Raw genomic sequence first — 115,343 nt, forward strand, 5'->3', positions numbered from 1 at the left:
CCCAGGACCGCTGGGCCGGCCGGGTCAGCCCCGGCGACTTCACCACCCCGGCCGAGGTGCTCACCCGGATCCGGGTCCCGAAGCACTTCAACCACCGGTCCCCGGCGGCCCGGCGCGACCTGGCCGCCGCGGTCAGCGGCACCGGGCTGGACCGGCACGGCGGCCGGCGCGGCGGGCGGTCCCGCCAGGCGGTGGGGGAGGACCACCGGCTCAGCCAGCTCCGCGTCGAGCTGCGCGGGCATCCCTGCCACGCCTGCCCCGACCGGGAGGAGCACGCCCGCTGGGCGGAGCGCCGCCGCCGGTTGGAGCGCGACACCGAGGAGCTGCGGCAGCGGGTCAGCGGGCGGACGGGCTCCCTGGCCCGGACGTTCGACCGGATCGTGGCGCTGCTGACCGCGCGCGGCTACCTCGCCCCCGACGGTGAGGTCACCGACGCCGGCCGGATGCTGGCCCGGATCTGGACCGAGGCCGACCTGCTGGTCGCCGAGTGCCTGCGCCGCCGGGTGTGGGACGGGCTGTCCCCGGCCGAGCTGGCCGCCGCCGTGTCGGTGGTGGTCTTCGAGGCCCGGCGGGACGTCGACGAGCGGGCGTCGCTGCCGCGCGGCGCGGTCGGCGACGCGGTCGACGAGACGCTGAAGCTGTGGGGCGACATCGAGGCGGACGAGGCGGCCCGCGGCCTGGCCGTCACCCGCGAGCCGGATCTCGGCTTCGCCTGGCCGATCTACCGGTGGGCGCGCGGGGAGGCGTTGGCCAAGGTGCTCGCCAGCGGGCACCAGATCGACGGCGAGATGCCGGCCGGCGACTTCGTCCGGTGGGCCCGGCAGGTGGTCGACCTGCTCGGCCAGCTCGCCGACTCGGGCGGCGCGTCGACCGGGCTGCGGTCCACCGCGCGGCAGGCGATCTCGGCCGTGAACCGGGGCGTCCTGGCCTATCACGCCTCCGCCTGACGATCACTTTCGGTCACCGCCGGAAGGAAATCGACGCATCGCTGCGTCGTCGCGACGGCACCCCTCGAACATGAGGGGGCCGCCGTCATGCCTGGTCAGACGCTGCCGGATCATTGCCAGGGCGCGTCGGGTCACGCGTCGGCAGCGGATCGGGGGAAGGTCACCGTGGGCGAGATCAATCATTTCGAGTACGGGTGGATCACACCCGCGCTCAGCTACGCGCTGTCCGTGCTCGGCTCGGCGCTCGGACTGGTCTGCGCGGGGCGGATCCGGACCGCCACCGGCGCCGGCCAGCGGGCCTGGTGGGGTCTGCTCGCCGCCTGGGCGTTGGGCGGCACCGCCATCTGGGCGATGCACTTCATGGCCATGCTCGGCTTCGCGGTCACCGGCACCCGGATCCGCTACGACGTGCCGCTGACCGCCGCCAGCACGGTGATCGCGATGGGCGCGGTCGGCATCGGCCTGGCCGTCGTGGGCACCGGCCGGCTCACCGCGACCCGGCTGCTCGCCGGCGGCTTCTTCACCGGCGCCGGGGTGGCCGCCATGCACTACACCGGCATGGCGGCGATGCGGCTGGACGGCACGCTCGGCTACGACCCGCTGCGGGTGACGGTCTCCGTGGTGATCGCGCTGGTGGCCGCCACGGTGGCGCTCTGGCTGGCGATGACCGTCCGGCGCGGCGTCGCCATCATCGCCTCCGCGCTGGTCATGGGCATCGCCGTGAACGGCATGCACTTCACCGGCATGAGCGCGCTGTCGGTGCACCTGCACGAGGGCCGGGGCGTGGCCACCGGCGGCACCGAGGTCAGCGGCCTGCTGGTGCCGATCGTGCTCGCGGTGGTCTTCGGCGTGGTCGGGCTGGTCTACGCGTTGCTCGCCGCGCCGTCCGACGACGACCGGGCCGGTGCCGCGTACGTGGCGGCACGGCTGGACGGCGCGTCGCCGGTGGCCGAGGCCGAACCGGCGCCGGACCCGGTGGGCCTGCGCGCCCGGTCGGCACCGGCCTCCTCGACACCGCCCCCCGCGACGCCGGACCCGGTCGGCCTGCGGGCCCGGTCGACGCTGGCCCAGCCAGGCGCGCAGTTCCCCTCCCGCCGCAACACCGACCGACGCCCCTGACCAGCCCCCGCCCCGCGCTGTTTCACGAAAAGAGTGGCCATCCCGCTCGGAATGGCCACTCTTTCCGTCAAACGGCGCGGGGCGGGAGGGGTGGGTCAGGGGCGGGGGGTGGCGAGCGCGTCGACCAGGCGTCGGCAGGAGCCGGCCAGGTTCCAGCGCTGCGCCAGGTCGAGCAGTCGGTCCGGGTCGGCCGGGGACGTCGGCAGCGTCGGGTCCAGCTCGGGCAGCGGCACGTCGGTGGCGACGCGGACCACCTTGGGCGCCACGGCCAGGTAGTCGCGGGCGGCGTCGAGCTTGCCGCGCAGGCCCGGCGCGAAGCCGGAAGCGGGATCGTCGAGCGCGGCCAGGATGCCGTCGAGGCCGCCGTAACGGTCGATCAACCGGGCGGCGGTCTTCTCACCCACCCCGGGAACGCCCGGCAGGCCGTCGCTCGGGTCGCCGCGCAGCGCGGCGAAGTCGGCGTACCGGTCGGCGGGCACGCCGTAGCGGGCCCGCACCGCGGCGTCGTCGCAGTCGTCCAGCTTGGCCACGCCCCGCCCGACGTAGAGCAGACGTGTCGGGTGGTCGTCGTCGACGAGCTGGAACAGGTCGCGGTCGCCGGAGACCACCTCGACCGGCCCCGGCTGGGTCACCGAGAGCGTGCCCAACACGTCGTCGGCCTCGTAGCCGGTCGCGCCGACAGCCGGGACGCCGAGCGCGTCGAGCACCTCGAGGATCATCGGCACCTGCGGGGAGAGCGTGTCCGGCACGACCTCGCCGCCCTGCGGCGCGACCCGGTGCGCCTTGTACGACGGCAGCAGCTCCACCCGCCAGGCCGGCCGCCAGTCGTGGTCCAGCGTGCAGATCATCCGGTCCGGCCGGCGGGTGCGCACCAGTTGGGCGAGCATGTCGAGAAAGCCGCGTACGGCGTTGACCGGCTGGCCGTCGCCCGTCTTCGCGGCCGACTCGGGAATGCCGAAGTAGGCGCGGAAGTAGAGGCTGGGGGAGTCGATCAGCAGGATCGGGGGTCGGTGTGCCACGCCGACCAGGGTGGCACAGCCCACCGACGAGGTGGGGGACGCACCCGTGGGCCGAAAACGGGCGGCCCGGCGAGCGCCGGTGCGCGCAGACTGGCCCGGTGAGCTTCGTACCCGGTCTGATCCTGGCCCGCCGGTTCCACGACGAGGTGGTGGCCCCGCTGCTGGCCCGCCGACTGCCCGGCCTGCGGTACGCCGCCGGCCTGCTCGACGGAGGCTCCGAGCTGTTCGGCCTCGACACGCCCCGCTCCACCGACCACGACTGGGGTCCGCGTACCCAGGTGTTCGTGGCGGACGCGGCGCGGGTGCCCGAGGTGCGTGCGGTGCTCGACGCGGAGCTGCCGGGGGAGTTCCTCGGCTGGCCGGCCCGGTTCGCCGGTGGCCCGACGGTCCGGCTCGGGGTGGTCCGGGCGGACGGTGACCGGCACGGGGTGAGCGTCGACGAGCTCGGGGCGTGGTTGCGGGACCGGCTGGGCGTCGATCCGCGGGCCGGCCTGACGGCGGCGGACTGGCTGGCCACGCCGACGCAGCGGCTCGCCGAGCTGACCGGGGGCGCGGTGTTTCACGACGGGCTGGACGGGGCGCTCACCGCCGTCCGCGCGCGGTTGGCGTGGTACCCGGACGACGTGTGGCGGCACGTGCTGCTGGCCGGCTGGCAGCGGGTGGCGCAGGCCGAGCACCTGGCCGGCCGGTGCGCCGAGGTCGGCGACGACCTGGGCAGCCGGATCGTCGTCGCCGGGCTGGCCCGCGACCTGATGCGCCTCGGCCTGGTGCTGCACCGCCGCTGGCCGCCGTACCCGAAGTGGCTCGGCACGGTCTTCGCCGGTCTGCCGGCGGCGGCGCCGGTCCGGGACGCGCTGGCGGTCGCGCTCGGGCCCGGCGACTGGCCGGCCCGGCAGGCCGGTCTGGTACGGGCCCTGGAGACGGTGGCGGCCTGGACCAACGACGCCGGGCTGGCCGCGCCCGTGGACCCGACCGCCCGTCCGTTCCACGACCGACCGTTCCTGGTGCTGCACGCGGGGCGGTTCGTCGAGGCGCTGCGCGCGGCGATCGACGACCCGGAGCTGCGCGAGCGGCCACCGGTCGGGGCGGTGGACCAGTACGTCGACAACGTCGACGTGCTCACCCACCCGGACCGGGTCCGGCGGGTCGCGGCGGCGGTGACCGCGACCGGGTGAGGACGCGACCGCTGCTTTGTTCCGGACTTTTCACAAGGTGCGAAAAAAGCAGGGGAAGTCGTTGCCGGGAATTGACATGCGCCACTGCGTGCGGGGATGGTCCACCGCACGGGCGGCCACCCTGGCACGCCCGTGCCCGTTCCCCGCACTCCACCCGTCCCGGAGCTGCCCATGTCACCCCTTCCGCCCGTCCGCCGCCGGCCGGTCCGCCGGCTGCTCGCCGCGCTGGCCGCGCTGCTCGCCGCCGGAGCGCTGACCGCCCCGGCGGGGCCGGCCCGCGCCGCCGACCCGCTGCTGTCCCAGGGCCGGCCCACCACCGCCTCCTCGACCGAGAACGCCGGCAGTCCGGCGTCCAACGCCACCGACGGCAACACCGGCACCCGCTGGTCCAGCGCGTTCGCCGATCCCCAGTGGATCCAGGTCGACCTCGGCGCGACCGCCACCGTCTCCCGGGTCAGCCTGACCTGGGAGGGGGCGTACGCGCGGGCATACCAGGTGCAGACCTCCACCGACGGCACCACCTGGACCACCGTGTTCAGCACCACGAACGGCGACGGCGGCACCGACGACCTGACGGTCAGCGGCACCGGCCGCTACGTGCGGATGTACGGCACCGCGCGGGCCACCGCCTACGGCTACTCGCTCTGGGAGTTCCAGGTCTACGGCACCACCGGCGGCGGCAGCGGCTGCGACACCGCGACGAACGCGGCCCAGGGCCGGCCGGCCACCGCCTCGTCGACCGAGAACGCCGGCACCCCCGCCTCGGCGGCGGTCGACGGCAACCCGGGCACCCGCTGGGCCAGCGCCGCCGCCGACCCGCAGTGGCTCCGGGTCGATCTGGGCAGCGTGCGCACCCTCTGCCGGGTGGTGCTGACCTGGGAGGCCGCGTACGCGCGGTCGTACCAGCTCCAGACCTCGACCGACGGCACCACCTGGACCTCGGTCTACGGCACCACCAGCGGCGACGGCGGCACCGACGCGGTGACCGTCAGCGGTTCCGGCCGCTACCTACGGGTGTACGGCACGGCGCGGGCCACCGGCTACGGCTACTCGCTCTGGGAACTCGTCGTCAACACCACCGGCGGCGGCACCGTGCCCGGCGGCGGACCGCTCGGGCCCAACGTGCTCACGTTCGATCCGTCGATGTCTGCCGCCACCATCCAGACCCAGCTCGACGCCGTCTTCCGCACCCAGGAGTCGAACCAGTTCGGCACCGAGCGGTACGCGCTGATGTTCAAGCCGGGCGACTACTCCGGCATCAACGCGCAGATCGGCTTCTACACCTCGATCATGGGGCTCGGCCGGAACCCCGGTGACGTGCGCATCCACGGCGACGTCACGGTCGACGCCGGCTGGTTCGGCGGCAACGCCACCCAGAACTTCTGGCGCTCGGCGTCGAACATGCAGGTCTTCCCGTCGGCCGGGTTCACCCGCTGGGCGGTGTCGCAGGCCGCGCCGTTCCGCCGGATGGACATCCAGGGCGACCTGAACCTGGCCCCGAACGGCTACGGCTGGGCCAGCGGTGGCTACATCGCGGACAGCCGGGTGACCGGTGTGGTCCAGCCGTACTCCCAGCAGCAGTGGTACACCAGGGACAGCAACGTGGGCGGCTACCTCAACGCGGTCTGGAACGTGACCAACTCCGGCGTGGTCGGCGCGCCCGCGACCAGCTTCCCGAACCCGCCGTACACCACGCTGGCGCAGACCCCGGTCAGCCGCGACGTGCCCTACCTCTACCTCGACAGCGGCGGCGCGTACCAGGTGTTCGTGCCGTCCACCCGGACCAACGCGGTCGGCGCGTCCTGGCTGGGCGGCGCCACGCCCGGCACCTCGATCCCGCTGAGCCAGTTCTACGTGGCGAAGCCCGGTGACTCGGCGGCCACCATCAACACCGCGCTGGCCCAGGGGCTGAACCTGCTGTTCACGCCCGGCGTCTACGCCGTCGACCAGACCATCGCGGTCAACCGGCCCGGCACGGTCGTGCTCGGCATCGGCTACCCGACGCTGGTGCCGCAGAACGGCGTGGTGCCGATGACGGTCGCCGACGTCGACGGGGTCCGGCTCGCCGGGCTGCTGTTCGACGCCGGCGCGGTGAACTCGCCGGTGCTGTTGCAGGTCGGCCCCGCCGGCTCGGCGGCCCGCCACACCGCCGACCCCACCTCCGTGCAGGACGTGTTCTTCCGCATCGGTGGCGCGCACGCCGGAAAGGCGACCACCAGCCTGGTGGTCAACCAGGACGACGCGCTGATCGACCACATCTGGGCCTGGCGGGGCGACCACGGCACCGGCATCGGCTGGACGGTGAACACCGCCGACACCGGCCTGATCGTCAACGGCGACAACGTCACCGCGCTCGGGCTCTTCGTCGAGCACTACCAGAAGCACGAGGTGATCTGGAACGGCGAGAACGGGCGCACCATCTTCTTCCAGAACGAGCTGCCGTACGACCCGCCGAACGCCGCCGCCTGGACGAACGGTTCCCGGGTCGGGTACGCGGCGTTCAAGGTCGCCGACTCGGTCACGTCGTTCGAGGGCTGGGGGATGGGCAGCTACTGCTACTTCAACGTGGATCCGACCATCGCCGCCTACCACGCCTTCGAGGCCCCGACCCGGGCCGGTGTGCGGTTCCACGACCTGCTCACCGTCTCGCTGGGCGGTAACGGGTCGATCACCCACGTCATCAACGACACCGGTGGCCCGGCACAGGGCACGAACACCGTGCCGGTCAACGTGGTCAGCTATCCCTGACCGGGCCCGGGGCGGCCGGCACGCGCCGGCCGCCCCTCCGGCTCGGGATCTCCGGCCGCCGCCGGCTCAGCGCGTCCGGGCGGGGGCCGGGTCGGCCGTCGCCGCGCGCTCGCCGGACGCGTCCACCCCCGCTGGGACGAGCGAGAGCGCCCGCGCGGCGGCGAAGCCGACCAGGGGGCGGTAGATCCGGACCGAGTCGGCGAGCGCGGAGAAGTGCGATCCCGAGTTGCCGGCGTGGTAGCGGGTGGCGATGTCGACCTGCTCGATCGGCAACCCGGCCCGGACGGCGTCCAGCAACACGTTCATCTCGTACTCGAAGCGGTCGCCGGGGACCGTGGTGAGCCGGTGCAGCAGCCCGGCCGGGTAGGCGCGCAGACCGGTCTGGGTGTCCCGCACGTCCCGGCCGGTGGCCAGCCGGAACGCGGCCCGGGTCGCGGCGTTGCCGAACCGGCTGCGGGCCGGGACCTCGCCGTCGAACCGGCGCACCCCCAGCGTCTGGGCGCCGGTGTCCCGCATCCGGTCGACCACCCGGACCACATCGGAGACCAGGTGCTGGCCGTCGGCGTCCACACAGACCACGTCGTCGCCCGGGCGGTGCGTCAGGGCGTACCGGAAACCGGTGCGCAGCACCACGCCCTTGCCCCGGTTGACCCGGCGGCGCAGCACGGTCGCGCCCCGGGCACGGGCGTCGGCGAGCACCGCGGCGGCGTCCGGGCCGCTGCCGTCGTCGACGACCAGCACGGACGCCCCGGGCAACGCGGCGGTCAGGTCGGTGACGAGCGGCGGCAGCCGGTCACCCGGCCGGTACACCGGCACCAGCACGATCACGGAACCTCCCGGGGTGGCGTCGTCCGCCGGCGCGGCCCGCCGGGTGGATCGACGAGCGTTCTACCCCGCGCGTCGGGCCGCGAATCCCCGCGTGCCGAGCAGCCGTTCCACCCGGTGGGCGGCGCGGGTCAGCCCACGTTCGCGGCGCAACAGCGCCTCCGGGGTACGCAGGCCCAGATAGCCGATCCGGCAGGCCACCCGGGCCGCCCGTTCACGTCCGGCCGGCACCGCGTCCGGGCCGGTCACCGGCACGTCCAGCAACTGCGCGCCGCGCAGCCCGAGCGCCCGCGCGGCGAGCAGCCGGATGCGGGGCAGGTGCCACGGATGGGAGACCAGCCCGAGCGGATGGGCGGGGGTGAACCCGGCCGCGCCGAGCAGTCCGTCCTGGACGGTGAGCGCGAGGTTCTGCAACGTGGTGCGGGAGCGTGTCTCGGCGTCCAGCCGGGCGTACGCGTCGAGGCCGGCGTCGCGGGCGAGCGCCCGCATCAGCTCACCCTCCCGGCAGCCCGCCGGCGGGTCCGGCGCCCCGGCCGGCCCGTGCGGCCAGCCGCCGGTGAACACCACCCGCGCGTCGGGAGCGGCCCGGAACTCGGCCGCGTGGGCACGGACGTACGCGACGGCGGCCCGGGTGCGGGCGACACCCTCGGCGGTGAGCCGGTAACCGTGGTCGTCGGCCACCACCCCCCGGCCGAAGACCAGCAGCACGGTCGCGGTCGGCGTCATGTGCTCACGCTACGGCCCGGGCGGGGGCGGGCCGGCGGCGGCCCGAAGGGGGGAGGGCCGCCGCCGGCCGCCCGGTCAGGAGGTGGGGAAGTTGTCCGGGGTACGGATCCGGTTGCGCAGGTACGCGCCGGACTCGGTCAGCACCGCCGTGCCGGTGAAGTTCCCCGCCGCGCAGGTGCCCGGCCGCAGCGCCGCGCTGCCCTCGGGCGCGTCCGAGAACGTCCAGTTGGCGTAGCTGATCTTCAGCCGGTCGAGCAGGTCGAGCCAGGCGTTGCTGCTGGCCGTGTCGACCGCGCCGTCACCGGTGTAGGTCACCGTGCCGAACTCGGTGACGAACAGCGGCAGCCGGGCGGCGGCCCGCTGCACCTCGTTGCGGTAGTTGTCCTTGTGCGACGCGGCGTAGAAGTGGAACGTGTACATGATGTTCTCCGCCCGGACCGGGTTGTTGACGATCTCGTCGGAGTTGCCGCCGTCGGACACGCCGAGCGAGGACCAGCCCCGGGTGCCGACGATGATCACGGCGTCCGGGTCGTTCGCCCGGATCACCGGGATGACCTGCTCGGCGTAGTTGCGGATGGTCGACCAGCTCACCCCGTTGGGCTCGTTGGTGATCTCGTAGATGACGTTCTTCTTGGCCGCGTTGCGCGCCGACACGTTGGCGAAGAACGTCTTGGCCCGGTCCAGGTTGTAGGTCGGGTCACCGGGCGTCAGCGTGTGGAAGTCGATGAGCGCGTACATGCCCCGGGCCTCGGCCTTGTCGACGAGCGTGTTCACCTGGTTGGTGAAGGCGGCCGGGTTCGTCTCGTAGCCCTGCTCCTGCACGTACATCGCGATGCGCAGCAGGTCGGCCTGCCAGTCGTCGGCGAGCGCGGTGAGCGAGGCGTCGGTGTAGCAGTTGGCGAACCACTGCAACCCGTGCGTGCTCATGCCGCGCAGTTGGATCGGGCGGCCGTACTGGTTGCAGAGGTTGACCCCGCAGACCCGCAACTGCCCGTTGATCGCGACCGGCGTGGTGCCGGTGGGCGGTGGCGGGGTGGTCGGCGGGGGAGTGGTCGGCGGCGGCGTGGTGGGCGGCGGGGTGCTCGTGCCGCCGGTGCAGACCGTGCCGTTGAGCGTGAACGAGGTCGGGTTCGGGTTCGACCCGGTCCACGAGCCGTTGAAGCCGACGGTGGTGCTGGCGCCGGTGCCGAGCGCGCCGTTGTAGTCCAGGCTGCGCGCGGTCACCGCGGCGCCGCTCTGCTGCCAGGTGGCCGACCAGCCCTGCACCACCCGCTGGCCGCCGTCGGGGAAGCTGAAGCCCAGCGTCCAGTTGCTCACCGGGTCGCCCAGGTTCTTCACGGTCACGTTTGCGGTGAAGCCGCCCTGCCAGGAGTTGGTGGTGTAGGTGACGGCGCAGCCGGTCGCCGCCATCGCGTCCGTCGTCGGCATGACGGCGGTCGCCGCCAGGGCGAGCGCGCCGACCGCGCCGCCGACGAGCAGATGCCGCCGGGACGGGCGGGAAGTCGAGAACATGCGGGAAGGTCCCATCTGGTGGGTGGTGATCGGACGATGCCCGTCGTCAACCTGCCCGGAAAGCCCGACGTGGCGGCCTGGGGAGCGCTCCCACGCAGAGGGTAGAGGCGTACGCCGATACGTGCAACCGGCGGATCAGCGCCGGGAGCGTCGCCCGCCGTACAGCCGCAGCGCGTTGCAGACGTCGAACACGCCGGGCACGTCCCAGGCCAGCTCGGCGGCGACCCGGCGGGTCTCCGGATCGGCGACCAGGCCGGCGAGGATGACCACCCGGTTCTGCACGGTGACCGTGATCTGCTGCCGCCGGGTGGTCCAGTCGGCGCTGAGCCGCTGGGCGACCAGGGAGGCCAGCCGCACGTCCGCGCCGTCGGGCTCCGGCCCGTCGCCGGCGAACGGGAAATCGGGGTACGGCCAGGGCATCATCACTGCGGGAGGCTCCTTCTGCTCGCTCATGACCTCGGGTCGGGTGCGGCACCCGACGCCGGGACGCGGTCGTCGACGACGGAGAACACGCCGTCGAGCCGCATGGTGTGCAACACGGTCAGCACGAACCGCGACGGCGCCACCAGGCACAGCCGCCGCCCGTCCCGCCGGGCTTCCTGGTGCGCGCGGACCAGCAGGCCGAGGCCGACGGAGTCGATCACCTCCAGGCCGGCGAGGTCGACCAGCACCCGCTCGCCCCGGACGTGCCGGTCGGTCAGCGCCCGGCGTACCGCCTCGGCGGAGTCCGTCTCCGGCGCGGCCGGTTGCCCCCCGACCTGCTCCAGGTCGTCCAGGCCCAGCCCGTCGTCGGCGACCACCGCCCGGGCGCTGCACCGGGGGCAGTGGTGCGGTCCGGAGGCGAACGGGGAACCGACCCAGTCGTGCTCGAAGACCAGCGTCCACACCACCTCGGCGTCCGGCAGCGTGGCGCCCGTGCCGGTCACGCTGTCGCCGCAGGCGTCGCAGATCAGCATCATCAGGTGTTCCGCCGGTACGACCGTCACACCTCCTCCTTCCGCCGGGCCCCCGGGTCGGGCGGCGCGGACCGTTCCGCCCCGGGCCGGCCGGCGGCCAGCACCGCCAGGATGACGGCCAGGGCGGCGAAGCCGCACTGCACCAGCAGGGACACCAGCACGGCGCCGTCCGGCCGTCGGTCGACCAACCCGGTCACGATCGCGCCGAGCAGCGCGGCGGCCACCCCGAGCGCGAGGGTCAACCAGACCGGTACGGCCTTTCGCCCCGGGACGGCCAGACGTCCCAGCCCGCCCACCGCGAGTCCCACGACGAGCGCCCCGACGAGCGTGCTGACGGTCACCACTCCTCCTCAGCGCGGCGCGGACGAGACCCGGGCCCGGCCGCGTGCGGCCGGGCGGGGCGTGTCGACGATGGGGACGGTCGCGCCGAGCCCGGCGGTGGCCAGGATGCGCCGGATCCGGGGATGCGGGTTGGTCAACGTGAGAGTCCCGTCACGCCGGGTGAGTTGGTGGTGCACGTCCAGCAGCAGCGCGATGGCGGCGGCGTCCACGTGCCGGCACTCGGCCAGGTCGATCGTCACCGCGCGGGGGCGCAGCGCCAGGATCTGATCCAGCACGTGGGTGACCTCGGGCAGTCCGGCCAGGCCCAGTTCCTCGGTGATCTCCACCCGGACGTGCGGCACGGTGGGCTCCGGCGGGGAGGGCGGCAGGCTGGTGGTCATCAGATCGCTTCCGTGACGGGTTCCGGTCCGCTCCCACTCTGGGCGGTGACCGTGGAGGTCGCCGGACGGTTGGATGACGGTTCGATGACAAAAGCCACGAACGGCCGGCGCGATTGGGCGACCCGTGCTGGGCCGGTCATGATGCCCATATGACGGCCGTACTGGTGATCGAGGACGACGACCGTATCCGGCTCGCGCTCCAGCTCGCGCTGGAGGAGGAGGGCTACCAGGCCGACGGGGCGGCGACCGCGGAGGAAGGGCTGCGTCGGCAGCGGGAGAACCCGGCCGACTACGTGCTCGTCGACCTGATGCTGCCCGGCATCGACGGCTTCGACTGCATCCGACAGTTGCGCCGTGACGACGACGTCCCGGTCGTGGTGATCAGCGCCCGCGACGACACCCACGACATCGTCGCCGCGCTGGAGGCCGGCGCCGACGACTACGTGGTCAAGCCGGTCGCGATCAAGGAGCTGTCGGCCCGGCTGCGGGCGCTGCGCCGGCGGGCCCGGACCGTGGCCGGCCCCGCCCCCGCCCAGTTCTTCGGCGACCTGGAGATCAGCGCGGAGGCCGGCGAGGTGCGCCGCTCGGGTCACCCGGTGCCGGTGACCCGCACCGAGTTCCGGCTGCTCTGCGAGCTGGCCGAACACGCCGGTCGGGTGCTGTCCCGGCAGCAGTTGCTGAGCCGCGTCTGGGGCTACGAGACCGGTGACGAGCGGCTGGTCGACGTGCACGTGGGTCGGCTGCGGCAGAAGATCGAACCGGATCCGGCCAACCCCCGCCACCTGGTCACGCTCCGGGGCCTCGGCTACAAGCTGCAACGATGAGTCGACCCGGACTGCGCGCCCGGGTCACCGCCGCGTTCGCCGTCGGCGCCCTGCTGCTGGCCGCGCTGATGGCGCTCTTCTCGTACGACCTGACCCGTCGTTCGCTGCTCGACGAGCGTGAGCGCACCGCGGTCCGGGCCGCGTACTACGACGCCGCGGTGGTCCGGTCGGGGCTGGACACCGGTGCGCCGGACGTGGTGGCGGTGCTGCGCTCGCTGGACACCGGCAGCGCCCGGCGTCCGCTGCTGCACCTGCGCACCGGCTGGTACGCCCGCACCGCCGACGTGGGCGCCAGCTCGGTGCCGGCGGAACTGCAACGCGTGGTCGCCGACGGGCAGCCCGCCGTGCAGCGGATCCGCCTCGACGGGCAGCCGACGCTGCTGGTCGGTGTGCCGCTCCCGGGCGAGCTGGGTTACTACGAGCTGACCTCGCTGCGTGAGGTGGAGGACACGTTCCAGGTGGTCGGGCTGGCGCTGACCGCGGTGGCCATCATGATCGCCGGGGCCGGCGCGGCGCTGGGCTGGTACGCCACCCGTAACAGCCTCCGCCCGCTCACCGCGGTCGCCGACGCCGCCGAGCGGATCGCGGCCGGCGACTTCGCCACCCGACTGGACCCGACCACCGACCCGGATCTCACCCGCCTGTCCAGCTCGTTCAACGAGATGGTCGACAAGCTGGTGCAGCGGATCGACCGGGACCGGCGGTTCGCCGCCGACGTCAGCCACGAGCTGCGCTCCCCGCTCCAGACGCTGGCCGCGGCGGCGAGCGTGCTGAACCGTCGTAAGGAGCACCAGGACGAGCGCACCGCCACTGCGGCCGGCCTGGTCGCCGACGAGGTGGCCCGGTTCCAGCGGCTGGTCGACGACCTCATCCAGCTCGCCCGCACCGAGCAGCCCGCGCACCGGCAGACCGTCGACGTGGCCGAGCTGGCGCGGGCCGCCTGCCGGGAACGGTCGTTGCCGGAGAGCCTGGTGGAGGTGGCCGACGGGGTGCCGCACCAGTGGTGGATCGACCGCCGCCGGTTCGCCCAGGTCCTGCTGAACCTGCTGGAGAACGCCGAGCGGTACGGCGGCGGCCCGGTCGCGGTCCGCCTCGGCGCGGCGGACGGGGTGGGCGTCCTGGAGGTCGACGACGAGGGGCCGGGGGTGCCGCCGGCGGACCGGGAGGCCATCTTCGACCGGTTCGTCCGGGGTCGGGCCGCGCACGCCCGGGCCGGCACCGACGGTACCGGCCTCGGGTTGGCCCTGGTGGCCCAGCACGCCGCCGCGCACGGCGGCACGGCCACCGTGCTGGACCGGAACCGGGGCGCCCGGTTCCGGGTCGAGCTGCCGGGAGCGGTCCGATGACGCGGCGCGTGGTTCCGGGTCGCGCCGCCGTCGGGCGTCCGACCGTTCGACGGCTGGTTCCGGCGCTGCTCGCGGTCGTGCTGCTGGCCGGCTGCGGCGTGCCGGTCGACGACGAGCCCCGGCTGGTGCAGCCGCCGCCCGGGCGGTTCCCGACGCCGGCGGGCACCACCATGGCCGACCCGGACGGGCGGGTGGACGAGCCGTTCTGCTTCGTGCGCGACGACGGGCTGGCGGTGGTGACCCGCCGGGTGGACGGCCTGCCCGGGGTGGATGCCCACCTCCAACATCTGCTGGCCGGGCCGGACCAGACGGAGCGTGGGCGAGGGCTGGCCACCGCGTTGCCGGGCACGGTGACGGTGGCCGGCGCGGCGCTGGCCGGCACCGTCGCCACGGTCGACGTGCGGCAGGCCGGCGAGGAGACCGGCCGTAACGACGAGGTGCTCGCGTTCGGGCAGATCGTGTGCAGCCTGACCCAGCGACCGGACGTGGACAGCGTCGCGTTCCGCCGGGACGGCGAGCCGCTGGAGGTGCCCCGTGCCGACGGAAGCGTCTCGGCACTGCCGCTGACCGCCGCTGATTACCGTCCGCTGCTGCCGCGCTGATTTTTTGTCCACTTATGCGGCAAACATCCATCGTCCGTTCGGTTGATTTGCTGGTGAACTTTGGTCTAGTGTTGCTCCCACGACCGGTGTGGGGGTCCCACCCGTTCTTCGAGGACAGGAAGGGCAGCATGACCACGATGACCATGGCACCGTCCGCCACCGAGGTGCACCGCGCGCCGCCGACCGGTGAGGAGTCCCGTGCCAGCGAGCTGATCGCGGCGCTCGCCGAGCTGCCGGCGGACCACCCGAAGCGGGCCGCCCTGCGTAACCAGGTCATCGAGGCGTGGCTGCCGCTGGCCAACCACCTGGCCGCCCGCTACAGCGGTCGCGGCGAGCCGGCCGGTGACCTCGCGCAGACGGCCGCGCTGGGCCTGATCAAGGCGGTGGACCGGTTCGACGCCTCCCGCGGTGTCGACTTCGCCGGCTTCGCCATCCCGACCATCCTCGGCGAGATCAAGCGGCACTTCCGCGACCGCACCTGGAACATCCGGGTGCCGCGCCGCCTCCAGGAGCTGCGGCTGCGCATCTCCGAGGCGAACAGCTCGCTGACCCAGACGCTCAACCGGGCGCCGACCGTCGCCGACATCGCCACGCACCTCGGCGTCACCGAGGAAGAGGTCCTGGAGGGCCTGGAGGGCGCGCGCGCCTACAACGCGGTCTCGCTCTCGACCCCGATCGGCGACGGCGACAGCGCCACCGAGCTGGGCGACACGCTCGGCATCGACGACAACGAGTACGAGCTGGCCGACCTGCGCGCCTCGCTCGGCCCGGCGCTGGCCACGCTCGACGAGCGGGAGCAGAAGATCCTCACGCTCCGCTTCTACGGCAACCTGACCCAGAGCGAGATCGCCGCCAAGGTCGGTGTCTCCCAGATGCACGTGTCGCGGCTGCTCGCCCGCGCCCTGACCAAGCTGCGGGGCCAGCTCACCGAGGTTTGATCCACCGCGCTGATGCCGCCACCTCGCCGAGGTGGCGGCATCAGCGCGTGTCAGCGGCCGATCACCAGGTCGAGGGCGGGGGCGGCGGCACCACCGGGGGGCGGTCGTCGCAGGTGATGGTGTTGGGCAGCAGCCACGGGGCGAGCCATCCGCCGTCGTTGCCGCCGAGGTCGGTCACGGTGAACTCCGACCCGGCCGGGGTGAAGTGGAACGAGCCGCAGTTGTTGACCCCGACCGCGCCCACGTTGCGCGCGTCCACGCCGGCGAAGCTCGCGCCGCCGGCGGTCCGGGCGCTCACCACCGACGTGCCGGTGCCGTCGACCCGGACGTCGCGGAACACGACGCCGTCGATGCGGACCTGGTCCTTCACCGGCCAGTCGCTGACCAGCATGATCGCGTTGTAGGTGCTGTCCAGGTAGGCGTCGCCGGTCACCTGGATGTCGGCGTCGATGCTGCGGTCCAGCGCGTAGAACCAGATCGCGCCGAGGCCGATGTTCCAGTTCAGGTCGTAGGTGCCGGCCCGGACCGTGGTGTTGCCGGTGATCCGGATGCGGCCGGCGAACGGCTCGGCGCCGAACCGGGCGCCGACATGGATCGCGCTGCCCTCGCGTACCGGGTCGGCGACCAGGTTGTGCGCCACGGTCAGGTCGGCGCCGCCGTACAGCGCGATGCCGTTGGCCAGCACGGGGGACTGCACCGTGTTGTACGCGAACGTGTTGCCCGCGTTCGCGGTCCCTTCCGACCACATGGCCAGCGCGTCGTCGCCGCTGTTGCGGACCACCGAGTTGGTCACCGAGGAGTGCGTGACGCCGGTGTGGAAGTTGAGGCCGTCGGCGATCTGGTCGGCGATGACGGTGTTCGTGACACGCAGCCCGGTCATCGGCCCGTCGAACCACATGCCGACCTTGGTGTGGTGCAGGTAGAGGCCGTCGATCGTGCTGTGGTTGAGCGCGCCGCCGAGCGCGTTGACCTGGTCGGTGTCGATCCGCTCGCGGACGTCGCCCTCGACGGTGAAGCCGGAGAGGTGGACGTCGCGGCTGCCGCCGTCGGCGGCGTCGCGTCCGTAGAAGCCGACGCCGGTGTGCCGGGAGCCGTCCGGCGCCGGCGTGTCCAGGGCGACCTGGCGTCCCGTCACGACGGTGTACCAGCTTCCGGCGCCCACGATCGTCACGTCGTCGACGATCACGTGCCGGTTGACCTGGAACCGGCCCGGCGGCAGGTAGAGCGGACGGTCCACCCGCCGGGCGTACGCGACGGCCCGGTCGAACGCGTCGGCGGACTCCCGCCGCCCGGTCGGGTCGGCGCCGAAGGCGAGCACGTTGACCGCGCGGGGCACCACCCGGGGCGGGGCGATCAGGTGGGCGTCCAGCAGGTCGATCACCGTCCAGGCGGCGGCCGTCCCGGTCGGCGCGGTCAGTCGGACCACCTCGCCGGCCCGGTGGGTGCGCCCGAGCAGCAGTCGCTGCTCGTCGTAGAAGTGGTGCGGCCGGAACGGCTTGGCGATCACCGGGGCGGGTGTGGTGGCGGCCGGCACGCAGGAGCACTCGGTGATCCACCAGTCCGGGTGCAGCAGGTCGGCGTCGGGGTCGTTGGTGAACGGGTACTGGTTGTAGAGCCAGGCGTACGCCGAGGTGAGCCGCATCGTGCGGGCGGGCGCGCGCCCGACGTCGACCCGCAGCGGCGCGGTGATGCCGCCGCCGCCCGGCGCGTCCGGGATGCTGTACCGCACGGTCAGCGCGTTGGTGGCCCGGGGCAGCGTGAACTCGACGTGCTGGCCGGGGAGCAGGCGCACGGCGCGGCGGCCGGACGCCTCGCCGGCGAGCGTGTACGCGGAGCGGTCGGGGCCGATCACTGTGCCGGTGGTCCGCGCGTTCTCCGCCTCCTGCTCGACGTAGTCGACGGTGGCGCCGCGACCGGCGGTCAGCGCCGGGTCGAGGGCGGCCCGGGTCACCACCGGCGCCGGGTCGGGCGACCTGGTCGCGGCGGTGGCGCCACCCGGCGGTACGACGAGGGCGGCGGCGGTGACCGCCACCGCGAGAACTCTCGGCAGGGACGGGCGACGGCCCGACCTGCTCTCCACGCTCCGCTGCATCGGAGCACCCACTTTCGCGAGGAGGGACGGGGCCTCGGCGGAGGCGAGGGGTGCCCGCCGACAAGGTGCCCCATGTTATTCCTGGTACTTGTCGAGTTTCAAGCATGGAACTGCTCGGATCTTTCGAGGCGACGACCGCGGCGGTTGACCGGCAGGATGCCGAGTCGCTGTTCATTTCTTGCAAGAATCTGACGTACGATGCCGCCGTGACGAAGCGCTTGACGGAAGTGGCCCGCAAGGCGGGCGTCAGCGAGGCGACCGTGAGCCGGGTGCTCAACGGTCGGGGTGGCGTGTCCGAGGCGACCCGGACGGCCGTGCTGACCGCCCTCGACGTGCTCGGCTACGAGCGCCCGACGAAGCTGCGCGGGGAGCGGGCCCGACTGGTCGGGCTGGTCCTGCCGGAACTCCAGAACCCGATCTTCCCGGCGCTGGCCGAGGTGGTCACCGGCTCCCTCGCCCAACGGGGCTTCACCCCGGCGCTCTGCGCCCGCACCATCGGTGGCGTGCCGGAGTCCGGCTACGTGGAGATGCTCCTCGACCACCAGGTCAGTGGCGTCATCTTCGCCGGCGGCTCGTACGCGCTCGCCGACGCCTCGCACGAGCACTACCGGCGGCTGACCGACCGGGGCCTGCCCGTGGTGCTGGTCAACGCCGGCGTCGAGGAGCTGGGTTTCCCGCGCGTGTCCACCGACGACGCGGTCGCGGTCGAGCAGGCGTACGGGCACCTGCGCTCGCTCGGGCACGAGCGGATCGGCCTGGTGCTGGGCCCGGAGGACCACGTGCCCTCGCGGCGCAAGCTGGACGCCATGGTCCGGGCCGCCGACTGGGGCGCGGAGCGCCGTTTCGTCGAGCGTTCCAGCTTCTCCATGGAGGGGGCGCGGGTCGCCGCCACCAAACTGATCGAGCGCGGGGTGACCGGCATCGTCTGCGCCAGCGACGTGCTGGCGCTCGGCACCATCCGGGCGGCCCGCCGGCTCGGCCGCGCGGTGCCGGCCGACGTGTCGGTGGTCGGCTTCGACGACTCCGCGTTCATGACCTGCACCGATCCGCCGCTGACCACGGTCCGGCAGCCGATCGAGACGATGGGACAGGCCGCGGTGGACCTGCTGGTCACCCAGATCGAGGGCGCCGGCGTCCTGCGCGACGAGCTGCTCTTCGAGCCCGAGCTGGTGGTGCGCGGCTCCACCGCCCCGGTACCCCGCAGAGGCGCTGCCTAGGCGTCGTTCCTGCCCCAGTTGCCGAGCGCGACGATCGCCTCGCGCAAGGCCACCCCGCGATCGGTCAGCGCATAGGCCCGGGTGTTGTGTCGAAGGGGCAGGCGGAGCAGCACGCCGGCCGCTTCGAGTTCGCGCAGGCGGGTCGCGAGCATGTTCGTCGGCACGCCGAGGTCGCGCTGCAGATCGCCGTAGCGTTGTGGCCCGTCGAGCAGCCGTTCCACGATGAGCAGGGCCCACCGTGCTCCGACGATGTCGAGGGCCGCGGCGAGGTCGCTCACGCGGTCGGATCGGCGTCCGTCTTCATCCAGAACGGTGAGTAGTGGTAGCCGTCGGGGTCGTCGAACTGGCGCTGGTACATGAAGGGGTAGTCGTCGGTGTCACCGATCCGCCCGCCGGCGGCGGCGGCGCGCTCGACGAGTTCGTCGACCGCCTCGCGGCTGCCCAGGTCGAACGAGACCGTGACCTTCGAGGGCGTCTGAACTCCGCCGACCAGCTCCTCGACTCCGCCGACGCTCGCGTACATCTCGCGGCTGCCGAGCATGACGTACTGCTCGGGGGCGATCGCGAAGCACGACACGTTGTGGTCGGACATCTCGGCGTTGAGGGCCCAGCCGAGGGCGGTGTAGAAGGCGGTCGCGCGCTCGACGCTCTCGACCGGGCAGGTGATGAAGAGGCTCATGGGGACCATGCTTGCAAAATGCAAGTAGCCCGTCAAGCGGCACGCGTCCCGCGCGGGGCGCGGCCTGCCCGGGCTGTCGTCCCGATCATCCGTCATCAAGTCGTGTTCTTTCGTCATCACGTTGAAACCTTGCCGTTAAGAGTCGGCGTCGCTACATTGACTCCACTCACCGGGGGTCACCCACACCAGTGCAGGTCATCGATATAACCGTTCCCGAAGGGATGGACAGATGTCCGTACCGCAATATCGGAAGGTCGCGGCGGCGGCGCTCGCGGCCGGCCTCGGGCTCAGCCTCGCGGCGTGCTCCACCAAGAGCGACGACTCCGCCGACGCCGGCGGCAAGGTCACCATCACGGTCGACTGCCAGCCGGTCGGCGCGCAGAAGGAACTGCTGAAGAACTGGAACGACGACGTCGCCGAGTTCCAGCGGCAGAACCCGAACATCGTGGTCAAGAGCGTCAGCGTCGGCGAGCAGTGCAACAACCCGCCGGACTTCACCGCCCGCCTCGCCGGCGGCACCGTCACCGACGTCTTCTACGGCTACATGACCGACCTCCAGCAGGTGCTGGACTCCGGCCAGGCGATGGACATCACCGAGTACGCGACCAAGGACACGATCCCGACCTGGGACAGCGTGGACCCGGCGCTCAAGGGGGTCTTCACCGACGGCGGCAAGCTCTACGGCGTACCGGTGAAGAACTACTCGATGGGCCTGATCTACAACAAGGCGCTGTTCCAGCGCGCCGGGCTCGACGCGGCCAACCCGCCGAAGACGTGGCCGGAGGTGCGGACCGCGGCCAAGAAGATCTCCGCGCTCGGCGGCGGCGTCGCGGGGTACTCGGAGTACAGCGCCGGCAACACCGGCGGCTGGCACTTCACCTCGCTGCTCTACTCGCAGGGCGGTCAGGTGCTGTCCGCCGACGGCAAGAAGGCCGACTTCAACAACCCGACGGGCAAGCAGGTCCTGCAGAACCTCAAGGACATGCGCTACGGCGACAACAGCATGGGCAGCCGGCAGCTTCTCCAGTGGGGTGACCTGCTCACCAACGCCGGGGCCGGCAAGGTCGGCATGTTCATCGGCGCGCCGGACGCCACCCAGGCGATCGTCAGCCAGTTCCAGGGCAAGTACCAGGACTGGGCGATGGGCCCGCTGCCCGGCCAGGACGGGCCGGCCAAGGCGACGCTCGGCGGCGGCGAGGGCTACTTCTTCAAGAAGGGCCTGAGCCCGGAGCAGGTCAAGGCCGGTCTGAAGTGGATCGCCTACCAGAAGCTCACGCCCGGCAAGGGCCAGTTCGACTACGTCCGGGCCAAGCCGCAGAACTACCCTGTGGGCCTGCCCCAGCCGCTGCTGTTCACCAACGGCAGCGACGCGCAGAAGCAGGAACTGGACCTCCGCAAGGCCAACGCCAACGTGGACACCACCAACTTCACGGCCTTCGAGGCGAACCCGGTGCCGATCAAGGGGGAGCCGCGCAACGCCCAGGCCATCTACGCGGTGCTCGACGCCGCGATGTCCGGGGTGCTGACCAACCCGAACGCGAACATCGACGCCCTGCTCAAGACCGCCGAGGACAAGGTCAACCAGCTCCTCGCCGCCGGTAGCTGACCCGACCGGGGTGGGGGCCGGCCGCACCGGCCCCCACCCACTACCGCAGGAGTTGCCTTGGCGCTCACCACCGCCCCGGGTGCCACCCGCCGGCCCGGCCGTCCCGCACCGCCGCCGCGGCAGACCGCCGCGCGCCGCGCCGGGCTCGGCCGGAAGGTACGGGACAACCTGACCGGGCACACGTTCCTCATCGGCGCGGTCGCCTGCTTCGCCGTCTTCTCCTGGTACCCGATGGTCCGTGGCGTGGTGATGAGCTTCCAGCGCACCCGGCGCGGCGAGACCACCTGGGTCGGCTGGGACAACTACACCCGGATCATCGCCGACCCGAGCTTCTGGACCGCCTGGAAGAACACGTTCGTCTTCACCGGCCTCGCGCTCGTGCTCGGCTACGCGGTGCCGTTCTTCGTGGCGATCCTGCTCAACGAGCTGCGCCACGCGAAGGGCTACCTGCGGGTGCTGGTCTACCTGCCGGTGATGCTGCCGCCGGCGTCCGCGTTGTTCCTGTTCAAGTTCTACGCGTACGACCCGAGCGAGGCGGGACTGTTCAACGCGGTCCTCACCGCGCTGGGGCTGCCCACCTCGGAGTGGATGCAGTCGCCGACCATGACGATGCCGGCCATGGTGCTGGCGTCGACCTGGATGAACATGGGCGGCGCGGTGCTGATCTACCTGGCCGCGTTGCAGAACATCCCCGGCGAGCTGTACGAGGCCGCCGAGATCGACGGCGCGGGCGTGTGGCGGCGGATCGTGCACGTGACGATCCCGCAGACCCGGCTGATCCTGGCGCTGCTGGCGATGCTCCAGATCGTGGCCACCATGCAGCTCTTCATCGAGCCGCTGATCCTCGCCAACGGGGCCGGCACCCAGGACTCGGCGACGTCGGTGGCGTACCTGATCTATCAGCACGGCTTCTTCCAGAACGACCTCAACGGCGCCGCCGCGCTCGGCGTGATCATGCTGGTGGTGCTGGCCGGGTTCTCCGCCGTCTACGTGCGACTGACCGCGAGGCAGGACTAGGACATGGCAGTCGACTCCACCACCCGTACCCTCATCTCCCCGGCCCAACTGCGGCGCGGACGCGGCCGGGTCCTCTACTGGGCCGTGCTCGCCGTCGTGGTGGCGGCGTTCACGCTGGTCTTCCTCGGCCCGCTCTACTGGATGGTCACCGGCGCGCTGAAGTCGGGCCAGGAGATCGCGCAGACGCCGCCGTCACTGTTCCCCCGCGATCCCCAGCCGCAGAACTACATCGACGCGTGGACCAACCTCGACCTGGCGAAACTGCTGTTCAACACGTTCTACTACGCCACCGGCGCGGTGCTGTTCCAGCTCGTGTTCGACACCGCCGCCGCGTACGCGTTGTCGAAGCTGCGCCCGGTGCTGGGTGGCCTGATCCTCGGCCTGATGCTGGCGACCCTGATGATCCCGGCGATGGTGCTGATCGTCCCCCAGTACGTGACCGTGATCGACCTGCCGATCGTGCACGTCAACCTGCTCGACTCACCGTTCGCGATCTGGCTCCCGCTGGTCGCCAACGCGTTCAACATCTTCCTGCTCAAGCGGTTCTTCGACTCGATCCCGGAGGACCTGATGTCGGCCGCCGTGATGGACGGCGCGTCGCCGCTGCGCACGCTCTGGTCGATCGTGCTGCCGATGTCCCGGCCGATCCTCGGCGTGGTGGCGATCTTCGCGGTGACCGCGGTCTGGAAGGACTTCCTCTGGCCGAAGCTGGTCATGCCGTCACCCGAGACGCGCACGGTCAGCGTCGGCATCTACGCCTTCGCCGGCGGCACCCCGATGAACGTGGTGATCGCCGCGTCGGTGATCGCCGCGATCCCGACCGTCGTGCTGTTCCTGATCTTCCAGCGGAACATCATGTCCGGCCTGACCACCGGCGGACTCAAGGGCTGACCGGGCACCGCCGCCCGTCGCATCAGAACCGACCCGCAGAAAGCAGGTGACCGTGTCCATGGTCGACACTAGCCCGTGGTGGCGCTCCGCGGTGATCTACCAGGTCTATCCGCGCAGCTTCGCCGACGGCAACGGCGACGGGATCGGTGACGTCGCCGGCATCCGGTCCCGCCTGGACCACCTCGCCGCGCTCGGCGTCGACGCGATCTGGTTCAGCCCCTGGTACCCGTCACCCATGGCCGACGCCGGCTACGACGTGTCCGACTACCGCGACATCGACCCGGTCTTCGGCACGCTCGCCGAGGTCGAGGCGCTGATCACCGAGGCGCACGCGCTCGGCATCCGGACCATCGTCGACGTGGTGCCGAACCACTGCTCGGACGCGCACCCGTGGTTCCAGGCGGCGCTGGCCGGCGGCCCGGACGCGCCGGAACGGGACCTGTTCTGGTTCCGGGCCGGCCGGGGCCCGGACGGCTCCCGGCCGCCGACCGACTGGACCGGCGAGTTCGGCGGCCCGACCTGGACCCGCACCACCGACCCGGACGGCTCGCCCGGCGACTGGTACCTGCACCTGTTCGCGCCGCAGCAACCGGACTTCAACTGGGACCATCCCCGGGTGCGCGCCGAGTTCGAGGACGTCCTGCGGTTCTGGTTCGACCGGGGCGTGGACGGCATCCGCATCGACTCGGCCGGCCTGCTGGTCAAGGACGGCACGCTGCCCGAGGTCCACCCGGACCGGCCGCACCCGTTCCGCGACCAGGACGGCGTGCACGACGTCTACCGCGCCTGGCGGCGGATCGCCGACAGCTACCCGGGCGAGCGGGCGCTGGTCGGTGAGGTGTGGCTGCCGGACCGGCAGCGGTTCGCGAACTACCTGCGCCCCGACGAGCTGCACACCGCGTTCAACTTCGACTTCCTCGGCTGCGCCTGGGACGCCGCCGCGATGCGGGACAGCATCGACGGCACGCTGGCCGCACACGCGCCGGTCGGCGCGCCGGCCACCTGGGTGCTGTCCAACCACGACGTCACCCGGCACGTCACCCGCTACGGCCGGGCGGACACCACGTTCAGCTTCGCCGCCAAGCGTGAGGGCATCCCCACCGACCTGGAACTCGGCACCCGGCGGGCCCGCGCCGCCGCGCTGCTCAGTCTCGCGCTGCCCGGTGCCGCCTACGTCTACCAGGGCGAGGAGCTGGGGCTCTGGGAGGTCGAGGACATCCCGTACGAACTGCGGCAGGACCCGATGTGGGAACGCTCCGGACGGGTCGACCCGGGCCGTGACGGCTGCCGGGTGCCGCTGCCCTGGCAGGGCGACACGCCGCCGTTCGGGTTCAGCCCCGACGACGCCACCGCCGCGCCGTGGCTGCCGCAGCCGGCGGACTGGAAGGACCGTACCGCCCGCGCCCAGGCCGGCGACCCGCACTCGATGCTGGAGCTGTACCGGGCGGCGCTGGCCGCGCGCCGGGCCGAACCGGCGCTCGGCGACGGCGCGTTGCGCTGGCTGCCCGCCCCTGACGGGGTCCTCGCGTTTGCCCGCGAACCGGACTTCGCCTGCCTGGTCAACCTGGGCCGCGAGGCCGTGCCGCTGCCCGCGCACGACCGGTTGCTGCTGGCCAGCGGCCCACTCGACGACGACCGGCTGCCACCGGACACCGCGGTCTGGCTGCGTACCGGATCGCGCTGAACCGCGGTGGCGCCGGCGGCTCCGTCCCGCCGTCGGCGTCACCGCGCCGCACCACACCGGCGGCCCGTCCCGGCTGCCGCAGGAACACCTGGGGAGGAAGGAACCGCACCGCCGCAACGGGGGACCTGGCCACCGACGAAAGGGAGCACACCCCGCATGGCCGAGCACCGCACCGCGCACCGCCACCGCACCACCGGGCTGGCGGCCCTGGCCGCCGCCGCGCTCGCCGCCTCGACACTGACCGTCGTGGCGTTGACCTCCACCGCCACCCCGGCGCAGGCCGCCGGGCTGTCCCCGTTCGACATCGCCGGCCGCGGCGCCACCGTCCCGTTCCGGGAGCAGGAGGCGGAACAGGCCGCGCACAACGGCACGAAGATCGGCCCCGACCGACGCTACGGCACGCTGCCGTCCGAGGCGTCCGGCCGGGAGGCGGTCACGCTCGACGCGGTCGGGGAGTACGTCGAGTTCACGCTCGCCGCCCCGGCGAACGCGGTCACGTTCCGCTACAGCCTGCCGGACAACGCCGCCGGCACCGGCCGGGACGCCGCCATCGACCTGCGCGCCAACGGCACGCTGGTCAAGGCCGTGCCGGTCACCTCCCGGTACGGCTGGTACTACGGCGGCTACCCGTTCAACAACAACCCGGGCGACACCAACCCGCACCACTTCTACGATGAGACCCGGGCGATGTTCGGCACCACCTACCCGGCCGGCACGAAGATCCGCCTCCAGGTCTCCTCGACCGCGCAGTCACCCACGTTCACCATCGACCTGGCCGACTTCGAGCTGGTCGCCGCGCCGATCAGCAAGCCGTCCGGCGTGCTGGACGTGGTCACCGACTTCGGCGCGGACCCGACCGGCGCCACCGACTCCACCGCGAAGTTCCAGGCCGCGGTGGACGCCGGCAAGGCGCAGGGGAAGGCGGTGTGGATCCCGTCCGGCACGTTCACGCTCTGGGACCACGTGGTGGTCGACGGCGTGACGCTGCGCGGCGCCGGGCCGTGGTACTCGGTGCTCGGCGGCCGGCACCCCACCGACCGCAAGCGCGCCGCCGGCATCTACGGCAAGTACGTGCCCGGCGGCGGCTACTCCGGGGAGATCCGCTCGCACGAGGCCGGCGGGCCGAGCCGCAACGTCACGCTGCGGGACTTCGCCATCATCGGCGACATCCGCGAGCGGATCGACGACGACCAGGTCAACGCGCTCGGCGGCGCGATGTCGAACTCGGTGGTGGACAACCTGTGGTTGCAGCACACCAAGGTCGGCGCCTGGATGGACGGGCCGATGGACAACTTCACCATCCGCAACAGCCGCATCCTGGACCAGACCGCGGACGGGGTGAACTTCCACTGGGGCGTCACCAACTCCACGGTGACCAACACGTTCGTCCGCAACACCGGCGACGACGCGCTGGCCATGTGGGCGCAGAGCGTGCCGAACGTCGGCAACTCGTTCACCCACAACACCATCGGCGTGACGATCCTGGCGAACCACCTGGTCACCTACGGCGGGCGCGACATCACCATCGCCGACAACGTGACCGCCGACTCGGTGACCAACGGCGGTGGCATCCACGTCGCGAACCGCTATCCCGGGGTGACCGGGTCGACGGCGGTGGCCGGCACCATCACGGTCGCCCGTAACACACTGATCCGCAACGGCAACTCCGACTACAACTGGCAGTTCGGGGTCGGCGCGATCTGGTTCTCCGCGCTCAACGAGCCGATCCAGGGCGCGGCCATCAACGTCACCGACACCGACATCCTCGACAGCTCGTACGCGGCGCTGCACTGGATCGAGGGGCAGACCAGCGGCATCTCGTTCAACAACGTCCGGATCGACGGCGCGGGCACGTACGCGCTCCAGGTGCAGGCGCCCAGCCAGGTCAGCTTCACCAACGTGCGGGCCACCAACATCGCCCAGGCCAACCCGATGCACAACTGCGTGGGCAGCGGCTTCCAGATCACCCAGGGCACCGGCAACTCCGGCTGGTACACGGCCACCCCGTACTGCGGGCCGTGGCCGCAGCCGCAGTGGGGCAACGGCCCGTCCAGCCCGCCGTCCACCAGCGTGCCCCCGACCACCGCGCCCCCGACCACGGCCCCGCCGACCACCGCGCCGCCGACCACGCCGCCGCCGACCGGCGGGAACCTGGCCCTGGGCCGGCCGGCGACCGCCACCAGCGTCAACCAGACGTACGCGGCCGGCAACGCGGTCGACGGCAACGCGGGCAGCTACTGGGAGAGCGCCAACAACGCGTTCCCGCAGTCGGTGACCGTCGACCTCGGCGCGTCCCGCACGGTCGACCGGGTGGTGCTCAAGCTCCCGGCCGGCTGGGAGCGTCGCACCGAGACGCTGTCCGTGCTCGGCTCCACCGACGGCTCCTCGTTCAGCACGCTCGCCTCGTCGGCGGGCCGGGTGTTCGACCCGGCGGCCGGCAACAGCGTCTCGATCGCGCTGCCGTCCGGCGCCCGCCGGTACGTCCGGGTCACCGTCACCGGCAACACCGGCTGGCCGGCGGCCCAGCTCTCCGAGCTGGAGGTGTACGGCGGCGGCACGACCACCCCGCCGCCCACCACCACCCCGCCGCCGTCAACCCCGCCGCCGACCACCGCGCCGCCGACCGGCAACCTGGCCGCCGGCCGGCCGGTCGCGGAGACCAGCCACGCCGACGTCTACGGCGCCGGCAACACGGTCGACGGCAACGCCAACACCTACTGGGAGAGCGCCAACAGCGCGTTCCCGCAGTCGGTGACCGTCGACCTGGGCAGCGCCCGGCCGGTGGCCCGGGTGGTGCTCAAGCTGCCGCCGTCGGCGGCCTGGCAGACCCGCACCCAGACGGTGGCCGTGCTCGGCTCCACCGACGGCTCGTCGTTCACCACGCTCAAGTCGGCGGCCGGTTACACGTTCGACCCGGCGTCCGGCAACAGCGTGTCGATCGCGCTGCCCTCCGGTGACCGCCGCTTCGTGCGGCTGACGTTCACCGGCAACACCGGCTGGCCGGCCGGCCAGCTCTCCGAGTTCGAGGTCTACGCCTCCTGACCCGGCGCGGCGGGGACCCGCCCGGGTCCCCGCCGCACCACACCCCCACCCCCGTCAACGCCTCTCCACCTCCCCCGGGAAGAAGGTGTCCGTTCACCATGTCCAGACTCCGTACCAGAATGGTCGCGGTGCTCGCCGCGGTCGGCCTGGCCGTCACCGCGGCGCCGGCCCCGCCGGCCCTGGCCGCCGGCGGCCCGAACCTCGCCGCCGGCCGACCCGCCAGCGCCAGCAGCGTCAACGGCTCGTTCGTGGCCGCCAACCTCACCGACGGCAACCAGGGCAGCTACTGGGAGAGCAGCGGCGCGCTGCCCCAGTGGGCCCAGGTCGACCTCGGCACCAGCCGCGCCGTCGACCAGGTGGTGCTCAAGCTTCCCGCCGCCTGGGAGGCCCGCAACCAGACGCTGTCCGTGCAGGCCAGCGCCGACGGCAGCGGCTTCACCACGGTCGTCGCGTCCGCCGCCCGCTCGTTCAGCCCGGCCGCCGGTAACGCGGTGTCGCTCGGCTTCAGCGCCACCAACGCCCGCTACCTGCGCGTCGTCGTCACCGCGAACACCGGCTGGGCCGCCGCCCAACTCGCCGAGCTGGAGGTCTACGGCACCGCCAGCTCCTCGACCAACCTGGCGCTCGGCAAGACGATGGCCGAGAGCGGCCACTCCGACGTGTACGGGGCCGGCAACGCCAACGACGGCAACGCGGGCACCTACTGGGAGAGCCCGAACAACGCGTTCCCGCAGTGGATCCAGGCCGACCTGGGCGCCACCACCAGCGTCAACCGGCTGGTGCTGCGGCTGCCCACCGGCTGGGGCGCGCGCAACCAGACGCTGACCGTGCAGGGCAGCACCAACGGCTCCACGTTCGGCACGCTCGTCGCGTCCGCGTCGTACGCGTTCGACCCGGCCGGCGGCAACACGGTCACCGTCACCGTGCCCACCGCGTCCACCCGCTACCTGCGGCTGCTGTTCACCGCGAACAGCGCCTGGCCCGCCGGGCAGCTCTCCGAGCTGGAGATCTACGGCGCGGCGACCGGTGACACCCAGGCGCCCAGCGCGCCCGGCAGCCTGGCGTTCACCGAGCCGGCCACCGACCAGGTCCGGCTGACCTGGACCGCGTCCACCGACAACGTCGGCGTCACCGGTTACGACATCTACGCCAACGGCGTGCTGCGCACCAGCGTCGGCGGCACCACGCTGACCTACACCGACACCCAGCCCGCCGGCAGCACCGTCGCCTACTACGTGCGGGCCCGCGACGCCGCCGGCAACGTGTCCGCCAACAGCAACACGGTGACCCGCACCGGCAACACCGGGGACACCACCGCGCCGACCGCGCCCGGCAACCTCGCCTACACCCAGCCGGCGAGCGGGCAGATCCGGTTGACCTGGACCGCGTCCACCGACAACGTCGGCGTCACCGGCTACGAGGTGTGGGCCAACGGCAGTTTGCGGACCACCGTCGGCGGCTCCACGCTGACGTACACCGACAGCCAGCCGGACAGCGCCACCGTCTCCTACCAGGTACGGGCCCGCGACGCCGCCGGCAACGTGTCCGCGAACAGCAACACGGTCACCCGCACCGGCAGCACCACCGGCGGCACCAACCTGGCCGTCGGCAAGCCGGCCACCGCGTCGTCGGTGGTGCACGTGTTCAACGCCGCCAACGCGGTCGACAACGACGTCATCACCTACTGGGAGGGCGCGCCGGGCGCGTACCCGAGCACGCTGACCGTGGCGCTGGGCGCGAACGCCAGCATCAGCGCGGTGGTGGTGAAGCTCAACCCGGACCCGGCGTGGGGCGCGCGTACCCAGACGTTCCAGGTGCTCGGACGGGAGCAGTCCGCGTCCGGGTTCACCAGCCTGGTCGGCTCCGCGACGTACTCCTTCAACCCGAACACCAGCAACACGGTGACCGTCCCGGTCTCCGCGACCGCCGCGGACGTCCGGTTGCAGTTCACCGCGAACTCCGGCTCGTCCAACGGCCAGGTCGCGGAGTTCCAGGTCATCGGCGTGCCGGCGGCCAACCCGGACCTCACCGTCACCGCCCTGACCGCCTCGCCCACCGCGCCGGTCGAGACCGACGCGATCACGCTGTCCGCCACCGTGCGCAACGCCGGCACCGCCGCGTCCGCCGCCACGAACGTCAACCTCTACCTGGGTACGACGAAGGTCGGCACCGCCGCCGTCGGCGCGCTCGCGGCCGGCGCGTCCACCACCGTCTCGGCCACCATCGGCGCACGCGACGCCGGCAGCTACCAGCTCACCGCGAAGGTCGACGAGTCGAACACGGTGATCGAGCAGAACGAGGCGAACAACTCCTACACCAACCCGACCGCGTTGACGGTCAGCCCGGTGGCCAGCTCCGACCTGGTGGCCTCCGCGGTGACCTGGTCGCCCGGTACGCCGGCCGCCGGCGCCACGGTCAGCTTCGGGGTGACGCTGCGCAACCAGGGCACGATCGCGTCGGCGAGCGGCGCGCACGGCATCACGCTCACCGTGCTCAACGACTCCGGCTCCGTGGTCCGCACGCTGACCGGCTCGTACTCCGGCACGATCGCCGCCGGGGCCACCGCCGGCCCGGTGGCGCTCGGCACCTGGACGGCCGCCAACGGCCGGTACACGGTCCGGGTGGTGCTCGCCGACGACGCCAACGAGCTGCCGGTGAAGCGGCAGAACAACACAAGCGACCGGGCACTGTTCGTCGGCCGGGGCGCGAACCTGGCGTACGACATGTACGAGGCCGAGGACGGCTCCGTCGGCGGCGGCGCGCAGGTCATCGGCCCGAACCGCACCATCGGCGACCTGGCCGGCGAGGCGTCCGGCCGGCGCGCGGTCACGCTCAACACCACCGGCGCGTACGTCGAGTGGACCACCAAGTCGGCCGCGAACGCGCTCGTCACCCGCTTCTCCATCCCGGACGCGGCGGGCGGTGGCGGCATCGACTCGACGCTCAACGTCTACGTCAACGGGGTGCTGCACAAGCCGATCAGCCTCACCTCGAAGCACAGTTGGCTCTACGGTGCCGAGGCCGGCCCGAGTGACTCGCCCAGCGCGGGCGCTCCCCGGCACCTGTACGACGAGGCGAACGTGCTGCTGAACTCCACCGTCCCGGCGGGCAGCCGGATCCGGCTCCAGAAGGACCCGGCGAACAGCACCACGTACGCGATCGACTTCGTCAACACCGAGCTGGTGTCGCCGCGCGCCAACCCGGACCCGACCCGGTACAAGGTGCCCACCGGCTTCAGCCACCAGGACGTGCAGAACGCGCTGGACGCGGTGCGGATGGACACCACCGGCACGCTTGTCGGCGTCTACCTGCCCGCCGGCACCTACGAGACGGCGCAGAAGCTCCAGGTGTACGGCAAGGCGGTGAAGGTCGTCGGCGCGGGCATGTGGTACACCCGCTTCCAGACCCCGACGAACCAGCAGAACACCGACGCCGGGTTCCGGGTCGAGTCCTCGGCCAGCGGGTCGACCTTCGCCCACCTGGCGTTCTTCGGCAACTACACCAACCGGATCGACGGACCCGGCAAGGTGTGGGGCGAGCTGAAGGACGTCGACAACCTCACCCTGGACAGCGTCTGGGTGGAGCACACCGTCTGCGCGTACTGGGGGGTGAGCGTGGACGGGCTGACCATCCGGGACAGCCGGTTCCGCGACACGTTCGCCGACGGGGTGAACATGACCAACGGCAGTACGAACGCCCTGGTCACCAACACCGAGGGCCGCTCCAACGGTGACGACGCGTTCGCGTTGTTCTCCGCCACCGACGCCGGTGCCTCCGGCGGCAACCACGGCAACGTGTTCGAGAACCTGACCGCCACGCTGACCTGGCGGGCCGCCGGCCTCGCCGTGTACGGCGGCTACGACAACATTTTCCGCAACCTCTACATCGCCGACCAGTTGACGTACTCGGGCATCACCATCAGCTCGCTGGACTTCGGCTACCCGTTCGTCGGGTTCGGTGCCAGCCCGCCCACCCGGTTCGAGAACATCTCGCTGATCCGCTCCGGCGGCCACTTCTGGGGCGCGCAGACGTTCCCGGCGATGTGGCTGTTCTCCGCGTCCAAGGAGTTCCGGGGCATCCGGGTGAGCGACGTGGACATCGTGGACCCGACATACTCGGGGATCATGTTCCAGACCAAGTACACCGGCAGCCAGCCGGAGAACCCGATCACCGACACGGTGCTCACCAACGTCTCCATCTCGGGGGCGCGGCGCAGCGGTGACGCGTTCGACGCGAAGTCCGGCTTCGGCATCTGGGTCAACGAGATGCCCGAGGCGGGGCAGGGCCCGGCCGTCGGCGCAGCCACCTTCACCAACCTCCGCCTGACCGACAACTACCAGGACATCAAGAACACCACCACCACATTCACCATCACCCGCAACTGATGTAAGGAGGGGCCCCTTCCTAACGCCTCCGGCAGAGAAGGGGCCCCTTCTCACACGCCAGCCGGGAGAGAACGCTCCCGGCTGGCCCCGTGTTCCGGCCGTGGGGTGGGGTCGAGCGTGACCGGGCCGGGTCGACGTGGTGACGTTCCGTTAACGGCGGTCCGGATGTACTCCACGGATGCACCTCCGTACCCGGCTCGTTCCGTCCCGGACCACCGGGACCACCCGCACCATGCTTGCCGCGATCCTCAGCTCGGTCATGGTCGGCGCACTCCTGACCGTCGGCTCGTCCGCCGAGGCGGCCATCACGACCCATGTCTTCGCCGCCACCAACGACAGTTACGTCAACGCCGCCGCGCCCACCACCAACTACGACACGTCGCCGCGGCTGGCGGTGGCCGCGGGTCCGGCCCGGATCTCGTACGTGAGCTTCACGGTCACCGGTCTGACCGCACCGGTGGTGCACGCCCGGCTGGTGATGCACACCAGCAGCGCGAGCTACGCGGGCAGCCTCACCGGCGGCACGATCGAGCGCACCGGCGCGAACTGGGTCGAGACGACGTTGACCTACGCCAACCGCCCGCCCACGATCGGTGCGCCGTTGTCGAAGTTCGGCATCGTCAAGCCCGACCGCTGGTACGAGACCGACGTGACCGTCGCGGTGACCAACAACATGGTGGTCAGTTTCGCCATCTCCTCCAGCGACCCGGACGGCGCCTACTACGACGCCCGGGAGAGCGCCGAGAACTGGCCGCGGCTCGCGGTCGACACCGGCGTGCCCCCCAGCCCCGACAACATCCTGCTGGCCGCCGGGGACATCGCGGGCTGCACCACCAACCGGGACGAGGAGACCGCGCAGATCCTGGACCGCCAACCGGGCACGGTGGCCACGCTCGGCGACTCGGTCTACGAGTCCGGCACCACCGCCGAGTTCGCCAACTGCTACCAGCCGACCTGGGGACGGCACAAGGCCCGTACCCGTCCGGCGGTGGGCAACCACGAGTACCTCACCGCCAACGCCGCCCCCTACTTCGCCTACTTCGGGGCGGCTGCGGGCCCCGCCGGACTCGGCTACTACTCGTACGACCTGGCCGGTTCCTCCGACTGGCACATCGTCGTGCTGAACTCCAACTGCGCCAAGGTGGGTGGCTGCCAGGCGGGCTCCGCCCAGGAACGGTGGCTGCGCGCCGACCTCGCCGCCCACCCCAGCCGCTGCACCCTGGCCTACTGGCACCACCCCCTGTTCAGCTCCGGGGAACGGCAGGCGCCCAACGTGCTGCCGCTGTTCCAGGCGCTCTACGACGCCGGCGCCGAGATCGTGCTCAACGGACACGCCCACCAGTACGAACGGTTCGCCCCCCAGTCACCGGACCGGACCGCCGACCCCGCCCGGGGCATCCGAGAGTTCGTGGTGGGCACCGGTGGCCGCTCCCTCCAGTCGAACTTCGGCACCGTGGTGCCCAACAGCGAGGTACGCAACGGCACCACCTACGGCGTCCTGCGGCTCACCCTCTACAACGGCGGATACGACTGGCGTTTCCTGCCGGTCACCGGACAGACCTTCACCGACGGCGGCAGCGGCACCTGCCACTGAACCCGGGCAGCCATGTTCACGAACCAGCGGCTGGCCGGCCTCCACCGGGACTCAGCGGCCCTACAGAGTGGCGATGTCCGAACAATGGTCGTTGACCGTCGACTGCGCACGTCCGCGCGAACTGGCTGCGTTCTGGTGCCTGGCGCTGGGGTACGTCCCGGCCTCACCTCCGCAAGGGTTCGACACCTGGGAGGCGTGGCTGATTCATGTCAGGGTTCCCGAGGACGAGTGGGACGACGCCGCCGTCATCGCGGACCCGGGCGGCGTTCGGCCCCGCGTGTCGTTCCTGCGGGTGCCGGAGCAGAAGGTGGTCAAGAACCGCATGCACGTCGACATCCAGGTCGGCGGCGGCCGGCAGGAACCGTTGGAGGTGCGCTGGCCGCGGGTCCAGGCGGTGGTCGACAAGCTGGTGGCGGCGGGCGGGGTGGTGCTCCGGGTGGACGAACCGGACGGTACGCCTGACCACGTGACGATGGCCGACCCGGAGGGCAACGAGTTCGACGTCCTCTGACGACCTCGTGCGTGGTAGCGGGCGAGGTCGGCGGGGAGTTGCCGAGCACGGCGGGGTGGCCCGGTCCGGACCGGGCCACCCCGGAGGATCACTCGGGGATGACGAACTGGGCGGTGCTTGTGGTGTCGTAGTTGACACCGTTCTTCTCGGCGTGGTGGGTGCAGTTCACGGTGACCGTCCGGGACTGGGCGGGGACCCCACTGACCGGGACGGTCGGCGACCAGAAGGTCACGTCGACGAGCGCGCCGTTGTTCTCCGAGTCATAGTCGTTGGTGGAGTAGCTGAGTACGGTGGCGGAGCACCGGACGTTGATGTAGTTGGCGTCCACCCGGTCGTTGCTCCAGGTGGCAAGCCGCGAGTAGGCACGGACCTTGACGCCGCCGACGCGGAACGGCCAGGCTCCCTCGTGGCCGACGCTCTCTCGTTCGATGACGCCCTGCAGGTTGTACGCCGGTGAGGACGGAGGCGGCGGCGTGCCGGGGCCCGGATCGCCGGTCCCGCCCCCACCCCCGCCGTCGCAGTTGAGAGAACAGTCGGGTTCCGAGGCGTGCGCCGGCATTGTTACCGCGCCGGTGGCCGTGAGGCAGGCCAGCAGGGCGATTCCGACGGTTGCAAAGCGTTTGAGCACGTCATCTCCTGTCGGTGGACGCCCGAGAAAAATCGACCCCCGTGGCGCGTGATCGGAGACGTAGGCTATCGCCGCCATTTTCGAAAAAGCAATAGATTCTGATCGGTACGGCCGCGGCGAGAACACCGTCCTATCCGGCTCGCCGATGATCGACCCACATCTTTGCTGGTCCAAAGCCCGCTATCAAATGCTGACCGTTGTTCAGCCGGCCAGAAGAAGCCATTCGGCGGAGTTCTTTTTGGTCCTATAGTGTTGGTTGCACCGGGCGTGCGACGGAGGATGATGATTGCCTGGGCTGGCGGGATAATTCGGGTTAAGTGACCTGCTGTTCCACGCCGTAACCATCCTCCACGACGCTCCGAAAACCTGATCGCGACCGCCTTAGCCTCGACGAAGACGTCAGCTTCACCCGGCGACGACATCGGTTCCCTCCACGGGCACAGACTCGCGGCTCCACACCACTGCGTGGATGTGACCCTTGTCGGCGCATTCGGTGTACCGTCCACTGTTGCCAGCCCGCCACCAAGTTGTGGCATGGTCGCTTGTCGTGTGGGAGCGCCGCTGATGCCTCGTCGTCCGATCCCCGCCGATCCGTCGATCGGTGACCGCATCCGAGCCCGCCGCGAGCTGCGCGGGTGGAGCATCCGGTACGCGGCCAGCCGCGCCGGCATCTCGCACACGTCCTGGTCCCGGATCGAGCGGGGTCAGCAGCGCACCGACCGCTACATGATCGTGGATCTGGCCGCCGCGCTCGAATGTTCGGCGGTCGACCTGACCGGGCAGGCGTACACGCCGGCCGACCGGCAGCTCGACGCCGCGCGCATCGACGCCGAGCGCCTGTGGCGGGCCATGATGGACAATCCCATGGGCGTACGCTCCGACACCACGGCCGTGGTCGAGCAGGTGCGCCGTGAGGCAGCCCTTGTGCGGGACCTGTACGGACGGTGCGACTACGCGGGCGCGCTGCGGCGGCTCGTCGATCTGGTGCCGGCCATGCACGGTCTGGCCGATCGCCGGGCCGCGTTGACGGAGATGGTCCCGCTGTACGGCGTCGCGATGGGCGCACTGCTCAACGTGAGCTATCCGGCACATGCCTGGCTGGCGGCGGAGCGGTGTGCCGAAGCCGCCGGGCTGCTCGACGACCCGGTCGCGGTCGGCGTGGCGGCGGCCAACCGGGCGCGGGTGTCCGCCTACTCGGGGGCGTACCGACCGGCGCGGGCATGGTGCGACGCGGCGGCGGCCGACCTCGCGGGCAGTGCGGCGCAGGGGGCGCTGGATGTGCTGGGGTTCCTGCACCTCGCGCGGGCACTGCACCTCGCCGGCCTACGTGACCCCGCCGGCGCGCAGGACCATCTCGTCGAGGCGGGGCTGATCGCCGCGCGCACCGGGGAGACGGACAGTTGGGACCTCGCCTGGGGGCCACGGAACGTGGCGCTGTGGCGAATGGCGTTCCTGCTCGACACGGGCCGCCCGGAGGCGGCCATGGCGACGGCGACCGGAGTGGACCTGACCGGCCTGCCGCCGGTGCGGCAGGTGTACTTCTGGCTCGACATGGGACGTGCTGCCGAGGCGGTCGGCCGGGATCGTGAGGCGGTGCGGATGCTGCTCGCGGCCGAGCGCGTCGGCCCGCAGCACGCTCGCTCGTCGGTCGCCGCCCGCGAGACGGCGCGGTCGTTGCTGCGCAGGGGAGCAGCATCACCCGAGCTGCGGGGCCTCTGTGAACGAATGAGCCTCACGACGCAGTAGTGGTGCGTAGGCGTTCCAGTCGATCCGCACACATTCCGTAGCGTCCCGATCACAGGGATGCGGTGATCCGCTCGCGTCTCCTTCCGGCGCGACGGTGGCGAGCCCATCGCCGTGCCCTCATCGAAGGGACCACCGATGGGCAACCGACGTGATCAGGGAGACAGCCGAGGCGAGCAGGCGGAAGCCGCCGAGCAGGAGGCCGCTCGGCAGCGGATCATCGCGCAGGCCGAGGCGGACCGAACACCCGTCGAGGACACCACCCGCGCGGTGCCGGATCGGCGGTGGCGTCGTGACCGGTGAGCGGGTGCCGATCGGCCGACGCGTCGCCTACCTGCGGGTGCGCCGCAAGCTCTCCCAGCAGACGTTCGCCGACCGGCTGGGCAAGTCGAAGAGCTGGGTCGACAAGGTGGAGCGCGGCGTACGTTCGCTGGAACGGGTGTCGACGATCTGGGAGATCGCGGCGGTGCTGCGGGTCGACGCGGCGACGCTGCTCGGCCACGACGTCCGGCCGGCCGAGGTGGCTGAGCGCGGCGAGGGCGTGGCGCGCATCCGGGCGGCCCTGTCCACGTACGGCATGACGGCCGGCCCGGACACGTCGCCGGGCCGGTTGGCTCAGGCCGTGGCGCACGCCTGGGACACCTATCGGCACGCCCGCTATCCGCAGCTCATGGAGCAGCTCCCGGCGTTGCTCACCGATGTCCAACGCGGGCAGGCGCGGAATCCGCAGGCGGGGCGGACGGCGGTGGTGGACGCGTACCGGGTCGCGGCGGCGCTGCTGACCAAGCTGGACGAAGCGAGTCTCGCCTGGCTGGCCGCCGACCGGGCGATGGCGGCAGCGGCGGGGGACCGGGTCCTGTTGGCCTGCGCGGCGGTGCAGCTCGGGCCGGTGCTACGGGCGTCGGCGCGGGCACGGTCGGTGCTGTTGGCCGCCGCGTACCGGGTCGCGCCGCGCGACAGCGATTCGGGTACGCCGCAGGAGCTGTCGCTGTGCGGGACGCTGCTGGCGCAGGCGGCGTTGACGGCGGCGCGGGCCGGTGACGGGCGTGCCGCCGGTGACCTGTTGGACGAGGCGGCGGAGATGGCCGCCCGGGTGGGCGACGGGCACGACCATTGTCGGACCGCGTTCGGGCCGGCGGCGGTGGACGTGGCACGGGTGGTCGCCGCCGTGGAACGGGGCGACGGTGCGGAGGCGGTGGCCCGGCACGAGGCGGCGATCGCGGGGGACGGGTGGCGGTGGCTGCCGCTGGAGCATCGCGCCGCGCATCTGGTGGACGCCGCGCGGGCGTACCTCATGGTGGGTGACGCCGAGCGCGCGGCGAAGGCGCTGGCCCGGGCGGAGCGCCTCGCGCCGGCCGAAATCCGCCACCGCCCCATGGCGCGCGACCTGGCCGCGCGGGTCGCCTGTCACCCGGATGCGGTGCCGGTGATCGCACCACTCGCGCACGGTCTTGACATGCGCTGAGCCCGTCCGGGAGCCCGACCACCGTGGTTCCCTGCGATGCCTACCCGGGCGTCACGCGGCCGTTTCCGTCATGGCGCTGCGCACCTCGTGGAACTGGGCCGTCCGGTCGCCCTGTGGTCGGGACGAGACGAAGGCGACGATGCCCAGGGTCTGGTCGTCGGCCCAGGCGCAGACGACGAGATGGCTTCCGTCGCCGGAGCGTCCCTGGCCACATCGGGCCGTGCCGCCAAGTTCCCCTGGTTCGACCGGTTTGGGTGACTCGATGCGGTACGGCTGGAGGGAACGGTCGATCAGCCCGGGCCCGTCGGTGACGGTGCCGGAGACGCCGGTGATGTAGACCATGTCGGCGTCCGGGTCGTCGTTGCCGTACGCCCAGCCGACGGCGCTGGTCACGGGTGCGACGTCCCGCTTCAACGTGTCGAGGTGTTGCTTGGCCGCGCCGGTGGCCACGCGGCTCATGCTCTTCGGCAGGCCGAGCAGCGTGTCCGGCATCCGGAGCTTGCGGACGGGCTGCGCGGGTGACGGCGGGGCCGCAGGTGTCCGTGGCGTGGCGGGCTCCGAAGCGCAGCCGGCGGCCAGGAACAGCGTGGCCAGCAGCGCGACAGCGCCGAACGCTCGGGACGGTCTTCTGGTGGTGTTCGACATCGCGGTCACGTCCGTGGAGCGTACGGCGCTCGGTGCGGCGCCGTTGTCGGGGTAGGACAGTAGCCGTTCATCGATCTTGGAGTTGTGGCACCTCCGATAAGGAGCGAAACCGGCATACCGTGGCACCGCAAGTCCAAGATCGACGAAAGCGGGCCGCGCAGGGACTGGTCACGCGGCATTCGTGAGTTCAAACTCCGCTGTTGTCACGACTTCGCAGGGTGAAACTCATCGGTGGGTCGTGACTTGTCGCACTGGGCCCGCGCCTCCGCCATCCGCAGGATTGACGTCAACCGATCAGCCGGTGGAGGCAACCGAAATGGACGAACGGTACGACTCGTACTGCGCGGTCGATCCGCTCTTCTACGACTCGCTGGCCGGCACCACGGCCGACGCGGACGCCTACCCGACCGGCCCGGTGCCGGAGGGCTGGGAGTGCGAGGTCAAGGACGACTGGCTGATCCACGGCCCGGTCGGCGGGACCCTCCCCGCGCAGGGCTGGAAGATCCACGTGTCGGCGCGGCTCGACAACGCGGAGCGCGTGCTGGCCCGGGTGGCGGACTACTGCCGGCCCCGTGGCATCGCGTTCAAGCACCTGCGCGGCCCGCGGCTGCTGCTCATGCGCAACAGCAAGTACGCCCGGCGCGGCGCCAGCGGGAAGTTCGTCACCGTCTACCCGCGTGACGACGCCGAGCTGGAGCTGACCGCCAAGGAACTCGCCGACCTGCTCGACGGCGAGACCGGGCCGTACATCCTCAGCGACCTGCGCTACGGCGACGGCCCGGTGCACCTGCGCTACGGCGGCTTCGCGGCCCGCTACTGCGTCTCCGACGACGGGCAGACCGTGCCGGCGATCGAGAGCCCGGACGGCACGCTGGTGCCGGACCGGCGGGACCCGGTGTTCCACGTGCCGGAGTGGGTGACGCTGCCCGACTTCCTCGCCCCGCACCTGGCCGCCCGGAACGCGGCCAGCACCACCGACCTGCCGTACCGGATCGAGAAGGTGATCCACTTCTCGAACGGCGGCGGCCTCTACGAGGCCCGCGACACGCGGACCGACCAGCGGGTGGTGCTCAAGGAGGCCCGGCCGCACGCCGGACTGGACGCCACCGGCACCGACGCGGTCACCCGGCTGCGCCGCGAGGCGCAGACGCTGCGCCGGCTGGCCGACGTGCCGCACCTGGTCCGGGTGCACGACGAGTTCGAGTTCGGCGGGCACGAGTTCCTCGCCCTGGCGTACGTCGAGGGCCGGCCGCTCAACCAGGTGGTGGTCGAGCGATACCCGCTGGTGCACCTCGACGCCGACCGGGCCGACTACACCCGCTGGGCGCTCGACGTGCACCGCCAGGTCGCCGAGGCGGTCGCCGCCATCCACGCGCACGGCGTCGTCTACGGCGACCTGCACATGTTCAACATCATGGTCGGCGACGACGGCGCGGTGACGCTCATCGACTTCGAGGTCGCCGCCGACGTCGCCGAGGCGACCCGGCCCGCGCTGCGCAACCAGGCGTTCGCCGCGCCCCGCGACCGCACCGGCGTCGACGTCGACAGGTACGCGTTGGCCTGCCTGCGGCTCGCCCTGTTCCTGCCGCTGACCGCGATGCTGCGGCTGGCTCCGGCCAAGGCGGCGCACCTGGCCGACGTGATCGCCGAGAACTTCCCGGTGCCGCGCGAGCTGCTGGACGAGTCGGTCGACGTGATCGGGGGCGGCCGACCGACGGACCTGCGCCGCGCGGTCACGATCGACCCGGACGACTGGCCCGGTCTGCGCGACCGGCTCGCCGAGGCGATCACCGCCAGCGCCACCCCGGAGCGCGACGACCGGCTCTTCCCCGGCGACATCCGCCAGTTCGCCGGCGCCGACGGCGGCCTCAACCTCGCGTACGGCGCGGCCGGGGTGCTCTGGGCGCTGCACGTCAGCGGCGCCGGCACCGACCCGGCGCACGAACGGTGGCTGATCGACCGGGTCCGCCAACCCGCCTCCGGCAGCCGGCTCGGCTTCTACGACGGGCTGCACGGCATCGCGTACGTGCTGGACCTGCTCGGCCACCGGGACGAGGCGCTGCGCCTGCTCGACCTCTGCCTCGACCAGCCCTGGACCGAACTGCGCGACGACCTGACCGGCGGGCTGTCCGGCGTCGCGCTCAACCTCGCCCACTTCGGCGCGCTCACCGGCGAGCGGCGCTACGCCGACGCGGCCCGGCAGGCCGTCGACGTGGTGGTCGGCCGGCTCGGCGACGTCGACTCGGTCGCCGAGATCAGCGGCGGGCGGCACCCGTACGCCGGGCTGGCCCGGGGCGGGGCCGGCGTGGCGTTGATGCTGCTGCGGATGTACGAGCGGCACGGCGACGCCGAGCTGCTCGACCACGCGGGCACCGCGCTGCGCCAGGATCTCCGCCGCTGCGTCCGCCGCGACGCCGGGCACCTGGAGGTCAACGAGGGGTGGCGGACCATGCCCTACCTGGCCGAGGGCAGTGTCGGCATCGGACTGGTGCTCGATCACTATCTGCGGCACCGGCCCGACGACGAGCTGCGCGACCAGGCCACCGCGATCCGCCGCTGCGCCGACTTCCCGTTCTACGCGCAGTCCGGGCTCTTCGCCGGCCGCGCCGGGATCGTCGCGTACCTCGCCGAGCGGGGGGAGCGGGACGCGGCCCGGGAGCAGGCCCGGCTGCTCGGCTGGCACGCGTTGCCGTACCGGGACCGGACCGCGTTCCCCGGCGACCAACTGCTGCGACTCTCCATGGACCTGGCCACCGGCACCGCCGGCGTGCTCGCCGCGCTCACCGCCACCCGGCCGGACGACGCGCTCCACCTGCCGTTCCTGACCCCGCTGCCCGGCGCGACGCGCGTCGCGGGCGCGGACTGAACGGCCACCGAACCCCCCGGTTCCCCCGGGGTGACCCGAAGCCACCACCCGAGACGTGGAATGAGGTGAATTGACATGGCTCTGCTCGACCTCCAGGGGATGGAGCTGCCGGCCGCCGAGCGTACCGGCGGTGGCAGCAACGCCAGCCTGCTGCTCTGCGGCGACAGCTCGCTGAGCGTCACCACCTGCAAGTGACCCATCCGACCATCGACGTCACGAGAGAAAGAGGAACCGACATGGCTCTGCTCGACCTCCAGGGGATGGAACTGCCGGCCGCCGAGCGTACCGGTGGTGGCAGCCAGGCCAGCCTGCTGCTCTGCGGCGACAGCTCGCTGAGCGTCACCACCTGCCACTGACCTACCCGATCATCGACGTCACGAGAGAAAGAGGAACCGACATGGCTCTGCTCGACCTCCAGGGGATGGAACTGCCGGCCGCCGAGCGTACCGGTGGTGGCAGCCAGGCCAGCCTGCTGCTCTGCGGCGACAGCTCGCTGAGCGTCACCACCTGCCACTGACGATCAGTCGCTTGGCCCCGGGCCGGCTCACGCCGGTCCGGGGCCCGCGCCCGTGGGAGGCCCGATGACCCCCGCCGACCGGCTCGCGTTGCGCGCCGTGGCGTTCGCCGGCTGGTGGACGCCGGTGCTGGCGGTGCTCGCCGTCACGGAGGCGGCGGCCCAGCTCGCGCTTCCCGCCGTGCTGGGTCGGGCGGTGGACGCCGCCGTCGACGCCGCGCCGCAGTCCCCGCCCGGCCGGTGGCTCGCGGTGGTCGTCGCCCTGGTGCTGGTGCTGATCGGCGCGCGGGCGGCCCACGACTACGGCACCGGCGCGGCCGGCGCCCGCTCGGTCGCCGCGCTGCGGCACGCCCTGATCCGCCACCTGTTCGCGCTCGATCCGCGCACCGTGGGCCGCCGGCCGGTGGGTGACCTGGTCGGCCGGCTGGTGGGGCAGGTCGCCGACGCCGGGCAGGCCGCCCCGACGGCCGTGCTGGCCGGCAGCGTGCTGCTGCCACCGCTGGGCAGCCTGGTCGCGCTCACCCTGCTCGATCCCTGGCTCGGCCTGACGTTCGTGGTCGGGCTGGTGCTCCTGGCCGTGCTGCTGCGGCGGTTCGTCAGCGAGGCGTCCGGCGCGGTCGCCGGCTACCAGCGGGCCCAGGGCGACCTGGCCGGACGACTGGTCGAGGCGCTCGCCGGGGCACGGACGATCACCGCCGCCGGCACCGCCGGGCACGAGGTCGAGCGGGTGCTCGCGCCGCTGCCCGAGCTGCGCCGCCACGGCCTGCGTACCTGGCGGGTGCTCGCCGGCGCGGCGGCCCGGGGCGCCCTGCTGAACCCGCTGCTGCAACTGGCGGTCGTCGCCGTCGGCGGCTGGTCCCTGTCCGCCGGTCGGCTGACGCCCGGGGAACTGCTGGCCGCCCTCCAGTACGCCACGATCGGCGCCGGACTGGGCGCCGCGATCGCCGCCGTCAACACCGCCGTGCGGGTCCGTGCCGGCTGCGGCCGGGCCGCCGAGATCCTCGACGAGCCGCCCCGCCCGCCCGGCGGCCGGGACCTGCCGCCCGGGTCGGGCCGGCTGGAGCTGAGCGGCGTGGAGGTCCGCGACGACGCCGGGCGTCCGCTGCTCGACCGGGTCGACCTGCGGGTGCCCGGCGGCACGCTCCTCGCCGTCGTCGGGCCGTCCGGCGCCGGCAAGTCGCTGCTCGCGGCCGTCGCGGGCCGGCTGCGTGATCCGGACGCCGGCGAGGTACGCCTGGACGGCGTGCCGCTGCCGGAGTTGACGCCGACGGCGCTGGGCCGGGCGGTCGGCTACGGTTTCGAGCGGCCGGTGCTGGTCGGTGACACGGTCGGCGCGGCGGTCGGCTGCGGCGGCGACCCGGTGCCGCTGGCCCGCGCCGCCGAGGTCGACGACGTGGTGCAGCGGCTGCCCGAGCGTTACCGCACCCCGCTGGCCGGGCTCGCCCTCTCCGGCGGCGAGCGGCAGCGCCTCGGGTTGGCCCGCGCGCTGCGCGCCGAACGGCTGCTGATCCTCGACGACGCCACGTCCAGCCTGGACACGGTGACCGAGCACCGGGTGGTGGACACGCTCACCGGCCGCGACGACAGGCGTACCCGGGTGGTGGTGAGCCACCGGGTCGGCACCGCGGCCCGCGCCGACCTGGTGGCCTGGGTGGACGGTGGCCGGGTACGCGCGGTCGCCCCGCACCGGGAGTTGTGGGACGACCCGGCGTACCGGGCGGTGTTCCGGTCGTGACCACCGTCGGCGCGGTGGTCCGCGCGGAGCTGTCCACGCGACGCCGTCCGCTGCTGCGGCTGGCCGGCTGGTCGCTGGCCGAGGCGCTGCCGGCGGCGTTGAGCGGCCTGCTGACCGCCCGGGCCGTGGACGGCGGCTTCCTGGCCGGCCGGCCCGGTGTCGGGCTGCTCTGGCTGGGCCTGCTGGCGCTCGCGGTGCTGGTCGGCGCGCTCGGCACCCGGCAGGCGTACGGGCTGCTGGGCGACGTGGTGGAGCCGTTCCGGGACGACCTGCTGCGGCGGGTCGTCGCGGGCACGCTGGCCGGCGCGAGCGACGGACGGGTCGACGACGCGGCGGTGACCCGGCTGACCCACCAGGTGGAAATGGTCCGGGACACCTGGGCCGGCCTGCTGATGGTGGTCCGGGGCTTCGTGTTCGCCGCCGGCGCGGCCGTGGTCGGCCTCTGTTCCCTGGCGGTCCCGGTCGCGCTGCTGGTGACCGTGCCGGTCCTCGCCGGCCTGCTGCTCTTCGTCGCGGCGTTGCCGGCGATGGTGGTCCGGCAACGCGACTACGTCCGGGCCGGTGAGCGGCTCGGCCGGGACGCGGTGGTCGCCGTGAGCGGCCATCGTGACGTCCTGGTCAGCGGCACCGGGGACCGGGTCGTCGGCTGGCTCGGTGGGCACGTCGACGCGCAGGCGCGGGTGGAGCGGCGGCTGGCGACCATGGCCGCCGCGCGCAGCCTGAGCCTGGCCGTCGGCGGGTGGCTGCCGGTGCCGGTGCTGCTGCTGGCCGCGCCGTGGCTGCTCGGGCGCGGTCTCGGGGCCGGCGCGCTGCTCGGCGCGCTGGTCTACGTCGTGCACGGCATCCAGCCGGCGCTGCACACGCTGTTCCAGGGGGTGGCGGCCGGTGGCCTGCGCTTCGTGGTCACCCTCGACCGGCTGCTGCGCACCTGCGTACCCCCGGGGGAGAGCGGCGTGGCGACGGCGGCGCCGCCGCCCGATCCGGCCGCGCCCGCGCTGTCGCTGCGGGCGGTGACGTTCCGGTACGGGCCGCACGCCGCGCCGGTGCTCGACGGCTTCGACCTGACCGTGCCGGCCGGCGACCACCTGGCAATCGTCGGCGCGAGCGGGATCGGCAAGTCCACACTGGCGGGGCTGATGGCCGGCGTGCTGTGCCCCGACTCGGGCACGGTCCGCGTCGCGGGCACGCCGACCGGCGTGGCGACGCCGGCCGAGCTGGCCGCCCGCCGGGTGCTGATCCCGCAGGAGGCGTACGTGTTCACCGGCACGGTCCGGGACAACGTCCGCTACCTGCGGCCCGACCTGGACGACGCGACGATCCGCCGGGCGGCGGACCGGCTGGGCCTGGCCGAGCTGGTGGCCCGGCTCGGTGGCCTCGACGCGACGCTGCGGCCGGCGGGGCTCTCCGCCGGGGAGCGCCAGCAGGTGGCGCTGCTGCGGGCCTGGCTGTCGCCGGCGCCGTTGCTCATCCTCGACGAGGCGACCTGCCACCTGGACCCGGCCACCGAGGCGCGCCTGGAAATGGCGTTCGCCGCCCGGCCCGGCACCCTCGTGGTGATCGCGCACCGGATCAGCTCGGCGGTGCGGGCCCGGCGCGTGCTGCTGCTCGACGGCGGGCAGGCCCACCTGGACAGTCACCACGGGCTGCTGGCCGGTTCGGCAGCGTACCGGGAGATGGTGGGTTACTGGGAGGGCGGCGGCGACCGGTCAGATCCAGCAGGACTCCCGGGCGGTCCGCACCGCTTCCCAGCGGGTCCGGGCGCCCGTCTTGGCCATGATGTGGGAGAGGTGGTTGCGGACCGTGCCCGGTGAGACGCCCAGCTTCTGGGCGACCTCGCGGACCGGCAGGCCCTCGGCGACCACGTCCAGCACCTCCCGCTCCCGGGGGGTCAACGGATTGTCGGCCACCTCGAGCGCGGCGACGACCAGGTCCGGGTCGAGCACGACCTGACCGTCGGCGATCTGCCGGACCCCCTCGGCGATCCGTTCGGGCGGCACGTCGTGGTTGAGGAAACCGATCCACCCGCGATGCTCGGCGAGCATCGCGCGCAGCCGCCCGGCCCGCCGCTGGTCCACCAGCACCAGCAGCCGGCCGCCGTGGCTGCCGTCGGCCGCGGCGGCGAGCCGGGCGAGCTGGTTCACCGGTACGACGTCGACGTCGACCACCGTGACGTCGGGGCGTTCGCCGAGCAGCGCGGCCCGGACGGCGTGGGGAGTGTCCGCCTCAGCGACCACGTCGATGTCGCCCTGGGCGGTCAGCAGGTGGGCGAGCGCGCCCCGGACCAGCCGTCCCTTGAGCGCGAGCAGCGTGCGGACCATGTCGTCTCCCTGCCATGACCCCCGTCTTCCTGACCTATCGTGAACAACTGATAACCAGCCGTCAGGAATCTTATTTAAGTCACTGTGCCGACGACACCCGGTGTCGGCCTGTTGTCAGATCCAGCCGGCCTCCTGGGCGCGTTGCACCGCCTCCCAGCGGTTCCGGCCGCCGGTCTTGCGCAGCAGGCTGGACAGATGGTTGCGGACCGTCCCGGGAGCGAGGTGCAGCACCGCGGCGATCTCCCGGCTGGGCAGACCCTTCGCGGCGGTGGCGGCCACCTCCCGCTCCCGCTCGCTCAGCGGGTTGACCACGGTGTCCAGCGCGGCGACGGCGGTCAGCGGGTCGATCGCGCGGCGCCCCTGGGCGACGGCCCGCAACTGGGTGAGCATCTCCTCCGGTGGCACGTCCTTGGCGACCACCCCACGCACGCACAGGTTCAGCACCAGTCGCAGCACCCGGGCGCTCGGCCGGTTCGTCAGCACCACGACCGCGCAGTCCGGCGCGGCGGCGCGCAGTGCCGCGACCACCGTCGCCGGCTCGTCCTCCGGGTTGAGGTCGAGCAACGCCAGGTCGGCGCGGCGGCACAGGCCGCCGGCGTCCGGGTCGCCCTCGGCCACCACCTCGAAGTCGGCCGCCGCCGCGACCACCCCGGCCACCAGCGTCCGGCACAGGCTGGGTGCGCCGAGCACGGCGACCCGGATCGCTGGTGTCGGGCCGGTTGCCGATTCGCTACGAGTATCGTTCACGGGACTACTGTGCCCGACACACCGTAACCGGTCACCCCCTGTGCTGTGCGTTTCCGGCGCGATCCCGCCATGTGGTTGCCGCCGGGCGTGGCGGGGTCGGGCCGGGCGTCAGCGTCCGAGTGCGACGGCTAGCCGGCGGACCGCCTCGTCCATCATCTCCGGCCGGGCGGCGGCGTAGGTGAGGCGCAGGTGCGGCGCGGGCGGTTCGGCGGCGTACCAGGGTCGCCCGGGGAACACGGTGACCCCCTCGGCGGCGGCCCGCGCGGTCACCGCGACGTCGTCGGCGCCGTCCGGCAACCGGACCCACAGGTGCAGGCCGCCGCGGGGGACGTCGGGCGGGGTCAGCGCCGGCAGGTGGCGGTCCAGCGCCGCGAGCAGCGCGTCCCGGCGGGCCCGCAGCTCCTTGCGCAGCGTACGGCGGTGCCGGTCCCAGGCCGGCGCGGCGAGGAACTCCAACGCGGCCTGTTGCAGCGGCCCGGCCACGAAGAAGTCGTCGAGCAGCCGGGCGGCGCGCAGGCGTTCCCCGGCCGGCCCGCGCGCGCCCAGCGCGGCGATCCGCAGGCCGGGGGCGGCCGGCTTGGTCAGCGAGCGCAGGTAGACCACGTGTCCGTCCGGGTCGTCGGCGGCCAACGGTGGCGGCGCCTCGCCGTCGATGGTCAGGTCCCGGGCGTAGTCGTCCTCGACCAGGAACGCGCCGGCCTCGCGGATCGCGGTCGCCACCTCGGCCCGCCGGGCGGGGCTGAGCGTCGCGCCGTGCGGGTTGGCGTGCAGCGGCTGGCAGTAGAACAACCGGGCGCCGGTGCGGGCGAACGCGGCGGCGAGCTGGTCGGGGCGGACCCCGTCGGCGTCGGCGGGCACCGGCACCACCCGCAGCCCGGCGGCGTGCGCGGTGGCCAGCGCGCCCAGGTAGGTGGGGGACTCGACGAGCAACGTGTCGCCGGGCACGGTGAGCGCCCGCAGGGTGGACGCGAGCGCGGCCTGCCCGCCCGGGCAGATCACCACGTCCTCGGCGCGCAGGCCGCCGCCGGTCTCGCGGGCGAACCAGGCCCGCAGGTCGGCGCGCCCCTCGACCGGGCCGCGTTGCCACGCCGCCGGGTGGCGGGCCGCGCGGGCGAGCGCCGCGCCGAGCGCGACGGCCGGCTGGAGTTCCGTGTCCAGGTAGCCGCCGGTCAACGGGATGGCCCCGGCCGGCGGCAACGCCAGGAGCGCCTGCATCTCCTCGCCGCCGGAGCGCCGGGAGCCCAGCGCGACGGTCTGCCAGGACAGGTCCGGGCGGGGCGGGTCGACGCGCCGGGCCGCCACGAACGCGCCCCGCCCCGACCGCGTCTCGACCAGCCCCTCCGCGACGAGCCGCCGGGTCGCCTCGGCGACCGTCACCGGGGAGGCGTGGTGGTGGGCGGTCAGCTCCCGCACCGACGGCAGCCGCGTCCCGGGCGCGGTGGCCCGCACCAGCGTACGCAGGTGGTGGACAACGCGGTCGGTAGCGCTACCATCATTCATGACGGAACAGAGTAGCGCTACTGAACCCACGACGGTAACGGCCCGGCCGGGCGCCGGTGTCGCGCTCGGCGCGCTGGGTGTGCTGGCGTTCAGCATGTCGCTCCCGGCCACCCGCGTCGCCGTGCACACGCTCGACCCGTGGTTCGTCGCGTTCGGACGGGCCGTCGGCGCGGCGCTGCTCGCGGCGGCGTACCTCCGCCTGACCCGGGCCCCGCGCCCCACCCCGGTCCAGTGGCGGCGACTGGCCGTCGTCGCGCTCGGCGTGGTCGTCGGCTTCCCGCTGTTCACGTCGCTCGCGCTCACCACGCAGACCTCCGCGCACGGCGCGGTCGTCGTCACCGTGCTGCCCGCCATGACGGCGGTCTTCGCGGTGCTCCGGGCCGGCGAACGACCGCCACCGCTGTTCTGGCTCGCCAGTGCCGCCGGGCTGGCGCTGGTGCTCGCGTTCCTCGCCGCCGGCGGTTCGATGCGCGGCACGCTCTCCCTGGCGGACCTGTTCCTGCTCGCCGCCGTCGTGCTGTGCGGCCTCGGGTACGCCGAGGGCGGCGTGCTGGCCCGTCAGCTCGGTGGCGCCCGGACGATCTGCTGGGCGTTGCTGCTCTCGCTGCCGGTCACGATCCCGGTCACGGCGGTGGCCGCCGCCGCCCACCACCCGCGGGCCGGTGCCGCCGGCTGGACCGCGTTCGGCTACCTCACGCTGGTCTCGATGTTCCTCGGCTTCTTCGCCTGGTACGCCGGGCTGGCCCGGGGCGGCATCGCCAAGGTGGGGCAGATCCAGCTCGTCCAGCCGGTGCTCACGCTGGTCTGGTCGGCGTTGCTGCTCGGCGAGGCGATCACCCCGGCCACCGTCGCCGTGGCCGGGGCGGTGCTGGCCTGTGTGGTGCTCATCCAACGCACCCGGGGCGCCGCCCGCCCCCGCGACCACGCCCCGCCCCACCCCGAACGGGCCGGTCAGCGGTAGTGCCCGGGCGTCGGCTAGGCCGGAACGTCGAGCGTGCTGATCAGGTGCGCCACCCGCTGCCGGATCTCGTCGCGGACCTGACGGACGACGTCCAGCGACCGGCCGGCCGGATCGGTGAGCTGCCAGTCCTCGTAGCGTTTCCCGGGGAACACCGGGCAGGCGTCGCCGCACCCCATGGTGACGATGACGTCGCTGGCCTCGGCGGCGTCCCAGGTGAGCCGGGCCGGCGTCCGGTCGGTGATGTCGATGCCGACCTCGCGCATGGCCTCGACGGCGACCGGGTTGATCCGGTCGGCGGGTTCGCTGCCGGCGGAGCGCACCTCGACGGCGTCCCCGGCGAGGTGGCGCAGCCAGCCGGCGGCCATCTGGGAGCGGCCGGCGTTGTGGACGCAGACGAACAGGACGGTGGGTTGGTGACTCATCGGGCTTCGGTCTCCGGGGTGAGGTGGGGCACGACCACGGCGTCGGCGTCGTCGCCGGCGTGGGGGTACCAGAGGGCGAGCGCGGCGACGGCGACCAGACCGCCGACGACCTGGGCGACCAGGAAGCCGGGCACCGAGGCCGGGGCGATGCCGGCGAACGTGTCCGAGAACGCCCGGCCGACCGTGACGGCCGGGTTGGCGAACGAGGTCGACGAGGTGAACCAGTAGGCCGCGCCGATGTACGCCCCGACCGCGGCCGGCGCGGCGGCGGTGCGGCCGGAGCGGGCCAGCGCGAAGATCAGCAGGACCAGGCCGGCGGTGGCGACCACCTCGGCCAGCCACAGGTGCCCGCCGCTCCGGTCGGTGCGGGACCAGGCCATCGCCGGCAGGTCGAACATCAGGTGGGCGAGGACGGCGCCGGTGACCGCGCCGGCGGTCTGGGCGATCGCGTACGCGGCGAGGTCGCGCCCGGTCAGGCCGGTGCCGGCGCGGCGGCCGAGCCACCAGTCGACGGCGGAGACGACCGGGTTGAGGTGCGCGCCGGAGACCGGGCCGAACGTCAGGATGAGCGCGCCCAGGGCGAGGGCGGTGGCGATCGCGTTCTCCAGCAGTTGCAGCCCGGTGTCGGTGGGGGACAGCCGGGTGGCGGCGATGCCCGAGCCGATGACGGCGGTGACCAGCAGCGCGGTGCCGGCGAACTCGGCCGACGCCCGCCGGGACAGGGGGAGGCTCACGCCGGGTGCCCGTCACCGGCGGCGGCCGTGGTCTCCAGCAGCGCGCCGAGCTGCCGGAGCGCCTCGGGCCGGACGCGGTACCAGACCCAGGTCCCGCGCCGGTCGGCGTCGACCAGGCCGGCCTCGCGGAGGACCTTGAGGTGGTGCGAGATGGTCGGCCCGGACAGGTCGAAGGCCGGGGTGAGATCGCAGACGCAGATCTCCGGCACCGAGGCGATCATCGACATCAGCCGCAGCCGGATCGGGTCACCCAGCGCCTTGAACAGGGGCGCGATCACCGCGGCCTGATCGGGCCCCAGGGGGCGGGCCGCGATCGGGGCGCAGCAGGCGACCGCGTCCGGGGTCGCTTGTTTTGACATACGTCTAGCTTGACAGATGTCGAAACAGGCGGCAACCTGGGGGCTGCTTCGACAGTCATCTAGACAAGGAGAAAGTCGCCATGTCCCGAGTCCAGCTCGCCCTGCGCGTGTCCGACCTCGAAGGCTCCGTCGCGTTCTACGCCAAGCTGTTCGGCGTCGAGCCGGCCAAGCGTCGCCCCGGCTACGCCAACTTCGCCATCGAGAACCCGCCCCTGAAGCTCGTCCTCCTCGAGGGGGAGGCCGAGCAGCCCACCGCGCTGGACCACCTGGGCGTCGAGGTGCCCAGCACCGACGAGGTCGACGCCGCCACCCGTCGCCTGACCGACTCCGGCCTCGTCACGCTGGCCGAGAACGACACCGAGTGCTGCTACGCGTTGCAGGACAAGGTGTGGGTGCGCGGCCCCGGCGACGAGCGCTGGGAGGTCTACACCGTCAAGGCCGACTCGCCACGGCTGGAGAAGCCCGCCGAGAACGCCTGCTGCGCCCCCGCCGCCTAGGGGATGTCGTCCACGGACCCGGCGCACGCCTGTGCGCCGGGTCCGCAGTAGTGCAAAAAACCTGCAAACGCCAGCCCTTGCCCTGAGCGAAAGCGCTTTCTTACGATTGCGTCACATCGATGTTTCATTCGCGGGCCGGGCGCCGCGAATGGATGGGAACCGCTGGTGACGCGCCTGATCGTGTCGCCGCTATTCACCTTTTCCTGTTCGGCGGCAGCCGGTCGATCCGGCATGCGCGAAAACGAATCGAGGCGTCCATGGAACGACCAGTCACACGGCGACTTCAGGCCACGTTGGCCACGGCGGCGGTGGGGGTCGCGGTCGCCGTGGCCATGCCGACCCCGCAGGCGTCGGCGGCGGCTGGGACCGCCACCGGCTTCGCGACCCAGAACGGCGGGACCACCGGCGGCGCGGGCGGGCAGACGGTGCGGGCCACCACCGGGACCGCGATCCACGCCGCGCTCTGCAACCGGGCCAGCAGCAGCACCCCGATCGTCATCGAGGTCTCCGGGACCATCAACCACGGCAACACCACCAAGGTCTCGGGTTCGAGCTGCAACACCGCGGCCGGCGTGATCGAGCTGAAGCAGATCAGCAACGTCACCATCATCGGGGTGGGCGGCGGCGCGGTCTTCGACCAGCTCGGCATCCACATCCGCGACTCCCGCAACATCATCATCCAGAACGTCACGGTGCGGAACGTCAAGAAGTCGGGCTCGCCCACCTCCAACGGCGGCGACGCCATCGGCATGGAGAGCACGGTCCGCAACATCTGGGTCGACCACGTCACGCTGGAGGCGTCCGGCGGGGAGGCGGAGGGCTTCGACGGCCTCTTCGACATGAAGGACGACACCCAGTACGTGACGCTGTCCTACAGCATCCTGCGCAACTCCGGCCGCGGCGGGCTCATCGGCTCCAGCGAGAGCGACCGGTCGAACAGCTTCATCACGTTCGACCACAACCTCTACGAGAACATCGACTCCCGCACGCCGCTGCTGCGCGGCGGTGTCGCGCACATGTACAACAACCACTACTCGGGGCTGCACGAGTCCGGCATCAACTCCCGCGCCGGCGCCCGGGCCAAGGTGGAGAACAACTACTTCCGCAACTCCAAGGACGTGCTCGGCACGTTCTACACCAACGAGCGCGGCACCTGGCAGGTCGGCGGCAACATCTTCGACAACGTGACCTGGTCGGCCCCGGGCAACGAGAACTACCCGGCCGGGCCGAACCCGACGTCCACCACCACGGTCGCCATCCCCTACTCGTACCGTCTCGACGGGGCGAGCTGCGTGCCGGACATCGTCCGCCAGACGGCGGGCGCCAACACCGGCCTGCGGACGTCGGACGGCAACTGCACGCCGCAGTCCCCGCCGCCCACCACCCCGACGCCGACCACGCCCGCGCCGACCACGCCCGCGCCAACCACCCCGCCGCCGACGACCACCACCCCGCCGCCGCCCAGCGGGACCAACCTGAGCCTCGCCTCCGGCGCCGGCGCGGACGGTTCCAGCAAGGCCGACGGCACCAGCTACGGCAACGTGCGCGACGCGAACCTCGGCACCTGGTGGTCGCCGTCCGGTTCGACCGGCACCATCTCGATCAAGTGGGGCTCCGCCACCCGGGTGTCCCGGGTGATCATTCGGGAACCGTCCGGCACCCAGGGCTCGATCGGGTCCTGGCAGCTCGTCAACAACGACACCGGCGCGGTCCTCGCCTCGGGGAGCGGGGCGGGTGCGATCAGCTTCGCCGCCACGTCGCTCCAGAAGATCAACTTCAAGATCAACAGCTCGAACGGTACGCCGAGGGTCGGCGAGTTCGAGACGTACGCGAGCTGAGCCCGGCGTGGGGGGCGGGAGTGGCGCAGCCGCTCCCGCCCCCCACCGTTTTCAGAGGGTCAGCACCACGGTGGAGATGGCGCGCTCGCGCTCACCGCGCTGGTCGAGCGGTTCAGGATGACCAGCGTGACCTTGCCGTCGCCCTGGTGGGCGGTCACCTCCAGCGGCAGCACCGTGCCGGCCGTCACCAGCGCGGTACGGGGCAGTCTGAGTTTCCTCATCGCATCTCTCCTCGCCCGACTAGCGCTGGAGCGTCAGCAGACCCGGGCGGTACGGCAGCAGGCCGTAGTCGCCGCCGGAGTTGGTGGCCCGACCCTGGTAGAGCAGTTGCAGGTTGCAGGGGTCGACGGTGAAGGTCTGGTCGGCGGTGGTGCGGATCAGTTCGCCGTGGCTGATGTCGTTGGTCCAGGTGGCGCCGCTGTTGGCCTTGCCGGCGAACGGGTTGCTCTCGGTGGCCGCGTTCGGTGTCCACGATCCGTTCAGGCTGGTCGCGGTGAAGGACCGGAAGTAGCGGCCCTGCGCGCCGATGGCCTCGACGATCATCAGGTAGCGGGTCTGGCCCTGGAGCTTGTAGACCTGGACGGCCTCGAACAGGTTGTTCGTGCTGTCGCTCATGATCGTGGTGTAGTTCGAGCCGAAGTTGCCGGGGAAGTTCCCGATCGGCATGCTCGCCCGGTAGATCTTGCCGTTGTCGCCGGCGAAGAAGAGGTACATGTTCTGGTCGTCACCGATGATCGTCTGGTCGATCGGGCCGGTGCCGGAGCCGGAGATGCTGCCGGTGAACAGTGGCTGCGCCGACGACCACCCGTTGGGGTTGGTCGGGTTGGTGGAGGTCTTGTAGGAGAAGGCCGTGCCGCCCCACTGGTAGGTCAGTACCCAGATGTTGCGCGGGGCGAAGTAGAACAGCGTCGGCGCGACGGTGCCCTGCGACATGCCGTTCTGACTGGCCGAGGCCATCTCCGACCAGTTCGTGAACGGGCTGAAGTTCATCGAGCCCCACGACGAGCCGAAGTCGTGCGTGGTCGCGTACACCAGGTGCTTGCCCTGGTAAGGGGCGACGGTGAAGTCCTTCAGCGACGCCCAGCCGGACTTCGGCTGCGCCAGCGCGCCGGTCGACGACCACCGGTACGTCGACGGGAGGTTGCAGGTGCCGCTCGGCGGCGGCGTCGTGGTGGGCGGAGGGGTGGGCGAGCTGGTCGGCGACGTGGTGGGCGACGACGTGGGCGGCGTGGTGGGGGCGGTGCCGCCGGTGCAGGTGACGCCGTTCAGCGCGAAGCTGGTGGGGGCGGGGTTGCTGCTGGTCCACGCGCCGTTGAAGCCGAACGAGGTGGTGCCGTTGGTGGGGATGGCGCCGTTGTAGTCGACGTTCCTGGCGGTGACGTTCGCGCCGCTCTGGGTGACGGTGGCGTTCCAGGCCTGGGTGACGGTCTGGCCGGCACCGTAGGACCAGGTCAGCGTCCAGTTGTTGAGGGGGTCGCCGAGGTTGGTGATGGCGACCTCGGCGCCGAAGCCGCCGCCCCACTGCGACGACACGGTGTATTTCACCGAACAACCGGCGGCCGCCGCGCCGGCCGGCAGTGCCGCGACGACACCGGCCGAGGCCAGCAACGCGACACCGGCCGAGACCAGGCCGACATGGGCCGCTCTGGATCTGGACATGGGGCTTCCTCCTGTGGTGGTGGCGGCTCGCGCATTCGCGGGGGCGATTGTGATGTGAGCGTTAACAGCCGCGTCAGGTATGTTACGGGAGCGCTCCCATGACCTCAACGATAGAAATATGTGAATGATCCCCGGAGGATCAGGACGTGGTGCAGGGGGTGCCGTCGGCGGCGCAGGACTCCGGGGCGTCGTGCAGCGGGTCCGGGTCCCGGACGTCGAAGCGGATGGTGGTGGAGCCCTCGGGCGGCAGCTCGGGGCCGGTGAACGTGACCACGACGCCGTCCTGCGCCGCCTCCGCACCGTTGACCGAGCCCACGCTTGCCCCGTCGCCGAGCGTCACGGTCACCGTCCACTCCGACCGGGGGGCAGGTCCGGGATTGCGTAGCACCACCTCGCCCCGGTAGCCGAAGACCCGGTCGGTGACGGTCTGGTACGTCGCGGTCAGCCCGACGGCGGCCACCGACGGCGTCGGACTCGGCGTACGGCTGGGGGAGCGCGACGGCGACGGCGAGGGGGAGGCGCTGCGGCGGCTGGCGCTCGGCGTGGGCCGGGCGGTGGTGGGCCGCGGCGACGCGGCGGGCGCGGTGGTGGGCAGGACCAGCGCCGGTGACGACGGCGGCGGGGCGGCCGGCGACGGCGGGGTGTCCCGGGTCGCCCACAGCGACGCCCCGGCCGCGCCGGCGAGCAGCGTCACCGCGCCCGCGGCCAGCAGGACCCGCCGTCGGGGGCGACCGCGCTCGTCACCGAGCAGGCGGATCACCGGCAGCTCCGCGGTCAGCCCGCCCTCGGCGCGGCGCAGGTCCACCTCCTGGAACGCGAGCCAGTCGAGGATGGCCGGCAGTCGTCCGGTCAGCGCCCGCTCGTGCTGCTCCGCACGCGCGTCGGCGTCCCAGTCGCCCTCCTCCAGCACCTCGCGGACGGAGAGCCGGGTGCCGTGCCCGCTGGGGGTGAGGTCGCAGGCCAGCCGGGTGGCCCGGTCGCCCTCCCGGCACCGCACCACCAGCCGTCGGGGCGCGCGCAGCTCGACCAGCTCCACCTCGGTGTCGGCGTCGTAGCCGGGCAGCGCCGCGGTCGCCAGTGTCCAGTGGTCGTCCCGCGGTGTGCTGTCGGCGAACCACTTGGCCAGCAGCGCCCGCTCGGTCAACGCCCGCCAGATCCGGGCGGGCTGGTGGAACAGGTCGACCTCGGTGGCGATCTCGATCACCCGGAGACTCTACGGCCCGCGTCGAGCGGCGGATCGGCGCGGTCACTCCGACTCGCCGTCGTGCCACCGGGCCCGCCAGGCGGCCTCGTTCTCCTCGGCGCTGGCCCGCTCCTGGTGTACCGCCCGGCGCAGCGCCACGCGGGCGTCCGCGAAGATCACCAGCTCGACCGCGACCAGCGCCAGGCAGATCGCGGTGAGCAGGCCGAGCGCGCCGAGCGCGGACAGGTGACGGCCGATCGGCAGCGTGACCGCCAGCACGACAAGCGTGCCGAGCCGGGTCCACGACAGCGTCCGCAGCGTGCGCCACTGGAACGCCATGTTGGCGGCCAGGTAGACCATCACGCCGACGAAGAGCAGCGGCACCGCCGGCCCGTGGCCCCGCTCCGCCGCGCCGCCCACCGGGTCGGTGACGGTCCGGACCAGCTCCTCCGCGCCGAGCGCGAACAGGATGACCCCGGCGATCATGGGCAGGTAGAGATAGGCGTACGCGTCGCGCGCCATCGCCACCCGCGGGTGGCCCTGGGCGGCGTGCAACGCGATCCGGGCGGCCGGCCCGACCATGTCGAAGTGGGCCCACCAGAGCGCGGCGGTGAACAGGATGCCGAAGATCGCCGCCGGGATGGCCGGCCAGGTCACCGGCTTGCCGAGCAGGTTGCCGCCGACGCCGACCGAGATGACCGACTCGCCCAGCGCGATGATCAGGATCAGGTCGTAGCGCTCGGTCCAGTGCTCCGCCGAGGTGATCTTCCAGCCGTCGGTGCCGGCCAGCAGCCCGCTGCTGTACTGGATCACCACCACGGCGATCCACAGCGCGTCGCGCAGCCACGGCCCGGTCTCCGGGTCCACCTGCGGCGGCAGCAACGCGGCCACCAGCAGCAGGCAGGTGGAGAGCAGCACCTCGGGCAGGAACAGCCACATCTTGCGCTGGGCCGCGGGGTCGTCGCGGGTGGCGTACCAGTAGAGCGACGTGTGCACGACCCGGATGACCACGTAGCTGACCGTGACCAGGATCGGCCCGGCGGTGCCCTGGCGCAGGTCGCCGAACGCCTGCGGCAGGGCCAGCGCGAACGTGAACAACGCGACCATGCCGACCACCATGAGGATCGGCACGAAGCCCTCGCCCAGCCGCAGCCGGGCGGCCACCGCGCTGTGCACCACCCAGCACCACCAGAGCACGGCGAGCGCCAGCAGCGCGTGCAGCAGCTCCCGTCCGGTCACGTTGGCGGCGGTGGCCCGCGTGATGATGAAGAACGACACCACGAAGACGAGGTCGAAGAAGATCTCGAACTTGTCGACCCGGGCGGCCGGGGCGACCCGCGCCGAGGGCCCGAGCCCCTTGCGCCACCGGTCGCCGCCCACCGGCCGAGTGTGTCAGCCCAGCTCAGCCGCCATGCGGGTTTCATCGGGCAGTCCCCCGGCCTCGGGGGTGGCGTGGGCGAGCACGTCGCGCAGCACGTCGCGCAGCGGCGCGTCCGGGTGCTCGATCCACTGCTGGGCGGCGACGCGGAGCGTGGCCAGGAACGTGGCGGCCAGCACCCGCGCCCGCAGCGGCGCGTCGGCGCCGGTGAGCCGGCGGGTGATCTCGGCGGACAGCTCCCGCTCGATCGCCGTGTACGCGCCGACCTGGTGGGCCGCCAGGCTCGGGTGGCCGTGCAGCCGGCGGCGCCGGCTCAGCCACGGCTCGGCCGGGTCGTCGTACCCCTCGTCGGCCTGGGCCAGGGCGGCCCGGGTCAGCGCGGCCCAGGGCGGCAGCTCGGTGGGCTGCGCCGCGACCAGTTCCAGCATCCGACGCAGCCGCATCGTGTCGCCGTGGAAGAGTGCCTCCTCCTTGCCGGCGAAGTAGTTGGAGAACGTGCGCCGGGAGACGTTGGCGGCGTCGGCGATGGCCTCCACGGTGACCCGGTCCGGGCCGTGCTCGACAGCCAGCCGCAGGGCCGCCTCGTGCAGCGCCAGGCGGGTGGCCGCCTTCTTCCGCTCCCGCAGGCCGGTGCACTCGTCCATGCCGGCCAGCGTACGTGATCCTTTTCTCAACGGGCAAAGTTGCCTGATGGGCAACATTTGTTGATGATTGCTTGAGGCAACCAAGAGGCGACCTATCCGACACACCTGGAGGACCGCGCGATGAGCGCACCCACCGCGACGGCCGAGGCCGCGCCCATGAGCCGGCGGCAGACGCTGGAGGCACTCAGCGGGCTGCTGCTCGTGCTCTTCGTGGCCATGTTGAGCAGCACCGTCGTCTCGACGGCCCTGCCGAAGATCATCGGCGCGCTCAACGGCTCGCAGACGCAGTACACCTGGGTGGTCACCGCCACCCTGCTCACCGCCACGGCCACCACCCCGATCTGGGGCAAGCTGGCCGACCTGTTCAGCAAGAAGCTGCTGATCCAGGTCGCCATCGTGGTCTTCCTGGTCGGCTCCGTGGCGGCCGGCTTCTCGCAGAGCGCCGGCCAGCTCATCGCCGCCCGGGCCTTCCAGGGCATCGGCGTCGGCGGCCTCCAGGCGTTGGTCCAGGTGGCCATCGCGGCGATGATCCCGCCGCGCGAACGCGGGCGGTACAACGGCTACCTGGGCGGCGTCATGGCGCTCGCCACGGTCGGCGGCCCGCTGCTCGGCGGCCTCATCGTCGACACCTCCTGGCTCGGCTGGCGCTGGTGCTTCTTCGTCGGCGTGCCGGTCGCGATCATCGCGCTGTTCCTGCTCCAGATCACGCTGAACCTGCCCACCGTGCGCCGGCAGAACGTCAAGATCGACTACCTGGGCGCCACGCTGATCGCGGCCGGCGTCAGCGTGCTGCTGATCTGGATCTCCTTCGTCGACGACTCGTTCGCCTGGCTCTCCTGGCAGACCGCCGCCATGGTCGGCGGCGCGGTGCTGCTGCTGGCGCTCGCCGTCCGGGTCGAGGCGCGGGCCGCCGAGCCGGTGGTGCCGCTGCACATCGTCCGCGAGCGCACCACCGCGCTCGCCATCCTGGGCAGCCTCGCGGTCGGCATGGCCATGTTCGGCGGCGCGGTCTTCCTCGGCCAGTACTTCCAGATCGGCCGCGGCTACAGCCCGACCGAGGCCGGCCTGCTCACCATCCCGATGATGGCCGGCGTGCTGATCTCCTCGATCGTGGCCGGCCGGATGATCACCACCAGCGGGAAGATCAAGCCGTACATCGTGTTCGGGGCGATCGTGCTGGTCGCCGGATTCGCCCTGCTCGGCACCATCGACCACGAGACCTCGCTGGTCATCGTCGGGGTGGCCATGTTCGTCGTCGGCGTCGGCGTCGGCATGACCATGCAGAACCTGGTGCTCGCGGTGCAGAACACGGTGGCGCTCAAGGACATCGGCGCGGCCAGCGCCAGCGTGGCCTTCTTCCGGTCGCTCGGCGGCACCATCGGTGTCTCGGTGCTCGGCGCGGTCCTGGCCCGGCAGGTCACCGACCGGATCACCCACGACCTCGCCGCGGCCGGCATCCCCACCACCGGCGGTGGCGGCAGCACACTCAACCTGGACGCGCTGCCCGAGCCGGTACGCCAGATCGTCCGTGCCGCGTACGGGGACGCGACCGGGCACATCTTCCTCATCTCGGCCGCGATCGCGGTGGTCGGTGTCGTGGCGGCGCTCTTGCTGCGCCCGGTTACCCTGCGCTCCAGCCTCGACCTGCCGGACCCCGGCCGTGCGGTGGCGGTGGGTGCCGACGCGGTCGACGCAGCGCCCGCGTTCGACGGGGTGGACGCCGACCCGGCCGGCCGGGAGGAACACGCCCGCCGCTGAGCCGGTAACCCCAGGGCCGTCGCCGACCCCGGCGGCGGCCCTGGTCCGTGCCGGCCGGCCGGGCGGACCCAGGCGAAGGAGGAGCATGGACACCAGGCGAGGCGCGTCCCGGCCCGGTGGCGCGCTGCGCCGGGCGGCCCGTGAACTGACGCTTGTCGCGGTGCTCTTCCTCGCCTACAAGGCGGGCCGGCAACTGGTCGCCGGACGGGCCGGCACGGCGCTGGCCAACGGGGAGCGGATCTGGTGGCTGGAACGGCTGCTGCGCCTGCCCGACGAGGCGCTCGTGCAGGCCCCGCTGCTGGCGCACGAGCTGCCGGTACGGCTGGCCAACAGCTACTACGCGTACGTGCACTTCCCGGCCACCGTGCTCTGCCTGGTCTGGCTCTACCTGCGCCGGCCGGCCCACTACCTGCGGCTGCGGCGGGCGCTCGCGGCGCTCACCGGCGCGGCGATGGTGCTGCACGTCTGCGTCCCGCTCGCGCCGCCGCGACTGACCGCGCTCACCGGCCTGATCGACACCGGCCGCCGGTACGGCCCCAGCGTCTACGGGCCGCCCGACGCCGACCAGCTCAGCAACCAGTACGCGGCCATGCCCTCGCTGCACGTGGGTTGGGCGCTGGCGGTGGCGCTGGCCCTGGTGGCGGTCACCGCCGGGCGGTGGCGCTGGCTCTGGCTGGCGCACCCGCTGGTCACCATGGTCGTGGTCGTCGGCACCGGCAACCACTACTGGCTCGACGGGGTCGTCGCGGTGGCGCTGCTCGGACTGATCCTGGCCGCGCTGCCCCGACCGGCCACGGTGGACCGCCGGCCCGTCCCGCCGGTGGTGGGGCCATCCCGCCCGCACGTGGTGCCGCCGCCGCGCCGCGCCGGCCGCCGCCGGACCACGAAGGTCCCGACGGCGGCCGACGTCCGACTCCGCCCACCCGGCCGGGGCTGACCCCCGGCTCAGGGAGCGGCCCGCCGGCTCAGGGCCGGACGGTGCAGACCGTGCCGTTGAGCCGGAACACGCCGGGCGGCACGTTCGGCCCGCTGTACGACCCGACGAACCCGACGCCGGTGCTCCCACCGTCGGCGGCCAGCCGGCGGTTGTCGGCGGTCGGGGTCACCCGGACCTCCGTGCCGGTCTGCGTCCAGGTGCCGTTCCAGCCGCTGCTCACCTGCTGCCAGCCGGTGGGCCAGGTCCAGGTCAGCGTCCAACCGTCGACCGGGTCCGGACCGGTGTTGACCACCTCGACGGTCGCCACGTAGCCGTTGCCCCAGTCGGTGTCGTTGTGGAAGCGGACCGCGCAGCCGCTGTCGGCCGGGCTGCCGGTGGCGAACGTCAGCGGCGGGGACGACCAGGACACCCGGCCGGCGGTGTCCCGGGCCAGCACGTTGACCGTGTAGCGGGTGCCCGGTTCGAGGTTGCGCACCGTGAACGAGGTGCCGGCGGTCTCGCCGAGCTGCTCGCTGACGGCGCCGTACTGCCGGTACACCTCGTACTTCGCGATCGGCGCGGCGCCCACGGCGGCGGCCGGCCAGGAGAGGGTCGCGGCGCGGTCGGTCACCGCGCCCGCGGTCGGCCGGCCCGGCGCGCCCGGCCGCCCGGCGGAGCTGCCGGCCGGTCGGAGCACGAGCGTGGTCAGCGAGTACGGCGGCAGCGTCCGGGTGGTGGCGCTGCCGGAGCGGTCGGTGGTCACGCCGCTCGCGCCGTTGGTCAGCGTGTGCACGGTCGGCGCCTCGTCCGCCGGGGTGAAGCCGGCGTAGTCGACCGCCACCGGGTACGCGGTGTCCGGGTCCTTGTTGAGCAGCAGCACCGCGAGGCTGCCGTCCGGCCGACGCACCGCGTGCGCGCTGACCAGCGGCTGGTCGGTGCCGGCGCGGACGAACTGGTCACCGGGGCGGGCGAACGTGTTCATCATGGACAGCGCGTGGTACGGCGCGAACGGCGTGTTGAACGGAGGCTCGCAGACCTCGCCGTCGCCTGTGCAGCCGCCGCTGGAGAGCAGCCCGAAGTCGCCGTAGTCGGTCTGGCCGGCGACCTCGGAGACGGTGCCGATGCCGTTGTGCACGTTCCACCACTGCACGGTGAAGACACCCTGCTCCAGCAGTCCGCTGTAGGCGTCGGCGAGGAACAGCGCGCCGGGCTGGGTGGTGCGGCCGGCGTCGACGTTCAGCTCGGTGAGGCTGATCCCGATCCGGTCGGCGTTCGCGCCGGCGTACCTGTCGATCTGCTGGCGCAGCAGCCAGGTGGCGTCGGAGATCTGGTTGGTCCGGGTCAGCGACTCGGCGGCGGTGCCGCCCGGGTACCAGTGCACGTCCACGAAGTCGATCTTCGGGCCGGCGAGCGAGAGCACGGTCCGATTCCACGGGCCCGGGTCGCCGCCGGCGGTGATGCCGTCCGGCCAGTTGCCGGGCATGGTGAGCACCGCGCCGACCTTGACGCTCGGGTCGACCGCCTTCATCGCGTCGGCGTACTCGATCACCAGCTTGGCGTACTGGGTGGCGCTCTTGTCGGCGTGGTCGTCGGCCTCCCAGGCCGAACCGTAGAGGCCGTTGCCGTAGTTCTCGTTGCCGACGGTCCACCACTTCGCGCCGTAGCCCTTGGTGACGTTGGCGTACCGCACCCAGTCGGCCGCCTCGGCCGGCGTGCCGGTGCCGTAGTTAGCGATGATCATCGGTTGCGCGCCGACCCGACGGGCCGCCGCCATGAACGTGTCGAAGTCGGTGTCCGGCGCGACGTAGCCGCCGGGCGCGGTGTGCGTCTTCCAGTGGTAGATGTCGGCGTACGAGCCGCCGGGGTAGCGCAGCATCCGCACGCCGGCGGCCTTGAGCAGGTCGGACGTCTCGGGGCTGCCGAGCTTCGCGTCCCAGATGGCGTGGTTGACGCCGAGCGCGGTGTCCGGCACGGTGGCCAGCCCGGCGCGGGCGTTCACGGTCACCGCGACCGGGTCGGCGGCGGCCTCGGCGGCGGGTGGTCCGACGGTGGCGAGCGCGGTGGTGACGAGCAGCAGGCTCGCCGCGTACGCGGTCCACCGGCGTGGGCGGGGCAGGGATCTCCTCATGCGGGTGTCCTTCGAGAGGCGGGTTCTCCCGGATCGGTGCCGCCGTCCTCCCGGATGCCTGCCGGCGTCCGGGTGCCCAGGGACGACGATCGGCTCCGCGCGCTGATCAGAATTCCACGCGGGGCGCGCTCGGCTCAAGGCTTAATTTATAGATAGGAGTCTTTACTGTTAACAAGGTTTAATTTATGTTCGTGACATCTCCCGTTCCCCTGAAGGAGTTGCCACGATGCGCCGAAGAATCACACTTCCGCTGCTCAGCGCCGGTGCCGTCACCGCGGCCCTGGCGCTCGCCGCGCCCGCCCAGGCCCACGGCTACGTCTCCTCGCCGCCCAGCCGGCAGGCGCTCTGCGCGCAGAACCGGGTGCCCGACTGCGGCCAGATCCGGTACGAGCCGCAGAGCGTCGAGGGGCCCAAGGGCCTGAAGAGCTGCCACGCCGGCATCGCCCAGTTCGCGGTGCTCAACGACGACAGCCGCAACTGGCCGGCCACCACGGTCGGCAGCACCGCCACGTTCACCTGGGTCAACACCGCCCGGCACGCCACCGCCAACTGGGAGTACTGGATCGGCAACACCCGGGTCGCGGTGGTCGACGGCGGTGGCCGGCAACCCGACGCCACCGTGTCGCACACCGTCAACCTGGGCGGCTTCTCCGGCCGGCAGAAGCTGCTCGCGGTCTGGAACATCGCCGACACCGCGAACGCGTTCTACGCCTGCGTGGACCTCCAGATCGGCGGCGGGGGCGGCAATCCGACCCCCACCCCGTCGCCGACCCCCTCGCCGACCCGCACCGCGACCCCGTCGCCCACGCCCGCCCCGACCGGCTCGCCGGTGCCGGGCGGCACCTGGACCGCCGGCCGCGCGTACCAGGTCGGCGACACGGTCACCTACGACGGCCGCAGCTACCGCTGCCGCCAGGCGCACACCGCGATCGCCGGCTGGGAACCCCCCAACGTCCCCGCCCTCTGGCAGCAGCTCTGACCCCGCTCACCCTCACCCCCACCCCGCTCCCGGCTCGCACCTTCTCGGAAAGAGTGGCCATGCCCCGCGAAATGGCCACTCTTCCCGTGAATCAGCGGGGTGGGGGGAGAGGGCGTCTCGATTGGAGGAATGGATGCGTCGAGGTGTGGTGATGGTGGTGGTGCTGGTCGGGGTGCTCGGTGTGGGCGGGTGTGGTGGTGGGGCGGTGGCGCCCGTGGCGTCCCGGCCCGCGCCGGTCGTCGACGACACCGCCAGCGGCATCGACGCGCTCTTCCTGGCCATGATGGTGGCGCACACCGGGCAGACGCTGGAGATCGTCGGCGTCGGCCTCGACCGGGCCACCGACCCGCGGGTGCGGACGTTGATCGCCGCGATCCGGGCCACCGAGACCGACGAACTGGCCACCATGCGCCGCTGGCTGCGCGAGGCCGGCCCGTCGGCCGCGGCCGCCGCCACGCGGCACGACCACTCCGGGCACAGCGACGCCGCCGCCGGGCTGACCCGGCTGCGGGCCGCCCGGGCCGCCGACGTCGACCGGGTGCTGCTCGACGTGCTCACCCGGCACCAGCGCACCGCCGCCGCGCTGGCCCACGCCCAGGTCACGGCCGGCACCAGTGAACGGGTACGCGACCTCGCCACCCGCATCGACCGCTCCCGCACGGCCGAGATCGCCCTGATGGCGGACCTGTCCCCGGCGTGACGCGGCCGTCGACAGTGGAGCGCCGGCACCGCGCACCGGCCCCGCGGGAGCGGCCCGGTGTGCCGGTGCCGCAGCCGGCAAGGTGGCACGCCGCTGTCCCGGCGTCGGAACTCCGACATCGGATCCGCATCGACGCCGCGCCGTAAACATGACGTTCGTCACGGTGATGGACGGGTCCCGGACCGGTGGAAGGGCGTCGACGCGGGCGACGAATCCGGGCGTAGGGGTGGTTACGGTGCGGCTTCTCGGCAGCGAGAGGGCGGAACCCGGACGGCGTCCTGGGTGACGGGCGGGTGTCCGGAAGCACGGCCGTTCGCTTCTTGGCAAAACCGGCCGCACGATGTCGCACTCCGTGACTAGGCTTCCGTGCCGGGCGTCGCCCACCGCACGCCCGCCCGCGAGCCCCACGGCGCGCGGCATCGCCACCGCATCGAGCCGAACCGGAACCAGGAGACTGTCTGTGACCCAGCAATCCGTAGCGACATCGAACAAACTCGACGCCGCGGTGCTCAAGGTGGCCGGTGTCGTCGTGCTCGGCGCCGTCATGTCGATCCTCGACGTGACCGTCGTCAGCGTGGCCATCCCCACGTTCCAGCGCGAGTTCGACGCCTCCTACGCGCGCGTCGCCTGGACCATGACCGCCTACACCCTCGCCCTTGCCACGGTGATCCCGCTCAGCGGCTGGGCCGCGGACCGGTTCGGCACCAAACGGCTCTACATGGTGGCGCTGGCGCTGTTCACCATCGGCTCCGGGCTCTGCGCCACGGCCGACTCCATCGGCGAGCTGATCGCCTGGCGGGTGGTCCAGGGCCTCGGCGGCGGCATGCTCATGCCGCTCGGCATGACGATCATGACCCGGGCCGCGGGTCCGCACCGGATCGGCCGGTTGATGGCGGTGCTCGGCATCCCGATGCTGCTCGGCCCGATCGGTGGCCCGATCCTCGGCGGCTGGCTGATCGACACCGCGAGCTGGCACTGGATCTTCCTGATCAACGTGCCGATCGGTGTGGTCGCGCTCGTCTACGCCCAGCTCGCCCTGCCGAAGGACGCCCCCGAGCCCTCGGAGTCCTTCGACTTCCTCGGCATGCTGATGCTCTCGCCGGGCCTGGCCCTGTTCCTCTACGGCGTCTCCTCGCTGCCGGAGGCCGGCACGGTCACCGATCCCGAGGTCTGGCTGCCCATGGCGGCCGGCGCCGCGCTCGTGGTCGCGTTCGTCCGCTACTCGTTCCGGCCCCAGCACCCGCTGCTCGACCTGCGGCTGTTCCGCAACCGCAACCTGACCATCGCCGCGCTGACCCTGGTCGTCTTCATCATCGCGTTCATGGGCGCGGGCCTGCTGTTCCCGAGCTACTTCCTCCAGATCCGGGGCGAGACCACGCTCAACGCCGGCCTGCTGATGGCACCGCAGGGCATCGGCGCGATGCTCACCATGCCGATCGGCGGCATGCTCGCCGACCGGGTGCCGATCGGCCGGACGGCGCCCTTCTCGCTGGTGCTCATCGCGGCCGGGTTCTTCACCTTCACCCAGGTCGGCACCGACACGTCCTACCTGCTGCTCTGCGGCTCGCTGTTCGTGATGGGCCTCGGCATGGGCGGCACCATGATGCCGATCATGACCTCGGCGCTGAAGACGCTGAACGCGGCCGAGGTGGCCCGCGGCTCGACGCTCGTCAACATCCTCCAGCAGATCGCCGGGTCGGTGGGCGCCGCGACGATGTCGGTGATCCTCACCAGCGAGCTGAACGGCTCCCGGCCGATCCCCGGCGTGACCGATCCGGGCACCGGCGCGCCGGTCACCGAGGCCCAGCTCGCCATCGCGGTGCAGCAGCAGCCCGAGCTGGCGCAGCAGTTCCCGGTGCCGCCGTCGCTGATCGAGCGCGGGCTCGACTTCGCGGCCAACTCGTTCGCCACCACGTTCTGGGTCGCCTTCGGGCTGGCGGTGCTCACCTTCGTCCCGGCCGCCTTCCTGCCGCGCCGGCGGGAGCCGTCGCACCTGCTGGACGGCGAGTCGGGCGAGGAGCAGCGCCCGACGCCGGTACCGATGCACTGATCCGCCCTGTCCCGTGGGGGCCGACCGCCAACGGCGGCCGGCCCCCACGGTCCTTCCGGGCGATTCCGGATCCGCCACCGGCGGGCCGGGCAGCACCTAGGCTCGAACCGGGAGAGCCGGGGGAGAGGCGGGCGGGGTGAGCGCAGGCGGCGGGGAGCGGCGGCGTACGCGGCTGCTGCTGGCGGGCCTGCTGGCCGTGGTCGGGCTGATCCTGCTGCTGCTCGGCCTCACCGTCGCCAACGGCACGGTCGCCGGGGTCGAGGTGGTGCTCGCGCTGGCGCTCCTGGTGGCCAGCTACGCCATCCAGCGCGTCGCCCGCCGGGAGATCATCTACCGCGACGAGCGGCGGCGCTGACCGGCGCGCCGGTCCGACCCCGCTAGGCTGGCCGACGTGGATCAGGAAGACCGAATCGCGCTGTTCCTCGACTACGAGAACCTGGCGCTGGGCGTACGAGACCATCACGGCGGTCGGCCGTTCGACCTTCGTCCGATCGCCGACGCCCTGGCCGAACGCGGCCGGGTGGTGGTGCGCCGGGCGTACGCCGACTGGTCGTACTTCGACGAGGACCGGCGGATGCTGACCCGGTCGCACGTCGAGCTGATCGAGATCCCGCAGCGGATGGGCTTCTCCCGCAAGAACGCCGCCGACATCAAGATGGCCGTGGACGCGGTCGAGTTGGCCTTCGAGCGGGGCTACATCTCGACGTTCGTGATCTGCACCGGGGACAGCGACTTCACCCCGCTCGTGCACAAGTTGCGGGAGCTGAACAAGCGGGTGATCGGCGTCGGGGTGGAGAAGTCGACCTCCGCGTTGCTGCCGCCGGCCTGTGACGAGTTCCTCTACTACGACCGCCTCGAAGGGGTGGACGTGCCGCCGCCCGCCGCCCGCCGCGCGCGCCCGAACCGGTCGGGCGGGCCGACGGTGGCGGAGCCGCCGCCCGAACCGGTGGTGGAGACCGCGCCGGGTGAGGAGGAGTCGCCGCGCGACGTCGACACGCTCGCCGTCCTGCTGGTGCAGACCGTGGCCGGCATGCAGGGCAGCGGCGGTGGCGAGGTGACCGCGTCCGGCCTGAAACGCGCGCTGCTCCGCAAGGACCCGACGTTCAGCGAGTCCAACTACGGCTTCCGCACGTTCGGGGAACTGCTGCGGCACCTGGCCGGGTCGAACGTGGTGGAGTTGGCCGCCGGCCCGGCCAAGGGCGACCCGGAGGTGTCACTGCCCGAGCGGGGCGACCGGGAGGTCACGTTCGGGCTGCTCCGCGCCGTGGTGGCGGACCTCGCCGGCGAGGGCGGCGCGGTGGCGCTCTCCGGCCTGAAGGACCAGCTCCGGCGCGCCCGGCCGGACTTCAGCGAGAAGAAGCTCGGGTACCGCAGCTTCCTCCAGTTCTGCAAGGCGGCTGCGACCGACGGCGTGGTGGAGCTGCGGTGGAGCCCGGACGACGGCGACTACCTGCTCACCCCGCAGTCCTCCTGAGCGCGGTCGTCGCCGTGCCGCACATCGTCCAGTTGCTGGCCTCGCCGGTGCACCGCTACGTGGGCCGGCCGGCGGACGGGCCGGCTCCGGCGCCGCCCGGTGAGCTGGTCGACCAGGTGCGGCTCCGCGCCGGGCTGGGCATCGTGGGGGACCGCTACTTCGGTCGGCCGGCGCACCGCGCCGCCAGCGTCACGCTGATCGCGCAGGAGTCGCTGCCGGCCGGCGCCGATCTCACCCAGCTCCGGCGCAACGTGCTGACCAGCGGCATCGCGGTGGACGAGCTGGTCGGGCGGGTACTCACCCTGGACTCCGGCGACGGGCCGGTCAGCCTGCGGGTGCACCGGGCCGCACCGCCGTGCGCCTGGCTGGACGTGGTGGTCGCGCCCGGCACATGGAAGGCGCTGCGCGGCCGGGGCGGTGTCCGCTGCGCCCCGCTGACCGATGGCGTCCTGCGGGTCGGCCCGGTCGCGGTCTCCCTCGCCGACTGACCGCCGGCGCTCGGGAACTTTTCCCGTCCTCCGGCCGACCAATATCGGGCCACCCCGATCGTCGCGGTCGGTGGCCAGGTGACGGAGAGGACGCCAGGGATGAACCGAGCGAGCCCCGCATCCGTACCGTCCGGCATGACCGGGCCGGGCCGGCGGATGGGTTCGGGATGAGCCCGGACGCCGACGACGATCAGGTGACCCGGTGGGCGCACCGGGCCGGCCGGGGTGACCAGCAGGCCGCCGCCGCGTTCGTCCGCGCGCTCCAGGGACCGGTGTGGCGGTTCCTGGTCCACCTGGCCGGGCCGGCCGACGCCGAGGACCTCGCCCAGGAGACGTTCCTGCGCGCGCTGCGCAGCCTGCCCGGGTTCGCCGGCCGCTCCTCGGCCCGGACCTGGATCTTCACCATCGCCCGCCGGGTGGCCGTGGACCACGTACGGGCCGCGACCGCCCGCCCCCGGGTGGCCGCGCTGCCCGACTGGCAGACCGCCGCCGAGGCGGCCGGGGCGGTGACCGCCGGCGGGGACGACGGGGTGGCGCTGCGCGGACTCATCGCCGGGCTCGCCCCGGACCGCCGGGAGGCGTTCGTCGCCACCCAGGTGCTCGGCCTCTCCTACGCCGAGGCGGCCGAGGTGTGCGGCTGCCCGGTCGGCACGATCCGGTCGCGGGTCGCCCGCGCCCGCGAGGACCTGGTCGCCGCCTGGGCCGGGGACACCCGCGGTCGCCGCGCCCGCTGAGCCACCCGGGCGACGACAGGCCGAACGCGGTGGCGCCGGCCGGCCCGGGTGACCGGCCGGGCGCGCGCCGGCCGGTGCGGGGTACGGCGGGCCGCTCGCGGGTCAGGCGGCGCGGCGGTCGCGGGCCTGCGCGGGGTACGGGCCGGGCGGCACCAGCCGCAGCGGCGTCGGCGCGGCCGGCTCCTCGGCACGCAGCGTCCAGCGCGAGCCGGTCGACCGACCCCGTCCGGGCGGCGTGTCCCCGGGACGCCACCAGGGCCGGGACAGCACCAGCATCACCGCCCAGCCGACCAGCAGGAAGCCGTGACTGACCAGCCGGGTCATCGCCACCTGCCCGGTGATCAGGTCGTTCACCGACAGCAGCACCAGCGTGGCGACGAACGCGCTGAGCATCGGCAACAGGCCGGACGGGGTGGACCGGCGCACCGCCACGTAGAGGAAACCGGCGCCCACCGCCACGTTCCACGCCGCCGACTCGTGCCACAGGTGCTGGCCGGAGGCGTGCGCGTGGGCGACCACCGCCTCCCGGCCGATCTGCGCCAGGCCCAGCACCAACTGCACCGCGCCGAGCAGACCGAGCGCCGCGCGGAGCCCGAGCGCCACCCGCCGGCGTCGGCTCGGCCGGGGCGGCGGCGCGGCGGCCAGCACGGACGCCACCAGATCGGGCACCTGCGGGGCGAGCTGGGTACGGGCCCGGCGGGTGACCGCCGCCGCGGAGTCGAACCAGCCCCGGCAGCCGGCGCAGCCGGCCAGGTGCGCCTCGGCCGCCTCGCTCTCCGACCGGGACGCCTCACCGTCCAGCTCGGCCGACAGGATCTCCCGCCACTGCTCACACGCCATGTAGGGATAGTCGTCCGGACCGCCCGCCTGGTTCCCGGCGGGGTGCCGATCACGTGGTTGACCACCCGAGCTGGGCGCGGGTCAGCGGCCCGGGCCATGGGGCAGGGGAGGAGCTAGCCTGAGCCGGTGACCTTCGACGGCACGCTCACCCGCATCAACGATGGCGTGCAGTTGCACCATCAGCACGGCCGGCGGGAGGTCGCCCGCGACCTGTTCGAGCAGGTTTGGCACGAGATCGGTGAGGAGCGGGGCGACCCGCTGCACGTCTGCGTCCTCGCGCACGCGATGGCCGATGTGCAGGACGACACCCGCCAGGAACTCTTGTGGGACCAGCGGGCACTGGCGGCGGCCGACCAGCTCACCGACGCCCGGGTGGCGGAGGCCGGGGTGCCGCTGTCGGTGGCCGGCCTGTACCCGTCGCTGCATCTCAGCCTCGCCGACTGCCACCGTAGGCTCGGTGACCTCGACCGGGCCCGCGAGCATCTCCGGCTCGCCGAGGCGGGGATCGACGCGCTCGGCGACGACGACTACGGCAGGCTGATCCGGGACGGCCTCGACCGGCTGACGCAGCAGCTCAACCCCGGGTAGGTTAGTCGGGCAACCGCGCGACGCGACGCGAGCGGTCGAGCCACGCCAGGAAACGGTCCCAGAGGACGGCCGGCTCCGGCGCGTCGTCGGGATTCAGCGCGTACAGGTCGCGGACCGCGTCGTGCAGCGTCACCGCCAGGTAGACGGCCAACCCGACCAGGTCACCGTCGTAGTCGCGAAGCAGCGCGGCCCGCGCCGGTGGGCAAGGCCAGGGCTGCCCGTCGACGCGGCAGAGCCACACCGGGCGTACGGGGTGGTGCGGCTGTCCGCTGTCGCTCACCGCAACCTCAGCGCCACGGCGCGGGCCTCCTGATCGGTGAGCGGCAGGAACCACAGGAAGCGACGCACGATCGCGACCGGGTCCGGGCCGTCGACCCGCCCACGCAGGTCGCGGATGGCGTGGCGGGTGATCCGGGAGAACTCGGGGAGCAGCTCCGCCCGCCGCGCCGCACCGGTCGGCGCGGACCGCAGCGTCGGGCAGGGCCAGTCCCGCCCGCACTCGTCGCACACCCAGGCGGGGCCGCAGGCGCGGTGGGCGGACAGCCACCCCGGCCGCGCGCTGTTCGTCGCGGGCCGGCCGGTGCAGCGGTACGGCGACCCGGGCGGCCCGAACCGCCGGGCCGCCGGTCCACGGTGCCGTCTCGACTTCTCCTCGGCCACGCGCACTCCTCAGGTCGCCGGTGGGATCGGGCCGGGTGGTTCCCGCGCGATCCGGATGGTGACACTCTGCGGTGGAGGCACTACGGTCGGAAGGGGGTTGCCCAGTCCGTCAGGGGCTGGGAGAACCGCTCGGTTCATGCGTGGCCCCGGGCAGTCGATCTCTGGTTTGGAGCACGCTGAATGGCTGAGGTGCCGGGACCTCTCGCGGGTTTCATCGTTACCGAGATCCGGCGTGCCCGGGGCGCGGCGGGCCTGACGCAGGAGGCGTTCGGCAAGCACGCCGGGTTCAGCGCGTCGCACGTCAGCGCCGTCGAGGGCCGAACCCGGGCGTTGACCGTCGACTTCATCCGGGGCACGGACCGGGCCCTGCGCAACGGCGGGCTCTTCGAGCGGCTGGCGGCCGAGTTGGGCACGCCGTCGTGGTTCCGACCGTGGCTCGACGCCGAACGCGGCGCGACCCAACTCCGCTACTTCGAGCCCACCCTGATCCCCGGCCTCCTCCAGACCGAGGCATACGCGCGCGGCGTGCTCCGCACTGTCGACAGCCTCACCGACGCGGAGGTGGAGCAGCGGGTGTCGGCGCGGATGGACCGCCAGAACATCCTGACCGGAGAGCGTCCCCCGCAGTTCGTCGCGGTGATCGACGAGGGCGCGTTGCGGCGTGGCGGCGACGGTCTCGGAGGGATCATGCCGCAACAGATCGCCCACCTGATCGCGCTCGCTGAGCGACCACACGTGCACATCCACGTCATCCCGTGGGACAGCGGACTGCACGTCGGACTGTCCGGGCCGTTCGCGCTGGCGCGGTCGGCTGACGGGCTATGGGTGGGGCACCTGGAGAGCCAACTCGGCGGCGACGTGGTCGACAAGGACGACGAGGTGGCTACGCTTCAGGCGAGGTGGGAGAGCGTGCGGAACGAAGCTCTGCCGCGCCGGCAGTCCATCGGTCTACTGAAGGAAGTGGAGAACCAGCATGGACCTCAGTGACGCCCGGTGGCGGACGTCCACCCGTAGCGGGGCGAGCGGCGGCAACTGCGTCGAGGTGGCCGACAACCTGCCCGACGTCGTCGGCGTACGTGACTCGAAGGACCGGTCCGGTCCGGTGCTCGTGTTCGGCCCGACGATGTGGCGGGCGTTCGTCGCCCAGCTTCCCGAACGACGGTAACCCGGCCGCCGCACGGAGATCGTGACGCCGCGTACAGGAACCCGCCCAAGATCCGCCGTGGGTGGAACACCATGGCTGTCTCCGACCCGGTATGACAGCCATGGTGTTCCACCGGCCGCTTTCCCGGTCACCGGCAGCGATGAGTTCGGCGAGGGGCACCGGTCTACCTCCCCGACCGAGATGACCAGACGACCGGAGCACGCGCCATGGGACTGATCCACATCGAGCTGTTCGCCACCCTCGACCTCGTCGGGCAGTCGCCCGGCGGTCCCGAGGAGGACCCGGTGGGGTTCCCGTTCGGCGGCTGGCAGGCGCCGCTGCTGGACGAGACCACCGGCGCGCAGGTGACGGCCGCGTACCAGGGCACGGACGCGCTGTTGCTCGGCCGGCGGACGTACGACATCTTCGCCGCCTACTGGCCGCACCAGGAGGGCGGCGAGGACAACGAGATCGCCACGCTGTTCAACCGGGTCCCGAAGTACGTGGCCTCCCGTGGCCGGCCCGACCTGTCGTGGCAGGGGTCCACGGTGCTCGGCCCGGACCTGGCGACGGCGGTACGCGAGGTCCGGGACCGGCACGAGCACGTGAAGGTCGTGGGCAGCCTGAACCTGGTGCAGACGCTGCTGCGCGAGAAGCTGTTCGACCGGATCGACCTCTGGGTGCACCCGATCGTGCTGGGCGTCGGCAAGAAGGTGTTCGACGGTGGCGCGGTGCCCACCAACGTCACGCTCCTCGAACCGCCGGTCGCCAACCGGAAGGGCACCGTCTATCTGCGCTACGGGCTCGCCGACGGCACACCGGGCACGGGCGACATGACCGCGCCCGGCCGCGACGACTGATCCCGGGTCGACGGCGGCCGGCCAGGGTGGCACCCACCACGGAGATCACCCCGAGCAGTTGCGGCCCGGCCAGCAGTTCGCCGAGGAACAGCGCGCCCCCGTCCGGGGAAACGGGGTTGGCGTCCGGTGCGGTCGTGCGGAAGGCTGGCGCGCATGGTTTCGGTTCTCCAGAACGTGGCGATCGACTGTGCGGACGCCTACGCGCTGGCCCGGTTCTGGAGCGACGTGACCGGCCGTCCGCTGCATCCGGAGTCCCGGCCGGGTGACCCGGAGACCCAGGTGCTGCTGGCCGAGGGTCCGGTCCTGCACTTCAACCAGGTGCCCGAGCCCAAGCGGGGCAAGAACCGCCTTCATCTGTGCCTGCGTCCGGAGACGTCGCGCGACGAGGAGGTGGCCCGGCTGCTGGCGCTCGGCGCCACCTTCGTCGCCGACCACCGGAATCCGGACGGTTCCGGCTGGGCGGTCCTCGCCGACCCGGAGGGCAACGAGTTCTGCGTGCTGCGCAGCGTGTCCGACCGGGCCGCGACGGGTGCGGGGGAGTAGGTTTCGATCATGGCCTGTCGGATCAGCGAACTCGTGCTCGACTGCCGTGACCCCGAGGCGCTGGCGCGGTTCTGGTGCGAGGTCCTCGACTTCGTGGTGCTCGACCGCGAGGGCGACGGGAGCATCGAGATCGGGCCGCGCGACGGGTTCGGCGGCCCGCAGCCGACGATCATCCTCAGCCCCACGGCCGAGCCGGAGCGGGCGAAACCCCGCCTGCACATCGACGTCAACGCCACCGACCGCGACCAGGACGCCGAACTCGACCGCCTGCTGAAGCTCGGCGCCCGTCCGGCCGACGTCGGCCAGACCGGCGAGGAGTCCTGGCACGTGCTCGCCGACCCCGAGGGCAACGAGTTCTGCCTGCTCAAAAGGCGTCTCGCGCCGCTGTGACTCAGAGGCCGAAGAAGTCGAGGTAGCCGTCGATCTGGTGGGTCAGCATGGGCTCACCGGGATGCGCGGGCAGGCCCCGGTCGCGGGCGGCGCGCAGCAGCGTCGTCTCCGCCGGGGTCATGATGATGTCCGCGACCACCGCTCGCGCCGGCAGCTCCGACACCGGGAACGGCGGCGGGTCGGTCGGGCGCAGCCCCACCGGCGTCGCGTTGACCGCGAGGTCGGCGTCGGCGAGTCGCGGCCGGGACGCCGCATCGACCCGGCCGGGGTACGCGGCCGACAGCCGCCCGCCGAGCGCGGCCAGCCGGGCCGGGTCGGTGTCGGCCAGGTGCAGCGCGGCCACCCCGGCGTCGAGCAGCGCCACCGCGATGGCGCTGCCCGCGCCGCCGGCGCCCACCACGCAGACCCGCCGTCCGCGCGGGTCGTGTCCGGCCGCGACCAGTCCGCGGACGAACCCGTCGCCGTCGAACGTGTCCGCCGACCAGGTGCCGTCCGCCTCGCGGCGCAACGCGTTGACGCTGCCGGCCCGCCGGGCCCGGTCGGTGGCCCGGTCGGCGAGGTCGAGCAGGGCCGCCTTGTGCGGCACGGTCACCAGCATGCCGTGCAGGTTGGCCACCTGCCGCAGCCCGGCCACCACCTCCGGCAGCGCGGCGGCGGGCACGTGCACCGGCACCAGCACCGCGTCCGCGCCGCGCCGGGCCAGCACCGGGTTGAGCAGGCCGGGCGCGCGTACCTGCGCGATCGGGTCGCCGAGCAGCGCGTAGAGGCGGGTGGCGCCGCCGATCGCGATCATCGCACCGGTTGCGGGCGGCGCAGCGTCCGCAGCGCGCCCGCCCACGCCACCACCTCGTCGAGCATGGTGCCGACCGCCTCCCGCTGGTGCGGGCCGGGGCGGAAGTCGCGGAACGCCACGAAGTCGGTGTGCAGGGAGAGCGCCACCTGGGAGCGGACCACCGGCACCGACACCTGCCCGAGCACCAGCCGTAGGTGCTCGGCGGCCCGGGTGCCGCCGTGCGCCCCGTAGCCGACCAGCCCGGCCGGCTTGTGGTGCCACTCCTGGTAGAGCACGTCGATCGCGTCCTTGAGCACGCCCGGGATCGAGTGGTTGTACTCCGGGGTGACGAAGACGAACGCGTCCAGCGCGCCGACGACCGCGCCCCACCGGCGGATCGCCGGTCGGCTCGACGGCGCCATCGACGGGGGCAGCGGCTCGGCGAAGTGGGGCAGCGGATGGTCCGCCAGGTCGACGAGTTCCGCGTCGACGTCCGGCCGCGCGGCGGCGATGTCGCACACCCAGCGCGCCACCGCGTCGGCCTTGCGGCCGGGGCGGGTGCTGCCGGCGACGACCCCGATCCTGATCATTGGCTGTTCTCCCTTGGTCGAGCCCCGGTCCCGGGCGGGACCGGGACGCCCGCGAGGTCGCGGGCGAGGTGGAGCGCGCCGTGCAGCGAGGAGAGCCCGCCGAGCGCGGCGGCGACGACGCGGGGGGCGGGCCGCCCCGGACGGCCGACGGTGAGGTGCCCGACCAGCGGCACGAAACCGGGCAGGCCGGTGGCGAACCCGCCGCCGACGATCGCCAGGTCGGCGGCGAGCAGCTCGCCGAGGCTCACCACCGCGGCGGCCAGCGCGGCGCAGGCCGGCTCGATCGCCGCCACCGCCCACGGCCGGCCGTCGTCCAGCCCGGCGCGCAGCCGGTGGTGGTCGACCGGCCCGCCGCGTAGCCGGGCGGCGCGGCGCAGCGTGGCCGGCCCGGACGCGACCGCCTGGAGGCAGCCGGATCGGCCACAGTCGCACCGGTCCCCACCCAGGTCGACCACCATGTGCCCGACCTCGGCGGACGCGCCGGCCGGGGCGTTGCGCCCGCCGAGCACGATCCCGCCGCCGACACCGGTGCCGACCCCGAGATAGAGCACGTCGGCGCGGCCCGCGTGCCGGGCCTCGGCCAGCGCCGCCAGGTCGCCGTCGTCGGCGTACCCGGTCGGGGTGTCGGGGAACAGGCGACGCAGCGCGCCGGCCAGGTCCAGGCCGACCCAGCTCGGCCGGCCGGGCCAGGCCACGACCGCGCCGGCCCGGTCGACGGTCGCCGGCATGGCCACGCCGACCGCGTCGACCGGGCCGAAGCCGGCGCGCAGCGCGGCCACCTCGGCGGCCAGCACGGCCAGGTCGGCGGCCGGGTCCGCGCCGGCCGGCCAGGTGACGATCCGTTCGTACGCGGGCCGGCCGGCCGCCTCGGCGCGCAGCGCGACCTTGGTGCCCCCGACGTCGACGCCCAGCAGCGTGGCGTCCGGCCCGCCCGTCACGCCGGCCTCAGTGCGCCAGCAGGTGCAGGAACGCCAGCGCGGCCGAGGCGAACGCGAAGAACAGCGGCACCATGATGACCTTGCCGTCGTCCTTGGCGCGCAGGTGGTAGGCCACGGCGGCGATCAGCAGCACGGTGATCGCCACCGCGGCGACCACGCCGAGCTGCCAGAACTTCAGGCCCAGCAGCAGCCCGGCGACGCCGGCCAGCTCCAGCAGGCCGATGACGCGGGTCAGCCCGGCGGAGACGCCGAGGTGCGACATCCGCTCGCGCATCTGCGCGTTGCCGGTGAGCTTCTGCACGGCCAGCGGAATCAGGATGATGGCCAGCAGGATGGTGAGAACGATGATCGCGACGGTCACGGGGTTCCTCGGGGGTCGGGTCGCCGCGGCGGACGACCGGTACGGGTGCGACGGGGTGGACGGTCAGGGCACGGTCGCGACGAGCGCGCGGGCCGCCAGCCGGTAGCCGAGCGCACCGAGGCCCACGATCACCCCCGAGGCCAGCGGGGCGAGCACCGAGTCGTGCCGGAAACTCTCCCGGGCCCACACGTTGGACAGGTGGACCTCCAGCCACGGATGGGGATAGTTGGCCAGCGCGTCGCGCAGGCTCCAACCGGCGATCATCAACGCGCCCGGGTTCACGATCGCGCCCACCGTCTCATAACTGTCCTGGATGGTACGGATCATCTCGCCCTCGCAGTCGTGCTGCCTCGCGACGACCCGCCACCCCCGTCCGGCGACCTCCTCGCCGACCGCCCGCTCGATGTCCGCCACCGTGTCGGTGCCGTAGATCTCCGGTTCCCGTTTGCCGAGGATGCCCAGGTTCGGGCCGTTGAGCAGGAGCACCTCGGGCACGTTGCACCTCACCGGAATCGGACGACGACAGGTCCTCGGAGTATCGACCCCGTCCCCGGTGCGGACCCCCGCCGGCAGGGGGCGGTTAGGGGCGGCTAGGGGCCGTTAGGGGAGGTCAGCGCCGTGCCGGCTCGGTTAGCGTCCTGCCGGGCCGTTCCAATCTGGATCAGGGAGTGGGACATCATGAGTGATCTGTCGGCACCGGAGTTCCCCGAGTGGCCGCAGTTCGGCGACGAGGAACGGACCGGCCTCATCCGGGCCCTGGAGCAGGGCCAGTGGTGGCGTGTCGGAGGCAACGAGGTCGACACGTTCGAGGCCGAGTTCGCCGCGTACCACGGGTCGTCGCACGCGCTGGCCGTCACCAACGGCACGCACGCGCTGGAGGTGGCGCTGGAGGTCCTGGGCGTCGGACCGGGCACCGAGGTGATCGTCCCGGCCTTCACGTTCATCTCGTCGTCGCTTGCCGCGCAGCGCCTCGGCGCGGTGGCCGTGCCGGTCGACGTGGACCTGGACACCTACTGTGTCGACCCGGACGCGGTGGCCGCCGCGATCACCGACCGGACCCGGGTGGTGATGCCGGTGCACATGGCCGGGCAGTTCGCCGACATGGACGCGCTCGACAAGATCACCTCCGACGCCGGCGTCGCGTTGCTCCAGGACGCCGCGCACGCGCACGGCGCGCAGTGGCAGGGCAGGCGGGTCGGTGAACTCGGCTCCGTCGCCGCGTTCAGCTTCCAGAACGGCAAGCTGATGACCGCCGGCGAGGGCGGCGCGGTGCTCTTCCCCGACGAGGAGAGCTACGAGAAGGCGTTCCTGGTGCACAGCTGCGGCCGGCCCCGCACCGACCGGGACTACCTGCACCGCACCACCGGCTCGAACTACCGGATGAACGAGTTCAGCGCCGCCGTGCTGCGTGCCCAACTGTCCCGGCTGGACGGTCAGATCGCGGTGCGCGAGCAGCGCTGGCCGCTGCTGGCGAGCCTGCTCGCCGAGATGCCCGGCGTGGTGCCGCAGGGACGCGACCCGCGCGGTGACCGCAACCCGCACTACATGGCCATGTTCCGGATCCCCGGCATCACGTCGAAGCGCCGCCGGGTCGTGGTCGACGAGCTGATCGCCCGGGGCATCCCGGCGTTCGTCGCGTTCCGCGCCATCTACCGCTGTGACGGCTTCTGGCTGGCCGGCGCGCCGGACGAGACCGTCGAGCAGATCGCCGAGCGGTGCCCGAACGTCGAGCAGATCCACGCCGACTGCGTCTGGCTGCACCACCGCACGCTGCTCGGCACCGAGGAGCAGATGCACCAGATCGCCGCCGTGCTCGCCGACGTGCTGGCCGGATGACCGGGCCGCAGCCGGCCGCCGCGCCGGGGCGTACCGTCCGGGTCGCGGTGGCCGGTCTCGGCTGGGCCGGGCGGCAGATCTGGCTGCCCCGGCTCGCCGCGCACCAGCGGTTCACGGTGACCGCCGTGGTCGACCCGGACGCCGCCGCCCGGGACCGGGCCCGCGCCGCGCACGGCGTGCCCGACGCGTACGCCGACGTGGCCGACCTACCCACCGACGCCGCCGACCTGGTGGTGGTGGCGGTCCCCAACCACCTGCACGCCGCCGTGGCGGCCCGGCTGCTGCGCCGGGGCGTACCGGTGTTCCTGGAGAAGCCGGTCTGCCTCACCTCCGCCGAGGCCGACGAGCTGGCCGACGCCGAACGCGCCGGTGGCGCGGTGCTGCTGGCCGGCAGCGCCGCCCGTTACCGCGCCGACGTGCGGGCCCTGCTGCGGGCCGTGGTCGACCTCGGACCGGTCCGGCACGTCGACGTCGCCTGGGTACGCGCCCGGGGCGTGCCCGACGCCGGCGGCTGGTTCACCCGGCGGGACCTCTCCGGCGGCGGCGCGCTCGTCGACCTGGGCTGGCACCTGCTCGACACGGTGCTGCCGCTGCTCGGCCCGGCGCCGATCGCGCACGCGGTGGGCAGCGTCTCCGACGACTTCGTCAACGACGGCGCCGCCCAGGCCGCCTGGCGCGGCACCGCCGGGCCCGGTGGACGCGGCGACGTCGAGGACACCGCCCGCGCGTTCCTGCTCACCGCCGACGGCGCGTCCGCCGCGCTGCACGCCTGCTGGGCGTCGCACGAGGCGACGGACCGCACCACCATCTCCGTGCACGGCACCCACGGCTCGGCGACGCTGCGCTGCACGTTCGGGTTCAGCCCGAACCGGGTCGACGCGCCGGAACTGACCCGTACCCGCGACGGCGAGACCGTCGCGCTGCCGCTGGCCGCCGAGACCATCGGCGCCGAGTACGACCGGCAGCTCGACGCGCTGCCCGGCCTGCTCGCCGACGAGGCCAGCCGGGGCGTGGCCGCCGCCGACGCCCGCCGCACCATCGACGCCATCGAACGCGTCTACCGCTGCGCCCGGCCCACCCCGCCGGTGCCCGCGCTGGCGGGAGCGCGCGACCGGTGAGAACCACCGGGCGACCTCACCTTCGGGAGCAGCCATGAGCCAGCCGCCGTCGACCGTCGGCGCCACCGTCCTCGCCCGGCGTACGGGCCCGATCCGCGCGGTCGTGTTCGACCTCGACGGGGTCGTGGTCGACAGCTCGGCGGTGATGCGTGAGGCGTTCAGCGTCGCGTACGCCGAGGTGGTGGGCGGCGGACCGGCGCCGTTCGAGGAGTACAACAAGCACATGGGACGGTACTTCCCGGACATCATGCGGCTGATGGGGCTGCCGCTGGAGATGGAGGCGCCGTTCGTCCGGGAGAGCTACCGGCTGGCGCACCGGGTGCCGCTGTTCCCCGGCGTCCGCGAGACGCTGGAGGCGCTGCACGAGCGCGGCGTCCGGATGGCGGTCGCCACCGGCAAGAGCGGTCCCCGCGCCCGGTCCCTGCTGGACCTGCTCGGCGTGCTCGCGCTCTTCGACCACGTGATCGGCTCGGACGAGGTGCCGCGGCCGAAGCCGGCGCCGGACATCGTGCTGCGCGCGTTGGAACTGCTCGACATGCCGCCGGGCGTGGCCATGATGGTCGGTGACGCGATCACGGACCTGACCAGCGGCCGGGAGGCCGGCGTGACCACGGTGGCCACCACCTGGCACGGCGGTGACGTGACCGCGCTGCTGGCCGCCGGCCCCGACCTGGTCGCGCACAAGCCGGAGGAGCTGCTCACCCACTGCGCCGCCCGTGATCCATACCAGCTCGGTGAGATGGCGGGGTCCGAGCGCGGTTGACACCGCCAACTCGGCGAGGTGGCGGGCGCTGGCTTGGTAGTAGTCTCCGGGAAACCTGCCAAGCCAGCGTGCCCGGGCTGGTTCAGCCGCCGTCACCCCCTCCCGTGCCCGAGGGGTTCGGAGGTGGTGACACCGGCCGTACGACCTCACCCACCGATGTCGACGGCTGGTCGCTCGTCGGCGGTGGAGTTGGTCGCCCTTCACCGGCAGTGTCGCCAAGGTGCCCTTCCGGCGCCTTGGCCCAGAACTTGATATGGAACGCAAACGGCTGCCACGAGATCTCGAAGGCTCCGCCCGTCTTGGTCGACTTCCTCACGAGGTCGAGCGTCAACAGGAGCAGCCCGGTCGAGATCACGAGGGAAACGACCGCTGCGACCAGTCGCGCGGCGTCTCCCACGGTTGCGTCCCGCTAGCAGTATCTGTTCATTGCGGGGTTCACCCTTCAGCCAGGGACATGCCGGTCCACAGGTCAGTGGCCGGCCGACGATGTCTGCTGGTCTGCCTCCCTCATGCTGACCGCGATCCTCATGCTGACCGCGTCGGCTCTCGCCTATCGGAGGTCTCTTCCACGCCACGTGAGGAACAGCGCCACCGGCCCCGGGATTGCCCTGATGGGCGCTCCGTGCTGACGAGGCCGACGCGAAGGAATACTCCCCTCCTTCGCATCGAAGCTTACTACTGTTCGACGACGTCCGGTCACTGGAGACATGGGGCTGAGACGCTCGTGAGCGCGGCGCGGACCTCGGTCTCCGGCACGTCGGCGACCAGTTCCGGGCCGCTCGCGCCGTCCAGCACGAAGGTCAGGCCGGCGGTGGACTTCTTGTCGCGGCGCATGAACGCGATCAGCTCGTCGTGCGTCACCCCCGGCGGCAGGGCCGTCTCCAGGCCGTAGCCGGCCACCACCTCGTGGTGCTCGGCCACCCGGGCGGGAGTGATCCGACCGAGCCGCCCGGCCAGCCGCCCGGCGAACACCGTGCCCACGCCGACCGCCTCGCCGTGCCGCAGCCGGAAGTCGGTGGCCCGCTCCAACGCGTGACCGAGCGTGTGACCGTAGTTGAGGATGTGCCGCAGCCCGGCGTCGCGCTCGTCCGCGGCGACCACCCGGGCCTTGAGCGCCACGCACGCGGTGATCTGCTCGGTCACCGTCCGGCCGCGCAGGTCGCCGGCGCCGATGAAATGCGCGCGGGCGATCTCGCCGTAGCCGTTGCGCCGCTCCACCTCCGGCAGCGTGCCCAGGTAGTCGGTGTCGCAGAGCACCGCGCGCGGCTGCCAGTAGACGCCGACCAGGTTCTTGCCCTCCGGCAGGTTCACCGCGGTCTTGCCGCCCACGCTGGCGTCCACCTGGGCCAGCAGCGACGTCGGCAGGTGGAGCACCGCCACGCCCCGGTGGTAGAGGCCGGCGGCCAGGCCGACCACGTCGGTGGTGGTGCCGCCGCCGCAGGAGACCACCGCGTCGGCGCGGGTCAACCCGAACTCGGCGAACGCCCGGCACAGCGCCTCCACGGTGGCCAGCGTCTTGTCGTGCTCGCCGTCGCGGGCCGGCACCACCCGGTGCGCCACGCCCGGGTCGGGCGTCCACTCCGGCGGCCGGGCCGACACCACCACGACCCGGCGGGCCCCGATCCGCGCCACCTCCGCGGCCAGCCGGTGCCGCACGCCCGGGCCCACCAGCACCGGGTACGCGCGGTCGCCCAGTGCCACGTCGACCCGTTCCACGACGGTCATCCGACTCTCCCCTGTGGTGCGGCGACGGTGTGCCCGGCCAGCCGCAACGCCAGCGCGGCCAGCGAGTCGACGGCCGGGTCGATGCCCCAGCGACGGTGGCTGAGCTGGGCGTGCTCGGCGATCAGGAAACCGCGCGGCGCGGCCGGATGGTCCTCGGCCACCAGCTCGGTGACCCGGTCCAGGTAGCGCCGCCAGGCCGCCGACACCGGGTCGTCGGCGAGCGGCAGGTCGGCGGCGGCCAGCACGATCTTGTCGGCGCCGGCGTGCGCCTGCGCGGCGAGGTCCCGGCGCTGCGCCCCGGTCAGCTCGCGACTGCGGTCCTGCCAGTGCAGGAACAGGAAGGCCGCCCGGTCGCCGGCCGGCAACAGCCCGCACAGGTGCCGCAGGTGCGCCACCGCGAGCGGCAGCTCCAACCCGGCCAGCCACGGCGGCTCACCGCCGAGCAGGCCCAGCGCCACCTCGCTGCCGGCGTGGGCGAGCGGTCCGCCCCGGGCCGGGTCGCGCACCGCGTACGCCGGGGGCGCCGGCCGGGCCGACGGGCCGAGCCGGTCCCGCGCCAGGTCCAGCGCGGCGGGCCCGGCGTGCAGGCCCAGCCGCAGCCGGGTCGGGCCGGGGGAGTCGAGCCGGTCGAAGAACCAGCAGCCGCCCGGGTCGGCGGCGCGCAGCTCGGACACCAGCCCCGCCAGCACCGTGCCGACCAGCTCGGCCGCCCGCGCGTCGACGCATCCCCCACCGGGCACGGCGAGGTCGGCGAACAACCAGGAGCGTTCCATGGCACCTCGACTGTCGGCGGTGGTACGCGGCGTCCTCGGGGCGTGCCCATCATCACCGCGCCGGCCCGCCGGAGGGCCCGCACGCGGCCGGGAACCGGGGTCCGGTTAGGGGGCGACAGGGGTAGGTCACCGCCGGGCCGCTGGCCAGACTTGGGCCGTTACGGCGAAGGACGGATGTGCTGACATGCTTCGGAGTGACCTGGTCCAGCCGTTGCCCGAACTGCTCCGGGCCCACGCCGGCCGGCTGCCGGACCAGGTGGCGTTCCGCGACGCGGACCGGGCGGTGTCCTGGGCCGCGCTGGAGGCGGTCACCGCCCGGCTGGCCGGCCACCTGGTCGACGCGGGCGTCGGCCGGGGCGAGCGGGTCGCGTTCTGCCTGGGCAACCGGGTGGAGACGGTGGAGACCTGGCTGGCCGTGACCCGGGCCGCGGCGGTCGGCGTACCGCTGAACCCGCGCAGCACGGACGCCGAACTGGCCCACCTGCTCGACGACTCCGGCGCGGTGCTGGTGGTCACCGACCCGCAGCACCTCGACCAGTTCCTGCGGCTGCGCGCGGACCGGCCCGACCTGCGGATCTGGGTGACCGGCGACGGGCCGTACCCGGACCCGGCGACGGCCTGGCCGGCGCTCGTCGACGCGGCGCCGGCCGCCGACGCCCGTGACGACCTCGGCCTGGACGAGGTCGCCTGGATGCTCTACACCTCCGGCACCACCGGCCGGCCCAAGGGCGTGCTCTCCACCCAGCGCACCTGCCTCTGGTCGGTGGCCGCCTGCTACGTGCCGGTGCCCGACCTGACCGCCGCCGACCGGGTGGTCTGGCCGCTGCCCTTGTTCCACAGTCTCTCCCACATCGGCTGCGTGCTGAGCGTGACCGCGGTCGGCGCGAGCGCCCGCCTGGTCGACGGCTTCGCCGCCGCCGACGTGCTGCGCGCGGTCGCCGAGGACGAGGCGACCGTGCTGGCCGGCGTGCCCGCCATGTACCACCACCTGGTCGACGCGGCCCGCGCCGACGGGTTCCGCGCGCCCGCGCTGCGGGTGTGCCTGGTCGGCGGCGCGATCACCACCGGGGAGCTGCGCCGCGCGTTCGAGGAGGTCTTCGACGCGCCGCTGCTCGACGCGTACGGCAGCACCGAGACGTGCGGCTCGATCGCGGTGACCCGGCCGGACGAGCCCCGGGCCGAGGGTTCCTGCGGCCGGGCCGTGGACGGCGTGCAGGTGCGCCTGGTCAGCCCGGACACCGGCCGCGACGTGCCGACCGGTGACGAGGGCGAGGTGTGGGTCCGCGGCCCGGGCGTCATGCTCGGCTACCACGGGCTGCCCGAGGCCACCGCGGCGGCGCTGCGCGACGGCTGGTACCGCACCGGGGACCTGGCCCGCAGCGACGCCGACGGGAACCTCTTCGTCACCGGCCGGCACCGGGAACTGATCATCCGGGGCGGCGAGAAGGTGCACCCGGTCGAGGTGGAGGACGTGCTGCGCGCGGTGCCCGGCGTGGCCGACGTGGCGGTCACCGGCCGCCCGCACGAGGTGCTCGGCGAGGTGCCGGTCGCGTACGTGGTGCCCGCGCCGGAGGGTTTCGCGCCGGCCGCCGCGTACGCCGCCTGCCGCGAGCGGCTCGCGTACCACAAGGTGCCGCAGGAGCTGTACGAGATCGACGCGGTGCCGCGGACCGCCTCCGGGAAGGTCACCCGGCGGCTGCTGGCGGAGACGCCGGCCCGGCTGCGCGCGGTCAACGGCACGCACCACGAGGCGCTGACCCGGCTCACCTGGCGTCCGCTGGCACCTGTCGACCGCGCGCCCGGCCGGCGCTGGGCGGTCGTCGGGCCGCACGCCGGTGCGGTCGCCGACGCGCTGACCGCCGAGGGCGAGGACGTCCACACCGGCGCCCACTCCACCGACACCGACGCGGACGTGCTGGTGCTGGCCGGCGTCGACCCGGCGGCGCTGCCCGGCTGGCTCGACGACGCGCGCTACGCGACCGCCCGGGTGGTGGTGCTGACCAGCGGCGCGGTGGACGCGTCCACCGCCGACACGCCCGACGACCCCGACCTGGTCCCGGCCGCCGCCGTCGCCTGGGCGCAGGCGCGCTGTCGGCAGGCCGCCCGGCCGGACCGGATCGTGCTCGTCGACGCCGATCCCGCCTCGGCGGCGTTGCTGCCGTCCGTGGTGGACGCCGGCGCCGCCCAGGTCGCGCTGCGCGCCGGCGCCGCCCGGTACGCGGCGCCCGCGCCGGCCGCCGCGCCGGCCCCGGAACACGCCGCCACGGTGCTCGACCCGGCCGTGCCGGCGGTGCTGGCCGGCGCGGACACCGCCGAGCGGGCGGCGCTGGCCCGACACCTGACCGGCGCGTACGGTGCCCGGTCGCTGCGGCTGCTGCCGGTCGACGGCCCCACCACCGACCTCGCGACCCGGGACGGGGAACCGGTCGGGGCGGCCGTGCTGCGGGTCCGCGACGCCGACCTGACCGACCACGACCGGAGCGCCCGGCTGCTCGACCTGGCCGGCCGGCTGGACCGGGACACCCGGCACGCCGCCGCCACCGCGTACACCGTGCTGGTCCCCGCCGGCGTGCTGCTCGGCGCCGCCGGACGGGAACCGGCGGCGGGCGCGGTCGCCGCGCTGCACGCGCTCGTCGCCCGGCGGCACGCGGCCGGACTGCCGGCCCGGCTGATCGGGGTGACCGGACCGGCGTGGGCCGAGACCGCCGCGTTCGACGTCGCGCACGACGGCGACGACCTGGTGCTGGTGGCCGGCCCGGCCGAGCGGGTGGCCGCCCACCCGGCCTGGCGCGGCCCGACCCGGCCCGACGACGACGCGGACACGCTGCGCCGCCGGTTCGCGGCGCTCACCACCGCCGACGGCGACCGCCTCCTGGCCGACCTGGTCCGTGCCGCCACCGCGGAGGTCGCCGGGCTGCCCGGCGCGGGCGCGGTCCGGCCCGGCCGGGCGTTCACCGAACTCGGGTTCACCTCGGTCCGCGCGGTCGCGCTGCGCGACCGGCTGAACCGGGCCACCGGCGCCCGGCTCTCCGCCACCGCCGCGTTCGACCACCCGACACCCGCCGCGCTCACCCGGCACCTGGCCACGCTGCTGCGCGGCGCCGGCCCGACCGGCCCCGCCGCCCGCGCCGCGGACGCCGCCGCCGGGACCGGCCCGGTCGCCGCCGACGACCCGGTGGCGATCGTCGCCATGGCCTGCCGGCTGCCCGGCGGCGTTACCGGCCCCGACGAGTTGTGGGAACTGCTCGAATCCGGCGGCGAGGGGCTCACCGGGTTCCCCACCGACCGGGGCTGGGACCTGGCGCACCTGTTCGCCGACGACCCCGACCGGGCCGGCACCTCGTACGTGCGGGTGGGCGGGTTCCTGGCCGGCGCCGGGGACTTCGACGCCACCCTGTTCGCGATCAGCCCGCGCGAGGCGCTCGCCATGGACCCGCAGCAGCGACTGCTGCTGGAGACGTCCTGGGAGCTGTTCGAGCGCGCCGGGATCGACCCGACCGGGCTGCGCGGCAGCGCCACCGGCGTGTTCACCGGCGTGATGCACCACGACTACGCGGCCAACGTCGGCCAGGCGCCCCCCGGCACCGAGGGCTACCTCGGCGTCGGCACCGCCGGCAGCGTGGTCTCCGGGCGGGTCGCGTACGCGCTGGGCCTGGAAGGGCCCGCGGTGACCGTGGACACCGCCTGCTCGTCGTCGCTCGTCGCGCTGCACCTGGCCGCGCAGGCGCTGCGCGCCGGGGACTGCGCGCTCGCGGTGGCCGGCGGCGTCGCGGTGATGGGCACCCCGCAGGCGTTCGTCGAGTTCAGCCGCCAACGCGGACTCGCGCCGGACGGCCGGTGCAAGGCGTTCGCCGAGGCCGCCGACGGCACCGGCTGGTCCGAGGGCGTCGCCGTGCTGCTGCTGGAACGGCTCAGCGACGCCCGCCGCCACGGCCACCCGGTGCTGGCGCTGATGCGCGCCAGCGCGGTCAACCAGGACGGGGCGTCCAACGGGCTCACCGCCCCGAACGGGCCGGCCCAGGAACGGGTCATCCGGCGGGCGCTGGCCACCGCCGGCCTCGGACCGGGCGACGTGGACGCCGTCGAGGCGCACGGCACCGGCACCCGGCTCGGCGACCCGATCGAGGCGCAGGCGCTGCTCGCCACGTACGGGCAGGGCCGGCCGGCGGACCGTCCGCTGCTGCTCGGCTCGCTCAAGTCGAACCTCGGGCACACCCAGGCGGCGGCCGGCGCGGCCGGGGTGATGAAGATGGTGCTCGCGCTGCGCCACGGCACGCTGCCGCGCACGCTGCACGTCGACGCGCCGACCCGCGAGGTCGACTGGTCGGCCGGCGCGGTCGAGCTGCTCACCGACGCCCGGCCGTGGCCCGACGTGGACCGGCCCCGCCGCGCCGGCATCTCCTCGTTCGGCATCAGCGGCACCAACGCCCACGTCGTCGTCGAGGCGGCCCCCGCCACGTCCACCCCGCCGCCGGTCACCCGGCAGCACCCGGCCGGCGTCGTGCCGTGGCTGCTCTCCGCGGCCAGCCGCGAGGGCCTGCGGGACCAGGCGGCCCGGCTGCTGAGCCGGCTCGACCGGATCGACGCCGACCCGGCCGACGTGGCGTACGCGCTGGCCACCACGCGGGCGGCGCTGGACCACCGGGCGGCGCTGCTGGTCGGCGACCCGGCCGACGCCCGCGCCGCGCTGACGGCGCTGAGCCGCGGCGACACCGACCCGGCCGGCGTGCTCACCGGCCGCGTCTCCGACGGCCGGCTCGCCGTCCTCTTCGGCGGGCAGGGCGGGCAACGCGCCGGCATGGGCCGGGAGCTGCGCGCGGCGTACCCGGTCTACGCGGAGGCGTTCGACGCCGCCTGCGCCGAACTGGACCGGCACGTCACCGGGCAGTCGGTCGCCGACGTGGTTCTCGCCCCGGACGGCGACACGCGGGCCGCGCTGCTGCACGAGACCCGCTACACCCAGCCGGCGCTGTTCGCCGTCGAGGTGGCGCTGCACCGGCTGCTCGAATCCTGGGGCGTCCGCCCGGACCTGCTGCTCGGCCACTCGATCGGCGAGATCGCCGCCGCGCACGTGGCCGGTGTGCTCACGCTCGCCGACGCCGCCGCGCTGGTCGCCGCGCGGGGCCGGCTCATGCAGGCGTTGCCGGCCGGCGGCGCGATGGTCGCGGTGGAGGCCGACGAGACCGAGGTGCTGCCGCACCTGACCGACCGGGTCGGGCTGGCCGCCGTGAACGGGCCGACCGCCGTGGTGCTCTCCGGCGACGCCGACGCGGTCGAGGCGGTCGCCGCCACGCTGCGCGCCGCCGGCCGCCGCACCAGCCGGCTGCGCGTGTCGCACGCGTTCCACTCGCCGCGCATGACGCCGATGCTGGACGCGTTCCGGGAGGTCGCCGCCGGGCTGACCTACCGTGCGCCGCAACTGCCGGTGGTGTCCACGTTGACCGGTGCGCCGGTCGACGCGGCCCGGCTCACCTCGCCCGAGCACTGGGTGGCGCACGTCCGCGACACCGTGCGCTTCGCCGACGGCGTCCACGCCCTGCACGCCGAGGGCGCCACCACGTTCCTGGAGATCGGCCCCGGCGGCGTGCTCACCGCGCTGGCCGCCGAGTGCCTCGCCGACGCCGGTGACGACCTGGCGTTCGTGCCCACCCTGCGGGCCGGCACGCCCGAACCGGCGGCGCTGCTCACCGCCGCCGCCCGGCTGCACGTGCGCGGCGTGCCGGTGGACCGGGCCGCGCTGGCCGGCCCCGGCCCGCACGCGCCCGTCGCGCTGCCCACCTACGCGTTCCGGCACCGGCACTACTGGCTGCCCGCCACCCCCGGCGCACCGACCGGCGACGCCGGGCACCCGCTGCTCGCCGCCGTGCTGCCGGTCGCCGGCACCGGCCAGGTGCTCGCCACCGGCCGGTTCACCGCCACCCGGCCGGCCACCCCGGACGGCGTCGCGCCGCTGCTGCCCGCCACCGTGCTGCTCGACGCGCTCGGCCACCTCGGTGAACGCCTCGACACCCCGGTCCTGGCCGACCTGCGGATGCCGGAGCCGGCACCGCTGCCCGCCGGCCTCGCGGTCGACCTCCAGTTCGACGTCGCCGGCTCGGACGCCGCCGGCCGGCGCGCCGCCCGCTGCCACGTCCGCGCCGGCGAGCACGAGCCGTGGCGGGCGGTCGCCGACGCGGTGCTCGCCCCGGCCGACCCGCTCGCCGTGCCCGGCGTACCGGCCCCGGCCTGGCCGCCGGCCGGCGCGCGCCCGGTCGAGGCAGCGCATCCGCTGCTGCGGGCCGCCTGGACCGCCGGGGACCGGCTGCACCTCGACGTACGGCTGCCCGACGACGCCGCCGACCCGGACGCCGAGCGGTACGGCGTGCACCCGGACGTGCTCGACGCCGCGCTGGACCTGCTCCCGCTGGCCGGGTTCGCCCCGCCGGCCGGGCCGGGGGAGCGGATCGTGCCCACCGACTGGACCGGCGTGCGCCGGCACGCCACCGGCGCGTACGCGCTGCGGGTCAGTCTCGCCCCGGCCGGCGCGGACGCGGTCACGCTCAACGCCGTCGACGACGCCGGCCGGCCGGTGCTCGACGTCGACCGGATCGCGCTGCGCGCCGTGACGCTGCCGTCCGCCGCCGCCCCGGCGCCGGAGACCGGCCCGGCCGGGCTCTACACGGTGGACTGGCTGCCCGCCCCGACAGGCCCGGTGCCCACCTGGACGCTCGCCGACGCGGTCCCGCCGACCGGGCCGCTGCCGCCGGTGCTGGTGCTGCGACTGCCCGACGGCGACCCGGACAGCACCGTCGCGCAGCGCGCCGACGCGATCGGCCTGGACCTGCTCGGCGTGCTGCACCGCTGGCTCGACGACCCGCGCGCCGTCGACACCCGGCTCGCGGTGGCGGTGCGTGACGGCGACCCGGCGCACGCCCCGGCCGCCGGCCTGCTCCGGGTGGCCCGCGCCGAGCACCCCGACCGGTTCCTGCTGCTGCACCTGGACACCGTCGACGACACCACGGTCCGCGCCGCGCTGGCCGCCGCCGACGACGAACCCGAGGTCGCGGTCCGCGACGGCCGCGCCTTGCTGCCCCGGCTCCGCCCGGCCACCGAGCCCGACGCCGCCGCGCGGCCCGCGCTGGCCGGCGGCGCGGTGCTGCTCACCGGCGGCACCGGCGGCCTCGGCCGGCACGTCGCGGTCCACCTCGCGCAGGCGTACGACGTGCGGGAACTGGTGCTGCTCAGCCGCACCGGCCGGCCCGCCCCCTGGGCCGACGAGCTGGCGGCGACCGGCGTCGACGTCCGGGTGGTCGCCGCCGACGTGGCCGACCGGGACGCGCTCGCCGCCGTGCTGGCCCCGCTCACCGACCGGCTGGTGGCCGTCGTGCACGCCGCCGGCGCCACCGACGACGCCCTGCTCACCGACCTCGACCCGGACCGCTGGGCCGGCGCGCTGCGGGCCAAGGTGCACGGCGCGTGGCACCTGCACGAGCTGACCGCCGGCCTCGACCTGGCCGCGTTCGTGCTGTTCTCCTCCGCCTCGGCCACGTTCGGCAGCCCCGGCCAGGGCAACTACGCCGCTGGCAACGCGTTCCTCGACGCGCTCGCCGCGCACCGCCGCGCCCGCGGGCTGCCCGGCACCGCGCTCGCCTGGGGCCTGTGGGCCGAGACCGACGGGATGGCCGGCCGACTCACCGCCGCCGACCTGGCCCGGCTCGCCCGCACCGGCACCCGTCCGCTGGACGCCGCCGCCGGGCTGGCGCTGTTCGACGCCGCGCTGCGCGCCGAACCGGCAACGCTGGTGCCGATCGGACTGGACCTGGCCGCCGTGCGCGCCACCGGGGAGGTGCCGGCGCTGCTGCGGGCACTGCTGCCGCCGGCCCCGCGCCGGGCCGTCGTCGCCGAGCCCGGCACCAGCACCGGAACCGGCTTCGCCGACCGCCTGGCCGGCCTCGGCGAGCCGGAACGGGCCACGCTCCTGCTCGACCTGGTCCGCGCCCGCTGCGCCACGGTCGTCGGGCACGCCGGGCCGGACCAGGTCGAACCGCGCCGGCCGTTCAAGGAACTCGGCTTCGACTCGCTGATGGCGGTGGAGCTGAGCAACCGGCTCTCCGCCGCCACCGGCGTCCGGCTCGCCCCGCACGCCGTGTTCAACCACCCCACCCCGGAACTACTCGCCGCGCACCTGCACGCCCGGCTGCTCGGCACCGCCGCCACCGAGGTCGCCGACGCCACCACCGTCGCGCTGGACGAGCCGGTCGCGGTCGTCGCGATGGCCTGCCGGTTCCCCGGCGGCATCGGCTCCCCCGAGGAGCTGTGGCGGCTGCTCGACGCCGGCGGCGAGGTGATCGGCGACCTGCCCACCGACCGGGGCTGGCCGCTTGCCGACCTGTACGACCCGGAGCCCGGCACGCCCGGCCGCACCTACACCCGCGCCGGTGGCTTCCTCACCGGGCTCGCCGACTTCGACGCCGCGTTCTTCGGCATCAGCCCCCGCGAGGCGCTCGCCATGGACCCGCAGCACCGGCTGCTGCTGGAGACCTCCTGGGAGGCGCTGGAACGGGCCGGCATCGACCCGGACACGCTGCGCGGCAGCCGTACCGGCGTGTTCGCCGGCACCCACGGCCAGGACTACGCCGACCGGATCACCCCCGGCGCCACCGCCGACGACGGCGAGACCGTCGCCGACGAGGGACACCTGCTCACCGGCACCGCCGCCAGCGTGCTCTCCGGGCGGGTCGCGTACGCGCTGGGGCTGGAAGGGCCGGCGGTCACCGTGGACACCGCCTGCTCCGCCTCGCTGGTGGCGCTGCACCTGGCCGCGCAGGCGCTGCGTCAGGGCGACTGCGACCTGGCGCTCGCCGGGGGCGTGTCGGTGCTGTCCGGCCCGGCCGGGCTGACCGGGTTCAGCCGCCAGCGCGGCCTCGCCCCGGACGGCCGGTGCAAGGCGTTCGCCGAGGACGCCGACGGGTTCGGCATGTCCGAGGGCGTCGGCGTGCTGGTGGTGGAACGGCTCTCCGACGCCCGCCGACGCGGCCACCCGGTGCTGGCCGTGGTGCGCGGCTCGGCGGTCAACTCCGACGGCGCGTCCAACGGCCTCACCGCCCCCAACGGGCCGTCCCAGGAACGCGTGATCCGGGCCGCGCTGGCCGCCGCCGGGCTCGACCCGGCCGACGTGGACGCGGTCGAGGCGCACGGCACCGGCACGCCGCTCGGCGACCCGATCGAGGCCGAGGCGATCCTCGCCACCTACGGCCGCCGGCCCGACGGCGTCCCACCGCTGCTGCTCGGCTCCGTGAAGTCCAACCTCGGCCACACCCAGGCCGCGGCCGGCGTCGCCGGGATGCTCAAGGTCGTCCTCGCCATGCGGCACGGCCGACTGCCCCGCACGCTGCACGCCGAGCACCGCACCAGCCGCGTCGACTGGGCGGCCGGCGCGGTCGACCTGCTCACCGAGGCCCGGCCGTGGCCGCGTACCGACCGGCCGGCCCGCGCCGGCGTCTCCTCGTTCGGCATCAGCGGCACCAACGCCCACGTGGTACTCGAGGCCGTGCCGGACGAGCCGGCCGTCGACGCCGAGCCGCCGGCCGGGCCGGTGGCGCTGCCGTGGCTGCTCTCCGCGCGTACCCCGGAGGCGCTGGCCGGGCAGGCCCGCCGGCTGCGCGACCACCTCGCCGACCGGCCCGACCAGCGACCGCTGGACGTGGCCTGGTCGCTGGCCACCACCCGGGCCGGCTTCGGCCACCGGGCCGTGCTGGTCGGCGGCCCGGCGGAGATCACCGCCGGCCTGGACGCGCTCGCCGCCGGCGAGCCCGCCACCGACCTGGTACGGGGCGACGTCACCGCCACCGGCAAGCTGGTGTTCGTCTTCCCCGGCCAGGGCTCCCAGTGGGCCGGCATGGCGCTGGACCTGCTCGACGAGGCGCCCGTGTTCGCCGAGCGGATGGCCGCCTGCGACGCCGCGCTGCGGCCCTGGCTGGGCCATCCGCTGCGGGACCTGCTGCGCCAGGCGCCCGGCACCCCGGACTTCGAACGGGCGGACGTGGTGCAGCCGCTGCTGTTCGCGGTGATGGTGTCGCTGGCCGAGCTGTGGCGCTCGTACGGCGTGCAGCCCGCCGCCGTGGTCGGCCACTCGCAGGGCGAGATCGCCGCCGCCTGCGTGGCCGGCGTGCTGTCGCTGACCGACGCCGCCCGGCTGGTGGCGCTGCGCGCCCGCGCGCTGCGCAAGCTGGCCGGCGCCGGGGTGATGGCCGCCGTGCCGCTCCCGGTCGAGGTGGTCCGCGAGCGGGTCGCCCGGTACGGCGACCGGCTGGCCGTGGGCGCGGTCAACGGGCCGGCGAACGTGGTGGTCTCCGGCGAACCAGACGCGGTGGACGCGTTCGCCGCCGAGCTGGACGCCGACCGGGTACGGCTGCGCCGCCTCGCGATCGACTACGCCTCCCACTCCGCGCAGGTGGAGCGGATCCGCGCCGAGCTGGCCGAGGCGGTCGCCGGCGTCACGCCCGGACCGGCGGCGGTGCCGATCTACTCCACCACCGACCTGTGCTGGCTCGGCGGCGAGGAGATGGACGCCGACTACTGGTACCGCAACCTGCGCCAGCCGGTCGAACTGGCGGACGCGGTACGCGCGCTGACCGCCGAGGGCCACCACACGTACGTCGAGTGCAGCCCGCACCCGGTGCTCACGCCGGGCATCGAGCAGACGCGCCAGGAGCACGAGCACCCGGCGGTGGTGGTCGGCTCGGTGCAGCGCGGCCGGGGCGACCGGGCCCGGTTCCTGCTCTCCGTGGCCGCGCTGCACGTGCGCGGCGTACCCGTCGACTGGCAGCCGGTGCTGGCCGGCGGACGCCGGGTCGACCTGCCCACCTACGCGTTCGCGCACCGCCGCTACTGGCCCCGCCCGGTCACCGGCGCCGCCGACGTCGGCGCGGCCGGGCTGGCCGCCGCCGGGCATCCGCTGCTCGGCGCGTCGGTGCCACTGGCCGACGGACGGGGGCACCTGTTCACCGGCCGGCTCGCGGTCGCCGAGCAGCCCTGGCTGGCCGACCACCGGGTCGCCGGCCGGGTGCTGGTGCCCGGCACCGGGCTGGTCGAGCTGTGCCTGCGTGCCGGCGACGAGGTCGGCTGCCCCGCCCTCGACGAGCTGGTCATCGAGGCGCCGCTCACGTTGCCCGAGGACGCGGCCACCCAGGTGCAGGTCGCGGTCGGTCCGCCCGCCGACGACGGCCGCCGCCCGGTCACCGTGCACTCCCGGCCCGCCGCCGGCCCGCCCGACGCGCCGTGGACCCGGCACGGCAGCGGCACGCTCTCCGCCGCCGAAGCCGCCCCGGCGACGCCGGCCGGGCCGCCGCCGGACGCCCACGCCGTCGACCTGACCGGCTTCTACGACCGCCTGGTCGACGAGGGGTACGGCTACGGCCCGGCGTTCCAGGGCCTGCGCGCGGTCCGGACCGGCGACGACGAGGTGTACGCCGAGGTGGAGCTGCCGGCCGGCCCGCGCGCCGACGCCGACCGGTACGCGCTGCACCCGGCGCTGCTCGACGCCGCGCTGCACGCCGCGCACTTCGGTGGTCTCGCCGACGCCGGCGGCGAGAAGATCCTGCTGCCGTTCGCCTGGAACGGGCTCACCGTGCACGCCACCGGCGCCACCACGCTGCGGGTCCGGCTGCGGCGGGTCGGCCCGCACGCGTTCGCGCTGTCCGCCACCGACCCGGCCGGAGCGCCGGTGGTCGAGGCGGCGTCGCTGGCCATGCGCCCGATCTCCCGCGCCGAGCTGGGCGCCCGCGACGACGCGGTCACCGACGCGCTGTTCCACCTCACCTGGCAGCCGCTGCCGACGCCCACCGCGCCGACCCCGGCCCGGATCGCCGTGCTCGCCGCCGAGGCGGATCTGTCCCACGTGGCCGATCCGTCCGCCGCCGATCTGTCGCGCCACGCCGACCTGTCCGCGCTGGCCGCGGCGATCGACGCCGGTGCCACGTCGCCGGACGCGGTGCTCGCGCCGCTCACCGCCGGGACCGGTGCGCACCGGACGATGACCCGCACCGACCCCGCCGCCCCGGACCGGGCGCGACGGCTCGCCGGGGACGCGCTCGCGCTGGTGCAGCGCTGGCTGGCCGAGCCGCGCTGGGCCGAGACCCGGCTGGTGCTGCTCACCCGCGGCGCGGTCGGCGTGCACGGGCCCGGTGAGGTCGACGACCCGGCCGCCGCCGCCGCGTGGGGCCTGGTCCGCTCCGCCCAGTCCGAGAATCCGGACCGGTTCGTGCTGCTCGACGCCGACACCGAGCCCGACGCGGCCACCCTGACCGCCGTGCTCGCCGCCGACGAGCCGCAGGTGGCGCTGCGCGACGGCGGCGCGTACGCGCCCCGGCTGGCCCGACGCGCCGACGCGCCGACGCTCGCCCCGCCCGCCGACGCGACCGCCTGGCGGCTGGACGTGCCCCGCCGGGGCAGCCTCGACCACCTGGCGCTGGTGCCCACCGACGCGGCCGACGCGCCGCTCGGCCCGTACGACGTGCGGGTCCGGGTCCGCGCCGCCGGCCTGAACTTCCGCGACGTGCTCAACGCGCTCGGCCTCTACCCGGGCGATCCCGGCCCGCCCGGCGGGGAGGCCGCCGGCGTCGTCGCCGAGGTCGGCGCCGCGGTCACCGACCTGCGCCCCGGCGACCGGGTGCTCGGCGTGTTCACCGGCTGCTTCGGCCCGGTCGCGGTCACCGACCGGCGACTGCTCGCGCCGATGCCGGACGGCTGGACGTTCGCGCAGGCCGCGACCGTGCCGGTGGTGTTCCTCACCGCCTGGCGCGGGCTGGTCGGGCTGGGCCGGCTGCGGGCCGGGGAGTCCGTGCTGGTGCACGCCGGCGCCGGCGGCGTCGGCATGGCGGCGGTGCAGATCGCCCGCCACCTCGGCGCGGACGTCTTCGCCACCGCCAGCGAAGGCAAGTGGCCCGCGCTGCGGGAGCTGGGCGTGCCCGCCGACCACCTGGCGTCGTCCCGGACGCTCGACTTCGAGGCACGCTTCCTCGACGCCACCGGCGGCCGGGGCGTGGACGTGGTGCTCGACTCGCTGGCCCGCGAGTTCGTCGACGCGTCGCTGCGGCTACTGCCGCGCGGCGGCCGGTTCCTGGAGATGGGCAAGACCGACCTGCGCGACCCGGCCCGGGTCGCCGCCGACCACCCCGGCGTCGACTACCAGGCGTACGACCTGACGCAGGTCGAGCCGGACGAGATCCAGCGGATGCTCACCGAGCTGCTGGCGCTGTTCGCCACCGGCGCGTTGCGCCCGCTGCCGGTGCGCGCCTGGGACGTCCGGCAGGCCCCGGACGCGTTCCGCTACGTCAGCCAGGCCCGGCACGTCGGCAAGGTGGTGCTCACCATGCCCGAGACGTGGGACCCGGACGGCACGGTGCTGCTCACCGGCGGCACCGGCCTGCTGGGCGGGCTGGTGGCCCGCCGGCTGGTCACCGGGCACGGCGTCCGGCACCTGCTGCTGGCCAGCCGGGGCGGCCCGGACGCGCCCGGCGCGGCCGAGCTGACCGCCGAGCTGACCGCGCTCGGCGCCACCGTCACCGTGGCCGCCGCCGACGTCGCCGACCGGGACGCGGTGGCGGGGCTGCTCACCGCCGTGCCGGCGGCGCATCCGCTCACCGCCGTGGTGCACCTGGCCGGCGTGCTCGACGACGGCGTGGTCACCGCGCTCACCCCGGAACGCCTCGACACCGTGTTCCGCCCCAAGGTGGACGCCGCCCGCCACCTCGACGAGCTGACCCGCCCCCTCGACCTCGCCGGGTTCGTGCTGTTCTCCTCCGGGGCCGGCGTGTTCGGCGTGCCCGGCCAGGGCAACTACGCCGCCGCCAACGCCTGGCTGGACGCGCTCGCCCGGCGGCGACGCGGTGCCGGACTGCCCGCCCGCGCGTACGCCTGGGGGCTGTGGGCGCAGGCCAGCACGCTGACCGCCGGCGTGGACCGGGCCGGCACCACCCGCGACGGGCAGCTCGCGATCCCGTCCGACCTGGGCATGGCGCTGTTCGACGCCGGCCTGGCCGCGCCGGAGGAACACCTGGTGCCGACCCGCGTCGACCGGGCCGCGCTGGCCGGCCGGCCGCACGTGCCGGCGCTGATGCGCGGCCTGGTCCGCGTCGACCGGCCGAAGGCCCGCGCCGCCACCACCGGCGGCGGCGACCTGGCCGGGCGGCTGCGCGCGCTCACCGGCGCGGAACAGTCCGCGCTCCTGCTCGACCTGGTCCGGGCCACCGCCGCGGCGGTGCTCGGCCACGGCAGCCCGGACGCCATCCGGGAGGGCCAGGCGTTCCACGAGCTGGGCTTCGACTCGCTGACCGCGGTCGAGCTGCGCAACCGGCTCACCGAGGCGACCGGGGAACGACTGCCGGCCACCGCCGTCTTCGACTACCCGGACCCGGCGGCGCTGGCCGGCTACCTGCGCTCCCGGCTGGTGCCCGACGGCGCGCAGGCCGCCCCGGCGGTGCTCGCCGAGCTGGAACGCCTGGAACGGGCGCTCGCCGAGACCACCGTCGAGGCGGACCTGCACACCCAGGTGGCGGCGCGGCTGGAGGTGCTGGTCGCCAAGTGGCGGACCATGCGCGGCGCCTCCGCCACCGACGACGACCTGGACCTCGACCGGGCCAGCGACGACGAGATCTTCAGCCTGATCGACACGGAACTCGGGCTGTGACGGCCCAGGCGGACGAACGAGGGACGGCGATGACCGACGTACTGATCGTGGGCTACGGCCCGGTGGGCCAGGTGGCCGCGATCCTGCTGGCGCAGCGCGGCTTCACGGTGCGGGTGCTGGAGAAGTGGACCACCCCGTACAGCATGCCGCGCGCGGTCTCCTACGACGGCGAGGCCAGCCGGATCCTCGCCGCCTGCGGGGTGGCCGACCGGCTCGGCGACGTGACCGAACTGTCCGGCGAGTACACCTGGAAGAACGGCTTCGGGCGGACGCTGCTGCACGTGCGCGCCGCGCCGGACGGCCCGTCCGGGTGGCCCGACTCCACGTCGTTCTACCAGCCCGGGGTGGAGGAACGACTCGCCGAACGCGGGGCGGAACTGCCCGGCGTGCAGGTGCAGCGGGGCGTCGAGGTGACCGGCCTGACCGACCATAGCGACCGGGTCGAGGTGACCGCCGTGGACGGCGACGGCGGCCCGCACACCTACACCGCGTCCTGGGTGCTCGGCTGCGACGGCGCGAACAGCTTCGTCCGGGGGTGGCTCGGCGCCGGCGTCACCGACCTGGACTTCACCCACGACTGGCTGGTCTGCGACGTGGTGCTGCACACGCCGCGCGAGTTCACCCCGAACAACCTCCAGATCTGCGACCCGGCCCGCCCGCGTACCGCTGTCTCCGCCGGGCCGAACCACCGGCGGTGGGAGTTCATGCGGGTGCCGGGGGAGACCCTGGAGGAGTTCCGCACCGAGGCCAGCGCGTGGCGGCTGCTCGGCCTGTTCGACATCACCCCGGACAACTCCCGGCTGGACCGGTACGGCGTCTACACCACCCAGGCCTGCTCCGCCGACGTGTGGCGGCGCGGCCGGGTGTTCCTGGCCGGCGACGCCGCGCACGTCATGCCGCCGTTCCTCGGGCAGGGCATGAGTTCCGGCTTCCGCGACGTGGTCAACCTGGCGTGGAAGCTCGACCTGGTGCGCCGCGGCCGGGCCGGGGAGGCGCTGCTCGACACGTACCAGGTGGAACGACGCGCGCACGTGCAGCACGCGATCCGGATGTCGATGGACTCCGGGGCGGTGATCTGCGAGACCGACCCCAAGAAGGCCGCCGGCCGGGACTCGGTGATGCTGGCCGCGCTGCGCCGGCGTACCCAGCAGCGGCACGTCCGCTCGCTGCGCGAGGCGATCGTCGACGGGGTGCTGCACCGCGCCGACGACGGCACGCCCACCCCGCGCGCCGGTGAACCCGCGCCGCAGGGCCGGGTGACCGTCGACGGGCGCACCGGCGGCTTCGACGACGTGGTGGGCGTCGGCTTCACGCTGCTCACCCGGGAACCCGCCACGCTCGACGACGACGCGGTCGCGTTCCTCGACGACCTCGGCGCGTACCGGCTGGTCGTGCGGCCGGCCGACGAGGGCGCGGCGGCCGGCGACCTGGCCGACCTCGACGGCGTCTACTCGACCTGGCTGGGCGGCGCGGACGCCGCGCTGATCCGGCCGGACTTCTATCTCTTCGGCGTGGCCGCCGGCCCCGACGCCGCCGCCACCCTGGTGGCCGACCTGCGCCGGCAGGTCGCCGCGCCCGCCCTGCATCCCTGACCAACCCCCGCACAGCCTGAGGAGCTGACATGCTGGAGAACCTCCGCACCCTCGGCCGGGTCATCCGGACCCTGGCCACCAAGGACCCGGTGACCCGGGTCCGCCGGTTCTACGAGATCCAGTCGCCGGACGTCGAGTTCGCGGCCCGCACCTCCCGCTACATGAACGTCGGCTACTGGGAGGAGGGCGTCACCAGCATCGACGTGGCCGGCCAGGCGCTTGCCGACAAGCTCGCCGACGCCGCCGGGTTCAAGCCCGACGACACCGTGGTCGACGTCGGCTTCGGCTACGGCGACCAGGACTTCGCCTGGCTGCGGGACCGCCGGGTGGCGAAGGTGCACGGCATCAACGTGACCCCCCGGCACGTCGAGCACGCCCAGGAGCGGGCCCGCCGCGAGGGCCTCGCCGACCGGGCCGACTTCCAGCTCGGCACCGCCACCGCGCTGCCGTTCCCGGACGCCAGCGTGGACCGCGTGGTGGCGCTGGAGTCGGCGTTCCACTTCCACCCGCGCAGCGCGTTCTTCGCCGAGGCGTTCCGGGTGCTGCGGCCGGGCGGCACCATCGCCACCGCCGACATCATCCCGCTGAGCAACGACACCGCGCGCATGTCGATCAGCTCGGGCCCGCTCAGCTTCGTCAAGTTCAGCCTGCCGGACGAGAACTGGCACGACCGCAGGACCTACGGCGAGCAGCTCGCCGCCGCCGGCTTCGGCGCCGTCGAGGTGCACTCCATCGCGGACCGCACCTGGGAGGGCTGGCGCCGGTTCCAGTCCGCCCGCCCGTCCGACCCGGCGTTCCGGGCCGCCGCCGACGGCAGCGCGGTCAAGGGGATGGCCAACCACTGGCGCGACACCGAGCTGATCAAGAAGGAGCTGGGTCTGCTCGACTACGTCATCGCGGTGGCGCAGAAGCCGTGAACCGCCACGGTCCCCGCCGCCCGGACCGGGCGGCGGGGACCGGCGTGCCGAATCAGCGGACCGCCGCGCCGGTCAACGCCGCCGAGAGGGTACGCAGGATCGCCGGCTGGTGGGACGCCAGGAAGAAGTGCCCGCCCGGGAAGACGTGCAGGTCGAACGCGCCGGTGGTGTGCTCCGACCACGCCCTCGCCTCGTCCACCGTGGTCTTCGGGTCGGCGTCCCCGGTGAACACCGTGACCGGGCAGCTCAGCTTCGGCCCCGGCGCGTACGTGTACGTCTCCGCCGCCCGGTAGTCGCTGCGGATCGCCGGCAACGCGGCACGCAGCATGTCCGGGTCGCCGAGCACCGCCGAGTTGGGGCCGCTGAGCTTCTTCACGTCGGCCAGCAGCCCCTCGTCGTCGAGCAGGTGCACCGTCTCGTGCCGGTGACACGACGGCGCCCGACGGCCGGACGGGAACAGGTGCGCCACCGCTCCACCCTCGGCCTCGACCAGCCGCGCCACCTCGAAGCCCAGCGTCGCGCCCATGCTGTGCCCGAAGAACGCCAACGGCCGGTCCCGCCAGGGCCGCAGCACGTCGGCCACCTGCCGGGCCAGCTCACCGATGCTCGGCACGCACGGCTCGTGCCGGCGGTCCTGGCGGCCCGGGTACTGGACGCTGAGCACCTCCACGGCCGGTGACAGCGCCCGGGACACCGGGAAGAAGAAGCTCGCGGAGCCCCCGGCGTGCGGCAGGCACACCAGCCGCGGGGCGCCGTCCGGGGCCGGATGGAACCGGCGAACCCAGAGGCCGTTGTCGTGGTCGGTCATCGTCACGCGGTCCTTCCGGCGGTGGCGCCCGCGACCCGGGCGCCAGGGCGGTCCACCGGACGCTAACCGGGCCGCCGCCGGTCCGGCCACCCCCCCCTAGCCCACCGGGCGTACGGGTTAGGGGTTGTCGCAGCTCAGCGCGACGCCATAGCTTCCCCGCAAAGGGGACCCGTGGCTCCCGGATGACGCGTGCGCGCCGGACGACGGCAGGTCCCCGCCGACCGAGGGTCAGGTTGATGGACACCGAAGAGAAGCTCCGGGAGTACCTGAAGAGGGTCACCACCGACCTGCGGCGGACCCGGCAACGGCTCCGCGACGTGGAGGACTCCGCCCGCCAGCCGATCGCCGTGGTCGGCATGGCGTGCCGTTTCCCCGGCGGGATCACCTCGCCGGACGCGCTGTGGGACCTGGTGGCGGCCGGCGGGGACGCGATCGGCCCGTTCCCCGACGACCGGGGCTGGGACCTCGCCACGCTCTACGACCCGCAGCGGGAACGCCCCGGCACGTCCTGCGTGCGCGACGGCGGCTTCCTGACCGACGCCGCCGGCTTCGACCCGGCGTTCTTCGGCGTCTCGCCCCGCGAGGCGCTCGCCATGGACCCGCAGCAGCGGCTGCTGCTGGAGGTGTCCTGGGAGGCGTTCGAAACCGCCGGCGTCGACCCGACCGGGCTGCGCGGCGCACGCGTCGGCGTCTTCGCCGGCCTGACCCACGCCGACTACGCGGCCGGCGCCGCCGACGTGCCCGACGGGGTCGCCGACTACCTGGGGCTGGGCAGCGCCGGCAGCGTCAGCTCCGGCCGGGTGTCGTACGCGTTCGGGTTCGAGGGACCGGCCGTCACCGTCGACACCGCCTGCTCGTCGTCGCTCGTCGCGCTGCACCTGGCCGTGCAGTCGCTGCGCGCCGGCGAATCCGACCTGGCCCTGGCCGGCGGCGTGACAGTGCTGCCGACCCCGTCGATCTTCGTGGACTTCACCCGGCAGAACAACCTGTCCCGGGGCGCCCGCTGCCGGGCGTTCGCCGACGCCGCCGACGGCACCGCGCTCGGCGAGGGCATCGGCGTGCTCCTGGTCGAGCGTCTCGCCGACGCCCAGCGGCTCGGCCACCGGGTCCTCGCCGTGGTGCGCGGGTCGGCGGTGAACCAGGACGGGGCGTCGAACGGGCTGACCGCGCCGAACGGGCCGTCGCAGCAGCGGGTGATCCGGGCCGCGCTCGCCGACGCCCGGTTGTCCGCCGCCGAGGTGGACGTGGTGGAGGCGCACGGCACCGGCACCACGTTGGGTGACCCGATCGAGGCGCAGGCGTTGCTGGCCACGTACGGGCAGGAGCGGGGGACGCCGCTGCTGCTCGGGTCCATCAAGTCGAACATCGGCCACACCCAGACCGCCGCCGGCGTGGCCGGCGTGATCAAGATGGTGCAGGCGATGCGGCACGGCACGGTACCGGCCACGCTGCACGTGGACGCGCCGTCGACCAAGGTGGACTGGACGGCCGGCGCGGTCGAGCTGGCCACGTCCGCGCGCCCCTGGCCGGCCGCCGACCGCCCCCGCCGCGCCGCGGTGTCGTCATTCAGCATCTCCGGCACCAACGCCCACGTGATCCTGGAAGCGCCCACCCCGGCCGAGGACGAGCCGCCGGCCCTCCTCGACGCGGCGGCGTTGCCGGTGCTGCCGTGGCTGGTGTCGGGGCGGTCGTCGGACGCGCTGGCGGGTCAGGCGGCGCGGCTGCTCGACCACCTGCGCGCGAACGCCGACCTGTCGCCGGCCGACGTGGGCTTCTCGTCGGCGACCACGAGGGCCGCGTTGGCGCACCGGGCGGTGGTGGTCGGCGCGGACCGCGACACGCTGCTGGCCGGCCTGGCCGCGCTGGCCGAGCGCGATGCGGCTCCCGGTCTGGTGACCGGCGAGGCGTCGTCGGGCCGTCGGGCGGTGTTGTTCACCGGTCAGGGTGCGCAGCGGGCCGGCATGGGTCGGGAGTTGTACGCGGCGTTCCCGGTGTTCGCGGACGCGTTCGATCGGGTGTGCGCGTCGTTCGCGGGCCGGCTGGAGCGGCCGTTGCGGGAGGTGGTGTTCGACGGCGGTGACCTGGTGCACCAGACCGTCTACACGCAGGCGGGCCTGTTCGCGGTGGAGGTGGCGTTGTGGGAGTTGCTGTCGTCGTGGGGCGTGACCGCCGACTACCTGGCGGGGCATTCGATCGGTGAGGTGACCGCCGCCCACGTGGCGGGGGTGTTGTCGCTTGCGGACGCGTGTGCTCTGGTGGCGGCACGTGGGTCGTTGATGCAGGCGTTGCCGGTCGGTGGCGGGATGTTGGCGGTGGGTGCGTCGGAGGCGCAGGTCCGGGCGTTGGTGGCCGGTGTGGATGTGGCGGCGGTGAACGGTCCGTCGTCGGTGGTGCTGTCTGGGCCGGTGGAGGATCTGGATCGGGTCGCGGGGGAGTGCGCCGCCGAGGGTTGGCGGGTGAAGCGGTTGACGGTCAGTCACGCGTTCCACTCGCGGTTGATGGAGCCGATGCTGGAGGGGTTCCGGGCCGCGATCGCCGGTTTGGACTGGCAGGCCCCGCGTCTGCCGGTCGTGTCGAATCTGACCGGCCGGCTTGCCGATCCGGTGGAGATCGCCGGTCCGGACTACTGGGTGCGGCACGTCCGGGAGGCGGTGCGGTTCGCCGACGGGGTGGCCACGCTTCACGAACTGGGTGTGTCCACGTTCCTGGAGGTCGGTCCGGACGCGACGTTGACGGCGATGGCCGCGGACACCCCGGTCGACCGGCCCGTGCACCACATCCCGGCGTTGCGGCGCGACCAGGACGAGGTCACCGCGCTGACCACGGCGGTGGCTCGGTTGCACGTGGCCGGCACGTCGGTGGACTGGGCGGCCTGGTTCACCCGCGACGGGCGCCGTCCGGCCACCGTCGACCTGCCCACCTACGCGTTCCAGCACCAGCGGTACTGGATCGACGCCCGCACCGCCGGCCACGACGCCGCCGGCCTGGGCGCCCGCGCCGCCGGTCACCCGCTGCTCGACACCGCACTCGCCACCGCCGCCGGTGACGTCCGCGTCCACGGCGGCCGGCTGTCCGCGCGTACCCAGCCGTGGCTCGCCGACCACGTCGTGCGCGGCCGGATCGTCGTCCCCGGCACCGCGCTGGTCGAGCTGGCGCTGCACGCCGGCGCGCAGGCCGGCTGCGACACCGTCGAGGAACTGACGCTCGCCGCGCCGCTCGTCCTGCCCGACGACGGCGCCCGCACGCTCCAACTCCAGCTCGCCGCGCCCGACGAGCACGGCCGACGCCGGATCACCGTCCACTCCCGGCCCGCCGACGACCCGCACGCCGACTGGACCGCCCACGCCGACGGCGTCCTCGCCCCCGGCGCGGGCGAACCCGCCGAGCCGCTGACCGCCTGGCCACCGCCCGGCGGCGTCGCCGTGCCGGTCGAACCGATCTACACCCGGCTCCGCGAACTCGGCGTCGCCCACGGGCCCACGTTCCGCGGGCTGCGCGCCGCCTGGCGTACGCCCGACGGGGTCTTCGCGGAGGTGGAACTGCCCGACGGCACCGCCACCACCGGCTACGCGCTGCACCCGGCGCTGCTCGACGCCGCGCTGCACGTCGTCGGCCTCGCCGACGACCCGGCCGCCGACGACGCCGGCGCCCGGCTGCCCTGGGCCTGGAGCGGCGTCACGCTCACCGCCGAGGGCGCCACCCACCTGCGGGTACGGCTCACCCGCAGCGGCCCGGCCAGCACGCTCACCCTCGCCGACGCGGCCGGCGCACCGGTGGCCCGCATCGACGCCCTGGTGTCCCGACCGCTCGCCGCCGACCAACTCGACCCCGGCACCGCCGACCTGCCCCTCTACGACCTGCGCTGGAACCCGGTGCCGCTGCCGGCCCGACCGGCCACCGGAATCGCGCCGCTCGACCCGGGGACCGGCCTCGCCGGGACCGCCGACGACACCCGGCTGGTGCTCGTCCCCGCCCGCGACACCGCGCCGGACGACCCGCTCGCCGACACCCGCGCCCGGCTCGCCGGCACGCTCACGCTGATCCAGGACTGGCTGGCCGACGACCGGCACGCCGACCGGCGGCTCGTCGTGCTCACCCGGGGCGCGGTACCCGCCGCCGGTGACGTCACCGACCTGGCCGGCGCTGCCGTCTGGGGGCTGGTCCGCGCGGCGCAACTCGAACACCCCGGCCGGTTCGTCCTCGCCGACCTGGCCGGCGACGACGACGCCGACCTGCTCGCCCGCGCGCTCGCCGCCGACGAACCCCAGCTCGCGCTCCGCGACGGCCGGCTGCTCGTGCCGCGCCTCGCCCCGGCCGAACCCGACCCGACCGGGGCCGTGGACCTCGTCCCCGACGGCACCGTGCTGATCACCGGCGCGACCGGCGCGCTCGGCGGCGTCGTCGCCCGGCACCTCGTCACCCACCACAAGATCCGGCACCTGCTGCTGGTCAGCCGACACGGCGCCGACGCCCCCGGCGCGGCCGACCTGCTCGCCGACCTCACCCGCCTCGGCGCGCGGGCCAGCCTCATCGCCGCCGACGTGGCCGACCGCGACCAGCTCGCCGCGCTGCTCGCCGCCGTGCCCGCCGAACATCCGCTCGCCGGCGTGGTGCACGCCGCGGGCGCGCTCGACGACGCCGTGGTCACCGCGCTCACCCCGGACCGCACCGAGACGGCGCTGCGCCCCAAGGCCGACGCCGCCTGGCACCTGCACGACCTCACCCGCCACCTCGACCTGCCCATGTTCGTGTTGTTCTCCTCGATCGCCGGACCGCTCGGCGCACCCGGGCAGGGCAACTACGCGGCGGCCAACGCGTTCCTCGACGGCCTCGCCCACCACCGCCGCGCCACCGGGCTCGCCGCCACGTCACTGGCCTGGGGACCCTGGGCGGAACCCGGCGGCATGACCCGCGACCTGGGCGCCGCCGGCCGGGACCGCCTCGCCCGCCAGGGCATCGTCGCGCTCACCACCGACCGGGCGCTGGCGCTGTTCGACGCCAGCCGGCGCGGCCGGCAGCCGCTGCTGCTCCCCGTCCACCTCGACCTGGCGGCGCTGCGGACCCGCACCGGCCGCGACGAGCTGCCGGCACCGCTGCACGGCCTCGCCGGTGGACCCGCGCGCCGCGCCGCCGCGACGACCACCGGCGGCCTCGCCGACCGGCTCGCCGGGGCGTCCGCCGAGGACCGGGCCCGCCTGGTCGCCGAGCTGGTCGCCGGCCAGGTCGCCGACGTGCTCGGGTACGCGTCACCGGCCGCCGTCGGACCCGACCGCTCCTTCACCGAACTCGGCTTCGACTCGCTCACCGCCGTCGACCTGCGCAACCGGCTCACCGCCCGGACCGGGCTCACCCTGCCGGCGACGATGGTCTTCGACCATCCCACCCCGGCGGCGCTGACCGGGCACCTGCTGGGCCGACTCGGACCGGCCGCGACCGCGCCCACCGTCCTCGACGAGCTGGACCGCCTCGAAGCCGCGTTCGCCGCCACTGGAGCCGACGCGCTCGCCGAACTGACCGCCGACGACGAGACCCGTACCGCCGTCGCGGCCCGGCTCCGCGCCCTGCTCGCCCGCTGGGACGGCGACGGCGGCGAGGTGGCCGCCAGCCTCGACGACGCCAGTGACGACGAACTGTTCGACTTCATCGACAGCCGCTTCGGCCGGTCCTGACCCGCGACAGGTGAATACCCGATGGCGAACGAAGCCAAGCTCCGTGAGTACCTCAAGCGCGTCACCGCCGACCTGCACGAGACCAGCGAACGGCTGAGGGCGGCCGACGCCAAGGACCACGAACCGATCGCCATCATCGGGATGAGCTGCCGCTACCCGGGCGGCGTCCGCACCCCCGAGCAGTTGTGGGAGCTGGTCGCCGCCGGCGGCGACGGCATCACCGGCTTCCCCACCGACCGGGGCTGGGACACCGAGCGGGCGTACGACCCGACCGGGGAGCGGCGGGGCAGCACGTACGCCCGGGAAGGCGGCTTCCTGCACGACGCCGGGAACTTCGACCCGGAGCTGTTCACCATCTCCCCGTACGAGGCGCTGGCCATGGACCCGCAGCAGCGGCTCATGCTGGAGGCGTCCTGGACGGCGATCGAGGACGCCCGGATCGACCCGCTGTCGCTGCGCGGCAACCGGGTCGGCGTGTTCGCCGGCATGATGTACCACAACTACGCGGCCGGGCTCGACGAGGTGCCCGACACGGTCGACGGGTTCATCGGCGGCGGCACCGCCAGCAGCGTGCTCTCCGGCCGGGTCGCCTACACGCTCGGCCTGGAGGGCCCGGCGCTCACCGTCGACACCGCCTGCTCGTCGTCGCTCGTCGCGCTGCACCTGGCCGTGCAGTCGCTGCGCTCCGGCGAATCCGCGCTGGCCCTCGCGGGCGGCGTCACCGTGATGACCACGCTGGAGACGTTCGTCGACTTCAGCCGGCAACGCGGCCTCGCCCCGGACGGCCGGTGCAAGTCGTTCGCCGACAGCGCCGACGGCACCGGCTGGTCCGAGGGCGTCGGCGTGCTGCTGCTGGAACGCCTCTCCGACGCCCGCCGCCACGGCCACCGCGTCCTCGCCGTGGTACGCGGATCGGCGGTGAACCAGGACGGCGCGTCGAACGGTTTGACCGCGCCGAACGGGCCCGCCCAGCAGCGGGTGATCCGGGCGGCCCTCGCCTCGGCGCGCCTGTCACCGGTCGAGGTGGACGTGGTGGAGGCACACGGCACCGGCACCAAACTGGGTGACCCGATCGAGGCGCAGGCGCTGCTGGCCACGTACGGGCAGGAGCGGGCCGAGCCGTTGCTGCTCGGGTCGGTGAAGTCGAACCTGGGCCACACCCAGGCCGCCGCCGGGGTCGCCGGGATCATCAAGATGGTCCTCGCCATGCGGCACGGACTCGTGCCGCAGACCATCCACGTCGACGCCCCCTCCTCCCACGTCGACTGGTCGGCCGGCGCGGTGGAGCTCGTCACGTCGGCGCGTCAGTGGCCGGCGGTGGACCGGCCGCGTCGGGCGGCGGTGTCGTCGTTCGGCATCTCCGGCACCAACGCCCACGTCATCATCGAGGCCCCGGAACCCGAGCCGTCGCCGGAGACGCCGCCGGCCGGGTTGCCACCGACCACCCCGTGGGTGCTGTCAGCGCGGTCGACGGCGGCCCTCGCCGGCCAGGCCGCACGGCTGGCCGACCACCTGCGGGCGCACGCCGAGCTGCCCCCGGCCGAGGTGGGCTGGTCGCTCGCGACGACCCGCGCCGCCCTGGAACACCGCGCGGTGGTGCTCGGCCCGGACCGCGCGTCGTTGCTCACCGGCCTGTCCGCGCTCGCCGACGGTGCGTCGGCGGCCGGCGTGGTGACCGGCGAGGCGTCGCCGGGCCGGCGGGCCGTGCTGTTCACCGGTCAGGGCGCGCAGCGCGCCGGCATGGGCCGGGAGTTGTACGAGGCGTTTCCGGTCTTCGCGGACGCGTTCGATCGGGTGTGCGCCGGTTTCGAGGGTCGCTTGGGCCGGCCGTTGCGGGACGTGGTGTTCGACGGCGGTGACCTGCTCGATCAGACGGTTCACACGCAGGCGGGCCTGTTCGCGGTGGAGGTGGCGTTGTGGGAGCTGCTCTCCTCGTGGGGCGTGACGGCCGACTTCCTCGGCGGGCATTCGATCGGTGAGGTGACCGCCGCGCATGTGGCGGGTGTGCTGTCGTTGGCGGACGCGTGTGCTCTGGTGGCCGCGCGGGGTGCGTTGATGCAGGCGTTGCCGGCCGGCGGCGGGATGTTGGCGGTGGGCGCGTCGGAACCGCAGGTCCGGGCGTTGGCGGCCGGTGTGGATGTGGCGGCGGTGAACGGGCCGTCGTCGGTGGTGCTCTCCGGCGCGGTCGAGGATCTGGATCGGATCGCGGGGGAGTGCGCCGCCAGGGGTTGGCGGGTGAAGCGGCTCACGGTCAGTCACGCGTTCCATTCGCGGTTGATGGAGCCGATGCTGGACGGGTTCCGGGCCGCGATCGCCGGTTTGGACTGGCAGGCCCCGCGTCTGCCGATCGTGTCGAACCTGACCGGTCGGCTCGCCGATCCGGCGGAGATCGCCGGTCCGGACTACTGGGTGCGGCACGTGCGGGAGGCGGTGCGGTTCGCCGACGGGGTGGCCACGTTGCACGAGTTGGGTGTGTCCACGTTCCTGGAGGTGGGTCCGGACGCGACGTTGACGGCGATGGCCGCGGACACCCCGGTCGACCGGCCGGTGCACCACATTCCCGCGTTGCGGCGGGACCAGGACGAGGTCACCGCGCTGACCACGGCGGTGGCTCGGTTGCACGTGGCCGGGACGTCGGTGGACTGGGCGGCCTGGTTCACCCGCGACGGGCGCCGTCCGGCCACCGTCGACCTGCCCACCTACGCGTTCCAACACCAGCGCTACTGGCTCGACGCCCGCACCCGCCACCACGGCGGCGACCCCGGCGACGACACGGCGTTCTGGCAGGTGATCGAGAACGAGGACGTGGACGGCCTCGCCGCCGCGCTCGCCGTCGACCCCGACACGCCGCTCGCCGACGTGCTGCCCGCGCTCTCCGCGTGGCGACGCCGCCGGGAAAGCGAAGCCACGCTCGACTCCTGGCACTACCGGGTCACCTGGCAGCCACTGCCGGACCCCACCGGGCCCGACGCCGGTGACCTGCTTCTCGTCGTACCGGCCGAGGTGGACGAGGCGGGCCGGCGGTGGGTCGACACGCTGACCGGGCCGGGCGTCCGGCTCCTGACCGTGCCGGCCGGTCACGGTCGCGCCGAACTGGCCCGGGAACTCACCGCCTCGCCGCCGGCCGGGACCGTGCTGTCGCTGCTCGGCCTGGCCACCGGCACCCACCCGGACAGCGTCTCCGTGCCCGCCGGGCTCGCCGGCACGGTCACGCTCGCGCAGGCGCTCGGCGACGCCGGCAGCACCGCCCGGCTCTGGGTCGCCACCCGCGACGCCGTCGCCGTCGACCCCACCGACCCGGCCGTCGACCCCGACCAGGCGCTGCTCTGGGGACTCGGCGGCGCACTGCGCGCCGAACACCCGTACCGCTGGGGTGGCCTCGTCGACCTGCCGCCGACGCCCGACCCGCGCGCCGTACCCCGGTTGCGCCGGCTGCTCGGCGGCGAGCCGGCCGAGGACCAGGTGGCGGTACGCGCGGCCGGCGCGTACACCCGACGGCTGGTCCGGGACACCCGACCCGCCGCCGCGCCGCGGAGCTGGACCCCGCGCGGCACCGCGCTCGTCACCGGCGGCACCGGCGCGCTCGGCGCGCACGTCGCCCGGGCCCTCGCCGCCGCCGGCGTCGCGCACCTGCTGCTGATCAGCCGGCGCGGCCCCCACGCGCCCGGCGCGGCCGAGCTGCGCGACGAACTGACCGCCCAGGGCGCCCGCGTCACGATCGCGGCCTGCGACGCCGCCGACCGGGACGCGCTGCGCGACCTCCTCGCCGCCGTCCCCGCCGACGCGCCGCTGCGCACCGTCGTGCACACCGCCGCCGCCCTCGACGACACCGTCACCGACGCGCTCACCGTCGACCGGATGGCCACCGCGCTGCGCGCCAAGGTCGACGCGGCCCGCCACCTCGACGAGCTGACCCGCGACCACGACGTCACCGCGTTCGTGCTCTTCTCCTCCCTCGCCGGCACCATGGCCGGCCCCGGCCAGGGCAACTACGCGCCCGGAAACGCCTGGCTCGACGCGCTCGCCCACCGCCGCCGCGCCGAAGGGCTGCCCGCCACCGCCGTCGCCTGGGGGCTCTGGGCCGAGGGCGGCGTCAGCGCCGGCGAGTTCGAACGCCGGATGGCCCGTGGCGGCGTCCGCGCGATGGACCCCGACCGCGCGATCCGCGCGTTCCACCGGGCGCTCGACCGCGACGAGACCCACCTCGTCGTCGCCGACGTCGACTGGGACCGGATCGCCGCCGCCCCCGGCCAGCGACCCGACCCCCTGCTCGGCGACCTGCTCACCACCACCCCCGTCGCCGCCGAGGAGGACCGTTCCGCCGCGCTGCGGCGTCGGCTCGCCGGCCGCACCCCGGCCGAACAGCAGGACGCCCTCGGCGAGCTGGTCCGCAGCGAGATCGCCGCCGTCCTCGGACACGGCGGCGCCGACCAGGTGCCGCACCGGCGCGCGTTCCGGGACCTCGGCTTCACCTCCCTCACCGCCGTCGAGCTGCGCAACCGGCTCGACGCCGCGACCGGACTCACGCTGCCCGCCACGCTGGCGTTCGACCATCCCAACCCCGAGGCCCTCGCCGCCCACCTGCGCGCCGAGCTGGCCGGCGGGCCCGCCGGGACCACCACCACGGCGGTACGCCCGGTCGACGACGACCCGATCGTCATCGTCGGCATGGGCTGCCGCTTCCCCGCCGGGGCCGCCTCCCCGGCGGAGTTCTGGCGGATGCTCGCCGACGGCGTCGACGCCATGACCGACCTGCCGCGCGACCGGCACTGGGACCTGGCCGGGCTGCCGCCGGACGTCACCCGGGGCGCGTTCCTGGACGACGCCGGCGCGTTCGACGCACAGTTCTTCGGCATCTCGCCCCGCGAGGCCGTCGCCACGGACCCGCAGCAGCGGCTGCTGCTGGAAACGTCCTGGGCGGCGATCGAGGACGCCCGGATCGACCCGTCCTCGTTGCGCGGCAGCCGGGTCGGCGTCTTCGCCGGCACCAACGGACAGGACTTCGACCACCTCATCCGGTACGGCGGCGAACACCTCGCCGGTTACGGCGCGACCGGCGCCTCCGCCAGCGTGCTCTCCGGCCGCGTGTCGTACGCGCTCGGCCTCGAAGGGCCGGCGCTGACCGTGGACACCGCCTGCTCGTCGTCGCTGGTCGCGCTGCACCTCGCCGCCCAGTCGCTGCGCGCCGGCGAATGCGACCTGGCGCTCGCCGGTGGGGTGACCGTGATGGCCACCCCCGGCGCGTTCGTCGAGTTCTCCCGGCAGGGCGGGCTCGCCGCCGACGGGCGGTGCCGGTCGTTCGCCGAGGGCGCCGACGGCACCGGCTGGGGTGAGGGCGTCGGTGTGCTGCTGGTGCAACGACTCTCCGACGCCCAGCGGGACGGCCGACGGGTCCTCGCCGTGCTGCGGGGTTCGGCGGTGAACCAGGACGGCGCGTCCAACGGGTTGACCGCCCCCAACGGGCCCGCCCAACAGCGGGTCATCCGGGCCGCGCTCGCCGACGCCCGACTGTCCGCCGCCGAGGTGGACGTGGTGGAGGCGCACGGCACCGGCACGACGCTGGGTGACCCGATCGAGGCGCAGGCGCTGCTGGCCACGTACGGGCAGGAGCGGGCCGAGCCGTTGCTGCTGGGGTCGGTGAAGTCGAACCTGGGACACACCCAGGCCGCTGCCGGCGTCGCCGGGATCATCAAGGCGGTCCTGGCCATGCGGCACGGCGTGGTGCCGGCCACGCTGCACGTGGACGCACCCTCGTCCAAGGTGGACTGGTCGGCCGGGGCGGTGGACCTCGTCACGTCGGCGCGTCCCTGGCCGGCGGTGGACCGGCCGCGCCGCGCGGCGGTGTCCTCGTTCGGCATCTCCGGCACCAACGCCCACGTGATCCTGGAAGCGCCCACGCCGGTCGACGACGCACCCACGCCGGACGCGGTCGCCCCGCTGCCGGTCACGCCGTGGCTGCTGTCGGCCCGTTCGGCCCCGGCGCTCGCCGGGCAGGCGGCCCGGCTGCTCGACCACCTGCGCGAGCACGCCGAGGTGACACCGACCGAGGTCGGCTGGTCGCTGGTCGCCACGCGCGCCGTGTTGGAGCATCGGGCGGCCGTCGTCGCTCCGGACCGGGAGTCGCTGCTCACCGGCCTGTCCGCGTTGGCCGACGGGCATGCCGCCCCGGGTGTGGTGACCGGGGCGGATCTGTCGGGCCGGCGGGCGGTGTTGTTCACCGGTCAGGGTGCGCAGCGCGCCGGCATGGGTCGGGAGCTGTATGCGGCGTTTCCGGTGTTCGCGGACGCGTTCGATCGGGTGTGCGCCGGGTTCGAGGGTCGCTTGGACCGGCCGGTGCGGGAGGTGGTGTTCGACGGCGGTGAGCTGGTGCACCAGACCGTCTACGCGCAGGCGGGTCTGTTCGCGGTCGAGGTGGCGTTGTGGGAGCTGCTGTCGTCGTGGGGTGTGACGGTTGACCTCCTCGCCGGGCATTCGATCGGTGAGGTGACCGCCGCCCATGTGGCAGGGGTGTTGTCGCTTGCGGATGCGTGTGTGTTGGTGGCGGCGCGTGGGTCGTTGATGCAGGCGTTGCCGGTCGGTGGCGGAATGCTGGCGGTGGGCGCGTCGGAGCCGCAGGTCCGGGAGTTGCTGTCGTCCGGCGTCGGCGATGGTGGTGCGGAGTCGGGAGTCGGCCTGGGGGCGGTTCCTGGTTCCGGGGTGGATGTGGCGGCGGTGAACGGGCCGTCGTCGGTGGTGCTGTCCGGGCCGGTGGAGGACCTGGACCGGATCGCGGGGGAGTGCGCGGAGCGGGGTTGGCGGGTCAAGCGGCTCACGGTCAGTCACGCGTTCCACTCGCGGTTGATGGAGCCGATGCTGGCCGGGTTCCGGGCCGCGATCAGTGGTCTGGACTGGCAGGCCCCGCGTCTGCCGATCGTGTCGAATCTGACCGGCCGGCTCGCCGACCCCGCCGAGATCGCCGGTCCGGACTACTGGGTGCGGCACGTCCGGGAGGCGGTGCGGTTCGCCGACGGGGTGGCCACGTTGCACGAGTTGGGTGTGTCCACGTTCCTGGAGGTCGGTCCGGACGCGACGTTGACGGCGATGGCCGCCGACACCCCGGTCGACCGGCCGGTGCACCACATTCCCGCGTTGCGGCGCGACCAGGACGAGGTCACCGCGCTGACCACGGCGGTGGCTCGGCTGCACGTGACCGGCACACCGGTGGACTGGGCGGCCTGGTTCACCCGCGGCGGGCGGCGGACCGCCATCGTCGACCTGCCCACCTACGCGTTCCAGCGCACCCGGTACTGGCCGGAGACCGCGCCCATCACCCGGACCGGCGGTGGCGACCTCGACGACCGGTTCTGGGCGGCGGTGGAACGGGAGGACCTCACCGGCCTCGGCGACGAGCTACGGCTCACCGCCGACCAGCCGCTGCGGGACCTGCTGCCGGCGTTGGCCCGTTGGCGGCGGGCCGGACGGGACCGCGCCACCGTCGACTCCTGGCGCTACCGGGTGGAGTGGCGGCCACTGGCCTCCGTACCCCCGACCGGCCTGACCGGGACGTGGCTGGTGTTGACCACGGCCGACCAGGTCGATCACCCGCTGGTCGCCGGCCTGGCCACGCACGGCGCCCACGTCGTGCCGGTGGTGCTCGACGCGCCCACCGATCGGCGGGAGACGGCCGACCGGCTCCGCGCCGCCGCCACCGGCGGCGACGTCGCCGGGGTGCTGACGCTGCTCGACCCGCAGCCCGGGGCGGCACTGGCCACGGTGCAGGCGTTCGCCGACAGCGACGTCACCGGCCGGCTGTGGTGGCTGACCCGGGGCGCGGTCGCGGTGAGCGCCACGGACACCGAAACCGATCCGATCGCGGCGGGGGCCTGGGGGCTCGGCCGCGTGGCGGGGTTGGAGGTGCCGGGCCGTTGGGGTGGTCTGGTGGATCTGCCGGTTGTGCTGGATGACCGGGCGGTGCGGCGGGTGTGTGGCGTGTTGGCCGGTGGTGGTGAGGATCAGGTGGCGGTGCGGTCGTCGGGGGTGTTCGCCCGGCGGTTGGTGCGGGCCACGGATGATCCGGTGCGGCGGGAGTTCCGGTTCTCCGGGACGGTGTTGGTGACCGGTGGTACGGGTGCGTTGGGTGCGCGGGTCGCGCAGTGGGCGGCCGGTACCGGTGCCGAGCATGTGGTGTTGACGAGCCGGCGTGGGCCGGACGCGCCGGGTGCGGCGGAGTTGGTCGAGCGTCTGGGTGCCGGTGGGGTACGGGTGACGGTGGCGGCGTGTGACGTGGCCGACCGGGCCGCGCTGGCCGGGCTGCTCGACGGCCTGGCCGCCGAGCCGGTTCGCGCCGTCGTGCACGCCGCCGGCGCACCGCAGTTCACCCCGCTTGTCGACGTCACCGCCGACGAGCTGCGCGACGTGCTGCGCGCCAAGGTCGACGGCGCGGCGAACCTGGACGCGTTGCTGCCGGACGTGGACGCGTTCGTGGTGTTCTCCTCCATCGCCGGGGTGTGGGGCTCCGCCGGGCAGGCCGGCTACGCCGCCGCGAACGCGTATCTCGACGGGCTCGTCG

The 115,343-nt window shown here is 74.0% G+C and carries 88 protein-coding genes (2 of these 88 running past the window's edge); 52 read left to right on the forward strand and 36 right to left on the reverse strand.

What is annotated here, in order from left to right; genetic code table 11:
- Both TPA0908_RS22040 and TPA0908_RS22045 read left to right on the forward strand, forming a co-directional pair.
- A protein-coding gene (locus TPA0908_RS22040; RefSeq protein WP_281940785.1) for a DEAD/DEAH box helicase crosses the window boundary here: on the forward strand, positions 1-947 show its end. Its footprint begins 1,834 nt before the window's first position; only the last 947 of its 2,781 coding nucleotides appear in the window; the start codon falls outside the window, past its left edge; it ends in the stop codon at positions 945-947.
- 165 nt (positions 948-1,112) lie between these two features.
- Positions 1,113-2,066 (forward strand): MHYT domain-containing protein, encoded by a 954-nt coding sequence (locus TPA0908_RS22045; RefSeq protein WP_281940786.1) that lies wholly within the window; start codon positions 1,113-1,115, stop codon positions 2,064-2,066.
- 95 nt (positions 2,067-2,161) lie between these two features.
- On the opposite strand, the gene TPA0908_RS22050 is transcribed toward TPA0908_RS22045, so the two are convergent.
- Positions 2,162-3,085: a 5'-3' exonuclease gene (locus tag TPA0908_RS22050; RefSeq protein ID WP_281940787.1), complete on the reverse strand. Its 924-nt coding sequence runs from the start codon at positions 3,083-3,085 to the stop codon at positions 2,162-2,164.
- 98 nt (positions 3,086-3,183) lie between these two features.
- Here TPA0908_RS22050 and TPA0908_RS22055 point away from each other — a divergent pair, with 98 nt between their 5' ends.
- Both TPA0908_RS22055 and TPA0908_RS22060 read left to right on the forward strand, forming a co-directional pair.
- A complete protein-coding gene (locus TPA0908_RS22055) occupies positions 3,184-4,260 on the forward strand; it encodes a DUF4037 domain-containing protein (RefSeq protein WP_281940789.1) in 1,077 nt (358 codons plus the stop codon).
- Between the two features lie 171 nt (positions 4,261-4,431).
- Entirely contained in the window at positions 4,432-7,008 is a 2,577-nt protein-coding gene (locus TPA0908_RS22060) for a discoidin domain-containing protein (protein ID WP_281940790.1), read from the forward strand.
- A 66-nt stretch (positions 7,009-7,074) separates the two neighbouring features.
- Here the strand turns inward: TPA0908_RS22060 and TPA0908_RS22065 are convergent, their stop codons facing one another.
- The 7 genes from TPA0908_RS22065 to TPA0908_RS22095 all read right to left on the reverse strand — a co-directional run bounded on the left by TPA0908_RS22065 (position 7,075) and on the right by TPA0908_RS22095 (position 11,749).
- Positions 7,075-7,836 (reverse strand): glycosyltransferase family 2 protein, encoded by a 762-nt coding sequence (locus TPA0908_RS22065; protein ID WP_281940791.1) that lies wholly within the window; start codon positions 7,834-7,836, stop codon positions 7,075-7,077.
- Positions 7,837-7,896: 60 nt separating this feature from the next.
- Positions 7,897-8,559 (reverse strand): YdcF family protein, encoded by a 663-nt coding sequence (locus TPA0908_RS22070; RefSeq protein WP_281940793.1) that lies wholly within the window; start codon positions 8,557-8,559, stop codon positions 7,897-7,899.
- 75 nt (positions 8,560-8,634) lie between these two features.
- Positions 8,635-10,071: a cellulase family glycosylhydrolase gene (locus TPA0908_RS22075; RefSeq protein ID WP_281940794.1), complete on the reverse strand. Its 1,437-nt coding sequence runs from the start codon at positions 10,069-10,071 to the stop codon at positions 8,635-8,637.
- Between the two features lie 135 nt (positions 10,072-10,206).
- Entirely contained in the window at positions 10,207-10,497 is a 291-nt protein-coding gene (locus TPA0908_RS22080; RefSeq protein WP_281942650.1) for a BON domain-containing protein, read from the reverse strand.
- Positions 10,498-10,520: 23 nt separating this feature from the next.
- The gene (locus TPA0908_RS22085; protein ID WP_281940796.1) at positions 10,521-11,057 is read right to left on the reverse strand and encodes an STAS domain-containing protein; all 537 of its coding nucleotides are present in this window, start codon (positions 11,055-11,057) and stop codon (positions 10,521-10,523) included.
- Positions 11,054-11,368 (reverse strand): hypothetical protein, encoded by a 315-nt coding sequence (locus TPA0908_RS22090; protein ID WP_281940797.1) that lies wholly within the window; start codon positions 11,366-11,368, stop codon positions 11,054-11,056. Before TPA0908_RS22090 ends, TPA0908_RS22085 begins: the two co-directional genes overlap by 4 nt.
- 9 nt (positions 11,369-11,377) lie before the next feature.
- Positions 11,378-11,749 (reverse strand): STAS domain-containing protein, encoded by a 372-nt coding sequence (locus TPA0908_RS22095; RefSeq protein WP_281940799.1) that lies wholly within the window; start codon positions 11,747-11,749, stop codon positions 11,378-11,380.
- 149 nt (positions 11,750-11,898) lie between these two features.
- Here TPA0908_RS22095 and TPA0908_RS22100 point away from each other — a divergent pair, with 149 nt between their 5' ends.
- From TPA0908_RS22100 to TPA0908_RS22115, 4 genes are all read left to right on the forward strand, one after another.
- Positions 11,899-12,573, forward strand: a complete 675-nt coding sequence (locus tag TPA0908_RS22100) for a response regulator transcription factor (RefSeq protein ID WP_281940801.1) — start codon at positions 11,899-11,901, stop codon at positions 12,571-12,573.
- A complete protein-coding gene (locus TPA0908_RS22105; protein ID WP_281940803.1) occupies positions 12,570-13,919 on the forward strand; it encodes a HAMP domain-containing sensor histidine kinase in 1,350 nt (449 codons plus the stop codon). The genes TPA0908_RS22100 and TPA0908_RS22105 overlap by 4 nt, the downstream gene beginning before the upstream one ends.
- Entirely contained in the window at positions 13,916-14,521 is a 606-nt protein-coding gene (locus tag TPA0908_RS22110; RefSeq protein WP_281940805.1) for a GerMN domain-containing protein, read from the forward strand. The genes TPA0908_RS22105 and TPA0908_RS22110 overlap by 4 nt, the downstream gene beginning before the upstream one ends.
- 128 nt (positions 14,522-14,649) lie before the next feature.
- Positions 14,650-15,459, forward strand: coding sequence for a SigB/SigF/SigG family RNA polymerase sigma factor (locus tag TPA0908_RS22115; RefSeq protein WP_281940806.1), 810 nt, complete (start codon positions 14,650-14,652; stop codon positions 15,457-15,459).
- A 61-nt stretch (positions 15,460-15,520) separates the two neighbouring features.
- Here the strand turns inward: TPA0908_RS22115 and TPA0908_RS22120 are convergent, their stop codons facing one another.
- Positions 15,521-17,551 carry a glycosyl hydrolase family 28-related protein gene (locus TPA0908_RS22120; protein WP_281940807.1) on the reverse strand — a complete coding sequence of 677 codons (2,031 nt, stop codon included), beginning with the start codon at positions 17,549-17,551 and terminating at the stop codon, positions 15,521-15,523.
- A 206-nt stretch (positions 17,552-17,757) separates the two neighbouring features.
- Between TPA0908_RS22120 and TPA0908_RS22125 the strand changes: the two genes are divergently transcribed.
- Positions 17,758-18,768, forward strand: coding sequence for a LacI family DNA-binding transcriptional regulator (locus tag TPA0908_RS22125; RefSeq protein ID WP_281940809.1), 1,011 nt, complete (start codon positions 17,758-17,760; stop codon positions 18,766-18,768).
- On the opposite strand, the gene TPA0908_RS22130 is transcribed toward TPA0908_RS22125, so the two are convergent.
- Together TPA0908_RS22130 and TPA0908_RS22135 are read right to left on the reverse strand one after the other, a co-directional pair.
- Entirely contained in the window at positions 18,765-19,046 is a 282-nt protein-coding gene (locus tag TPA0908_RS22130) for a winged helix-turn-helix transcriptional regulator (protein ID WP_281940811.1), read from the reverse strand. The two genes, TPA0908_RS22125 and TPA0908_RS22130, sit on opposite strands and share 4 nt — an antisense overlap.
- Positions 19,043-19,447 carry a VOC family protein gene (locus TPA0908_RS22135; protein ID WP_281940812.1) on the reverse strand — a complete coding sequence of 135 codons (405 nt, stop codon included), beginning with the start codon at positions 19,445-19,447 and terminating at the stop codon, positions 19,043-19,045. Before TPA0908_RS22135 ends, TPA0908_RS22130 begins: the two co-directional genes overlap by 4 nt.
- A 229-nt stretch (positions 19,448-19,676) precedes the next feature.
- Between TPA0908_RS22135 and TPA0908_RS22140 the strand changes: the two genes are divergently transcribed.
- The 8 genes from TPA0908_RS22140 (at position 19,677) to TPA0908_RS22175 (ending at position 34,177) form a co-directional block, all read left to right on the forward strand.
- Positions 19,677-21,053, forward strand: a complete 1,377-nt coding sequence (locus TPA0908_RS22140; protein ID WP_281940813.1) for an ABC transporter substrate-binding protein — start codon at positions 19,677-19,679, stop codon at positions 21,051-21,053.
- A gap of 57 nt (positions 21,054-21,110) precedes the next feature.
- The gene (locus TPA0908_RS22145) at positions 21,111-22,070 is read left to right on the forward strand and encodes a carbohydrate ABC transporter permease (protein WP_281940814.1); all 960 of its coding nucleotides are present in this window, start codon (positions 21,111-21,113) and stop codon (positions 22,068-22,070) included.
- A 3-nt stretch (positions 22,071-22,073) separates the two neighbouring features.
- Entirely contained in the window at positions 22,074-22,961 is an 888-nt protein-coding gene (locus TPA0908_RS22150) for a carbohydrate ABC transporter permease (protein WP_281940815.1), read from the forward strand.
- 58 nt (positions 22,962-23,019) lie between these two features.
- A complete protein-coding gene (locus TPA0908_RS22155; protein ID WP_281940817.1) occupies positions 23,020-24,645 on the forward strand; it encodes a glycoside hydrolase family 13 protein in 1,626 nt (541 codons plus the stop codon).
- 156 nt (positions 24,646-24,801) lie between these two features.
- Positions 24,802-27,687, forward strand: a complete 2,886-nt coding sequence (locus tag TPA0908_RS22160; RefSeq protein WP_281940819.1) for a galactose-binding domain-containing protein — start codon at positions 24,802-24,804, stop codon at positions 27,685-27,687.
- 98 nt (positions 27,688-27,785) lie between these two features.
- Positions 27,786-32,072 (forward strand): discoidin domain-containing protein, encoded by a 4,287-nt coding sequence (locus tag TPA0908_RS22165; RefSeq protein WP_281940822.1) that lies wholly within the window; start codon positions 27,786-27,788, stop codon positions 32,070-32,072.
- Positions 32,073-32,250: 178 nt separating this feature from the next.
- The gene (locus TPA0908_RS22170) at positions 32,251-33,666 is read left to right on the forward strand and encodes a CBM96 family carbohydrate-binding protein (RefSeq protein ID WP_281940824.1); all 1,416 of its coding nucleotides are present in this window, start codon (positions 32,251-32,253) and stop codon (positions 33,664-33,666) included.
- 73 nt (positions 33,667-33,739) lie between these two features.
- A complete protein-coding gene (locus TPA0908_RS22175) occupies positions 33,740-34,177 on the forward strand; it encodes a VOC family protein (protein ID WP_281940826.1) in 438 nt (145 codons plus the stop codon).
- A gap of 88 nt (positions 34,178-34,265) precedes the next feature.
- On the opposite strand, the gene TPA0908_RS22180 is transcribed toward TPA0908_RS22175, so the two are convergent.
- Positions 34,266-34,805: a hypothetical protein gene (locus TPA0908_RS22180; RefSeq protein WP_281940829.1), complete on the reverse strand. Its 540-nt coding sequence runs from the start codon at positions 34,803-34,805 to the stop codon at positions 34,266-34,268.
- A 597-nt stretch (positions 34,806-35,402) separates the two neighbouring features.
- Between TPA0908_RS22180 and TPA0908_RS22185 the strand changes: the two genes are divergently transcribed.
- The 3 genes from TPA0908_RS22185 (at position 35,403) to TPA0908_RS22195 (ending at position 38,013) form a co-directional block, all read left to right on the forward strand.
- On the forward strand, positions 35,403-36,551 hold the full coding sequence (locus tag TPA0908_RS22185) for a helix-turn-helix domain-containing protein (RefSeq protein ID WP_281942652.1): 1,149 nt from the start codon (positions 35,403-35,405) through the stop codon (positions 36,549-36,551).
- 135 nt (positions 36,552-36,686) lie between these two features.
- A complete protein-coding gene (locus TPA0908_RS22190) occupies positions 36,687-36,851 on the forward strand; it encodes a hypothetical protein (protein WP_281940831.1) in 165 nt (54 codons plus the stop codon).
- Positions 36,841-38,013 (forward strand): helix-turn-helix domain-containing protein, encoded by a 1,173-nt coding sequence (locus TPA0908_RS22195; protein WP_281940833.1) that lies wholly within the window; start codon positions 36,841-36,843, stop codon positions 38,011-38,013. Before TPA0908_RS22190 ends, TPA0908_RS22195 begins: the two co-directional genes overlap by 11 nt.
- Positions 38,014-38,064: 51 nt before the next feature.
- On the opposite strand, the gene TPA0908_RS22200 is transcribed toward TPA0908_RS22195, so the two are convergent.
- Positions 38,065-38,667, reverse strand: coding sequence for a hypothetical protein (locus tag TPA0908_RS22200; protein WP_281940835.1), 603 nt, complete (start codon positions 38,665-38,667; stop codon positions 38,065-38,067).
- A 307-nt stretch (positions 38,668-38,974) separates the two neighbouring features.
- Between TPA0908_RS22200 and lanKC the strand changes: the two genes are divergently transcribed.
- The 6 genes from lanKC (at position 38,975) to TPA0908_RS22230 (ending at position 45,584) form a co-directional block, all read left to right on the forward strand.
- Positions 38,975-41,524: a class III lanthionine synthetase LanKC gene (gene lanKC / locus TPA0908_RS22205; protein ID WP_281940838.1), complete on the forward strand. Its 2,550-nt coding sequence runs from the start codon at positions 38,975-38,977 to the stop codon at positions 41,522-41,524.
- Positions 41,525-41,599: 75 nt separating this feature from the next.
- Positions 41,600-41,719 (forward strand): SapB/AmfS family lanthipeptide, encoded by a 120-nt coding sequence (locus TPA0908_RS22210; RefSeq protein WP_281940840.1) that lies wholly within the window; start codon positions 41,600-41,602, stop codon positions 41,717-41,719.
- 41 nt (positions 41,720-41,760) lie between these two features.
- Positions 41,761-41,880, forward strand: coding sequence for a SapB/AmfS family lanthipeptide (locus TPA0908_RS22215; RefSeq protein ID WP_091302793.1), 120 nt, complete (start codon positions 41,761-41,763; stop codon positions 41,878-41,880).
- A 41-nt stretch (positions 41,881-41,921) separates the two neighbouring features.
- Positions 41,922-42,041 carry a SapB/AmfS family lanthipeptide gene (locus TPA0908_RS22220; RefSeq protein WP_091302793.1) on the forward strand — a complete coding sequence of 40 codons (120 nt, stop codon included), beginning with the start codon at positions 41,922-41,924 and terminating at the stop codon, positions 42,039-42,041.
- Between the two features lie 64 nt (positions 42,042-42,105).
- On the forward strand, positions 42,106-43,773 hold the full coding sequence (locus tag TPA0908_RS22225; RefSeq protein ID WP_281940841.1) for an ABC transporter ATP-binding protein: 1,668 nt from the start codon (positions 42,106-42,108) through the stop codon (positions 43,771-43,773).
- The gene (locus TPA0908_RS22230; protein WP_281940843.1) at positions 43,770-45,584 is read left to right on the forward strand and encodes an ATP-binding cassette domain-containing protein; all 1,815 of its coding nucleotides are present in this window, start codon (positions 43,770-43,772) and stop codon (positions 45,582-45,584) included. Before TPA0908_RS22225 ends, TPA0908_RS22230 begins: the two co-directional genes overlap by 4 nt.
- Here TPA0908_RS22230 and TPA0908_RS22235 read toward each other — a convergent pair.
- The 3 genes from TPA0908_RS22235 to TPA0908_RS22245 all read right to left on the reverse strand — a co-directional run bounded on the left by TPA0908_RS22235 (position 45,480) and on the right by TPA0908_RS22245 (position 48,338).
- Positions 45,480-46,091 carry a response regulator transcription factor gene (locus TPA0908_RS22235; protein WP_281940845.1) on the reverse strand — a complete coding sequence of 204 codons (612 nt, stop codon included), beginning with the start codon at positions 46,089-46,091 and terminating at the stop codon, positions 45,480-45,482. The two genes, TPA0908_RS22230 and TPA0908_RS22235, sit on opposite strands and share 105 nt — an antisense overlap.
- A 114-nt stretch (positions 46,092-46,205) precedes the next feature.
- A complete protein-coding gene (locus tag TPA0908_RS22240) occupies positions 46,206-46,838 on the reverse strand; it encodes a response regulator transcription factor (protein WP_281940846.1) in 633 nt (210 codons plus the stop codon).
- Positions 46,839-46,946: 108 nt separating this feature from the next.
- A complete protein-coding gene (locus TPA0908_RS22245) occupies positions 46,947-48,338 on the reverse strand; it encodes an aminotransferase-like domain-containing protein (protein WP_281940848.1) in 1,392 nt (463 codons plus the stop codon).
- On the opposite strand from TPA0908_RS22245, the gene TPA0908_RS22250 reads away from it, so the two are divergent.
- Positions 48,337-49,299 (forward strand): DMT family transporter, encoded by a 963-nt coding sequence (locus tag TPA0908_RS22250; RefSeq protein WP_281940850.1) that lies wholly within the window; start codon positions 48,337-48,339, stop codon positions 49,297-49,299. The two genes, TPA0908_RS22245 and TPA0908_RS22250, sit on opposite strands and share 2 nt — an antisense overlap.
- A gap of 14 nt (positions 49,300-49,313) precedes the next feature.
- Here TPA0908_RS22250 and TPA0908_RS22255 read toward each other — a convergent pair whose 3' ends face one another.
- From TPA0908_RS22255 to TPA0908_RS22265, 3 genes are read right to left on the reverse strand one after another with little or no spacing between them, the layout of a single operon-like run.
- A complete protein-coding gene (locus TPA0908_RS22255; RefSeq protein ID WP_281940852.1) occupies positions 49,314-49,721 on the reverse strand; it encodes an arsenate reductase ArsC in 408 nt (135 codons plus the stop codon).
- Positions 49,718-50,455, reverse strand: coding sequence for an aquaporin (locus TPA0908_RS22260; RefSeq protein WP_281940854.1), 738 nt, complete (start codon positions 50,453-50,455; stop codon positions 49,718-49,720). The genes TPA0908_RS22255 and TPA0908_RS22260 overlap by 4 nt, the downstream gene beginning before the upstream one ends.
- Positions 50,452-50,814: an ArsR/SmtB family transcription factor gene (locus tag TPA0908_RS22265; RefSeq protein ID WP_281940855.1), complete on the reverse strand. Its 363-nt coding sequence runs from the start codon at positions 50,812-50,814 to the stop codon at positions 50,452-50,454. Before TPA0908_RS22265 ends, TPA0908_RS22260 begins: the two co-directional genes overlap by 4 nt.
- A gap of 80 nt (positions 50,815-50,894) precedes the next feature.
- Here TPA0908_RS22265 and TPA0908_RS22270 point away from each other — a divergent pair, with 80 nt between their 5' ends.
- Together TPA0908_RS22270 and TPA0908_RS22275 are read left to right on the forward strand one after the other, a co-directional pair.
- Positions 50,895-51,311: an ArsI/CadI family heavy metal resistance metalloenzyme gene (locus tag TPA0908_RS22270; protein ID WP_107155641.1), complete on the forward strand. Its 417-nt coding sequence runs from the start codon at positions 50,895-50,897 to the stop codon at positions 51,309-51,311.
- A 257-nt stretch (positions 51,312-51,568) separates the two neighbouring features.
- Positions 51,569-53,149, forward strand: coding sequence for a pectate lyase family protein (locus TPA0908_RS22275; RefSeq protein WP_281940858.1), 1,581 nt, complete (start codon positions 51,569-51,571; stop codon positions 53,147-53,149).
- Positions 53,150-53,208: 59 nt separating this feature from the next.
- Here TPA0908_RS22275 and TPA0908_RS22280 read toward each other — a convergent pair whose 3' ends face one another.
- The 5 genes from TPA0908_RS22280 to TPA0908_RS22300 form a co-directional block, all read right to left on the reverse strand.
- Positions 53,209-53,370 carry a hypothetical protein gene (locus tag TPA0908_RS22280; RefSeq protein ID WP_281940859.1) on the reverse strand — a complete coding sequence of 54 codons (162 nt, stop codon included), beginning with the start codon at positions 53,368-53,370 and terminating at the stop codon, positions 53,209-53,211.
- 19 nt (positions 53,371-53,389) lie between these two features.
- Complete coding sequence (locus TPA0908_RS22285) at positions 53,390-54,808, reverse strand: non-reducing end alpha-L-arabinofuranosidase family hydrolase (RefSeq protein ID WP_281940861.1); 1,419 nt, start codon at positions 54,806-54,808, stop codon at positions 53,390-53,392.
- A gap of 139 nt (positions 54,809-54,947) precedes the next feature.
- Entirely contained in the window at positions 54,948-56,012 is a 1,065-nt protein-coding gene (locus TPA0908_RS22290) for an SRPBCC domain-containing protein (RefSeq protein WP_281940863.1), read from the reverse strand.
- 42 nt (positions 56,013-56,054) lie between these two features.
- Positions 56,055-57,371: a low temperature requirement protein A gene (locus TPA0908_RS22295; RefSeq protein WP_281940864.1), complete on the reverse strand. Its 1,317-nt coding sequence runs from the start codon at positions 57,369-57,371 to the stop codon at positions 56,055-56,057.
- A 12-nt stretch (positions 57,372-57,383) separates the two neighbouring features.
- Positions 57,384-58,013: a TetR/AcrR family transcriptional regulator gene (locus TPA0908_RS22300; RefSeq protein ID WP_281940866.1), complete on the reverse strand. Its 630-nt coding sequence runs from the start codon at positions 58,011-58,013 to the stop codon at positions 57,384-57,386.
- 120 nt (positions 58,014-58,133) lie between these two features.
- Here TPA0908_RS22300 and TPA0908_RS22305 point away from each other — a divergent pair, with 120 nt between their 5' ends.
- Both TPA0908_RS22305 and TPA0908_RS22310 read left to right on the forward strand, forming a co-directional pair.
- Complete coding sequence (locus TPA0908_RS22305) at positions 58,134-59,771, forward strand: MDR family MFS transporter (RefSeq protein ID WP_281940868.1); 1,638 nt, start codon at positions 58,134-58,136, stop codon at positions 59,769-59,771.
- Between the two features lie 85 nt (positions 59,772-59,856).
- The gene (locus TPA0908_RS22310; RefSeq protein WP_281940870.1) at positions 59,857-60,708 is read left to right on the forward strand and encodes a phosphatase PAP2 family protein; all 852 of its coding nucleotides are present in this window, start codon (positions 59,857-59,859) and stop codon (positions 60,706-60,708) included.
- Positions 60,709-60,736: 28 nt separating this feature from the next.
- Here the strand turns inward: TPA0908_RS22310 and TPA0908_RS22315 are convergent, their stop codons facing one another.
- Positions 60,737-62,815 carry a cellulose binding domain-containing protein gene (locus TPA0908_RS22315; RefSeq protein WP_281940872.1) on the reverse strand — a complete coding sequence of 693 codons (2,079 nt, stop codon included), beginning with the start codon at positions 62,813-62,815 and terminating at the stop codon, positions 60,737-60,739.
- Between the two features lie 226 nt (positions 62,816-63,041).
- Between TPA0908_RS22315 and TPA0908_RS22320 the strand changes: the two genes are divergently transcribed.
- From TPA0908_RS22320 to TPA0908_RS22350, 7 genes are all read left to right on the forward strand, one after another.
- On the forward strand, positions 63,042-63,794 hold the full coding sequence (locus TPA0908_RS22320) for a lytic polysaccharide monooxygenase (protein ID WP_281940874.1): 753 nt from the start codon (positions 63,042-63,044) through the stop codon (positions 63,792-63,794).
- 133 nt (positions 63,795-63,927) lie between these two features.
- Entirely contained in the window at positions 63,928-64,494 is a 567-nt protein-coding gene (locus tag TPA0908_RS22325) for a DUF305 domain-containing protein (RefSeq protein ID WP_281940877.1), read from the forward strand.
- A 460-nt stretch (positions 64,495-64,954) separates the two neighbouring features.
- Complete coding sequence (locus TPA0908_RS22330; RefSeq protein ID WP_281940879.1) at positions 64,955-66,544, forward strand: DHA2 family efflux MFS transporter permease subunit; 1,590 nt, start codon at positions 64,955-64,957, stop codon at positions 66,542-66,544.
- Positions 66,545-66,680: 136 nt separating this feature from the next.
- Positions 66,681-66,899: a hypothetical protein gene (locus TPA0908_RS22335; RefSeq protein ID WP_281940905.1), complete on the forward strand. Its 219-nt coding sequence runs from the start codon at positions 66,681-66,683 to the stop codon at positions 66,897-66,899.
- 36 nt (positions 66,900-66,935) lie between these two features.
- Positions 66,936-68,018, forward strand: a complete 1,083-nt coding sequence (locus tag TPA0908_RS22340) for an NYN domain-containing protein (protein ID WP_281940907.1) — start codon at positions 66,936-66,938, stop codon at positions 68,016-68,018.
- A gap of 14 nt (positions 68,019-68,032) precedes the next feature.
- Positions 68,033-68,506, forward strand: a complete 474-nt coding sequence (locus TPA0908_RS22345) for a molybdenum cofactor biosysynthesis protein (RefSeq protein WP_281940909.1) — start codon at positions 68,033-68,035, stop codon at positions 68,504-68,506.
- 167 nt (positions 68,507-68,673) lie between these two features.
- Positions 68,674-69,240, forward strand: coding sequence for a sigma-70 family RNA polymerase sigma factor (locus TPA0908_RS22350; RefSeq protein WP_281940911.1), 567 nt, complete (start codon positions 68,674-68,676; stop codon positions 69,238-69,240).
- Positions 69,241-69,342: 102 nt separating this feature from the next.
- On the opposite strand, the gene TPA0908_RS22355 is transcribed toward TPA0908_RS22350, so the two are convergent.
- Positions 69,343-70,080: a zf-HC2 domain-containing protein gene (locus TPA0908_RS22355; protein ID WP_281940913.1), complete on the reverse strand. Its 738-nt coding sequence runs from the start codon at positions 70,078-70,080 to the stop codon at positions 69,343-69,345.
- 126 nt (positions 70,081-70,206) lie between these two features.
- Here TPA0908_RS22355 and TPA0908_RS22360 point away from each other — a divergent pair, with 126 nt between their 5' ends.
- A complete protein-coding gene (locus TPA0908_RS22360) occupies positions 70,207-70,668 on the forward strand; it encodes a hypothetical protein (RefSeq protein ID WP_281940916.1) in 462 nt (153 codons plus the stop codon).
- A 1-nt stretch (position 70,669) separates the two neighbouring features.
- On the opposite strand, the gene TPA0908_RS22365 is transcribed toward TPA0908_RS22360, so the two are convergent.
- Positions 70,670-70,948: a hypothetical protein gene (locus tag TPA0908_RS22365; RefSeq protein ID WP_281940918.1), complete on the reverse strand. Its 279-nt coding sequence runs from the start codon at positions 70,946-70,948 to the stop codon at positions 70,670-70,672.
- On the reverse strand, positions 70,945-71,328 hold the full coding sequence (locus tag TPA0908_RS22370; RefSeq protein WP_281940920.1) for a hypothetical protein: 384 nt from the start codon (positions 71,326-71,328) through the stop codon (positions 70,945-70,947). The genes TPA0908_RS22365 and TPA0908_RS22370 overlap by 4 nt, the downstream gene beginning before the upstream one ends.
- A gap of 180 nt (positions 71,329-71,508) precedes the next feature.
- Here TPA0908_RS22370 and TPA0908_RS22375 point away from each other — a divergent pair, with 180 nt between their 5' ends.
- From TPA0908_RS22375 to TPA0908_RS22395, 5 genes are all read left to right on the forward strand, one after another.
- Positions 71,509-72,315, forward strand: coding sequence for a helix-turn-helix domain-containing protein (locus TPA0908_RS22375; RefSeq protein WP_281940922.1), 807 nt, complete (start codon positions 71,509-71,511; stop codon positions 72,313-72,315).
- A complete protein-coding gene (locus tag TPA0908_RS22380; RefSeq protein ID WP_281940924.1) occupies positions 72,302-72,493 on the forward strand; it encodes a DUF397 domain-containing protein in 192 nt (63 codons plus the stop codon). Before TPA0908_RS22375 ends, TPA0908_RS22380 begins: the two co-directional genes overlap by 14 nt.
- Before the next feature lie 206 nt (positions 72,494-72,699).
- Entirely contained in the window at positions 72,700-73,332 is a 633-nt protein-coding gene (locus tag TPA0908_RS22385) for a dihydrofolate reductase family protein (RefSeq protein ID WP_281940926.1), read from the forward strand.
- Positions 73,333-73,485: 153 nt separating this feature from the next.
- Complete coding sequence (locus TPA0908_RS22390; protein WP_281940928.1) at positions 73,486-73,875, forward strand: VOC family protein; 390 nt, start codon at positions 73,486-73,488, stop codon at positions 73,873-73,875.
- 9 nt (positions 73,876-73,884) lie between these two features.
- Positions 73,885-74,265 carry a VOC family protein gene (locus TPA0908_RS22395; protein ID WP_281940930.1) on the forward strand — a complete coding sequence of 127 codons (381 nt, stop codon included), beginning with the start codon at positions 73,885-73,887 and terminating at the stop codon, positions 74,263-74,265.
- A gap of 1 nt (position 74,266) precedes the next feature.
- On the opposite strand, the gene TPA0908_RS22400 is transcribed toward TPA0908_RS22395, so the two are convergent.
- The 5 genes from TPA0908_RS22400 to TPA0908_RS22420 form a co-directional block, all read right to left on the reverse strand.
- A complete protein-coding gene (locus TPA0908_RS22400; protein ID WP_281940932.1) occupies positions 74,267-75,058 on the reverse strand; it encodes a shikimate dehydrogenase family protein in 792 nt (263 codons plus the stop codon).
- Complete coding sequence (locus TPA0908_RS22405; protein ID WP_281940934.1) at positions 75,055-75,627, reverse strand: NADPH-dependent FMN reductase; 573 nt, start codon at positions 75,625-75,627, stop codon at positions 75,055-75,057. The genes TPA0908_RS22400 and TPA0908_RS22405 overlap by 4 nt, the downstream gene beginning before the upstream one ends.
- On the reverse strand, positions 75,624-76,565 hold the full coding sequence (locus tag TPA0908_RS22410) for an ROK family protein (protein ID WP_281940936.1): 942 nt from the start codon (positions 76,563-76,565) through the stop codon (positions 75,624-75,626). Before TPA0908_RS22410 ends, TPA0908_RS22405 begins: the two co-directional genes overlap by 4 nt.
- Before the next feature lie 7 nt (positions 76,566-76,572).
- The gene (locus TPA0908_RS22415) at positions 76,573-76,926 is read right to left on the reverse strand and encodes a DoxX family protein (protein ID WP_281940938.1); all 354 of its coding nucleotides are present in this window, start codon (positions 76,924-76,926) and stop codon (positions 76,573-76,575) included.
- Between the two features lie 63 nt (positions 76,927-76,989).
- On the reverse strand, positions 76,990-77,421 hold the full coding sequence (locus tag TPA0908_RS22420) for a type II 3-dehydroquinate dehydratase (RefSeq protein WP_107161134.1): 432 nt from the start codon (positions 77,419-77,421) through the stop codon (positions 76,990-76,992).
- 183 nt (positions 77,422-77,604) lie between these two features.
- Here TPA0908_RS22420 and TPA0908_RS22425 point away from each other — a divergent pair, with 183 nt between their 5' ends.
- Genes TPA0908_RS22425 through TPA0908_RS22435 form a run of 3 tightly spaced genes read left to right on the forward strand, consistent with a single transcriptional unit; the run spans position 77,605 to position 80,643 of the window.
- Positions 77,605-78,762: a DegT/DnrJ/EryC1/StrS family aminotransferase gene (locus TPA0908_RS22425; RefSeq protein ID WP_281940941.1), complete on the forward strand. Its 1,158-nt coding sequence runs from the start codon at positions 77,605-77,607 to the stop codon at positions 78,760-78,762.
- Positions 78,759-79,880: a Gfo/Idh/MocA family protein gene (locus tag TPA0908_RS22430; protein ID WP_281940943.1), complete on the forward strand. Its 1,122-nt coding sequence runs from the start codon at positions 78,759-78,761 to the stop codon at positions 79,878-79,880. Before TPA0908_RS22425 ends, TPA0908_RS22430 begins: the two co-directional genes overlap by 4 nt.
- Positions 79,881-79,914: 34 nt before the next feature.
- Positions 79,915-80,643 carry an HAD-IA family hydrolase gene (locus tag TPA0908_RS22435; RefSeq protein WP_281940944.1) on the forward strand — a complete coding sequence of 243 codons (729 nt, stop codon included), beginning with the start codon at positions 79,915-79,917 and terminating at the stop codon, positions 80,641-80,643.
- 696 nt (positions 80,644-81,339) lie between these two features.
- On the opposite strand, the gene TPA0908_RS22440 is transcribed toward TPA0908_RS22435, so the two are convergent.
- Together TPA0908_RS22440 and TPA0908_RS22445 are read right to left on the reverse strand one after the other, a co-directional pair.
- Positions 81,340-82,368 carry a 3-dehydroquinate synthase family protein gene (locus tag TPA0908_RS22440; RefSeq protein WP_281940946.1) on the reverse strand — a complete coding sequence of 343 codons (1,029 nt, stop codon included), beginning with the start codon at positions 82,366-82,368 and terminating at the stop codon, positions 81,340-81,342.
- Positions 82,365-83,141: a hypothetical protein gene (locus tag TPA0908_RS22445; protein WP_281940949.1), complete on the reverse strand. Its 777-nt coding sequence runs from the start codon at positions 83,139-83,141 to the stop codon at positions 82,365-82,367. Before TPA0908_RS22445 ends, TPA0908_RS22440 begins: the two co-directional genes overlap by 4 nt.
- A 184-nt stretch (positions 83,142-83,325) precedes the next feature.
- Here TPA0908_RS22445 and TPA0908_RS22450 point away from each other — a divergent pair, with 184 nt between their 5' ends.
- From TPA0908_RS22450 to TPA0908_RS22460, 3 genes are read left to right on the forward strand one after another with little or no spacing between them, the layout of a single operon-like run.
- Positions 83,326-97,809, forward strand: coding sequence for a type I polyketide synthase (locus TPA0908_RS22450; protein WP_281940951.1), 14,484 nt, complete (start codon positions 83,326-83,328; stop codon positions 97,807-97,809).
- Between the two features lie 29 nt (positions 97,810-97,838).
- Entirely contained in the window at positions 97,839-99,401 is a 1,563-nt protein-coding gene (gene mhpA / locus TPA0908_RS22455) for a bifunctional 3-(3-hydroxy-phenyl)propionate/3-hydroxycinnamic acid hydroxylase MhpA (protein ID WP_281940953.1), read from the forward strand.
- 29 nt (positions 99,402-99,430) lie between these two features.
- Positions 99,431-100,318 (forward strand): class I SAM-dependent methyltransferase, encoded by an 888-nt coding sequence (locus tag TPA0908_RS22460; protein ID WP_281940955.1) that lies wholly within the window; start codon positions 99,431-99,433, stop codon positions 100,316-100,318.
- A 52-nt stretch (positions 100,319-100,370) separates the two neighbouring features.
- Here TPA0908_RS22460 and TPA0908_RS22465 read toward each other — a convergent pair whose 3' ends face one another.
- Positions 100,371-101,126: a thioesterase II family protein gene (locus tag TPA0908_RS22465; protein WP_281940956.1), complete on the reverse strand. Its 756-nt coding sequence runs from the start codon at positions 101,124-101,126 to the stop codon at positions 100,371-100,373.
- Between the two features lie 233 nt (positions 101,127-101,359).
- Here TPA0908_RS22465 and TPA0908_RS22470 point away from each other — a divergent pair, with 233 nt between their 5' ends.
- Both TPA0908_RS22470 and TPA0908_RS22475 read left to right on the forward strand, forming a co-directional pair.
- Positions 101,360-106,795, forward strand: a complete 5,436-nt coding sequence (locus TPA0908_RS22470; protein WP_374709239.1) for an SDR family NAD(P)-dependent oxidoreductase — start codon at positions 101,360-101,362, stop codon at positions 106,793-106,795.
- 21 nt (positions 106,796-106,816) lie between these two features.
- Positions 106,817-115,343: the 5' portion of a type I polyketide synthase gene (locus TPA0908_RS22475; protein ID WP_281940959.1), read on the forward strand. It continues 5,372 nt past the right edge of the window; the window shows 8,527 of its 13,899 coding nt (coding positions 1-8,527); its start codon is at positions 106,817-106,819; its stop codon lies off the right edge, out of view.

The sequence above is a fragment of the Micromonospora sp. AKA38 genome (assembly GCF_027925725.1).
Classification (GTDB): Bacteria; Actinomycetota; Actinomycetes; order Mycobacteriales; family Micromonosporaceae; genus Micromonospora.

What these genes read in the sequence shown, in the direction of transcription:
- TPA0908_RS22060 (WP_281940790.1), top strand. Translation starts at nt 4,432, where the DNA reads ATGTCACCCCTTCCGCCCGTCCGCCGCCGGCCGGTCCGCCGGCTGCTC.
- TPA0908_RS22070 (WP_281940793.1), bottom strand. Translation starts at nt 8,559, where the DNA reads ATGACGCCGACCGCGACCGTGCTGCTGGTCTTCGGCCGGGGGGTGGTG.
- TPA0908_RS22075 (WP_281940794.1), bottom strand. Translation starts at nt 10,071, where the DNA reads ATGTTCTCGACTTCCCGCCCGTCCCGGCGGCATCTGCTCGTCGGCGGC.
- TPA0908_RS22095 (WP_281940799.1), bottom strand. Translation starts at nt 11,749, where the DNA reads ATGACCACCAGCCTGCCGCCCTCCCCGCCGGAGCCCACCGTGCCGCAC.
- TPA0908_RS22100 (WP_281940801.1), top strand. Translation starts at nt 11,899, where the DNA reads ATGACGGCCGTACTGGTGATCGAGGACGACGACCGTATCCGGCTCGCG.
- TPA0908_RS22105 (WP_281940803.1), top strand. Translation starts at nt 12,570, where the DNA reads ATGAGTCGACCCGGACTGCGCGCCCGGGTCACCGCCGCGTTCGCCGTC.
- TPA0908_RS22110 (WP_281940805.1), top strand. Translation starts at nt 13,916, where the DNA reads ATGACGCGGCGCGTGGTTCCGGGTCGCGCCGCCGTCGGGCGTCCGACC.
- TPA0908_RS22115 (WP_281940806.1), top strand. Translation starts at nt 14,650, where the DNA reads ATGACCACGATGACCATGGCACCGTCCGCCACCGAGGTGCACCGCGCG.
- TPA0908_RS22120 (WP_281940807.1), bottom strand. Translation starts at nt 17,551, where the DNA reads ATGCAGCGGAGCGTGGAGAGCAGGTCGGGCCGTCGCCCGTCCCTGCCG.
- TPA0908_RS22135 (WP_281940812.1), bottom strand. Translation starts at nt 19,447, where the DNA reads ATGAGCCTCTTCATCACCTGCCCGGTCGAGAGCGTCGAGCGCGCGACC.
- TPA0908_RS22140 (WP_281940813.1), top strand. Translation starts at nt 19,677, where the DNA reads ATGTCCGTACCGCAATATCGGAAGGTCGCGGCGGCGGCGCTCGCGGCC.
- TPA0908_RS22150 (WP_281940815.1), top strand. Translation starts at nt 22,074, where the DNA reads ATGGCAGTCGACTCCACCACCCGTACCCTCATCTCCCCGGCCCAACTG.
- TPA0908_RS22155 (WP_281940817.1), top strand. Translation starts at nt 23,020, where the DNA reads ATGGTCGACACTAGCCCGTGGTGGCGCTCCGCGGTGATCTACCAGGTC.
- TPA0908_RS22160 (WP_281940819.1), top strand. Translation starts at nt 24,802, where the DNA reads ATGGCCGAGCACCGCACCGCGCACCGCCACCGCACCACCGGGCTGGCG.
- TPA0908_RS22165 (WP_281940822.1), top strand. Translation starts at nt 27,786, where the DNA reads ATGTCCAGACTCCGTACCAGAATGGTCGCGGTGCTCGCCGCGGTCGGC.
- TPA0908_RS22170 (WP_281940824.1), top strand. Translation starts at nt 32,251, where the DNA reads ATGCACCTCCGTACCCGGCTCGTTCCGTCCCGGACCACCGGGACCACC.
- TPA0908_RS22175 (WP_281940826.1), top strand. Translation starts at nt 33,740, where the DNA reads ATGTCCGAACAATGGTCGTTGACCGTCGACTGCGCACGTCCGCGCGAA.
- TPA0908_RS22190 (WP_281940831.1), top strand. Translation starts at nt 36,687, where the DNA reads ATGGGCAACCGACGTGATCAGGGAGACAGCCGAGGCGAGCAGGCGGAA.
- lanKC (WP_281940838.1), top strand. Translation starts at nt 38,975, where the DNA reads ATGGACGAACGGTACGACTCGTACTGCGCGGTCGATCCGCTCTTCTAC.
- TPA0908_RS22210 (WP_281940840.1), top strand. Translation starts at nt 41,600, where the DNA reads ATGGCTCTGCTCGACCTCCAGGGGATGGAGCTGCCGGCCGCCGAGCGT.
- TPA0908_RS22215 (WP_091302793.1), top strand. Translation starts at nt 41,761, where the DNA reads ATGGCTCTGCTCGACCTCCAGGGGATGGAACTGCCGGCCGCCGAGCGT.
- TPA0908_RS22220 (WP_091302793.1), top strand. Translation starts at nt 41,922, where the DNA reads ATGGCTCTGCTCGACCTCCAGGGGATGGAACTGCCGGCCGCCGAGCGT.
- TPA0908_RS22225 (WP_281940841.1), top strand. Translation starts at nt 42,106, where the DNA reads ATGACCCCCGCCGACCGGCTCGCGTTGCGCGCCGTGGCGTTCGCCGGC.
- TPA0908_RS22235 (WP_281940845.1), bottom strand. Translation starts at nt 46,091, where the DNA reads ATGGTCCGCACGCTGCTCGCGCTCAAGGGACGGCTGGTCCGGGGCGCG.
- TPA0908_RS22250 (WP_281940850.1), top strand. Translation starts at nt 48,337, where the DNA reads ATGACGGAACAGAGTAGCGCTACTGAACCCACGACGGTAACGGCCCGG.
- TPA0908_RS22245 (WP_281940848.1), bottom strand. Translation starts at nt 48,338, where the DNA reads ATGAATGATGGTAGCGCTACCGACCGCGTTGTCCACCACCTGCGTACG.
- TPA0908_RS22255 (WP_281940852.1), bottom strand. Translation starts at nt 49,721, where the DNA reads ATGAGTCACCAACCCACCGTCCTGTTCGTCTGCGTCCACAACGCCGGC.
- TPA0908_RS22265 (WP_281940855.1), bottom strand. Translation starts at nt 50,814, where the DNA reads ATGTCAAAACAAGCGACCCCGGACGCGGTCGCCTGCTGCGCCCCGATC.
- TPA0908_RS22270 (WP_107155641.1), top strand. Translation starts at nt 50,895, where the DNA reads ATGTCCCGAGTCCAGCTCGCCCTGCGCGTGTCCGACCTCGAAGGCTCC.
- TPA0908_RS22275 (WP_281940858.1), top strand. Translation starts at nt 51,569, where the DNA reads ATGGAACGACCAGTCACACGGCGACTTCAGGCCACGTTGGCCACGGCG.
- TPA0908_RS22280 (WP_281940859.1), bottom strand. Translation starts at nt 53,370, where the DNA reads ATGAGGAAACTCAGACTGCCCCGTACCGCGCTGGTGACGGCCGGCACG.
- TPA0908_RS22285 (WP_281940861.1), bottom strand. Translation starts at nt 54,808, where the DNA reads ATGTCCAGATCCAGAGCGGCCCATGTCGGCCTGGTCTCGGCCGGTGTC.
- TPA0908_RS22300 (WP_281940866.1), bottom strand. Translation starts at nt 58,013, where the DNA reads ATGGACGAGTGCACCGGCCTGCGGGAGCGGAAGAAGGCGGCCACCCGC.
- TPA0908_RS22305 (WP_281940868.1), top strand. Translation starts at nt 58,134, where the DNA reads ATGAGCGCACCCACCGCGACGGCCGAGGCCGCGCCCATGAGCCGGCGG.
- TPA0908_RS22310 (WP_281940870.1), top strand. Translation starts at nt 59,857, where the DNA reads ATGGACACCAGGCGAGGCGCGTCCCGGCCCGGTGGCGCGCTGCGCCGG.
- TPA0908_RS22315 (WP_281940872.1), bottom strand. Translation starts at nt 62,815, where the DNA reads ATGAGGAGATCCCTGCCCCGCCCACGCCGGTGGACCGCGTACGCGGCG.
- TPA0908_RS22320 (WP_281940874.1), top strand. Translation starts at nt 63,042, where the DNA reads ATGCGCCGAAGAATCACACTTCCGCTGCTCAGCGCCGGTGCCGTCACC.
- TPA0908_RS22325 (WP_281940877.1), top strand. Translation starts at nt 63,928, where the DNA reads ATGCGTCGAGGTGTGGTGATGGTGGTGGTGCTGGTCGGGGTGCTCGGT.
- TPA0908_RS22350 (WP_281940911.1), top strand. Translation starts at nt 68,674, where the DNA reads ATGAGCCCGGACGCCGACGACGATCAGGTGACCCGGTGGGCGCACCGG.
- TPA0908_RS22355 (WP_281940913.1), bottom strand. Translation starts at nt 70,080, where the DNA reads ATGGCGTGTGAGCAGTGGCGGGAGATCCTGTCGGCCGAGCTGGACGGT.
- TPA0908_RS22375 (WP_281940922.1), top strand. Translation starts at nt 71,509, where the DNA reads ATGGCTGAGGTGCCGGGACCTCTCGCGGGTTTCATCGTTACCGAGATC.
- TPA0908_RS22380 (WP_281940924.1), top strand. Translation starts at nt 72,302, where the DNA reads ATGGACCTCAGTGACGCCCGGTGGCGGACGTCCACCCGTAGCGGGGCG.
- TPA0908_RS22385 (WP_281940926.1), top strand. Translation starts at nt 72,700, where the DNA reads ATGGGACTGATCCACATCGAGCTGTTCGCCACCCTCGACCTCGTCGGG.
- TPA0908_RS22390 (WP_281940928.1), top strand. Translation starts at nt 73,486, where the DNA reads ATGGTTTCGGTTCTCCAGAACGTGGCGATCGACTGTGCGGACGCCTAC.
- TPA0908_RS22395 (WP_281940930.1), top strand. Translation starts at nt 73,885, where the DNA reads ATGGCCTGTCGGATCAGCGAACTCGTGCTCGACTGCCGTGACCCCGAG.
- TPA0908_RS22400 (WP_281940932.1), bottom strand. Translation starts at nt 75,058, where the DNA reads ATGATCGCGATCGGCGGCGCCACCCGCCTCTACGCGCTGCTCGGCGAC.
- TPA0908_RS22405 (WP_281940934.1), bottom strand. Translation starts at nt 75,627, where the DNA reads ATGATCAGGATCGGGGTCGTCGCCGGCAGCACCCGCCCCGGCCGCAAG.
- TPA0908_RS22425 (WP_281940941.1), top strand. Translation starts at nt 77,605, where the DNA reads ATGAGTGATCTGTCGGCACCGGAGTTCCCCGAGTGGCCGCAGTTCGGC.
- TPA0908_RS22430 (WP_281940943.1), top strand. Translation starts at nt 78,759, where the DNA reads ATGACCGGGCCGCAGCCGGCCGCCGCGCCGGGGCGTACCGTCCGGGTC.
- TPA0908_RS22435 (WP_281940944.1), top strand. Translation starts at nt 79,915, where the DNA reads ATGAGCCAGCCGCCGTCGACCGTCGGCGCCACCGTCCTCGCCCGGCGT.
- TPA0908_RS22440 (WP_281940946.1), bottom strand. Translation starts at nt 82,368, where the DNA reads ATGACCGTCGTGGAACGGGTCGACGTGGCACTGGGCGACCGCGCGTAC.
- TPA0908_RS22445 (WP_281940949.1), bottom strand. Translation starts at nt 83,141, where the DNA reads ATGGAACGCTCCTGGTTGTTCGCCGACCTCGCCGTGCCCGGTGGGGGA.
- TPA0908_RS22450 (WP_281940951.1), top strand. Translation starts at nt 83,326, where the DNA reads ATGCTTCGGAGTGACCTGGTCCAGCCGTTGCCCGAACTGCTCCGGGCC.
- mhpA (WP_281940953.1), top strand. Translation starts at nt 97,839, where the DNA reads ATGACCGACGTACTGATCGTGGGCTACGGCCCGGTGGGCCAGGTGGCC.
- TPA0908_RS22460 (WP_281940955.1), top strand. Translation starts at nt 99,431, where the DNA reads ATGCTGGAGAACCTCCGCACCCTCGGCCGGGTCATCCGGACCCTGGCC.
- TPA0908_RS22465 (WP_281940956.1), bottom strand. Translation starts at nt 101,126, where the DNA reads ATGACCGACCACGACAACGGCCTCTGGGTTCGCCGGTTCCATCCGGCC.